Raw genomic sequence first — 112,335 nt, 5'->3', positions numbered from 1 at the left:
GAGGTACTTGAAGGGGCCCTTCACCTGCTCGTCAGAGAACGACGCCGGGGCCTCCATCCGCACAATACGGCTGGTCATGCGGAACCGGACTCCGAGATGCCATGCCTGCCACGTGACGGTCTGGCCTTCCGAGATCAAACCTGTCGTGACACCGGCAACGGCCTTCTCGCGGCTCTTGGTCATCGACCCCACGTGGGCGTCGATGTTCCGCGAAAGATCGAACAGCTCCTGCGGCGGCATGGTGGAGCGGGTGCGGCAAACGAAAGCAACAGGCATACGTTGATCTTCCCAGACCTTTCCGCCTCAGAGCGCGCCAGCTCACCCACGTTTTGTGACCGCGCTTATAGCGGCACGTTTGCCCGCCCTGATAATTTCGAAAGCAAACCCTGGAAGATTGGTGGTGTTCCCCTGTGCCCGCATTTCTGACGCACGCCCGTGAACTCCACCGCCTCGGCCCGGCCAACAACGATCGCCTCTCAGCAGTTCGCGTTGCGCTCAGCGTTGCCGTGCCTGCGCTGGTCCTGGTCTTCATAGGACGTCCCGACCTCATGATGTACGCAGTCTTCGGTGCGCTGACCGGAATGTACGGCCGCAACGAAACCCACCAGTTACGGCTCAAACACCAAGCACAGGCCGCGCTGATCCTGGTGGGCGGGCTGAGCATCGGCGTCTTCCTGTCCGTGAACCATATCCATTCGTGGTGGTTGGTGCTCGTGGCTACCCTCTTTGCCGGATTCGGTTCCTTGTATGCCGACACCGTGCGGCTGAAGCCCATTGGCCCGTTCTTCGGCATCCTCGCGTTGGGGGCCTGCGCTTCGGTGCCCACCAGCATTCCGTTGACGACGGCGATACTCATCGGGGCCGCGTCAGCGGCCTTTTCCGTGGTGGTTGGCTTTGCCGGCTGGTTCCGGCGCCGGGCCTGGGTGGCCGGCGCTGCGCGCGACGTTCCGGTGCTCAGTGGCCCCCTGCGCCAAGCCGCACTCGTGCACGCCGCCCGCTACATGCTGGCGGTTGGCGTAGCAGGGGCCATCGGTGTGGTGAGCGTGAGTGGCCACCCCCATTGGGCCATGGCTGCGGCGGCGGTGCCGCTTGCCGGGGCCGATCTCCCCAGCCGCGTCCACCGGGGCATCCACCGCATCGTGGGGACGTTCCTCGGTTTGGTGGTGGTCGCCGTCGTGCTTTTCCCCAGTCCGCTGTCGCCCCTGCAGTACTTTCCCGGCCACGCCGCCGTAGTCCTTGCCGTGGTGGTGGTCCTGTGCCAGTTCCCCACGGAGCTGTTCATGGCCCGGCACTACGGCTGGGCCATGGTGTTCTTCACCCCCGTGATCCTGCTGATCGCCCAACTCGCGTCACCCATGGATCCGGGCGTGCTGGTGATGGAGCGTGCCATCGAAACACTCGTGGGAGCGGTGGTGGGCATCGCTGTCGCCGTAGTGGTCCAGCGGCGGGGCCGCACCTAATGCTGCACTTAGGGCATGACCGCATTAAACTAGACGGTTAATTAACCGCAAGGTAAAGTGCCTGTATGGAGTCCATGCTGATGAATCGGCCGCCCGGCTCACTCGATGCTGCGTTTGCAGCCTTGGCTGACCCGACCAGGCGGGCGATCCTAACCATCCTCGCAGACGGCGACGCCACAGTTTCCGACCTCGCGGCACCTTTCGCCATGTCCCTGCCCGCGGTGTCCAAGCACCTGAAAGTACTTGAGGCCAGCGGTCTGATTTCCCGCACACGCAACGCTCAGTTCAGGCCATGCCATCTGGAACGGGCGGCCTTGGATGGCGTTGGCGACTGGATAGAGAACCATCGGCGGGTATGGGACGAGCGCCTGGACAAGCTCGACCAGCACCTCGCAGAGCTCCAGGGCGGCAAGGAAGAACGGGATGACTCCTAGCGCCGAAGACGCAGCGGCCGGGCTGCAGTATTCCCGGGTTCTGGACGCTCCTCCCGAGCTGGTGTTCGACTGCTTCACCCAGCCCGGACACCTGACGCATTTCTGGGCTCCGAAAGGAGCGAGTGCACCCACAACGGAAATCCTGGTGGACCTCCGCCCCGGTGGGCGTTTTGAAACCCTCATCGTCAACGACGCCACGGGCGCCACGTACGCCACGCGGTCCGTGTTTCTCGAGGTGCACGCCCCGGACATCCTTGCGTGGCACGAAGAACACACTGGCATGACCGTTCGCGTCACCTTCACGGCACTGCCGGGCGGACGCACCCTTTTCAGCCTGCACCAAAGCGACATACCGGACCAGGTGCTGCGCCCCGAAAACCGGGCGGGATTCGCGACAACATTGGACAAGCTCAGCAATTACCTCCACCACCTCGCAGACGGAGCAAAGCAATGACAACAACAATCACGTCGAACGATGGCACCACGCTGGCAGTCGACATCACGGGCAGCGGCCCGGCCCTGGTGATCGTGGCCGGAGCATTCTGCGACCGGCATTCCAAGAAGGGCCTCAGCGCACTGCTCACGGGGCTGTTCACGGTCCACGAGTACGACCGCCGGGGCCGCGGCAACAGCGGTCCCCTCGGCGAAAACGATCCGAGACTCGAAATCGAAGACCTCGCCGCGGTTGCTGCCCTGACCGGAGAGGAACCCTTTGTTTTCGGAGACTCCTCCGGTGGGGCCCTGGCCCTTGCAGCCGCAGCTACCGGAGTGCATTTCCGGAAAATCGCCGTTTACGAACCGCCGTTCACCAGCGGACCCAGCTCCATATTCGCTGACGAACTCTCAGCACTCGTCGCCTCCGGTGACCGCACCGGCGCGGTGGAAAGATTCCTGGGCCTCATGGGCACACCCGCACCGGCGATCCAGGGCATGAAACAAGGACCGCACTGGGGCCACCTTGAAGCTTTCGCCCACACGCTTCCCGCGGATGTCCGCCTCTGCAACGAAGGTCGCATCCCCGCCGATGAACTCGCCCGGATCCAGGCCCCGATCCTGGCCATGGCCGGAAGCCACAGCCCGTGGGCCCTGGACGTCATCCACGCAATTGCCGAGGCCTCGCCCACGGCAGAAGCGCTCACCTTGGCCGGACAGGGCCACGCTGTTCCGGACGAGGTTCTCAGCCAGGCACTCGTTACCTACTTTCAGTAGGGAAACTGTTCCTGCGCCTGGACGCCACACCGGTGGCAGCGCCTAAACCTTGAGCGGCCTCCGCGGCGGTCCCGAGGTGAGCTTTGCTGGAAGAATGCGGGCGAAGAAGCTGACCACTTTATAGCGTTTGGTGGGGATGGAAACGCCTTTGCCCTTTGCGTTGTCCTCCAGCCCCGCCCGGACCACGCGTTCTGCGGTCAGCCACAAGAACCGTGGAGCCACGGATTTGTCCATGCCCATGCGGTCGTGGAATTCGGTATGAGTAAAACCCGGACACACGGCAGTGACCTGGACGCCGGACTTCGCATAGCTGAGGTTGGCCCAGCGGCTGAAAGTCACCTGCCACGCCTTGGCGGCCGAGTACGTGCCCCGGTTAGCGAACGCGGCAACGCTGGCAACGTTGATGATCCTGCCCCTTCCGCGTGGCAACATCACCTCCAAGGCTGCGTGGCACAACTCCATGGGCGTCTGGACATGCAGCCTGAGATGCCGGCGTTCTTCATCCAAATCGTTGCGCTCGAACGACTTCAGTAGCCCCAGCCCGGCGTTGTTCACCAGCACGTCCACGGGTTTTTCGGCGTCCCTGAGACGGTCCGCTACTGCCGAAACGCCGACGTCGGTTGTCAGGTCTGCGGGCAGTACCTCCGCCGAGATACTGAAGTCGCGTTCGAGCTCCGCGGCTTTGTCCTTCAGGCGCTGCTCGTCACGGGCCACCAGCACCAGGTGGTGCCCCGATTCGGCGAGTTGGCGGGCGAATTCAGCACCGATTCCCGCCGTCGCACCGGTAACCAGGGCGGTGAGTTCATTGGCTCGAGTCGTCATGGGCCAAGACTAGCGGCCCGCACGCCGAGGGGTTAGCTCCCACCCCTTTGCCCACGCGAGGGGTTAGCTCCCACCCCTTTGCCCACGCCGAGGGGTTAGCTCCCACCCCTTTGAGCGCCGCGAAAGTGCCGAGAGCTAACCCCTCGCGGGCTGTCAGGCGAACTTCGCCAAGGGGTTGGCCAGGCGCCCCGCCATCTGCAGCCCGCCCGATGGATCCGAGATGTCCAGCATTTGCTGGTTGTTCCGCAGCTGAAGCCGATTGAGGCATGACAGTTCGAAGTCCGGAGCAAACAGATCGTGCATGGTGAACTGGTCCGCGAGCTCCGGGTGACGCTCCTGGTACTCCTTCACGACAGTTGCGGCAGTGCCCCAGAACCCGTCCTCGCCCAGCGTCCCGTCCTCCACAAGGATTGCTCCCAGGAAGCGGAAGATGCAGTCGAAAACATCGGTGAATATGGCCAGGACCATTTCCTCGGCCGGGATTTCGGCCTTGATGCGCGAAACCTCTTCCGGCAGTTCCAGCCGGTCCCCCATCACCACGATTTCCTCGGCAATGTCCTTCATGATCGCCCGTACCGGCACACCGTCCTCAAGGATCAGGATGACGTTTTCGCCGTGCGGCATGAACGCGAGTTCGTACTGGTAGAGGCAGTGAAGCAGCGGCACAAGATACGCCTCGAAGTAGCGGCGCAGCCACTCGGTGGGAGCCAGCCCAGATCGCGCAATGAGGGCGGAAACCATGGACTGGCCCGTGCCATCAACGTGCAGGAGCGACGCCATAGTGGCCAGCTGCTGTCCGTCCTTGAGCAACGGCAGTGGACTTTCCCTCCACAGGGCCGAGAGCATCTTGCGGTAAGGCGAACCCTTGGCCGAAGCAGCCTCGTAATAGTGGTTGTGATAGCCGATGGCCGCTGTTTCACGGATCATGGCCAGGCCCCGGTTCTGGAGCTCCTGGTCATTGCCGATCAGTTCCTGCAGCCAATCGTTGATGGCAGGTGTTGCCTTCATGTATTGCGGGGACAAACCACGCATGAAGCCCATGTTCAGCACAGACATGGCCGTTTTGACGTAGGCCTTCTCTGGGTGGTCAGTATTGAAGAACGTCCGGATGGACTGCTGTGCCTGGTAGGAATCCTCACCGGTGCCAAGGTTCACGATGTGGCGCTGGGCGATTTCTGCCGCGAACGTCACGGTGAGCTTGTTGTCCCACTGCCATGGGTGGACGGGCATGAGGAGGTAGTCCTCCGGATCCAGCCCTGACGCGGAAAGCTCCGCGTTGAACCAAGCCAACGTGGCCGGCCCGAGTTCAGCTTCGAAGTGCGTGCGGTAATCCAGCCCGGCGCTCGAGGTAAATACTGCCTTGCTGCGATGCACGGCGATCCACTGCAGCTTCACAGTGACGCCGGTTTCCGGCGCGAACGCATGGTAGTCCGCGATCCCGAATCCCAGCCGGCCATTGTTGGCCACGAAGCAGGGGTGACCCTCAGTCATGCTGTGCTCGATGGCTTGGAAGTCAACGGCACGATCCGCGCCCCCGCTGACGCCTGCCGCCAGTTGCGCGGAGGAGAACGGCTTGCCTTGCTTGTACGCGTGGCTGGCCAGCGTGCTGCTGATTTCCTCGAGGTACACGGGCAGCATTTCCTGGCGGATGGCCAGTGCTTCGTGGAATTCGGCGATGAAATCCAAGGCGTCCACCGGAAGCTCCTGGCCATCCCGCAACCGAACGATGGAGTCCGCGACAACAGACCAGTGCTCCAGCTGCAGGACGCGCGCCCGGAAGCGGTACTCGACGGTGTCGTCGTCGCTCACCACCTTGTACAGGCCGACGCCGGCGCCTTCCTCCCGGATCAACTCCGGGACCAGGATCCGTTCGTGTGAAAACTCGGCAATCGCCTTGCGGACCACGTGCCGGTTGGCAATGGCCCAGCGCTCGGGCGTCAGGTGGGACACCGAGGCAGCGGCCGTGGTGGTCACGTTATCGGCAGTGGTGGTCACAGGGATTCTCCTCTGGTTGGCGCGGCAGTCGCGGCCAGGATCGGGGTCAGGGTTGCGAGGAAATCCTCGCGGGTGCAGAAGCTCAGGAGCCCCATTTTGTGGTCTTCGGCAGGATCGACGGCGGGCAGCCTCACCACGCCGTGTGGCCTGAAGCCCACCTTTTCGTTGAGCACGTGGATCTTGTGGTTCCGGGCGTCAGGCTCGACGACGACCCGCTGGGTTGCAGGGTCATCGAACAGTTCCGTCATGACGGACTGCATAACGGCGGTGGTGTAGCCCGGCAGCGGTTCCCGGCTGGGTGGGGACACGAGCAGGTGCATTCCGACGTCGCCGGCTTGGACTTCGTAGGCGTCCGCCAAAGGCGACGATTCCGGGCGGTACCGTTCCATCAGGAAGGCGGGGACGCCGTCGTCGAGCCCTAAGAACGCCTGGTGGTGGTCCGATCCGGCTATTCGCGAGTACTCCTCCACTACGTCCTGTTCGGTGGCCGACACCATGCCCCAAAAGCGGGCGTACTCCTGGCTGACCCAGCTGTGGAGGACAGGTGCATCGGCCACGGGATCCACGGGCCGAAATGTGAAACTCATACGGTTACTCCAGTTGTTTCCGGCAGGCTGGCCGCCACGGGAGCCGGTGCGCCAAATTGCTGGAATGCGATGCTGCGCTCGATTGGGTAGACCTCGCGACCGGTGATTTCGCGCAGAATGCAGGAGTTGCGGTAGGCGGCCATGCCCAGGTCCGGGGTGACGAAACCGTGCGTGTGGAGCTCGGCGTTCTGGACGAAGATTTCGCCGGGTTCGACGCCGGTTCCGTAGTTGCGCTCGACGTCGAAACGGCCTTTGGAGTCGCGGCGGATTCGATCCTGGATCCCTGCCAGGAAGGCGGGTTCCTTGTAGCTGTAGCCGGTGGCGAGCACTACGGCTTCAGACTCCAGGGTGTAGTCCCGCCCGTGTTCTTCATGGTGAAGCTGGAGTGTGTGGGTGCCGGTGGAGCCGTCCCACTCGGCTGCAGTCAACGACGAGTGCGTGTGCAGCTGGGTGTCCACCATGCCGGAGAGACTCTTGGTGTAGAGGAGATCGTAGATGTCGTCAATCAGGTCCGAGTTGATGCCCTTGTACAGGTTCTTCTGGTTCTTGATCAGGTGGTCGCGCTGCTCGCCGGGGAGCGAATGGAAGTAGTCCACGTACTCCGGCGAGGTCATCTCCAGCGTGAGTTTGGTGTATTCGAGCGGGAAGAAGCGGCCGGAACGGGTTACCCAGTTGAGCTGGTAGCCGTAGACATCAATTTCCTGAAGGAGTTCGTAGTACAGCTCGGCCGCACTCTGGCCGCTGCCCACGATCGTGATGCTGCGCTTGGACTGCAACTCACTCTTCCTCGACAGGTAGTCGGCGTTGTGGAAGACCAGTCCCCCGGCGTCCACTATTCCTGCACAGGCGTCCGGTACATAGGGCGATGTGCCTGTGCCAAGGACCAGTTTCCGGGCGCGAAGCACCTCAACGCCCTCGGGACCCTGTACGGAAAGGTGGTACACGCCGTCGTCGTAGCTCACATCAAGCACATCTGTGCTAAAACGAACAGACTCCAGCTGGCCCGCCACCCACTGGCAGTACTGGTTGTACTCCGCGCGCAGGGGGTAGAAGTTCTCGCGGATATAGAAGCGGTACAAGCGTCCGGTCTGCTTCAGGAAATTCAGGAAAGAGAAAGGCGACGTCGGATCGGCGAGAGTCACGAGGTCCGCCATGAAGGGAACCTGCAGGTGTGCCGGCTCCAGCATCATGCCCGGGTGCCAGTCGAAGGAATCGCGGCGGTCAAGGAACACGCAGTCGAGATCCTCCACCGCTTCGCTAAGTGCCGCCAGGCCCAGGTTGAAGGGCCCGACGCCGATACCTGCGACGTCGTAAATCCTGCCGTTGTTTGGGGTGCTCATGCGGCGGCCTCCGTGGTGTTTGCGAGGAGGCTGGCGCCCGTCCTGCGAATGAGTTCGATGATTTCCTGGATGTCCTGCAGGGAGGCCTCAGCGTTGAGGAGGGTGAATTTAAGGTAGTGGCGGCCAGCCACCTTGGTGCCCGCCACCACAGCGTCACCCGAGGCGAAAATCGCTGCGCGGATCGCGGGATTGATGGCATCGGCTGCGTCTTCATCGATGACAAGACCGTCAACCACCGGGCGGTAACGGAATACCAGGGTGCTTAACTGTGGTGGGGCAGCGAGCTCGAATTCGTTATCGTCGGCCAGCAACGAACCTACCCGGGCGGTGAGGTCGATCGCTTCATCGAAAAGCGCTCCGATTGCGTCGGCACCCATGATCCGTAAGGTCAGCCACAGCTTGAGGGCGTCGAAGCGTCGCGTGGTCTGGATGCTCTTGTCCACCTGGTTGGGGATCTCGGCCTTCGCGGCGCTCTCGGGATTGAGGTAGTCCGCGTAGTAGGTGACGTGTCCCAGCATGGAGCCGTTGCGGACCAGCACAGCGCTGGAGCTGACCGGCTGGAAGAACGTCTTGTGGAAGTCCACCGTGACGGAGTCGGCCAGGTGGATCCCGTCCAGGAGGTGCCGGTGGCGACCCGAAACAATGAGCCCTCCCCCGTAGGCGGCGTCAACGTGCAGCCACGAATCGTAGGCCCGCACCAGAGCGGCGAGCTCGGTAAGCGGGTCAACCGAACCGAAGTCAGTGGTCCCGGCGGTGGCCACAACCGCCATCGGCACCAGCCCGGCGTCGTGCGCTTCAGCCAAAGCAGCCGCAAGGGCGGTGGGGTCCATGCGGCGGTCTTCGGCAGTCGGTATGGCAACAACGGCGTCGAAGCCCAGGCCCAGCATGGACGCGGACTTCTGGATGCTGAAGTGGCTGTCGGCAGAGGTGAAAATCCGGAGACGGTCAAGCAAGTGCGGCAGACGGGCGTCAGGGTTACCGACACGCAGGGCGGCCACCGCGTGGTTGCGCGCCATCAGAAGGGCCTGGAAGTTGGACTGGCTGCCACCCGAGGTGAACACGCCATCGGCGTCGGCGGTGAAGCCGATGCGCTCAGCGGTCCAGTCGATCAGGCGGCGCTCGATCATGGTGGCACCCGCACTCTGGTCCCAGGTGTCCATGGAGGAGTTCACTGCCGAGAGAACAGCCTCACCAACCAGCGCCGGGATGACGACCGGGCAGTTAAGGTGGGCCGCATAGCGGGCGTCGTGGAAGTAGATGGCGTCCTTGAGGTACAGCTCGTCGAGTTCCTCAAGGGCCGCTGCCGTATCAGGCAGCGGGCGTTCGAGGTCGACAGCGCCAACCTTGGCTTTCAGCTCAGCATGCCCGACGCCGGTGAACGGCTTGGCGGTCCGCTGCACTTTGGTGGAGACAGCGTTGACTCCTTGCAGAACCTGCGCGACGTAACTGGGCGAATTTCTTGCGTTGAACAGCTGGTTGGTGGCGGCGAGGGCCAGTTCCACTTTGGAGCCAAAATCCTGCTCCTGAGCGATCCGCTCTTCGACACTTGGTGACGTCACGTCAGCTTCCTTCCATTGCTTTGGGGCGCTTGTTAGCAAGGTAAGCCTTACTTAGGTAAGCCTTTCCGTCAAACTTTTGTGATCTATTTCGCTTGGAAGGCGGTTTCTAGCGGTTTTTTGCGGTTTTTTGCCGTGCGGGTACGTCATTGACTTTGTTTGGCACCACCCGAAGTGCACAATGTTGGCCGATTTTGTTGACGTGGAAGCGCGGAGGGATCACCACCCTGAGTGCGATCAGACGGGGTAGAGTGCAAAGAACAATCGACGGCCACGGGCTGGGGGATCCCATGAAGGACCACGTTCACGAGCGCATCGGCTTCCGCGAGATTGACGAGAACGGCAAGGCCGTCACGGCGATCAGCCCGCACGCACCCGAGCCTGTTGACCCGGAGAGGTCCCGCCCATCCATCAATCCATTCGTCGTTGCGCTGTGGGTTTTGAATGTAGGCCTGGCGTGGTTCGGAGCGTGGGCGTTGACCACGGCCACCTCAGCGATCATCAGCCCGACACCCAGCCAGGAGCCCGAGTCCGCCCAACTGAACTTCCTGATGCTGTCCAACGCGCCGTATGCGCTGCTGGCTGCGGTCCTGCTCACTGCCGCCCTCCTGTTCTGGCACGCGGCGCAGTGGCAAAAGAAACGGCCGACCAGGTAACAAGTACCTGATCGGCCGCCCCCCAATAAATGGGGCCAACTACACCACTGTGGCGCCCAAAACACACTTGATCGCGGTGGCAGGCTTGGTCACTTCGCTGTTGGTTACCCAGTCGAGGGCCTTGCCTGGCTGCGCGTCCTTGAAGGTCTGCTCGCCGCGCGCCAGAACCGCCGAGGTGGACGGATCCACCCAGCTAACGGTGATCTTCACCGCGCCCTTGGTGCCCTCTGGAGGTGTAACCGTCCCTTTGGCTGTCACCTTTCCTGGCGCGGTATCGCAGGACGTCATTGTGGTGGCCTCGATAATCCCGACACCCGGGTTGGCAGGTTTTGCCTCACCTGTGGTGGCGGCTTGGGTTGTGGTTGACGACGGCGATGTGCCCGCTTCGTTGCTCGGGGACGACGAGCAACCAGCGAGTGCGGCCGCCGAAACCAGCAAACCCGCAATGCATGCGACTGTCTTCTTCATGGTCTGGCTTCCTGGTTCTTCTGGGTTTTATTCGTTCATGAAATGCGCGGCAACCGGGGTTGGGGCCCCGATTGCCGCGCACTTTTTGTCCTATGCCTCGGAACGCCTGCGGCGTCCAACAAGGAACAGGAACAGCCCCGCGCCAACAACCAGCAGGCTGATGGGCAACACGGTGAGGACAACTCCCGTGCTGGCCAGCGAACCTCCGGGTTGGCTCGGAACCACCGGCGGGAAGGTCACAACAACACTTGCAGGTGGTGTGGCGACAGGGGGTCCCACCGGGGGCCTACCCGATGCGGTTGCCGTGTTGGCAACTTCACCGGCGTTGATGTCGGCCTGGGTGATCGCGTACGTCGCCGTAGCTGTCACCGTCTCCCCGGGAAGCAGTGTTCCTGCCACCCCTGGCCAGGCGTAGGTCAATGCCGAGAGGCCCACCATGGGATCGTTGACAGCGACACCCGTCAACGGCACATTCCCGGTGTTCTTGATCGTGAACTTGTAGATGATCACGTCTCCAACGTGTGTGGGGTCCCCCACCCCTGAGGCGTCGGCCGTCTTGGAGAACTCCAAGCCCGAGTTTGGCGTTAGCGGTGTGTCCGTCTCTCCCGGAGGAGGAGTAACGGGCGTTCCCGTCGGAGGCGTACCGGTGGTGGTGGCGCTGTTCGCAACATGACCAGCGTTGATGTCCGACTGGGTAATTGCATACGTCGCCGTAGCCGTCACCGTTTGTCCGGGCAGCAACTCGCCCGGAGTACCAGGCCACGTGTAGGTCAGAGCCGAGAGACCAGCCAACGGATCCGTGATGGATACCTTGGTGAGCTTCACGTTGCCGGTGTTCTTGGCCGTGAAGTTGTAGGTGATCCGATCCCCAACCTTTGACGGCGACTGAACCGCCGAAGCGTCTGCCGTCTTCGTGAAGGTCATCGCCGGAGCCGGGGTCAACGGGGTGTCCGTCTCGCCCGGAGGAGGCGTCACAGGGGGTCCGACCGGCGGAGTACCGGTGGTCGTGGCGCTGTTCGCGACATGCCCAGCGTCGATATCAGCCTGGGTGATGGCATACGTTGCCGTAGCCGTCACGGTCTCTCCGGGAAGCAGTGTTCCGGCAACGCCGGGCCAGGTGTAGGTCAGTGCCGAGAGGCCAGCCAGCGGATCCGTGATGGATACGTTGGTCAGGGACACGTTGCCGGTGTTCTTCGCCGTGAAGTTGTAGGTGATCTTGTCGCCTGCAACAGTCGGGTTCTGAACAGCCGAGCTGTCCGCCGACTTAGTGAACTCCATGGCCGGAGCCGGGGTCAGCGGGGTGTCCGTTGTTCCCGGAGGCGGCGTCACCGGCGGACCGGTGGGCGGAGTACCTGTAGTGGTGGCAGCGTTCGCCACGTGGCCGGCGTCGATATCAGCCAGCGTGATGCTGTACGTCGCCGTCGCCGTCACCGACTGGCCCGGAAGCAACTCACCAGGAGTGCCCGGCCAGGTGTACGCCAGGGCAGACAACCCCGACATCGGATCCGTGATGGAGACGTTCTTCAGCGTGACGTTGCCCGTATTCTTCGCCGTGAAGTTGTAGATGATCTTGTCGCCTGCAACGGACGGGTCATGAACAGCCGAGGCATCAGCAGTCTTGCTGAACTCCATGGCCGGAGCCGGGGTCAACGGGGTATCCGTCGTTCCCGGAGGCGGCGTCACCGGCGGACCGGTGGGCGGAGTACCTGTAGTGGTCGCAGCGTTCGCCACGTGACCGGCGTCGATATCAGCCTGGGTGATGGAATACGTTGCCGTAGCCGTCACCGTCTGACCGGGCTGCAACTCGCCCGGGGTACCGGGCCAGGTGTATGCCAAAGCCGAGAGGCCAGCCAGCGGATCAGTGATGGAGACGTTCTTCAGCGTGACGTTGCCGGTGTTCTTGGCCGTGAAGTTGTAGGTGATCTTGTCACCTGAAACGGACGGGTCCTGGACAGCCGAGGCATCGGCAGACTTGGTGAACTCCATGGCCGGAGCCGGGGTCAACGGAGTATCCGTCGTTCCCGGAGGAGGCGTCACCGGCGGACCGGTGGGCGGAGTACCTGTAGTGGTCGCAGCGTTCGCCACGTGACCGGCGTCGATATCAGCCTGCGTGATCGCGTACGTTGCCGTAGCCGTCACGGTCTGGCCGGGAAGAAGCTCACCAGGAGTGCCCGGCCAGGTGTACGTCAGTGCCGAGAGGCCAGCCATCGGATCAGTGATGGCGACGTCCTTCAGCATGACGTTGCCGGTATTCTTCGCGGAGAAGGCATACGAGATGACGTCGCCAACCTTGGAAGGATCCTGGACAGCTGAGGCATCAGCAGTCTTGCTGAACTCCATGGCCGGCTTCGGGGTCAACGGGGTGTCCGTGGTTCCCGGAGGAGGCGTCACCGGCGGACCGGTGGGCGGAGTGCCTGTGGTGGTCGCCGCATTGGCGACGTGACCGGCGTCGATATCAGCCTGCGTGATCGCGTACGTTGCCGTGGCCGTCACCGTCTGGCCTGGCTGCAGCTCGCCCGGAGTGCCGGGCCAGGTGTAGTCCAGTGCCGAAAGACCAGCCAGCGGATCCGTGATGGAAACGTTGGTGAGCTTTACGTTGCCGGAGTTCTTGGCCGTGAACGTGTAGGTGATTTTGTCGCCTGCAACGGACGGGTCCTGAATAGCTGAAGCATCCGCCGTCTTGGTGAACTGCATCGCCGGAGCCGGGGTCAACGGGGTGTCCGTGGTTCCCGGAGGAGGCGTGACAGGCGGACCAACCGGCGGAGTGCCTGTAGTGGTCGCAGCGTTAACCACGTGGCCTGCGTTGATGTCAGCTTGGGTAATCGCGTAGGTTGCCGTAGCCGTCACCGTTTGGCCTGGCTGCAACTCGCCCGGAGTACCCGGCCAGCTGTACGTCAGGGCCGAGAGACCAGCCAGCGGATCCGTGATGGAAACGTTGGTGAGCTTCACATTGCCCGTGTTCTTGGCCGTGAAGTTGTAGGTGATGGTATCGCCAACAACTGCAGGGTTCTGAACGGCGGAGGCATCCGAGCTCTTGGTGAACTGCATCGCCGGAGCCGGGGTCAGCGGAGTATCCGTCGTTCCCGGCGGAGGCGTCACGGGCGGTCCAACCGGCGGAGTACCGGTGGTCGTAGCGCTGTTCGCAACATGGCCGGCTTCAATATCGGCCTGCGTGATGGCATACGTTGCCTTAGCCGTCACGGTCTGACCGGGCAGGAGTGTTCCTGCCGCTCCAGGCCAGGTGTACGTCAGAGCCGAGAGACCAGCCAGCGGGTCGGTGACCGACACGTTAGTCAGCGTGACGTTTCCCGTGTTCTTGGCCGTGAAGGTGTAGACGATGCGATCGCCTACAACCGACGGGTTCTGAATACCGGAAGCGTCTGCTGTCTTGGTGAATGCCATGGCCGGAGCCGGGGTCAACGGGGTATCCGTGGTTCCCGGAGGAGGCGTGACAGGCGTCCCCGTGGGAGGCGTGCCGGTGGTAGTGGCGCTGTTCGCAACATGTCCGGCGTCGATATCAGCCTGCGTAATCGCGTACGTCGCCGTAGCCGTCACCGTCTGACCGGGCAGCAACTCGCCCGGGGTACCGGGCCAGGTGTAGGTCAGTGCCGAGAGGCCAGCCAGCGGATCCGTGATGGAAACGTTGGTGAGCTTCACGTTGCCGGAGTTCTTCGAAGTAAAGGTGTACGTAATGACGTCACCAACCTTGGAAGGATCCTGGACAGCCGAAGCATCGGCAGTCTTGCTGAACTCCATGGCCGGAGCCGGGGTCAACGGAGTATCCGTGGTTCCCGGCGGAGGCGTCATTGCGGGCCCCGTGGGCGGGGTTCCCGTGGTGGTCGCCGCGTTGGCAACGTGGCCTGCGTCGATATCAGCCTGGGTAATCGCGTACGTCGCCGTAGCCGTCACCGTCTGACCGGGCAGCAACTCGCCGGGCGTGCCCGGCCAGCTGTAGGTCAGAGCCGAAAGACCAGCCAGCGGATCCGTGATGGAAACGTTGGTCAGCTTCACGTTGCCGGAGTTCTTCGAGGTAAAGGTGTACGTAATGACGTCACCCACCTTGGAAGGATTCTGGACAGCAGAAGCGTCGGCAGTCTTACTGAACTCCATGGCCGGAGCCGGGGTCAACGGAGTATCCGTGCCAGCCGGAGGAGGCGTCACTGCGGGCCCCGTTGGCGGGGTTCCCATGGTGGTTGCGGTGTTGGCAACGTGGCCTGCATCGATGTCAGCCTGCGTGATCGCGTACGTTGCCGTAGCGCTGACCGTCTGGCCCGGAAGCAACTCGCCGGGCGTGCCCGGCCAGCTGTAGGTCAATGCCGAAAGGCCCGGAAGCGGGTCATTGATGACCACACCGGTGAGCTTCACATTGCCCGTGTTCTTCGAGGTGAACGTGTAGGTGATCTGGTCACCCACAACAGACGGATCCTGGATGGCTGAAGCGTCAGCAGTCTTGCTGAACTCCATGGCCGGAGCCGGGGTCAACGGAGTATCCGTGGTTCCCGGAGGAGGCGTGACAGGCGGACCAACCGGCGGAGTGCCTGTGGTGGTCGCGCCATTGGCGACGTGACCGGCGTCGATATCAGCCTGCGTGATCGCGTAAGTTGCCGTAGCCGTCACAGTCTCGCCGGGCAGCAGCTCCCCTGGAGTTCCGGGCCAGCTGTACGTCAGTGCAGACAGGCCAGCCAGTGGATCATCAATCACCACACCGGTGAGCTTGACGTTGCCTATGTTCTTGGACGTAAACGTGTAGGTGATCTGGTCACCCACAACCGACGGCGACTGGATAGCCGAAGCATCAGCGGACTTGGTGAACTTCATCGCCGGAGCCGGAATCAACGGGGTATCCGTCGTTCCCGGAGGAGGCGTTACCGGAGGGCCAGTGGGAGGCGTTCCGGTTGTCGTAGCACTGTTGGCCACGTGACCTGCGTCGATATCAGCCTGTGTAACCGCGTATGTTGCCGTAGCCGTCACCGTCTGGCCGGGAAGCAGTTCGCCCGCAGCACCCGGCCAGGTGTAGGTCAATGCCGAGAGGCCCGGAAGCGGGTCGTTGATGACCACACCGGTGAGCTTCACATTGCCCGTGTTCTTCGAGGTGAAGGTGTACGTAATGACGTCACCAACCTGCGAAGGATCCTGGATTGCCGAAGCGTCGGCGGACTTGGTGAACGTCAAGGCAGGGCCAGGAGTCAACGGAGTGTCCGTGCCGGCCGGAGGCGGGGTTACCGCAGGACCGGTGGGCGGAGTACCAGTGGTAGTCGCCGTGTTGGCGACGTGGCCGGCGTCGATATCAGCCTGCGTGATGGCGTACGTTGCCGTAGCCGTCACCGATTGGCCCGGAAGCAGTTCGCCCGCAGCACCTGGCCAGGTGTAGGTCAATGCCGACAGACCCGCCAAGGGATCGTTGATGACCACACCGGTGAGCTTCACGTTACCCGTGTTCTTCGAGGTGAAGGTGTAAGTGATCTTGTCACCTACAACCGACGGCGACTGGATAGCCGAAGCATCAGCAGACTTGGTCAACTCCATGGCCGGACCGGCCGTCAACGGAGTGTCCGTACCAGCCGGGGGCGGGGTTACCGCGGGACCGGTGGGCGGAGTACCAGTGGTCGTAGCAACGTTCGCTACGTGACCGGCGTCGATATCAGCCTGTGTGATGGCATACGTTGCCGTAGCCGTCACCGACTGGCCCGGAAGCAGTTCGCCCGCAGCACCCGGCCAGGTGTAGGTCAAAGCCGACAGACCCGCCAGCGGGTCATCAATGACGACGCCGGTGAGCTTCACGTTGCCCGTGTTCGTGGACGTGAACGTGTAGGTGACCTTGTCACCCACAACAGACGGGTTCTGGATTGCGGACGCGTCAGCGGACTTGCTGAACTTCATGGCCGGAGCCGGGGTCAACGGGGTATCCGTGGTTCCCGGAGGAGGCGTTACGGACGGTCCTGATGGCGGTGTGCCGGTTGTGGTTGCCGCATTGGCGACGTGACCGGCGTCGATGTCAGCCTGGGTGATGGCGTACGTTGCCGTAGCGGTCACGGTTTGGCCGGGAAGCAGCTCGCCCGGGGTTCCGGGCCAGGTGTAAACCAGCGGCGAAAGCCCAACCAAGGGGTCGTTGATGGACACGTTGGTCAACGGGACATTGCCGCTGTTCTTCGAGGTGAAGGTGTAGGTGATCACGTCGCCAACAACAGACGGATCCTGGATAGCCGAAGCATCAGCGGACTTGCTGAACTGCATGGCCGGAGTCGACGTCAGCGGCGTATCGGTGGTTCCAGGAGGAGGAGTCACCGGAGGGCCAGTGGGCGGCGTGCCCGTGGTCGTTGCAGAGTTTGCGACGTGGCCGGCCGTAATGTCGGCCTGCGTGATGGCGTACGTTGCCGTGGCCGTTACGGTCTGGCCGGGAAGCAACTCGCCGGGAGTGCCGGGCCAGGTGTAGGTCAGAGCCGACAGCCCAGCCAACGGATCGTTGATGGAGACGTTGGTCAGCGGAACGTTGCCGGTGTTCTTCGAGGTGAAGGTGTAGGTGATCTTGTCACCAACAACCGACGGCGACTGGATAGCCGAAGCGTCAGCAGTCTTGCTGAACTCCATGGCCGGAGCCGGAGTCAGCGGGGTGTCCGTACCAGCCGGGGGCGGGGTTACCGCGGGGCCCGTGGGCGGAGTACCAGTGGTAGTCGCCGTGTTGGCGACATGGCCGGCATTGATGTCGGCCTGCGTGATGGCGTACGTTGCGGTAGCTGTGACGGTCTGTCCGGGCAGGAGGGTTCCTGCGACACCAGGCCAGGTGTACGTCAAAGCAGACAAGCCAGCCAACGGGTCGTTGATGGAAACGTTGCTCAGGGACACATTGCCGCTGTTCTTCGCGGTAAAGGTGTAGGTGATCTTGTCACCCACAACCGACGGCGACTGGATGGCCGAAGCGTCAGCGGACTTGCTGAACTCCATGGCCGGAGCCGGGGTCAGCGGGGTATCGGTACCTGCAGGCGGCGGGGTAACAGGAGGACCTGTCGGAGGATTACCCGTGGTGGTGGCAAGGTTGGCCACGTGTCCGGCATCGATGTCGGCCTGCGTGATGGCATATGTAGCCATTGCGGTCACGGTTTCACCCGGCAGCAAGGTGCCAGGAGTTCCCGGCCACGTGTAGGCGAGCGGGGACAGTCCAGCCAGGGGGTCGTTGATGGTGACACCCGTCAGCGGTACGTTGCCCGTGTTCTTCGATGTGAAGGTATAGGTGATCTTGTCACCAACAACCGCCGGTGAGTTGATAGCCGAAGCGTCAGCGGACTTGGTCAATGCCAGTTCCGGTGCCGGTACGGCCGTATTAGTGAGAACACAACTGATGTCGGCGCCAGCAACCGGCACCAGGGAGTAAGCGCCATTTACGACGGCGCCGTTGGGCAAGCCTGCCTGGAGTCCGTTGGCGTCAACACAGCTGATCACCTTGCTGTAGCCGGACAGGTTGGTTCCGGACTCCGTCAGGTAGTACGTTGCACCTGCGTCAGCGACGTATTTTCCGGTAACACCCGTACCCGCAGCAACAGTGGATCCCGTACCCGACGTCGTCGCATTGGCAGTGTTGCTGACAACAGGTCCCGTCGCGGATCCGGTACGGATTTCAGTGGTGAACTGGTCCGAATCCATCAGGCGGGTGGCGTCCAGCGCCTTGCTCAGTTGCAGGCTCGGGGCCTTGACCACCAGGGTGGCATCTGCCGGAGGGTTCAGATTGGTGACGATGTTGGCCGGACCATTAACGTAGGTGCCCTCGGCCGCAGCCGTGACGTCCACAGTGATGGTGCACGAAGCCATGGCGTCAGCCAGGTCGCCACCGGTTACCGTGAGGACGTCACTGCCTGCAACGGCGGTCCGAATAAACGGGTTGGTTCCCGCGGCTTGGACACAAGTGCCGCCAATGTTCGGCGCGTTTGCGATTTTCAGCCCGGCAGGAAGGGTATCCGTGACGGACCAGTCGGTCTTTGCCTTGACGTCATCGGTGTTTGTGACCGTGAGCGTCAACGTGGAGATTCCACCGGGCCCAATGAGCGCGGGAGAGAACGACTTGTCCAGTTGCGGGGTAACGTCCACGATCTGGGGAAGGTCGAAAGCGACGTCGTTGCCCGAGCCACTGGTGGCTTCGTTGCGCACTTCCAGGCCCAGCGAAGGAGTCGTGCCTTGCGGGACCTGGTAGGCCCCGGACTGCAGTTTGGTGATTTCGGTGACTCCACCGTTGGTGGTGTTGGTTCCACAGGGATCCAGCCCGGTACCCAGGACAAGTGGTGTGCCGTTGACGAGGAGGCTGAATGTCTCCTTGGCATGGGCGGCGTGACAGTTGACCTGCGCAAAGTAGGCCGAAACAGCGTAGTAGTGGCCGGCAATGGCCGGGATCGTGTTGGACTTCGTGCGGAATTCTGTTCCAGCCGTGATCCTGCCGTTGCTTGCGTTGGTGTACTCAGACAGGACCTGGTTTTTGGCGGCCTCTGCTGCTGTCATTCCCTGCGCAAGGCCCAGTTTGACGGCCATGTCACGAATCTGTGCCCAGCCATCAGGCTGGTTATTGACACAGCCAGCGTCCGACGTGGGCAGTGGGGTGGATGAATTCAGTATCCACCCGTCGCACTGCCCGCCAGCTGGCGTGTACGGGGTATCAGCCGTGTACGTTTCATTGGCCGCCTTCGCCCCGCCCGTGTAATTGAGGAGGCTGATGGCGCCGCCGGTGGCGTCTTGGTTGGAGAAGTCCTCCGTGTAGACCGGAGTTCCTGGTTGGGTAATTCCCGGCGACCCCGGGACAGTCGCCAAGGAGGGCGGGGCCAAAGCGCCACCTACCCCCAATGACATCACTGCTGCAGCGACGACAGCCGCCAGCAGTTTCTGTGGACGTGTGTGTTTCATGGGTTCTCTTGTTTTCTTTCGGTCACACGAGGCGCCGGCCCTAGGAGGGCTTCGACGTCCCGTTTGGCTACTCACCAGTAGTCCAGTACGCGCAACAGACGATTCGTGTCGCTGAAAGCCCAGGCTGTTCAGCGGGGACCCCGATACGCGGTGACCCAAACGCCTAGTGGAGGTTGCCGTCAGTTCGTGACGCGAAAAACAAGAGAATTTTTTGAAAGTTTTTTGAACCGGTCAGATTCTCAGCCAGGGACGCTTATCCGTACTGGTTCGCAAACGCCTTGGTGACGATATTCTGCCCGCCGAAAAGGTAGTTCAGTGTTCCACTGTTGGCCGTCGCAGGCATGGATACACCCAGCTTGAACGCGAGATTCCCGCGGTCAAGGGAGTCAGTGGTGCATCGAATCCGACGCATCGTGGTATCGGTGGCGGCGCATGTCCATCCCGCCGGACCCAATGTACTGCCGGCCACGAACGTCGACTGATCCGGCAACGCAAAGACAGCCTCGGCCGACGTCGGAGTTCCGTCGCCTTGGAGGGAGAAGGCCACCCGAAGCTCCCTGTCTGCTGGGGTGGAACCAACAACGGCACTGAACGTCGCATCAACCGTTTGGCTCGGAGACGCCGCCGGAGCGGATGCTGCAGGCGCCGTCGTCGAAAACACCGTACCGGAGCCCACCACAACGGCACCCCGCGAGGGTGTCGCCGCCGAGGGAACCACGACGGCGGGTGGTTCCGGCGCTGCTGCCACAGGCAGGTCCGATTCGGGAACCGGTTCTGGGTCCTCCGCTGCGGCGCTGGGCTCAACAGACGGCCTTGCCGACTCAAGCGGAGCTGCCGACTCCTGTACTGGAGGAACAGTGGCAACTGCCTGGTTTTCAACTGTCGATTGTGAACCGGTATTCATCTGCAACAACCAGACAAGGAGTCCGGCCAGCGCGACTGCTCCCAAGACAATCGACGCCGTCAGCTGCCATGCATTGCTGATCCCACGGAGTCCCGCCGTGGAAGCATTGCCCGGCACTGCGGTGCTGCCGGCGCCCGAAGATGCAGTCCCGGACATTGCTCCGGCTCCGATAGCGGCAATGGCACCAGGTGTGAAGGCCAGCCCAGTGAACAGCGGGAACAGGATGGCACGCATGCCGCCTTGGACATCGTTGAGTTCAATCAGCAGGGCGGTGCACTTGGCACAACTATCCAGGTGGGCCGCGACCTTTTCCTGCGAAGTGCGCTTCAGCGCATTCCGGGCATACTTACCCAGCTGGCTGGCGTACTCATCACAGGCCCGGTCAACTGTCTGGCTGATGTGGTGCTGCAAGTAGGCCTGCCGAAGGCCCTCCCTGGCCCGGATAGCCAAGGACGAAACGCCATTTGGCGTGAGCCCGACGAAGGGCGCGGCCTGCGAGGGTTTCAACCCCTCGATATCCAAGTGCCACAGCACGGCCTGCCAGCGCTCAGGCAGCGATTTGAACGCCTTGGCCATGATGGTGGACTCGAGAGCGCCGATGACGGGGTCATCATCCAGCACCGGAGAATCGAGAATGGCGTCATCCGCCGCGGTTGGCATCCGGCGGGCCTTGCGATTCCTGTCGTGGGCAGTGCGCCGCACCACGGTCAAAAGGTACGAACGGAAGAACTCCTTTGGGCCCTTGCCTTCCTTCAACAGCTGGAAGATGGCGGCGAATGACTCGGCAACAACGTCATCGGCGTCACTTGGGTTATCAGTCTGTGCACGGGCAACGTACTGGGCAACTTTCAGGTGCCGTTGATAGAGCACATCGAAGGCCTCCGTGACGCCTTGCCGCACCAACGAGATGATCTGGGGATCACTGCCTGAGGCCTCTGCGGAAGTCAGGGACGCCCCTCCGGCCCCACCCGCTAATACTTGATCCATAAACAATAGTGTGCCATCACAAGCTGTGTGACTTGAATCCGCGACCGCGGCCCTGTAGAGAACTTGGTTTTTCGCATCACGATCCGGGCCCTCGCATTACTTGTTAGGCGAGAACTTCCCGTCCCCAGAAGCCAAGCGAGGATCCATGGTCGTCAGGCGCCCACGCCCTTTCCTGAAATTAATGCGTGCCACCCACAAGAACCTGCTCGAACAACAGAACGAGATTGTCCGGTCTTTGCCCAACAATCGTTCAGGGCCGTTGGCCCGGAAGAAGAACGCGGGGCATGTCGCCCTCGTCTACGGAGCGGACCGGCCAGTGGCCATACCCGGCGATACCGTCATCTTTACGGCTTGGATCACCAACGACTCCACAAGTCACGTCCGGGATATCACACTGGTGCCAAGGTCCTTCACAAATGAGGGGATGGAGATGCTGGAATACACGTCGGAGCCGGTGAAACGGGACCTTCGCATCGGACTCCTGGCCCCGGGCCAGTCAGTCATGCGCAGTTTTTCCTATTTGGTGACGGAATCCGATCACGTTCACGGCGGCAGCATCATCAGTGCCATGCAGGTGCGCGGTACGTGCCGCGGCCTCGCAGTGCTCGATGAGCACGATGCCATCGTCTCCCTCAGCGGGACGCGAAAGGACTGGCCTTTTAGGCCCACAGGATACCAAGCCCCCGCCCGGACCTCCGGATACCAACCCCAGGCCCACCTTGCCGGGGCCTAGCTCCGAGCTATACCGTGGCTAGGGCAGGAGGCATTCAAAAAGCAGTAAGCAGGGGGAATTCCGCGTGCCGGAGACGATTGCACGCCGGACCATCTATGACCAATTCATGGTGGCCCTGGGTGATGGGTATTGTCCTGAGGAAATGGCCGAGCTACTGGGGCTTCCGATTGCCACTGTTTCGCTTTGGCTGTCACGGCTCGGGAACCTGGCGTCTGACTTTGCCGCCAGCGCCGACGCCCCGCCGCCGCAGGCTGCAACTCCCGACACCCTCCCAAGTCTGACCTTGGTCTACACGCCGGATGTCCTGGAGGCGTGCGCGGGCCAAGTGGTAACTTTCACCGCGAACATCCTTAACGATGACGTAGAGACGCTGCTGGATACCAGCCTGCTTCCGGCACGCCCCCTCGAGGCCACAACTGAGGTGGGCGCCGTCATCTTCGCCGCCATCACGTCACCTTTCGACATGGGCGACCTCCCCGCGGGCGGCATGAGCTCCATCTCGTTCAGCCACAAAGTCTCCGAGCGTGAGGCCCGCAGCGGAGGGGAACTTGTGAGCCGCCTTTCCGTCAGGGCCACGAGCAACGGAAGCAACGCCGAAGTCACCGACCAATGCTGTGCCCGTGTGAAGCTCAGTTACATCAGGGCGGCCGGCTAACCCGCTACTCGTTGTCGGGTTCGCCGGTGGGCGGCTCTGCAGGCCAATCGACATCCTGTTCGTAACCTTCGTGTTTCTTCAGGTAGGCCGCGATATAGGGGCAGTGCGGAATGATGCGTTTGCCGGACGCCACTACGTCGTCCAAGGCAAAGTGGGCCAGCACCTTGGCCAAGCCTTGGCCATTGAAGCCGGGCTTGGTTTCCGTGTGAATAAAATCGATGTGGCCGGGCCGGTCGAGGAACTGGGAGATCACCGCCAACTCGCCGTCTACGTGAAGCTCATAGCGGTGAAATTTGTCGTTGCGCACCGTAGTGACGCCGGCGCGGAACGACTCTGCCAGTGAATCCGTGTACTCGGTCATGGTTCGAGATTGGCACTTAAATCAGGCGCTGGCAACGTGGGCGCCTGGGCCTCACTCCTTTCCGTAACGTTTGCTTCCGGATCGGTCTGCTGCGGCGTCGGAACCCTGCCGAGCAGCAGGACAGAGAGCGCGAAACAGGCCGCTCCCCCACCCAGGAGGGCAAGCGTCAGGCCGTTGAAAGCGGCATCAGCGACCGGCACGAAAACCACGACGGCGGCCGTCACCACAGCCACGCGCGAGGGACCGCGCGCGTGGCTGGCCGCCGTCGGACGTTCCTCAAGCCGGCCGAAAAGCCACACGACCGGGACAAGCAAGGTGACTACCGCGGCGAAGACGGGAATCCGCGCCCACCACCAGTCCGAAGTGCTGGCGTCGGGTATCGGCAGCTCCGTCAGCAACAGCAGGCCCGAGAATCCCACCAGCAGCGGAAGATGCCACAAGTAGATGGTCATGGACCTGCGGCCGGCGAGTGCCATTACCGTCCGGACCCATCGGGCACTGGCAACCCACCGCACGGCCGGCTGGAGCAGCTGGAGCGTTGCTGTTTGGGAGATGCCCAAGAGAAGCAAACAGAGGTTGGGTGGGTTGATGTTCACCACCATGTTTCCCGGATAAACAGCCACGCCGGTGACGAGACCCAGCAGGAGGTTGCTGGTCACGACTGCGCCCACGAGCCACGTGCGGCTGCGTCGCTCAAAGAAGCCGTCGGCCATCAGGAAACCCAATTGCTGGACGGCGCACCAAACGAAAATCATGTTGGTGAACGCGAGCACGGGAATTGCTCCGCGGAGGGAATCCACAGTGATAATCGCTGCCACCAGGACACCGAAAACAACGAACGGCGACTTTTGATGCAACCGGGCCATCAGCGGAATGCTCAGTTGCGCGGTCAGGAATGCCGCAAGGAACCACAGAGGCATCGCGGCACCAGCGGTCATGAGTTGAATGACCTGGGGATGTACCCCCATGAGCAACGCCACCCACAGACCGCCCCACATCAGTGCAAGCAAGGCCATGGCGGGGCGCACCAGGCGCAGGAGCCGGAGTTGTGCGAAGTCGAACCCCGTTCCGCCGCGGGCCGCGAGCCTCCGCCACGACTGAAGCCCGGTCACCCCGCCCATCACAAAGAACAACGGAACAATCATGAGGACCCAGAGCACGGGCGTGGACCAGCTTTGGTCCATGAGGACGTTGTGCGTCTCAACCGTGCCGTCTTTGTGCAGGACGGGACTGACCATCATGCAGTGCGCGGCAACCACCAGGAGCAGGCAGGTGAAACGGACAAGGTCGATCGTCGGATCCCGCCGCACCGCCTCATCCAGGCCGGTGGCAGGGTGTGTTTGCCTGGCCCTCTCCATGGCTCTCCCTACGAGCGCACCGCGCGCTGCCTCCATTGTCCGCCCGCTTAGGACAGGGGGCCAGCAGGCGTGCCGCTTGAGCCTTACCCGGGTGTCTGGTGCAGCAGGCGCTTCCGCTGCTCCGCGTCGATGGCCGCAGCGCACGCCGCAGCGGCCATGCCGAACGATCCATCAAGGACCGCCTTGTCGGCGCCCGCAGAGGCGCCGAATGCTGCGAACTCGGCCGTGTGGTGCACAGCGCCCCGGACGTCGTAGCCCACTATGGGGTGAATGGATGGCACCCTCTGGGAGACGTTGCCCATGTCTGTGGAAGCCACAGGGGCGGTGTTGAACACTACGTCCCTTCCCCTGGCCTTCATTGCTTCCTGGTATGCCCCGGACAGGAAGGGATCCTGCTGCAGTTCTGCGTAATCGTTGCCTTGGGAGCTCAGTTGCAGGGTGCAGCCGCTCGCGTGCGCACCGGCTTCGAGGCAGCGCCGGACCTTGTCCTGGATGAGGCGCAACTGATCGATGCCGGGGGCCCGCATTTCCACGCTTGCGCGGGTGCGCTCCGGAATGACGTTGACCGCGCTGCCACCCTCGGTGACGATCAGCGAGACGATCGAGCCCACGGGAAGCTGCTGCCTGGACAAGGCGATGGCCAGCTGGGCCACCACCAGGGCGTCCAACGCGTTGATTCCCTCCGACGGCGCCGCAGCGGCATGCGAGGATCGTCCCTTGAAGACAACGTCCCACATGGACATGGCCAATGACGAGCCACCCACCACATCCGCTGCACCGGCGTGGACCATCATGGCCAGTGAGACGTCGTCGAGGAAGCCGGCCTCGATCAGGTCAACCTTTCCCCCGGTGGTCTCTTCCGCCGGAGTTCCCAGGACCTTGACGGTGATGTCCAGCTCTTTGGCCACAGCGGCCAGAGCCAACGCTGCGCCCACCGCGCTGGCCGCGTTGACGTTGTGACCACAGGCGTGCCCAATATCGGGCAACGCATCGTATTCAACGCAGAGTGTTACCACCAGTTGACCGCATCCTAAGCGCGCGCTGAACGCGGTGGGCTGTTCCGGCTGTTGTTCGTCGAAGGTGAAGCCGGCCTTTCGGAGCACCCGCTTGACCCTTTTGACCGCACGGAATTCCTGGCCACCCAGTTCCGGGTCGGCGTGGATGGCGTGGCTAAGGTCCAGAATGTCCGGTTTCCATCGCTGGACTTCGCGCTCCAATACAGCCTGGACGTCGGCCAGGGAGACGGGTACGACGGCGGACCGTGCAGTTTCGCTGTCCAGCCTGGCGGTCATGCCCTCACCTCGGCGGCCTGTCGCTTCGGGTACCGGGCACTGGCCGCTGCGGCGATCAGTGCCGCGACGGCGAGGGCTCCCCAGATGGTCAACAAACCGGTTTCGGTGATCCGTCCGTTGGCCACAGAGGCGGACGACAACAGCTTGACCACTGCTGCCCCCACTGCGATGCCGACTGACAACGCCAACTCGTTGAGTCCGGCGGCCGTTGACGTTTCTTCCAAGGGCACTCCTTCCACGGACAGCGAGCGGGTGCCCGCCTGGTACATCCCCAGGCTGAGGTTGAACATGGCAAAGCCGACGCAGTATCCAGCGAACGAGTCGTGCGCGAACATCATGACCAGGAACCCGCCAGCCAGCAGAACGCCGGCAAAGACCAATGTGGCCCGCTCACCGAATTTCCGGAGTGCCCGTGCCGTCAAGAGGGACGCGATCAAGGAAAGTACGGATGCCAGGGCAAGGACAATCGCGATCATCAGCGGGCTGAGAGTGAACCCGTACCCTGTCTTATCCGGGTTGGAGTGCAGGAAGATGCCGTTGGTGCCGAAGTAGCTGATAGAAGCGAAGCCGAAGAAGAACGTTGCCACGGAAATGGCGCGGATCCGCGGCGTGGCCAGCATTCGGAGGTCCATGAACCGCCGACCGGCGGCACTGCCGTAGTCTCGCTTGACCCAGAAAGCCAGCAGGATAAGCCCCAACAAGCCAGCCCCAAGGGTGCGGGCGTCCAGCCAACCCCATTCAGGCGCCATGGAGAGCGCTACAACGAAGCCGATCAGCCCCATTGCGCAAGCCAACAACGGCGCAAGGGCCATTCCCTCCCGGGTCGGGACCCCGGCGTCGGGCAGCAGGAACGAGCAAACAAAGGCGATGACCGCGAATGGCACCGCCACCCAGAATCCGAGTGTTGGGTCCGTGACCCCAACGATTCCGGCCAGCAGGCCGCCGGCTCCCACCATGATCATGAGCATGCCGATCATGACACTGACGCCGGTGCGTGTGTGGGCGGGGCTGGTGACTCGAAGGATACCCATCATGAGCGGGATGAAGCCCACCACGCAGGTCAACATCACCACACCTATAGTCACCGTCCACAGCGTCGGCCACAGTGCCATCTGCAAAACACCGACCGTCACTACACCTGTGGACCAGCGGAGTATGAGTCGGTAGCCGTAGCTGTCGCCGAGCCTTGAAATGATGGGCGTGAGGACGGCGAAGCTCACATTTGAGATGAGGAAGATGCCGTTGATGGTGGGATCGTCAATCTCGAAGACCGGTCCCAGTGCGGGCAGGATGGGGTTCAGATACCCCTGGGTGACACCGCTGAGCGATTCAATGAGAGCCATCGCCAGGATCATGCCTGCGATGGTTTTGCGCGTAGTGGCCGCTGCCGGTGGTGCTGTCTTGCTTGCCATGAGCTTCCTAGAGTCCTGGGCGGATTCGCCGGTGGTGATGCGAGTCACAACGCTATGGCTGTCAGTTATGCTGACGTTCAAATTGCTTGAATCCCACACCAGGAAGTGCATATTGAACGAATCGGCCATAGTTTCCGAGCTGGATCTCGAAATCGTGAATGCTCTCCAGATCAATCCGCGGGCGGAATGGAGCCGGATTGCGGATGCCCTGGGCCTGTCCGGCCCTACTGTGGCGAGGCGTTGGAACGCGCTGGCCGAACAAGGACTGGCATGGATCACGCCGTCTCCGGGACAGCGCTACCTCAGTGCCGGTTGGTCCGCTTTCATCCAGCTCTCGTCACTGCCCGGCGAAAGCGAAGCCCTGATACAGAGGCTGTGTGAGGTGCCGGCGTTCGGCACCGTTTCCATGGTCACCGGCTCCCATGATGTGTTCATGGATTGCTTTGCGTCGAGCCACGAGGAACTCATGGACATCGTGACCGGAGCCTTTCCTGCGCTGCCTGGCCTCACCCACCGGGAGGTCGTCTTCGTCACCAAGCTTTACCGGCAGGCCTCGGAATGGCGCAGCGGAACACTTGAACCCGCACGCGCGCGGCTGGTCTCAGCTGAAGCCAAGACAGCACCGGCAAGTTACTCGCCGGATCAACTGGACGCCTCGTTGCTTGAGGAACTGGCCAACGACGGACGTGCCTCATGGGCTGAACTGGGAGAAGCCTGCAGTGTCTCGCCGCAAACTGCCCGACGCCGCGTGGAACGCTTCCTCGCGTCCGGCTACATCACGCTGAGGTGCGATGCGTCCACTGCAGCGAACCGGGGCCTGCGGGAAGTGACGCTCATGCTCAATGTTCCGGCACAGTACGTGGAAGACATTGGCCGCTACTTCGCTGCACAAACGAACTGCAGGCTCAGCGCCCAGGTCCTCGGTTCGCACAACCTGGTGGTCACGTTGTGGGTCCGTGACTACCTGGAGGCACAGGCATTTGAGCGCGAATTGGCCGAGCGGGCACCGGGCAGCACGGTGATCTCCCGGCAAGCGGTGGTCCGAACATACAAGCGCCTTGGCCATGTCCTCGATGAATCCGGGCGAAGCCTCAGGGTTGTGCCCTTGCCGCTCTGGAGAGAAGGGTCTGGACGGCCTACCGAAACACCGGCAGGATCATAGCCATGACTACCTCTATTTTCGTGAATTTGCCTGTCAGCGACCTCGAGGCTTCCAAGTCCTTCTACACAGCACTTGGCTATTCCATCAACCCCAACTTCACAGATGACACTGCTGCCTGCGTTGTCTTCAGCGACACCATTTACGCCATGCTCCTGACGCACGCCAAGTTCAGCGAGTTCACCAAGCAGCCCATCGCGGACACCAAGAATTCGACGGCGGCCATTGTCGCCATTTCCGCCGAGAGCCGCGAAGAGGTGGATGCTTTGGCGAACAAGGCCCTCGAGGCCGGCGGATCAGAGACTTATGACGCCCAGGATCTCGGATTCATGTACAGCAGGGCCTTCCGCGACCTCGATGGCCACCACTGGGAGGTGCTATGGATGGATGACGCCGCAGCCCAGGCCGGTCCCCCGGAGCACTAATTTCAACACGCACGTCGCGGCACCGCTGTTCCGTCGTTGCCCAACAACGGAACAGCGGGCCACCCACGTTTTCTAGCCCAGCGTCACGGCCAAAATGCCCAGGACGACGGCGAGCAGCGGCGTAATGCCTTGGGTGGTGGCTGCGCGGAGGTACTTTTTCCCGCTGGCCGCGAGGACCAGCGCCGCCAGGAGCATCGACCCGCAGCTGCTGAACACCAGGGTCCAACCCACCTGCGGAGCCCCGGCCCAGACAGCGACGATGCCGATCAAGGCGCCGATGGCCAGGAACAGGTTGTAGAAGCCCTGGTTGTAGGCGAGCGGCTTGGTGGTCTCGGCGTCGGCCTGGGAGGTGAGACTGAAGCGTTTCCACGTGGATGGCTTGGTCCAGGTGATGGACTCCATGGTGAAGATAAATAGGTGAAGCAAAGCCGCAATCAGGGCGAAAATCAGGGAGGCCAGAATCATGGTCTGATCCTAGCCTCCCGTGTTGTTGGGACCGGGCCGTCAGGCGCTCAGCAGCTCCAGCGTGGCGCCCGCGAATGCGCCTGCAGTGCCGTTCCAACGCGCCAACAAACCCTGGAGATTCTCGCCATCTGCCCGGTATGCCGCGGTTTCCGCCTCAAGCGTAGACAGGATGCCGGTGCGTAGTTCAGTGTTGAAGTTCACCTTGCCGACCCGCAGCGAGGGAGCTTTCGCGAGCTCGTCCGCCGGGATGCCCGAAGCGCCGTGGAGCACCAGTGGGACGTCGGTCTGTGCGGCAACGCTTTGCGGCACATCCCAACGGATGTTCGGTTCGCCCTTGTACTTGCCGTGCACATTTCCCACCGCGATGGCCAGCAACTGGGCGCCGGTGCGCTCAACGAAGTCCGCCACCTGCGCCGGGTCAGTCAATCCCGCAACGGAAGTACCGGCGTCGTGCGCTTCGGATGAAGCGCCAAATGCCCTGTCCTCATCGCCGGCCAGCCCGCCCAGTTCCGCTTCGATCACGACGTCGGTGCGTCCGGAAGCGTCCAGCGCGGCACGGACTTTGCGGACCAGGGCAATGTTGTCCTCGAACGGCAACGACGAACCATCGGCCAGGACGGCGTCCGCACCGGCGGTCACGGAATCGCGGATGACCTTGAGATCCGAAGCGTGGTCCAGCTGGACGGACACGGGAACACTCGCCGAGTCAGCCAGGCCGCGGAAGGCTTTGATCAGGCGGAGTCCGTTGGGAGTGGAAGCCGTCTTGGGCGCAACCAGCAGGATGACGCCCAGCCGCGCTTCCTCGGCAGCCGAAACCACAGCCAGGGCGGTCGTGAAGTCGTAGCAGGTGAAGGCCGGAACTGCGGAGCGGGAGGCCAGTGCAGAGGCGACCATTGAGTCCAGGGAAGCGCGCATCAGTGGCCCAGGCCTCCCACCAGGATCCAGGCCACGTAGGTGAGGACAAAGCCGGCCAAGCCAAGGATGGTGGTGAGGACGGTCCAGGTCTTCAGGCCGTCGGACACTGTGAGGCCGTAGTAGCGGATGACTGTCCAGAAGCCTGCGTCGGTCACGTGTGACAGGCCCAGTGCGCCGAAGCCGATGGCGATCACGATCACTGCGATCTGGGCGGGCGTGTAGCCGCCTTCCATGACGGCGGACGTGAGCAGGCCGGTGGTGGTCACAATAGCTACGGTTGCCGAACCCTGGGCGGCGCGAAGCGCCAGGGAGATGATGAAGCCGAGCACAATCACCGGCAGGCCAAGGCTGTCCAGCGTATGGGACAGCGCGGCACCGATACCCGAGGTGCGGAGGACTTCACCGAACACGCCACCGGCTGCAACCACCATGAGGATGGAGGCGATGGGAGGCAGCGCGCCTTCGAAGATCTCACCGGTTTCCTTGAGCGACCAGTTGCGGCGAACAGCCAGCAGGAAGAAGGAAAGGGCCACGGCCACGAGGAGCGCAAAGAACGGGTTGCCGATGAACGAGGCCACCCCGTACCAGTAGTTGTCCTTGGCGATGGTGAGGGTGCCAACGGTACCGAGGAGGATCTGCACAATCGGGGCGGCGATCAGGAACATGATCAGTCCGGGGCGCGGCGGAGCGATGGCGCGGGCGCCGGGGCCGTCGTGGCCGACGCGGACCAGTGAATCGGAGCCGAATTCTTCAACCTGGGCTTTGACGCCGGGAAGGAGCTCGTAGTCCTTGCGGTTCATGATGCTGGCAACCCAGTAGGACAGGAAACCGAGCGGCACGCAGATGATCAAGGAAATCATGGTGATGAGGCCGATGTCGGCTCCGAAGACACCCGCGCCCGCAACGATGCCCGGGTGCGGCGGGACTGCCACGTGAATGGAGAGCATGATGCCGGCCATCGGGAGGCCGAACTTGACGGGGTGGACCTTGGCGATCTTCGCGAAGGCGTAAACAATGGGCACCAGGACGATCACGCCCACTTCGAAGAAGACCGGGATGGCAACCAGGAAGCCGACGGCGGTCAACGCCACCGCAACGCGCTTGGCCCCGAGCTTCTCAGTGAAGTGGGTCGCCAGCGACTGCACGCCGCCGGAAACTTCGATCATCCGGCCAAGGATGGCGCCCAAGGCAATCAGCAAGGCGACCTTGCCCATGGTGCTGCCCACACCGTTGGTGACCACGGTGAAGATGTCCTTCAACGGAATCTGCGCGGCAACAGCTACCAGGATGCTCACCGCAAGGAGGGCGACGAAGGCCTGGATCTTGAAGCGGATGATCAGCACCAAGAGCAGTGCGATGCCTGCTGCCGCGATGGTCAGCAGGAGGGGCGTTCCCAGCTCCACAGCAGGTTTGATGGCGGGGGCATCGGCCGCCCGAACCATCAGGGAGTTAACGAGGGGGTTCATTGGGGGTGTCTCCTTTGACATACCGGCCCTAAGAAGGCCGATTGGAGGTGCGACGACGGCGGAGGGGGGACCGCCGTCGTCGCGGGTTATCTGGGGTGGTTAGGCGGTGCGCTTGGTGGGCGCGACAACCTTGATGACGGCGGAGTCGTCGGCGGCAGCGAGGCCCTGGGCCTGGCCGAGCAGGTAGAGCTGTTCAGCGGCGGCGGCTACGGGTGCGGCAAGGCCGGCGGCGCGTGTTGCCTTGCCCACGATGCCCATGTCCTTGACGAAGATGTCCAGGCGGCTGAGGACCTCGGCGCCATCCTCCGTGTAGGCCTCAAGGATTCGTGGGCCGCGGTTGGAGAGCATGAAGGAACCGGCAGCGCCGGCTTCAAGGGCGGCGAGGGTCTTTGCCTGGTCCAGTCCCAGTGCGTCGGCAAGGGCCATGGCTTCAGCCGCGGCGGCGATGTGCACGCCGCAGAGGAGCTGGTTGACGGTCTTGAGTGCCTGTCCGTCGCCGGGCTTGTCGCCCACGATGCTCAGGGTGGAAGCCAGGAGTTCCAGGGCCGGGCGGGCCTTCTCGAGCGCTTCGGGCTCTGCGCCGACGACGATCAGCAGGTCGCCTTCACCGGCACGCTTCGGGCCGCCGGACAGCGGAGCATCCACCAGGGCCACGCCGTATTCGGCGAGCTTGGCAACGGTGGCCGGGATGGCTTCCGTGCCAACAGTGCTGCCAAGGATCACGACGGCGCCCGGCTTCAGTACCGAGGCAACGCCGTTCTCGCCAAAGAGGACATCGTTGAGCTGTTCGCCGTTACGGACCGCCAACAACAACGCGTCGGCGTCCTGGGAAGCTTCACGGGCCGAGGCGAAGGTCTTGATTCCGGCTGCCGCTGCGAGTTCAAGGCGGGGCTCAGCGATGTCGAAGCCGTGAACGGTCAGCTCGGATGCGAGCCGGGTTGCCATGGGCAGGCCCATGGCGCCAAGGCCCAGGACGGTGACGGTGTAGTTGCTGCTGGTCATGGTGTTCTCCATTGAATTTCGGATGCTTTTAGAAGGTGGCGCTGAGCTTGCGGGTGACCTGGGTCAGGGATTGGTCGTCGCCGACGTTGCCGGCAAAGACGATGTACGGGATGCCCTTCGCGGGACCATCCACCGGCTCCCAGAGCGAGACGATGCCCGGCAGCATGGGCCCTCTGACGATTGCGTGGCGGATTTCCAGGCCGTGCGCCGCGACGTCTGAGGACGTGATGCCGCCCTTGGCAATAACGAATCGAGGCGGGAACGTTTTGAGCGTGCGGTTCACCACGGCCACGACGGCGGCCGAGACGGTGCGGGCGATCTTCAGGCTCGATGCGGGATCGTCAGTCTTGATGAGGAGGCGGCTGGTGTGGACGATCACGTCGCCTTCGCGAAGAGCGCTGACGACGTCGGACACGACGGTTCCGATGTAGGCATCGGCCTCCGCACCGAGCAGCCGCTCTACATCGATTTCGATGGTCCGCGCCGAGCTGTGCTCTGCGGTGAGGTTGTTCAGTTGGCGGGTGGTGACGCCCACATGGGAGCCCACAACGATCAAGCCGCCTGCAGTAGAGGGAGTGTTGCCGGCGTAGGCTTCCTCGGCGGTGAGGGCCGTGCGGATCTCCTGGCCAATCCGGCCACGGACGAACGGCGGACCAACGCGGTAGAGGAGCTTCTTGCCGCGTCGTTCTGCTTCTTCCAGGCCCAAGGCCAAGGCACGGAAGTCGTTCTCGGTGACGATGTCGGCCACGATCGGGGTGGAGTTGGTGGCAGACTCCAAGGCGTCGGCAATGGCCTTGGCGGAAATGGCGGGGTCCTGGGCGGAGGCACCGGCGCGGATGATGTTCAGGTCCAGGACGATCACGCTTTCCGCAGCGAAGCGGCCCTGCGACTTCTCCTCCACATACTTGGCCATCTCCGAGTTGGCGAAGCCGAAGCTTGCGTCCTTGGCGAATTCCGTCTCCGCCACCGGGGTGAGCGATCCGGCATCGCCGCGCATGTAGTGCACACCGCCGATGGTGACCCGGCCGGCGTCGGGGAAGGCCGGAACGATCACAACACCGTCGGTTGCTTCACCGGTTTCAACGGCCACGGTGGCGGCGATGACGTCGGGCTCCAACGGGTAGTGGCCGCGGAGGGTGGAGTCGCTGCGGCTAACGAAGCCGAGCTTCACACCGGCCGATCCGGCCGCGGCCAATGCGTTGCGCACGATCTCTTCGTTACGGGCTGCGGCTTCGGCGGGATCCAGGCTGCGGGTGTTGGTGAGGACGTAGACCGCGGGCTTGGTGTTGTTTTCACTGATGTGGGTGAAGGCCCACGAGAAGTCCTCCACATCCCAGCGGGTGAGGACCGCGAGGTCTGAAACGGACTGTGTGCCGGTGGGGTCGTCGTCAAGGACCACCAGGACCTTCGGTGCGGCAGCAGCAGACGCGGAAACTGCGTCCGCAACCAGCTGGGCAGGGATCTGGACTTCCGCCGGGAAAGCGGCCAGAACGTCGGCTTCAAAAGTCACTGTGCACTCCATCGTGGGAAATCTCTGTTGCTGTTTGGTGAATGTAAGATGTCAGACATCTAACATTTGAATGCCAGTGTGACACACAGCTCTTCCCGGCGCAAGATGCCATGCGTCACTAGGCTGGGGCCATGGCTGACAGCGCGGTTCCGCTCCCCTTCGTGGACGTTCGCACGCCTGCCGACGCTGGCGATCACGTGCCGACAGTACTGATCCACGGCTGGGCGTCCGGGTCGTTGTACTGGGAACCGCTGGCGGCGAAACTGCTCGACGGCGGCCGGTCGGCTTGGATTCTGGATCTCCCCGGGTACCACCCGGGTGAGGATTTGTCCGGCTTCGATTGGACACTGGACTCGGCTGGGGAATCCGTTGCGGCGGCCATCGAGGAACGCGGCGGCAAGCCAGTGCATCTGGTGGGGCACTCCATGGGCGGAAGCGTCGCCCTGACGGTTGCGGCCAACAGGCCAGAACTGGTGGCAACCGTGACCTTGGTGGGCATGGTGCCAGCGCCGCCAAACGAGGGTTTCAAGAACCTCCTGGTGTCCCAATTGGAGCAAGGATTCTTCGATGCGGCCACTAAGGCGAAGCTCATGAACGCCTGGTACGGGCCACTGACCGACCAAGAGATGGCAACGCTCAGCAAAGGCTTCGACGTACCCTTCCCGGTGCTGTACGCCAGCGCGATGGCGGCGATGTCCGGCGTCGAACCGTCAGTACCCGGGCGCGTCCAGGCGCCCTTGCTGGTCATCGCCGGAACCGGGGACCGGGTGCGTTCCATCGACCAGATGCGTGAGTTCGTGGCCGCAGGCCGCAACCGGCAGCTGAAGCCCGTTGCCGATGCGGGTCACACCGTGCACTGGGAACGGCCGGATGAGTGCGCCCAAGCGTTACAGGAGTTTTGGAATACGAGCTGGCACCCGCCAGCGTAAGATGTCTGACATCCATCCGGTCCCGCGGGAAAACCCACAGGGAGCCGGGCGGAGCGAAGGACAGGAAACGGGGAAACATGGCACGCAAGTCGCTGGTCGGCGTCGTAGCTGATGAGTTGCTGGACCGCATTGTGGCGGGCGAATTCCCGCCCGGAACGGTGGTCCCGGGCGAGCTGGAACTCAGCGCCAAGCATGAGGTGAGCCGCATGACCGTGCGTGAAGCCATGAAAACCCTCGAAGCGCAGCGGATCCTCAGCGTGGAGCGAGGCCGTGGCACGTTCGTGAATCCCTTGAATCAGTGGGCCTCACTCGAAGCTGTCCTCCGCGCAGCCTCCGAAGGAACCAAGGACGCTGCTGCCGCAATCCAGCTGATCGAGCTGCGCCGGATGCTCGAAACCGGCGCATGCGAGCTGGCCGCCGAACGCATATCCGACGATGAACTCGCGGCGCTCAAAGAGCATGTGGAAAAGATGCAATCCGCGCACGAAGTCAATGATGTGGCGGGTTTCGTGGAAGCCGACCTCGCCTTCCATGACGTGATCCTCCATGCTTCCGGCAACGTGTTTGTGGCCGTCCTGTTCGAACCCCTGCACCGTGTCCTTGAAGCCCGACGCACCGAGACCTCGGCCTTCCCGGAAATCCAGGAACACGCAATTGGGCACCACCGGAAGATCGCGGCCGCCCTGTCCTCCCGAGATCCGCATGAAGCCCGGCTCGCCATGGACGCCCACATGCAGCAGACCCTGGACGACCTGAAGACGTACGTACTGGAGGCGTAGCATTCGGGGTCGGCTTAATTGTTGGACGGATCGGGTTTAAATCCTGCATAGGTGCGAAGTCGCAGAATCCTTTATTTTTAGGGCAGAATCGCACCATGCTCTTAATTGTTGCAACACCTGCCGAAAGTTCTGCGCGTGAGACCGCTTGAGTTTCCCGAGTTTCCCTTTAGCTCTCCGTTGGCTAAAGCCATCATCCAACTTGAACGGGTACGGGCAGATTTAGGGGAAGGAACCACCCCTCCGGAGGTATTCGGTCGACATATGTCCTGGAAGGACTGCTGACGGACCTGAGCAGGTTGGTGAAGCTCGGCGACAAGGATTTCGTAGCCGAAGGTCTCTTGGTTCCCGCCATCCAAAGAGGCCTTGCTTCGTCACGATTCACAAGCGAGGAAGCGCTCGCACTAATCATCATCGCCCGAAAAGTTGAAGTAAAGGCCGCAGACCTTAGTGCAGCGTTCACGGGTTCAGCCTCGACCCGGAGCCAAAACATACGAAAACTCTTGGACCGCGGAGTCATTGAACCAGTGGCGGAAGGAAAGAGGTCCTACCGGCTTCGCCTCGCCCCCCAGTGAACTAACACCTCTCCTGGTTCGGGAATTGGATCGGCTGGGATTCCTGCCCCGCATTCTGCGCGACTCCGAATGATCTGCATGCCCGTAGTTGCACTATTGTGCACGTGAACGCACCTTAGTAGCCTCCGCGTCCGCAACTCACCGGCGCAGGCTCTCCGACGGCAACTCGCCGAAAGTCTTAAGGTACAGCGCCGAGAACCGCCCCTGGTGCCTGAATCCGCAGAGCTCCGCCACCGCCGTGACGCTCTGCTCGCGGGGGTCGGCCTCGAGCAGCATCTCCCGCGCCCGGTCCAGCCGGATGCTGCGCAGCAGCTCCGAGGGCGTGGCGCCGGTCTCCGCCCTGAGCGCGGTTTGCAGGGTCCGGACGGACACGCCCAGGCACTCCGCAATGTCCGGGACGGTGAGTTCTTCGAAGGCGTGGCGCTCCAGTAGCTCACGGCACTCACGCACCAGCCTGCTCTCGGCTTCGGGATCGCGGACGTCGTCACCTGGGCGTTCCATGGCCATCAGCAAACGCGACACCATGCTGTCCGTCAGGAGCCCCTGGACAAACACAGGAGCGGCACTAGCCGGCCGGCTGATCATATCGTCGTGAAGTTCGACGACGGCCCTCAGGAAGGCACGACCCGCCCCACCGCTAAGGTCCATACCGTACCCCAGGTCCACGGCCCCATCGCCGTACAACTGCCCGGCGATGCGCTCCAGGGCCGGGCGGCGCACATAGACGATCAGGTGCGGGCTGCCACCGTCCCAGCTCATGGAAAACGGCTTATCGATCGGCGGGACGCTGGCCATCGTGGGACTGGATTCCACAATGGTGGACCCCACCTGCATGGTCGCATGGCCTGCCAACGGAATCTGCACAAGGTGGAAATCCTGCAAGCCCTCGGGGTCGATTCGGACGTCCGCGCCGTAGTCCAGGAACTCGATTCCAACATCGGCCCGATGAAGGGACCGCAACTTCATGTCCACGGCGGCTGTCCTGGTCCGCGGCGCCAGCTCATGGCTGCAGAACAGTTCGGCAATCTTCGCGTGGGCTTCATCCACGTCCTTGGTGGCCGTTGTCGGCCGTCCCCGAAGAACGTCCCGGGGAAGAATCCTCACCATCCGCCACCTACTTCACAGGGTTTTTCGCAGCTTTCGCCTTTCGGATGATCCCCGCGCCATGTGGATATTCCGGAGTGCAGCGGCTGTCTAGAGTCGCTTTTAGGACAAGTATGACCCAGCTCACAGCACCGAAACAACGCTCGAAAGGCAGGTGGGCTGGCAGGAGGAAGAGGACGAGCCTGCGTAATCCGGATGATGCCTGCGCCTAACGGATATTCACGCGGGCACGCGCTACCTAGAGTCGCATCCAGAACAAATATGACGCACGTCATAATTCCGCAACAATCCATCAAGGAAAGGGTCAAGCCATGTCAGCACTGAAGGGCAGGACGGCAATCGTCACCGGCGGCGTCACCAAGGTAGGCCAGGGAGTGGTTACCGCACTGCGGGATGCCGGCGCCACCGTGGTGGTTGCGGACATAGCGCCCGACGGCGAACTGCTCGCCGAGGAGCTTGGCGAAGGTATCCACTACTCCCACACAGACATCACAGACGATGCCGCGGTCACGGAACTCGTGGAGAACACTGCCCGGGAGCATGGAGGCCTGGGCATCCTGGTGAACCTCGCCTGCACCTACAAGGACGACGGCGCATCCTCTGGCAGGGCCGACTGGCTCGAAGCCCTCAACGTCAACCTGGTGAGCGCGGTAATGGCGGCCAACACGGCCCGGCCTCACCTGGCAAAATCCGGGCACGGAGCCATCATTAACTTCACCTCCATCTCCAGCTCCGTAGCCCAGACCGGCCGCTGGCTGTACCCGGCCAGCAAGGCAGCCCTGGTCCAGATCACCCGCAGCATGGCCGTGGACTTCGCGGCCGACGGCATCAGGGTGAACTCCGTCAGCCCGGGCTGGGTCTGGAGCAACATCATGGACTCCCTGAGCAACGGCAGCCTGGAAAAGACGGACTCCGTCGCGGCCCCGTTCCACGCACTGGGGCGGGTCGGCCGCCCGCACGAGGTGGGCGACGTCGTCGCCTTCCTTGCAAGCGACCAGGCCAGTTTCGTGACGGGAGCCGATTGGGCGGTCGACGGCGGCTACTCCGCTTTGGGGCCCGAACGCGCCGAAGAGACCATCCCGCTGCTCGCAGCCAACTGACAACAGCGATCCGAACCAACAGAAGAGGACACCACCATGACGCAACGTCACATCACCATCGTCGGCGCCGGCCAGTCCGGACTGCAGCTGGGCATCGGCCTGCTGGATGCCGGTTTCCAGGTCACCACGATTTCCAACCGCACACCAGACGAAATCCGGGACGGCAAAGTCGCTTCCAGCCAGTGCATCTTCCATGACGCCTTGGAAAATGAGCGGGCGCTGGGGCTGGATTTCTGGCCGGACGCACCCACCGTGGACGGGATCTCATTCACCATCCCCCACCCCGAGGTGCCTGGCGAGAAGGCCATCAGCTGGGCCTCCCGCCTGGACAATCACGCCAAGTCGATCGACCAACGGGTGAAGTTCCCGCGCTTCATGGAAGAGTTCGTGGCGCGCGGCGGCGAGCTGGTTTTCGAAGATGCGGGGGTTGACGAGCTGGAAAGGTACACGCTGAACTCGGACCTGGTGATCGTGGCCGCCGGCAAGGGCGAGATCGCGCAGCTCTTCACCCGCGACGCCGAACGCAGCACCTATGACGCACCGCAGCGGGCGCTGGCCTTGACCTATGTGAAGGGCCTGACACCCCGGGAAGACTACTCGGCAGTGTCCTTCAACCTCATCCCCGGCGTTGGGGAGTACTTCGTTTTCCCTGCACTCACCACCACCGGCCCTTGCGAAATCATGGTTTTCGAGGGCGTCCCCGGCGGCCCGATGGACACGTGGAAAGGCGTGACGCCTGAGGAGCACCTGGCGAACTCCAAGAACATCCTGCAGACTTTCCTGCCGTGGGAAGCCGAGCGCGCCACGGATGCGGAACTCACCGATCCCAACGGCATCCTCCAAGGCCGGTTCGCGCCCACGGTCCGGCACCCGATCGCCACGCTCCCGAGCGGTCGGCAGGTACTGGGCCTGGCCGACGTCGTGGTTCTCAACGATCCCATCACGGGCCAGGGGTCCAACAACGCCAGCAAGTGCGCGGCGTCGTACCTGGACAGCATCGTCCAGCACAGCGGTCCGTTCGACGCCGGGTTCATGCAGGCCACGTTCGAGCGCTATTGGGATTACGCCCAGCACGTTGCACACTGGACCAATGCGCTCCTGGCCCCGCCACCGCCGCACGTCCTGGAGCTTCTGGGCGCGGCCAACCAGGAACCCGCCATCGCCCACCGGTTCGCGAACGGCTTCAACCATCCACCGGAATTCCAGGAGTGGTTCATGTACCCCGACAAGGCAGCCGGCTACCTTGCCGAACTCGTCACCGCCAAAGTTTTGTAGCACACCCCTGCCAGCAAGGATTCAACCATGCGAAAAATAGCAATCGTCGGGGCCGGCGAGTCCGGCGCCCAACTGGCCCTTGGCCTGCAACGGGACGGCTATGAGGTGACGCTGCTGTCCGACCGCTCGGCCGCGCAGATCCGCACGGGCAAGGTCATGTCCAGCCAGTGCATGTTCTCCACGGCCCTCGACGCCGAAGCGCAGATGGGCACGGCGCTCACGGAATTCTATGAGTCGGGGGCCGTCCCGGGTATCACCTCGATCCGGTTGCGCGTCGACGCCGAGCAGCCCATTGAGTGGGAGGCGCCCCTTGATGGCCCCGCCCGGTCCATCGACCAGCGGATCAAAAGTGCCCTCTGGATTGAGACGTTCGTTGCTGCCGGTGGCGATTTCCGGATCGAGAAGGTCACCCCGCGCATGCTCGAAGAGCTCGCCCGCGACTACGAGCTGGTCATTGTGAGCACGGGCAAGGGCGAAATCGGCCAAATCTTTCCGCGGGACAAGGCAAAGTCGCCCTTCGACCGTCCGCAGCGGGTCCTGGCCCTGAACTACGTCACGTCCTCCGACAGCACGGACACGCCCGGTGACGCCATCCGCATGTCCATGGCACCCGGCGTCGGCGAGTTCTTTACGTTCCCGGGCCTGACCGTCTCCGGCCCCTGCCGCATGATGGTTTTCGAAGGCGTGGTGGGCGGTTCCATGGACTGCTGGACCGACGTCGGAAGCCCCGAAGAGCAGCTGGAACGCTCCCTGCAGATCCTGCGCGAGCACTTCCCGCATGAAGCCGAAAACTTTGACAACGCGCAGCTGACCGATAGCGGCGCAACACTCCTGGGGCGCATCACGCCGACCGTGCGGTCCGCCGTCGGGGAACTCGGGAACGGGAACCTGGTGTTCGGCCTGGGCGACGCCGTGGTGCTCAACGATCCCCTTACCGGGCAAGGCTCCAACAATGCCACGCTGGCGGCCAAGTACTACCTTGATTCGATCGTCCGCCGGGGCCAGCAGCCCTTTGACCGCGCATGGATGGAGCGCACTTTCGATGAGTTCTGGCGCGGATGGGGCCAGTGGGCGGTGGAGTGGACCAACGATCTCCTCAAGCCACGCAGGGATCACCAGAAGACACTCCTGGCCGAGGCCGCCGAGCACCCGGCGCTGGCGGCAAGCATTGTGGCCGGCTTCGATGACCCCCGCACCTCCTACCCTTGGTGGTTCGACCCCACGGCCGCCGCAGACTTCATGCAAGCCCGGAAGGAGGACGATACCTCCGCCTTCGACCTCCGCGATTTCCGGGGCGCCTTGGGCCAGTACGCCACGGGCGTTACCGTGGTGACCACTGTTGCCGCCGACGGCAGGAAGGTAGGCATGACCGCGAACTCCTTCACGTCAGTCTCCATGGAACCCCCGCTGGTGCTGTGGTGCCCCAGCAAGCGGGCGCCCAGTCTGGGCTACTTTGAGGATGCCACGCACTTCGCCATCAACATCCTCGCCAGCGACCAGCACGTCCTGTCCCGCCAGTTCGCAACGCCCGCCACGGACAAGTTCGCGGGGACGGAAACCACCGAGGGCATCGCCGGCGTGCCGCTCCTCAACGGTGCCGTCGCTACGTTCCAATGCAGGACCGTCTCCCGGCATGACGCCGGCGACCACGTCATCTATGTGGGTGAAGTGGAGAGTTACAACCACGACGGCGGCGCTCCCCTGGTGTTCCATGCCGGCAAGTACCACGCAACAGCCAACCACCCGGATTTCTGACACCTCCTGAAAGGAGCGGTTCCGTATGAACGATCCCGTTGACGTCGCCATCATTGGTTCGGGCATCAACTCCCTGGTCGCCGCGGCCGAACTTGCCCTGGACGGGAAGCGCGTGTGCATCATCGAACGCTCGGACCGGCTGGGTGGTTTCATCGACTCGTCCGAGCGGACCTTGCCGGGTTTCATCCACGACACATTCTCGTCCTGGCATCCGCTGTTTGTCTCAGGCGGAGCTTACGCACACTTGGGCAAGGAACTGCATGCCAGGGGCCTGGAGTACTGCAACACCACCGGCGAGGTGACGGCCAGCGTGGCTGTCGACCCGGCCACCGGAGCCCATCGCGTGGTCATCGCGCAGCGGGATCCAGCGGAAACGGCCTCGGCGTTCAAGGTCGCCTCGGATCAGGCTGCGTACTTGGCCATGCTGGATGATCTGGGAAGCAATGCCGGCACGGTCTTCGGGGCCTTCGGCGCAGAGCTGCGTTCCTTCAAAGAGGTCGCGAAGATCGCGTTCGGGGCCTTGCGGCGGGGCCGGCTGGCAGGGACTGAAGCCTTCATCAGGGACTCGGTGATGAGCGGACGGAACTACGTCCGCAGCCGTTTTGATGGCTGGGAAACCGACCAGCTGTGGTCGCCATGGCTCCTCCACGCAGGGCTCGGCCCGGACCAGGCGACCGGCGGGGTCATGTTGCCGGTGATGGCCATGAGCATGCACGACTTCGGGCTTCCGGTGGTCAAGGGCGGCGCTTCGCGGTTCGTGGCCGCTTTCGAATCGCTCCTCAAGGACAACGGAGTGCAGATCATGCTGGGTACTGAGGCAGAAGAGGTCCTGGTGGGAGCAGGGTCGGTGAAGGGCGTTCGGACCTCGCATGGCGTGGTTGCAGCCGACACTGTCTTGGCGAATGTTTCACCGCAGGCGCTGTACACGCAGCTCCTCCGCCGGCCACCCGCCGCTGCTGCCGCGGCGGCTGGGAAGTACCAGAACGGCCGGGGTGCCATGCAGATCCACCTCGCCCTGGACAAGCCTGTTGAATGGCTGGACGCGCGCCTGAACAAGGTTCCCTTGGTGCATCTCAGCAATGGCTCGGACAGCACGGGAATCGCTTGCGCCCAAGCCGAAGCCGGACTGCTGCCCGCTGAACCTACGGTGGTGGTGGGCCAGCAATGCGTGTTGGATCCGTCGCGGGCACCGGAAGGCAAGGCGACGCTGTGGCTGCAACTTCAGGAAGTGCCATTCAGTCCCGTGGGCGACGCGGCCGGGGAACTGTCCGTGGAAGAAGGCTGGACGGACGAGCTGAAGCAGGCCTACCTGGACCGTGTTCTTGACCGGCTGGAACCGTTCGCGCCCGGGACCCGTGACACCGTCCTCGCCTCGGACGTCCTGGCACCCACGGACCTGGCCGCTACCAACCCCAACGCAGTCAAGGGCGACCCCTATGGCGGATCGGCCGAGCTGTTCCAGAACCTTTTGTGGCGGCCCTTCCCCGCGGCGGCAGGACACCAAACTACCGTCAAGGGACTCTGGCACATTGGAGCGTCCACCCACCCCGGGCCGGGACTGTCGGGCGGCTCAGGGCACTTGGTGGCACAAAAATTGATCAAAAAAGCACTGAAACCACGCAAGCGATAGGAGAACAATGTCTGTTCTGGCCGGGCTCACAGCAGCCCTTTCGAATGGCTCGGTGGAAATCATCGACCTCACCACCCCGCTCAGCTCCGAAACCCCCATCCTGAACCTGCCGCAACCGTTCGCGAATACGGTTGGGCTGTCCGTCTCGCCAGTGAGTAATTTCGACGACGCCGGTCCGGCCTGGGCATGGAACGACGTCACCGTTGGCGAGCATGCGGGGACGCACCTGGATGCTCCCGTGCACTGGATCACCGGCAAGGACGGTAAATCCGTGGACCAGATCGAACCCCACCGCCTGGTTGGGCCTATCGCGGTGATCGACAAGACAGCGGAGGTCGCTGCTAACCCCGATTTCCTGCTGGAACCTGAACACTTCGAGCAGTGGCAGGAAGAGCATGGCGCGTTCCCGGAGAACTGCTGGATCGTCTTCCGCACCGGATGGTCGGCCCGGGGCGCCGACGCTGCGGCTTTCGTCAACGCGGACGACGCCGGACCGCACACTCCGGGGGTCTCTGCGGCAGGTGCCAAGTGGCTGGCCGGCAATGCCTCACTCAGTGGATTCGGGGTGGAGACGGTGGGCATCGACGCAGGTCAGGCGGGTGCACTGGATCCGATGTTCCCGGTCCACTCGTTCCTCCTCGGAGCAGACAAGTACGGGGTAACGTCCCTTCGCAACGTGGATCGCCTGCCGGTCACGGGGGCCACCATGGTTGTTGCCCCGCTGCCGATCGTCGGCGGCACAGGCAGCCCGAGCCGCGTGTACGCCTTGGTGGAGCGTGCATGAGTGAGCAGGTGAGGGTTTCCACGCTCGTTGGGCGGACGCTGGCGAAGCTCGGCGTCGGGCATGTCTTTGGAGTAGTGGGCAGCGGCAATTTCGATGTGACCAGCTCGCTCATGGAGGCCGGAGTCCCGTTCACTGCAGCCAGGCACGAGGGCGGCGCGGCAACCATGGCGGACGCCTACACGCGAATGTCGGGCAAGGTTGGCGTGGTGACGACGCACCAGGGCTGTGGCCTCACGAACGCCATCACCGGCGTTGGCGAGGCGGCCAAGAGCCGCACCCCCATGATCGTGCTCACGGCAGATACCCAGGCCGCCGCGATCCGATCGAACTTCAAGATCGACCAGGATGCCCTGGCCCGCAGCGTCGGGGCAGTCGCGGAACGGATCCACTCCCCCGCCACCGCCGTCGCGGACACCGTCCGGGCTTTCCGCACTGCTGTGAATGAGCGCCGCACGGTGGTCCTGAGCTTGCCGCTGGACATCCAAAGTGGAGCCGCCGGAGACGAGGTGAATGCCGTCGTCGTGCCTCAACCGCTGAAGGTGCGGCCGGACGCCGCCGGAGTTGAACAACTGGCGGGGCTGATCGCCGCGGCGGAACGCCCGGTCTTTGTTGCCGGACGTGGTGGGCGCGGCGCCCGGGAGGAACTCCTGGAGTTGGCCCGGCATGCTGGCGCGTTGGTGGCGACGTCGGCGGTAGCCAACGGCCTGTTCAACGGCGACCCGCACAACCTGGGAATTTCGGGTGGGTTCTCTTCGCCGCTGACAGCAGAGCTGATCAGCGGCGCGGATCTGATCGTGGGCTGGGGTTGCGCGCTGAACATGTGGACGATGCGCCATGGGAGGTTGATCTCTGCCGATGCGAAAGTGGTGCAGGTCGACGTCGAAGATGCTGCGCTGGGCGCCAACCGGCCCATCACGCTGGGAGTACTGGGCGATTCCGCGCTCACTGCCTCCGACGCCCTGGCGGCGCTCAAGCAAGCACATCCCGAGCCGGCCGAAAAATACCGCACCGAAGCCAACGCCTTGGCCATCAAACAGGGTGCGCGGTGGCGCGATGTCGCCACCGAAGACCTCTCCACCGCCACGTCCATTGATCCGCGCGTGCTGACCCGCGAACTCGATTCCATGCTCCCAACAGAGCGGGTCGTGGCCGTGGACTCCGGAAACTTCATGGGTTATCCCAGCCAGTACCTGGCGATGCCGGACGAGTTTGGTTTCTGCTTCACGCAAGCGTTCCAAGCCATCGGGCTGGGGCTGTACACGGCGATCGGCGCGGCTGTTGCCCAACCGGACCGCCTGCCTGTCCTGGGTGCCGGAGATGGCGGTTTCCTGATGGGCATCAGCGAGCTGGAGACAGCAGTCCGGATGAAGCTGCCGCTGGTGTGCATCGTCTATAACGATGCCGCCTATGGGGCCGAAGTGCACCACTTCGCGTCGAACCATTCGCCGGAGGACCTGTCCAGCGTGGTGTTCCCGGACACCGACATTGCCGCGATTGCCCGCGGATTCGGGGCTCACGGAGTCACTGTCAGGACCGAAGCGGACCTGGACGCCGTGCGCCCTTGGATCGCAGCCTACGCAGCCGGGACCCAGGACCGGCCACTGGTCATCGACGCAAAGATCGCCTCAGACGGCGGCTCGTGGTGGCTGGCGGAGGCATTCCAAGGGCACTAAGTACCGGGGTGTAGCAGCAGAGGCCGTTGCGGGCATCCACAACGGCCTCTGTCACCTCAATTCGGGCTTATGCGTCCACGTCCGTGTTCACGATGTAGACATCGCACGGAGCACCGTGTGCCACGCTGTTGGCGATGCTGCCCAGGACGCGTCCCAAGCCCTTCATGCGCTTGTTTCCCACCACGATCAGCGAGGCGCTGTTGGTCTCGGCGTAGTTGATCAGGGCGTTGGCCGGAGTGCCGCGGGCAGCAAAGTACTTGACGTTACCGGCGGGAATGTCCAACTCTTCGGAGACCTTCCGGGCAACGTATTCTGCCGAGTCCGCGGAAGAGACAGTGATGCGGTCGCTCCCGCTGCCGAATTCCTCAATGCGGTCATCGGAGAAACCGCTGATCACGTGCAGTTCCGCACCGAGCGCGGTGGCGAGCTTCGCTGCTGCCACTGCCGCCCGCTTGGCCGTTTCGCTGTTATCGACGCCGACCACAATTACTTCTGACATGAGTACTCCTGATTCAGGGGATTTACTGGGTACTGCTGCAAGAAATCTACACTCCATCCTCATCCGCCGGGGCAAGTACAGGCATACGGTGTTTACGGCGCGGCTGGTCCGGGTAGGGATAGGTCATCGGAACGATCACACGACCGAAGGGCAGGACCATGAGCGACGCACCATTTTCCCCGCAGACCGCCATCGTCACGGGATCGGATTCAGGCATCGGACGGGCTACCGCGGTGGCTTTGGCCCAGGCCGGCATGGATGTAGGGATTACCTGGCATTCGGACCAGCAGGGGGCCGACGAAACCGCGGAGGAAGTCCGCGCACTGGGCCGCAAAGCCGTCGTCCAACAGTTGGACACCACGGACATCCGCGGAACGGCAGCCGCCATCGGGAAGCTGGCCGATGAACTCGGCGGCGTCGACGTCTTCGTCAACAACTCCGGCACCGGCGACGGCACCAAGTTCCTGGAGCTCGACTATGACACCTGGATGTCCACCCTGGACACCAACCTCAACGGCGCGTTCGTTGCCATGCAGACTGCGGCGAAACACATGGTCAAGGCTGGTCGCGGCGGACGGATCATCGCGGTGACCAGCGTGCACGAGTTCCAACCCCGGGTGGGGGCCTCCGCCTATGACGCCTCCAAGCATGGTCTGGGTGGGCTGATCAAAACCATGGCCTTGGAGCTGGCCGAGCATGGGATTACAGCGAACAACGTGGCACCGGGCGAAATTGCGACCCCCATGACGGGGCAAACCGACCAGGACCCGAAGCACGAGGAACGGCCCGGAGTACCGCTGGGACGGCCAGGAGATGCCAGGGAGATCGCCGCAGTCATCGCGTTCCTGGCGTCCCCGGCGGCCAGTTACGTCAATGGTGCATCGTGGCCTGTGGACGGCGGAATGCTGCAGATGGGACCGCAGGCGGGATCGCACATTACCAGCAACGACTGGCGCGAAAGCTAAGCCCGGCAGGCTCTGGCCGCCCGGAGGCCAGTGGGCTAGTCTGCTTGGACGGCCTGCCTGGCGGGCCGGATTCAAGATTCAGGAACGACGATGAGGAGCACCATGGCTGGCCACACATATAGCGTTTCCGAAATTGTAGGAACTTCCAGCGAAGGCGTTGACGACGCGATCAAGAACGGCATCGCCACCGCGTCCCAGACCCTGCGCAACCTGGACTGGTTTGAGGTCAAGGAGATCCGCGGTCACCTCGAGGACGGCGCAGTGGCCGACTGGCAGGTCACCATCAAGCTTGGTTTCCGCCTGGAGCGCTGATTAGCCCGCGAGATGGCAGTTAATGACAGTTCCGGGGCTCCGGATTGTCATTAACTGCCATCTGGGCGGGAGGTTTCGGGCACAGGGGCTTCGGCGCCCACGTCGCCGAAGTTGAGCAACGTCAAAGCGTCCGACGACGGCGAGCCCGCCTTCGCCGAATACACCCTCAGCAACTGGTCGGGGTCGTCCGGGAGACTGAGGGTTTCAAAGTTCAGTTCCAGGTCCCCCACCACGGGGTGGTGCAGCCGGACGGTGCCGGCGGACCTGGTGGCCACGCGGTGACCGGCCCACCATTGGCGGAAGTGTTCGCTGTGCACGGCAAGTTCGCCCACCAGCTGGTTGGTTTGGGGATCGTTGGGATGCCTGCCAACGTCCATCCGCAGAGCTCCGACGGCTTCGGCGGCTACCGTTTTCCAGTCCCTGAACAGGCTCCCCGCTGCTGGATCCAGGATGATCCACCGCGTCAGGTTGCGTTCGGGTGCGGGCAGCGCGGAGAAGTCGGTGAAAAGCAGGTGCGCCATCCGGTTGGCTGCCAGGACATCCGCCCGCCTGCCCAGCAGCATTGCAGGGACATCTCCAACGGCGTCCAGGAGTTGCCGCAGCGCCGGACGCACCTTTTGCACGGGGCCGGGGTTGCCGGAGGAACTGGCACAGTGTTCCAGCAGGTCCATCATGTGCGCTTGCTCCCCCGCATCAAGGCGGAGGGCCCGCGCGACTGACTCCAGGACCGCCTTGGAGGGGTGGATGTTGCGGCCCTGTTCCAGCCGCGTGTAGTAGTCGGTGCTGACGCCCGAGAGCCTGGCGACCTCCTCGCGGCGGAGCCCGGGGACGCGGCGGGAACCGCCCGACTCGTCCGTTCCGGCGTCGTCCGGCGAGAGGCGGGCACGCATGACTTTGAGAAATTTACCGAACTCCGCGCTTTGACCCATCCGTCCATTCTGCCGTTCCGGGTGCTTGAAAGACCACCATTTTGGGTAGGACTACCAGACCTAGGAAAAACAGGATCAGGCAGGATTGCTGACTCCGCCCCTAAAACTGCATAGGCTCAGTACTGAGCCCCGAAAACGCTTTCTGGAGTATCACCACCAAACCATCCAGTCGAAGGAGACCGTCATGCCAGAGCTGACATTGAACAACGGCGTCACCATCCCACAGCTGGGATTCGGCGTGTTCCAAGTGCCTGCGGATGAAACGCAGAAGGTGGTGGAAGATGCATTGGAGGCCGGCTACCGGCACATCGACACCGCGGCCGCGTACCGCAACGAGGCCGGAGTCGGCGCTGCCGTCGCGGCCTCCGGAATTCCCCGCGAGGAACTTTTCATCACCACCAAGCTCCGCAACGGCGAGCAGGGCGAGGCTTATGACGCGTTCCAGCGCAGCAGGGACGCGCTGGGCCTGGAGGTCATAGACCTCTACCTGATCCACTGGCCCGTCCCGTCACAGGGGCTTTACACGCAGGCATGGAAAGAGATGGAGAAGCTGTATCAGGACAAGCAGATCCGGGCGATAGGCGTCTCGAACTTCCTCTCCGACCATCTGGACACCCTCCTTCGGGAAACAGAGGTGGTGCCTGCCGTCAACCAAATCGAACTCCACCCCACGTATCAGCAGGGTGATCTGGCGAACAAGTGCCGCGATCTGACCATCGCCGTCGAGGCTTACAGTCCGCTGGGACAGGGCAAGGACCTGAACGCCGAGCAGGTGGCGTTGGTGGCGGCGGCGCACGACACCACTCCTGCCCAGGTGATCCTGGCCTGGCACCTGGCTCAAGGGACCATCGTGATCCCCAAGTCCGCTGACTCCACCCGCATGCGCGAGAACTTCGGCGCGGCAGACCTCACCCTGACCGAATCGGAATTGGCAGCAATCACCGCACTGGAGGCGGGCGCCCGCATCGGCTCCGATCCCGCCGTCGCCGCTTTCACCCAGATGTAGCCACGCAACCAGACAAAAGGACCCCGCAGCTATGCAGTACACCCACTTGGGCCGCTCCGGCCTGAAAGTTTCACGTCTCTGCCTGGGCACCATGAACTTCGGTCCGCAAACCGACGAAGCGACCGCCCACTCGATCATGGATTCCGCACTGGATTCCGGCATCAACTTCTTTGACACCGCGAATGTCTACGGCGGAGCCGAGCACCGCGGCTGGACCGAGGAAATCATTGGCCGCTGGTTCGCGAAGGGCGGCGAGCGCCGCGAACGGACCGTCCTGGCCACCAAGCTCTACGGCACCATGACGGACCGCCCCAACGAGTCCAAGTTGTCTGCACTGAACATCCGGCGGGCCCTGGATGCCAGCCTGAAACGGCTGCAGACGGACTACATTGACATCTACCAGTTCCACCACATCGACCGCGATACGCCCTGGGACGAGATCTGGCAGGCGATCGAAGTCGGGGTCCAGCAGGGCAAGATCCTCTACTCGGGCAGCAGCAACTTCGCGGGCTGGCACATCGCCCAGGCGCAAGAGGCCGCGCGTCGGCGGAACTACACCGGACTGGTCAGTGAGCAGTCCATCTACAACCTGTTCAAGCGCGAACTTGAACTGGAGGTCATCCCGGCCGCACAGCAGTATGGCCTTGGCCTGATCCCCTGGTCACCGTTGCAGGGTGGCCTGCTGGGCGGCGTGCTGAAGAAGGAAGAGCAGGGTGTGCGCCGCACGGAAGGCAGGGCCCTTGAAACCCTCAAGAAGCATGAGGACCAGATCCGCCAGTACGAGGATTTCGCGGACGAGCTCGGCCACGCGCCCGGCGACGTAGCACTGGCCTAGTTGCTCCATCAGCCGGCCGTGACGGCACCGATCGTGGGGCCCCGCACGCAGGAACAGCTGGACGCCGCCATCCGGGCACTGGATGTCACCCTGAACGAGGACGCGCTCAAGCGCCTCGATGACATCTTCCCGGGCCACCGTCCTGCCCCTGAGGACTACGCCTGGTGAGCAGCCCCCTCCCAAACAGCCTCGCAATGGCTGCGGATACGGTCGCACCGCGGAACATCCTGTTCATCGGTGGGACCGGGGTCATCAGTGCGTCGGCGGCTGAACGCGCCGTCGCGCTGGGCCACCGGCTGACCATCCTCAACAGGGGACGGTCAGCCGGGCGGCCGGTCCCTAATGGCGCTGAGGTGCTGCATGCCGACATCCGCGATTCCCAGGCTGTGCGTGAGGTACTTCAGGGGAGGGAGTTCGACGCCGTTGCGGACTTTATCTCCTACACCCCGGATCAGGCGCTTGCCGGCGTGGAGATGTTCCGCGGCCGGACGGGGCAGTACGTGTTCATCAGTTCCGCTTCGGCGTACCAGAAGCCGCCCACCACACTGCCCATCAGGGAATCGACGCCCTTGAAGAACCCGTTCTGGCAGTACGCGCGGGACAAGATCGCGTGCGAGGAAGTCCTGTTCGAGGCGTACCGCGAGCAGGACTTCCCGCTGACGGTGGTTCGGCCATCGCATACCTACGACCGGACCAAAATTGCCATGGTGGGTGGCTGGACGGATATCCACCGTATGCGTGCGGGGATGCCGGTCATGGTCCATGGTGATGGCACTTCGCTGTGGACTGTGACCCACAGCCGCGATTTCGCCAAGGCCTTCGTGGGCCTCCTTGGACGGCCACAGGCTGTTGGTGAAAGCTACACCATTACCTCGGACGAGTACCTGCCGTGGAACCAGATCTACCGCTTGTTTGCACGGGCGGCCGGGGTTCCGGAGCCCGAGTTGTTTCACGTATCCTCCGAAACCATAGCCGCCCACAGCCCGGAGCTGGGGCCCAACCTGCTGGGCGACCGCTCCCACTCCGTGGTTTTCGACAACTCCAAGATCAAGGCCCTGGTTCCGGACTACCGGGCAACAATTCCCTTCGCGGACGGTGCAGGGGAGATCGTGGCGTGGCATGATCAGCATCCTGAGCTTCAAGTGGTGAACGAGGACTACATGGAGCTCAGCGATCGGCTCCATGAGGCTCTATGAAAGGAACAGACGGCCATGACATTTGCCCCGCTCATCGAGCTCAACGACGGCAACAAGATTCCCCAACTGGGACTGGGCACGTGGCCCCTGAATGACGCACAGGTGGCGGATGCCGTTACAGAGGCTGTAACCCGCGGCTATCGCCATATCGACACCGCCGTTAAGTATGGCAACGAGAAGGGCGTGGGCAACGGCATCCGGGCCTGCGGGGTGGACCGCGGGGACCTCTTCATCACCACCAAACTGGACGGGGAATTCCAAGGTTCCGGCAAGGCCGTTGCTGGTCTGGACGGCTCGTTGGAACGCCTCGGGTTGGACTACGTGGACCTGCTCCTCATTCACTGGCCGCTCCCCCGCCGCGACGAATTCGTCTCCACGTGGAAGACCTTCGAGGAACTCCGGGCGTCCGGCAAAGCACGCTCCATCGGCGTTTCCAACTTCAAGCCCGCGCACCTGGACCGCCTTTTCCGGGAAACGGACGTGGTTCCCGCCGTTAACCAGATCCAGGTCAGCCCTTCCATTCCCCGGCCCGCCGCACGGGCTTTCAACGAACGCCACGGGATCATCACCGAGTCCTACAGTCCATTGGGGGCCAGCAGCGAGCTGTTGAACGCCCCCGTCATGGCCGCGGTTGGCGACAAGCACGGAAAGACCCCGGGCCAGATTGTGCTCCGCTGGCACGTGCAGCAGGGGCTGGTTGCCATTCCCAAGACCGCCAACCCGGAACGGATGAAGGAGAACCTGGAGGTGTTCGACTTCGAGCTGGACCAGGATGACCTCAGCAAACTGCAAACACTCGACGCCGGCCCGGACGCGGGCGTCGACTCGGACGTTCAGGGGCACTGACCATGGAAACAGCAGAAACACTCATCTGGACCGGCTCCTACACTGCCGACAGGAACGGAAACGGGAAGGGCATCACAGCCCTTTCCGCCGATGACAACGGGCAACTAACCTCGGTCGGTCTGGCCATCGAGGCAAACTCACCGTCGTTCCTTGCGCTGCACCCCACGCTCCCGGTGCTCTATGCCGTGGCGGAGGAGGGCAAGACCGTGCAGGCCTATCGCAGGACGGGCGCCGCTGAGCTGGAGGCTTTCGGGGAACCATGGCCCGCGGGCGAGGCCACGTGCCACGTCGCCGCGGATCCTCAAGGCCGTTTCATCGTGGCCACCTGTTGGGGCGACGGCCAGGTCATCCTGTACGAACTGGACGACGACGGCGCCATCACCTCGCGCACCAGTGCGGAAGCCGCCGTCGATCCCCACACCGCAGTGGCTCCGGAGCCGGGCCGGCCCAGCCGCGCCCATTCGAGCCTGATGCTTCCCGATGGCCGGGTCATGACCACGGACCTGGGACATGACCTGGTGCGCATCTGGAAGTACGCGGCGGGCGAGGGACTGGTGATCGACCACCAGGTGGTCCTGCCGGAAGGATCCGGCCCCCGGCACATGGCCCGCCACCACAGCGGCACAGTGTTCGTGGATACGGAATACTCGGTGGAAGTGGCCGCACTCCGAATGCAGCCCGATGGCACGTACGAGCTGACTGCGATGGTTCCGGCAAGCACCAACGGTGCGCAGGAGGGCGACGCGGGAGCTGAAATCGCCCTGTCTCCGGACGGCCGCTTCGCCTACGTTGGTGTCCGCGGAACCAACCGCATCTGCGTACTTGCGGTCTCCGAGGATGGCACCGAAATCGAACCCCTGGCGGACGCGCCGTGTGGTGGCGAATGGCCGCGCCACCACTTGGTCCGCGAAGGCTGGCTGTACGTCGCGAACGAAGGTTCCGACGACGTCGTGAGCTTCAGGCTCCACCCGGAAACGGGACTGCCGGGTGGCCCGGTGGGCCGGGTGGAGACGGGTTCTCCCAGCGTCCTTGTCCCGGCGGGTTAACTGACGCCGAGATGGCACTTGATGACAATCATCCGCTCAGACATTGTCATCATGTGCCATCTCGGCGAGTTTTCAGGCGGACCAGACCTCTACGTCGTCCGTCCCGCAGATGAGCTTGCGGCCCGTCGGTTCGAGGACGACCCAGAGCAACTCCTGGTGCTTGGAAACGTCGTCCACCCGACCGACCCCTGCGCCCCACGCGACATCGTAAATCCACACGGGATCACCGGCGCTGAGCTCAGACCATTCCGCCGACGGGACGTGGCGGTATTCGGCGGGCCTGTTCAGGATGGTGCTGGTCATGCCGGGACTTCAGCCGTGGATCGCCGCCGCCAAACCGTGGGCGTGCCCTGGTAGGACGGGAGAACACTGCCTTCCGCGAAAACCTGGACTGCTTCCGGGTCGGAGTCCGGGCTCCACAGGCCCGACGCCGGGCAGTGGGAACCAGTAGGCATGACGCGGGTGGCTCGTTCGCGCAGGAGGGCGATGCTCTTCATCGTTGAAACTCATCCTTGGGTAGTTCGGGGGATTTTGTGAAGCAGATCTCCTCAACCCTATGAAACTCAAGCGATGATCGTTATGGACAAATGAATAACGTTCTCCAGCGGCACAGTGCTTTTGCACAGGAACTCTGCGCGGCCCCCTGCTACTTGTAGCTCAGGCTCAGGAGCAGCGCCTTGAGTTGGGCGTACTGAGTGGTCTTCATCCAGGCCTTCGCGGCTTCGGGGGAAGCGAAAGCCGGCTGCTTCGCCGGGTCAAAGACCACGTACGCGTTCATGACCCCGTTGGGTACCTTCACCTGGTTGGTGCCCGAACTGGATTCCCCGGATTTCATCTCGGAGGCTAGACGCACATCCATGACGTAGAAGGGCGGCGAGTCCGAGGGGCCGCTGGCCTTTGGAATGCCCCCGTCCTTAACGGAGTCATAGTCAATGTTCATTATTTGGTTGACGGTAAATCCGAATTCCACCCTGTTTCCCGTTGTGTCCGGGACCCCGGGAACCACCGCCCGGTCCAAAACGGTCCGATCGACGAGGCCGGCAGTGCCATCCCCGTAGGTGCCGTTGTACACACGCGCCACTTCAGTTCCCGCCGAATCCAACACGTTCGCCATCACCGATCCGGACTTCTCAGCTTCACCAATGTACGGCCCCTGTTCCGGCCGGACACTCCAGCCCACCGGGTACGTGAAGGACAGGTGGCCGTCCGGGAAGGTGAAGGTCTGGCTGGTGGGAACCTGCACCGGCGGGACCACCGGAGCGGTCGTGGGCGCAGCAGGCACGGTGGGGGTCGGCGCCTGGGTGGTTGTGGGAGTCGGGCTTGCCGTGGGCGTTGCGGACGGCGTCGCCGTAGGAGTTGGCGTTGCGGATGGGCTGGGCGTGGGGGTCGCCTCCGTCGACGTCACCGTGTTCGCGGGCGCCGGGGTTGAAGTCACGGTCCCGAAGTTCGCGGCGACAAGCACCCCTGCGGTGACGGCGGCTGCGCCGAGCAGGAGCCCGCCGGCGATCTGGGCCTTCCGCCGCCGTCGGCTTTCCAGGGACGTGACCCCGGCCAGTGGGCTGCTGTCGCTGTACACAGTGGACCCCGACAGGATCTTGTGCAGGGCTTCTTCGCCGTTCGGTTCCGTCACTGGATCGATAGTGAGCGGGTCGATAGCTGAAATTTGGTTCTTGATCGGATCCATTGTCTTCAGACCCCCATCTTCTCTGTAGTCGGGTCGGCCCCTGCAGGCATCTGCTTCCGGAAGGCCGCGCGTGCCCGGTGGAGACGGACTTTCGCTGCCGATTCGCTGCACTGAAGCACAGCGGCGATGTCTGCGATTCCCAGATCGTCCCAGTAGGCCAGCTGCAATATGTCACGGTCCTTCTCGCGAAGGCGGTCCATCGCTTCTTGTACCGCGACGTTTTCCGAGTTGTCGCCAAACCGCTGGACCGCCGTCGTGCGCAATTTCTCCTGCAGCGCCTGCCGCCTGTCGCGGCTGCGGTACGCGTTGCCCACCAGGTTGCGGGCAATGGTCAACAAGTAGGCGAGGTCCGGGCGTGAGTCGTCCACCCATTTTTGCCACACGACGCGGAATACATCCGCTGCTATCTCCTCCGCCACATGCGACGATTCAACGCGTCGGCAAACGAACTTGTAGACGGACGGATAGCTGTCTTTGTGAATGGCGATGAATGCCAATTCGCGCTCGGAAAGCACGATTTCCCCCTGAATATAGAACCCGGACCTGCAGGATACTTGGTTAGTTTCCGGCCGGGCCGCCACGGTTACACGCGGCGGAAAAGTTTTTGCCGTGATCCCTGCGATAGTTTCGAGTCATGGTGAAAACAGGAGCGTCAGTTGAGTGGGCGCGTCAGCAGGTAGACCTCGGCCGCGTGCCACTTGCGGTTCTGGGGATCGCGTCCAGCAACGGTATTGAGGACGTCGTAGCATTCGGGTCCGACGGCGGCCGGCAAGCGACCGTCGAGGACCACTTCGCGCTGTTCTCCGTCTCAAAGCCCATCAGTGCCCTGGCCGTCATGCGCCAGGTCGAGTCGGGAAAGCTGTCGCTGGGCAACGCGCTCTCGACGGCGGTGCCGGGTTTCGGCGCCGGCCGTACCGACACCGTAACGCTGGAGCACCTGCTCAGTCACCGGTCCGGGATCACCGACCCGGAGCTCGACGACGGTGTCCCCCTCCGCGACGCCCTCACCTCGGCGGGGCAAACCTTTTACGCGGGATCCTTGGTCCAGTACTGCAACATCGCTTTCGAGGGTGCAGCAGCCATGGCCGAGTGGGCTGATGGGCGTCCGTTTGAGGAGCAGGTCCTGTCCCTGGCAGCCGACACCGGCGCAAGCGGCCTCACTTTCAGCACGGACTGCAACCCACATACGGTGCACGGAACCGAGGCGGAGGGACTGAACGCCGAGGCCATGTTCCAGCAAAGGCACCCGGGAGCGGGGCTCTTTGGAACAGCCACGGACCTGCTCAACCTCGGCACGGAGTTGCTCAGGGATTCCGGCGAGGCCGTCCAACCAGCCACCCTGGCAGCCATGCGCCGGCCTCGAACCACGGAGCTTTCACACATCACCACCCGGCCCAAACCTCTTCGCCACACCGGTCTGGGATTCCAATTGCCGGCCAACGAGTCCGAGTTGATCGCACGGGGGATCTACGGCCACCCCGGTTGGTCAGGAACGGAGTGGTGGATGTTCCCTGAGCAGGATCGCTGCGCGGTGTTCCTGACGAACGTCCTGGACACCCCGGACCTTGGCGTGGACACCACAGCGTTGTTCAACGCGGTGGCGGCTTCCTAACCCTTGCGGGCAACCCGTCCCCGCCACGCGGACACAGCCCACACCAACGCGAACAATGCCACGAGGATCAGGCCAGCGTCCCCGAGGTCCACTTCGCCGAGCCAGGAGGTCAGTGGGTCCTCCAGCCCAAACGCGGCATTCGCGAACCCGCCCAGCGTGATTACTGAGATGAACAGGGCCGACACAGCCGAGATACCTGTAATCAGGGCGTTGAAGCCCAGCTTGCGCTGCGGGTTGTTGATCGCTGATTTATACATCTTCATCATGGCCACGCCGTTGGCGGAATCGCACAGGGTCATGGCTGCGGTGAACGCAAGCGGCAGCGCCATCAAGGCGAGCGGCGATACTCCGGCGAGTGACGCCGTCGTGGTTATCACCAGCAGCCCGATGGTGGTGGCGGTATCGAAGCCCAGCCCGAACAGGAAACCGATCACATATATGTTTCGTGGCCGCTCCACCTTGGACAGTGGTTTGGCCAGGAGCCTGGCGACGAAGCCTTTGGCTTCGAGGTCTTCGTGGCGGACCTCGCCGCCGGCTTGCACGTCCCGGTACAGCTTGGTGGCGCGTAGGAACGCCGAGCCGTTGAAGAGGCCCATCGCCAGCAGAAACAGCCCCGAGACGCCGCTCCCGATCAAGCCCAGGACCTTGTTGCCTGTGGTGCCGTCCTCCATGAACTGCCCCACCAGCGTGGCTCCCGCCACCACCAGCAATCCGGCCAGCACCACCACCGAGCTATGGCCCAGGCTGAACGCGAAACCCACGCTCACGGGGTCCTTATGCTGGGCGACGAACTTCCGGGTGGAATTGTCGATCGCGGCGATATGGTCCCAGTCGTAACTGTGCTTAATGCCCGCCACGTAGGCGGTGACCACCAGACCCAGCGCCAACGGTTGGGCACCACCGGCGGCGCCGGCGAGCAGAAGAACGACGGCGGCGGCATGCAACGCGGCTACGGCACCGAAGGTGAACAGCAATCGGGTCCGCAGGGAAAGGTTCTCGCGCTCCCGGTACATGGTGGCGAACTCAGTCAGCGCGGTCATCAGTACTTCCTCAGGTTCAAAGGCGCCTGGCCGAACCAACGTTCCCGCAGAACGCTGGTGCAGGCACCCAGTAAATTGTTGAGTTCCCCAGTGCCGTTCGACAACGATCGCAGCACAAGCCCGGTGCTCCCGGCAAGGGTCTGCGTCAAGGAAACACCCGTATAGGCGTCAAAGTCACTAGCCAAGTGGCTCAGTTCGTCAGCAAGTTCCTGGCCCACCCGTGGGTCCACCACCACCAACGAGCCCAGATGACTGAAACCCTCCATGAACCCCATCCCACTGACGTCGTTTACAGGCGGGCGGATCAAAAGGTTGTCCAGCGCCAACAATGCCGGCCCGGCGTCGTCCTCGATCCAGATCTCGTTGCGCAACCGCACCTCTTCATACTTGAAGGCAGCACCGTCCGGCGACCATCCCGGTGTGACGACCTCCGCCATGACAAGGCTCGACGACGGGTGGAGACTGATGCGCGAATTCTGCCGGTAGCTCGCCTCCCGGTAGGCGATCAACTGGTCGGGCACCAGCTCCAACCGAGCGCCCTCCCCCAGCCTGATGTTCATCCGCTGCTCAGCAAAGGACCCCGGAGTCCGGTAAATCTTCGTGGCCGACTGCGTGGTCAGCAGAAGGTCGGCCCCGTCTTCCACCTCCACGTCGACAAGGAACAAATCCGCCCCCAGATACGCCCCACCCGGATTGACCATGACATAACAAACCTGCCCACTCTGATCCAGGTAATGCGCCCGAAGCACCCGCAAAGCCCCCTCATGGAACTGCCGCGCAGCAACGGACCGCCCCCCGCGCACACAAACCCCAAGCTCCAACCGTCCCCGCACAGCCCCCTCGCCCACAGCCACCCCAGCGCCGGGCCCTGGTTCCGCTCCCTGGCCTTGGTCAGCGGAGGCGGGGATAAGGGGCCGCGGCGTGGTGGGCACCGCGAAGCGGGCACGGCCCCTTATCCCCGTCGAAGCGGTGACGGTCGCTTTCACTGCGCCAGATCAAGCATCAGGACGTCGCGGCGGATCCAGTTCAGCACGCCCTCCAGGCCTTCGTCGGTCTTGAGGTTGGTGAAGCAGAACGGTTTGTTGCCGCGGAACTCCTTGGAGTCCCGTTCCATGATGGCCAGGTCCGCCCCGACGTGGGGGGCGAGGTCTGTTTTGTTGATGATGAAGAGGTCGGACTTGATCATGCCTTGCCCGGCTTTGCGGGGGATCTTCTCACCCTGGGCGACGTCGATGATGTAGATGGAGAAGTCCACGAGTTCGGGGCTGAAGGTGGCGGACAGGTTGTCGCCGCCGGACTCTACGAAGATAACCTGCAGGTCGGGGTGGCGTGCCTTCAGTTCTTCGATGGCCGCGGTGTTCATGGAGGTGTCTTCGCGGATGGCGGTGTGCGGGCATCCGCCGGTCTCGACGCCGATGATCCGGTCTTCGGGGAGGATGCCGTTGGCGGCGAGGATTTTGGCGTCTTCGATGGTGTAGATGTCGTTGGTGATGGCAGCCATGGAGATGTCGCCGCTCATGTGCCGGGTGATGCGTTCGACCAGTTGGGTTTTGCCTGCTCCGACGGGTCCGCCTACACCGATCCTGATGGGTTCTGTCATGTCTTCTGTCCTTTGCATCAGTTAGCTCATGAACATGCGGGCACGTTGCCGTTCGTGCCGCATTTGTGAAATTTCAAGTCCGGGGCTTACGGCCCCAAAGTCGTCCCAGCACAGCTGTGCTACAACGTTGATGGCGGTAGCGACGGCGTCGTGCGCGTCCCGAAGTACCCGCTGCCCGGCGTTCTGCCCGAGCGGTATGGCGCGCACCGCGTTCTGCGTCAGGGACGTGACAGTGGCAAAGAGGTAGGCTGACAGCGCCTCCTCGAAGGGTACCCCCAGCGACCGGGCAATCACCCCAAAGGCCAACGGCTGGTGCCCCGATGCGCGGCCGCCGCGGACCAACTCCCTGTAGGCCTCCAACTCCGTGGATGGGAACACCTCACCGCCGATCTCCAGCAGGCGGCCGCCCATTTTCAGGGAAGCCTCCCGCACCTCCCGGGCCAGCAACTGCCCGGACAACACGCGGTCCAACAATCCAACATCCACCCCTTCGTAAAGGAATCGGATAGCCAACCCATCGGAATAACTCAACTGCTGCCCCACAAAGGCCCGCAACCAAACGCCAAATGAGCGCTCATCACCCACAAGGCCGCGCTCAATGTAGCCCTCAAACCCCAAAGAATGGGCAAACGCCCCCGTGGGCAGCGCCGAGTCAGTCAGCTGTTGAAGAGCCAGCTGATAGCTAGTGCGAGTGCTCAGCATGGCGGAACGGCACCGGCATGACCCGCTCTTGCCTGTCGTAGGGGACGCCGACGCTCTTCACATAGTCTTCGACGGTGTGGTCATACTGGCACACCATGACTTCGGCCCCGTACTCGGACGACGCATCAAAGAACTGCGCCTGCAGATGCCGGTTGCCGAGTGAATGTGCCACCACTCCCATCTCATGGATGCTCCGGGGCGCGATCACCAGAACGTCGGTGGGCAGCACGGAGATGACAATCAGGTTGGAGTCTTCGATGGCCAGGATGTCGCCGTCGCGGAGATCGCCGCTTCCGGAGGGGAGGCGGATGCCAAGTTCCTTGCCGTGATCGGTAGTGACGCGCTGGATGCGTTTGACCAGGAGCGAGCTGGGCAGCACCACCTTTTCCTTGTGGTGGCCGGCGTAGGTGTCCAGCGGTTGTTCGTGCAGGTTGCCGAGGATTCTTTCGATGATCACGGATGTCCTAGAAGAGGAAGTAGCGCTGCGCCATGGGCAGCACGTCGGACGGCTGGGAGGTGACTTCTTCGCCGTCGACCGTCACTTGGTACGTTTCGGGGTCGACGGCGATGTCCGGGGTTTCGCCGTTGTGCTTCAGGTCCGCTTTGGTGAGGTTGCGGATCCCGGAAACGGGTTTGATGATGCGTTCCAGGCCGAGCTCGTCCGGCACGCCGGCGTCGATCGCGGCCTTGGAGAGGAACGTGATGGACGTTTGCTGGAGTGCTTTGCCGTAGGTAGCGAACATGGGCCGCATGGTGCGGGGCTGCGGGGTCGGAATGGAACCATTGGAGTCGCCCATGAGTGCATAGGCGATCTGCCCACCCTTGATGACCAGCTCTGGTTTGACGCCGAAGAAGGCCGGGTCCCACAGCACCAGGTCCGCGAACTTGCCCTCTTCCACCGATCCGATCACGTCGGCCATGCCCTGGGCGATGGCGGGGTTGATCGTGTATTTGGCGACGTAGCGCTTGAGCCGGAAATTGTCCGACTCGGCGGATCCGTGGGTGGTTCCGCTGGGGTCCTTGAGGACGCCACGCTGGCGTTTCATGGCGTCGGCTACCTGCCACGTGCGGGTCACGACTTCTCCCACCCGTCCCATGGCCTGGGAGTCGGATGAGGTGATCGCGAAAACACCGAGGTCGTGGAGCACGTCTTCGGCGGCGATCGTTTCCGCACGGATGCGGGAATCGGCGAAGGCCACGTCTTCGGGAATGTCCGGGTTGAGGTGGTGGCAGACCATGAGCATGTCCAGGTGCTCTTCGATGGTGTTCTCCGTGTACGGGAGCGTGGGGTTCGTGGAGGCCGGCAGCACGTTGGGCAATCCGGCAATCTTGATGATGTCCGGCGCATGCCCTCCCCCGGCGCCTTCGGTATGGAAAGTGTGGATGACACGGCCGTCGATTGCCGCGATGGTGTCTTCCACGAAGCCGCACTCGTTCAGGGTGTCGGTGTGGATGGCCACCTGGACGTCATATTCATCGGCCACACGCAGGGACATATCTATGGACGACGTAGTGGATCCCCAGTCCTCATGGACTTTGAGCCCGACGGCGCCTGCGCGGATCTGCTCGGCGAGGGGCTCGACGGCGGACGCGTGGCCCTTGCCGAACAGGCCGATGTTGACCGGAAGCCCCTCGACGGCCTGAAGCATCCGCGAGATGTGCCAGGCGCCGGGCGTGATGGTGGTGGCCTTGGTCCCCTCAGCCGGACCGGTGCCCCCGCCCACCATCGTCGTGATGCCGTTGCACAGGGCCGTGGGAACTTGCTCCGGGGAAATGAAGTGGATGTGGGTGTCGATGCCGCCGGCAGTGAGGATCTTCCGCTCGCCGGCGATGATCTCCGTGCTGGCACCGATCACGATGTCCACGCCGTCGGTGATCTGCGGGTTGCCGGCTTTGCCGATCTTGAAGATGTGCCCGTCCTTGAGGGCAACATCTGCCTTGTAGATGCCGGTGTAGTCCAGGACGACGACGTTGGTGATGACGGTGTCCGGGACGTCGTCCGCGCGGGTCAGTTGGCCGTTTTGGCCCATGCCATCGCGGATCACTTTGCCGCCGCCGAACACCACCTCTTCGCCGTGGACTGTGTAGTCCTTCTCGATTTCCAGGAACAGTTCAGTGTCGGCCAAACGGATGGCGTCGCCCGTCGTCGGACCGTAAAGCTCGGCATACTGCCGGCGGGGAATTTCGAAGCTCACTGGTGGTCCCTTTCCGCTGCGACGCCCGGGCGGGCTGACCCGTCAACCCCGGTTCCGCCGTCGAGCTTTCCGTTGACTGCGTTGCTGAGGCCGAAGACTTCGCGGGACCCGGCGATCTCAATCAGCTGGACAGTCTTCCTGTCGCCCGGTTCGAAGCGCGCCGCCGTGCCTGCTGGAATGTCCAGGCGGCGACCGTAGGCGGCTTTGCGGTCGAATTCCAGGGCGCTGTTCGCCTCGGCAAAGTGGTAGTGCGAACCAACTTGGACGGGCCTGTCGCCACGGTTCACGACTTCGACGGCGATTGCCTCGCGGCCGCTGTTGCACGCAATGGAGCCTGGCTGGAGCCTGTATTCACCGGGGATCATGAGGGCCGCCTATCGGATGGGGTTGTGCACGGTGACGAGTTTGGTGCCGTCAGGGAAGGTGGCCTCGATCTGGACGTCGTGGATCATTTCCGGCACGCCTTCCATCACGTCTTCCCGGCGGAGAAGGGTAGTGCCGTAGCTCATGAGCTCAGCTACGGTCTTGCCGTCCCGGGCGCCTTCGATGAGCTCGTAGCTGATGATCGCCACAGCTTCGGGATAGTTGAGCTTGAGCCCGCGTCCTTGGCGGCGCCGGGCAAGGTCGGCGGCCACTACGATCATGAGTTTCTCTTGCTCACGGGGCAAAAGATGCATCGGCTCTCCTGGAACTGGGCATGGGCTATGAAGTTGAAACCAGCCTAGGGAGCGTAGGTTTCGGTCAGGTTACCAAATGGTCTCACCCGCTGGTCGAATCCACAGGAATTGACCTCAACTTAAGTTGAGGTCCTAGCATCAGTTCCGGTGCGCGCACAAAATCCAGCGCCATCCCGGCCAGTTCCCAGAGGTGTTTGAATGAGCGGTTCCCTACCCGTGCCATCCCCGCGAGTCAGCGAGCTCTTCAAGAGTGCGTTCCGAGGCCATCCGGCAGGCGTTGCAATAGTTACGGCTACCGGACCCGACGGCGCGGTAGGCCTCACTGCATCATCGGTGGCATCGGTTGCGGTCGATCCGCCGACCCTGGCGTTCTCTGTCACCAGCGGGCGATCCGCTTCCGTCATTGCGGCAGCCCAGACGATCGTGGTGCACCTGGTAAGCGCCGACCAGTTGGACCTCGTCCGGACTTTTGCCGACCCGGCAGCTCCACGTTTCACAGAAAGCATGGACTGGGAAGTGCTGCCTACGGGTGAGCCCCTGCTCAGGGAGACCCAATGGTCGCTGCGCTGCGAAATCGTCCACCGGGCAGCCCTGGGCAGTTCCGTGCTCCTGGCCGCGGAGGTCCTGGATATCAGGTCCAATGCTTCCAGTTCCGCTCCGTTGGTCTACCACAACCGCGAATTCCACACGCTGGTCCAGGGTATTCCGGCTGTGGCCTAGTTGTTTCGCCCGCGGGCTGCCACACTCCAGGTGTCCACCACCGTTCCATTGCGGACCACGGTGACCTCATCCACCAGGTTCATGGCAAGGCACACATGGTTTGGGATGACCCGAAGCCTGGTACCCAGCGCAGGGAGTTCGGCAGAATCCGGCCACACAACCGTGGCGTGATGCTCCGAAAGTGCGGTGACCTTCGCTTCCGGATATTCAGGCAGCCGAGCGTACCCGGTGGCCCAGTCCGGGCGGTCGCTGCCCAGGATTTTGCTGCCGGCATCCACCACAACGCGTCGCACGTTTCCACCCGTGGCTTCGTGCCGACTGACGACGGTGGCGGCTACCGTCAGGGCGATTTCCTCCCATTTGCAGCGTTCCAGTTCCAGTTGCTGCGCGTCGCCGAACACGTAGACGCCGGGGCGGAGCTCCGTCGCCACCGTTTCCCCGGCGATGAGCGCCGTCGGCGTTGATCCCCCGCTGATGGTGGTCACCTCGAAGCCCGCCTCGGTCAACGCCGTCGCGGCCCGGCCCAGTGCATCGTTTTCGTTGCTCGCGGCCCCGGTGGGCATTCCCGGTTTGTAGCTGTGGCCAGGGAACGTGAACACGCCCGCCACCGTCAGGCCCGCTCCAGCAGCGGCCCGGGCTACGTCCGCTGCTTCGTCAGGGAGCACGCCGCTGCGGTGATGCCCACTGTCGATTTCAACCAGCACCTCAATCCGCCCCGCGTCCGCGCCCATCTGGCGACCCATCGCCGTCGCGCTTTCCGCAGAATCCACGCCCACAGCGATCCGGCATGAGGCCGCGAGCGCCCTCAGGCGTTCAGCGCGTGGCGCGTCCACCCAGAGCGGGTAGGCGATGAAGATGTCCTTCACCCCGTCCGCCGCGAAGACCTCGGCCTCGCCGATGGTGGCGACCGTGATCCCCTCAGCCCCGGCGGCCAACTGCTTCCGAGCGATCTCCAGGGTCTTGTGCGTCTTCACGTGCGGGCGAAGCCGCAGCCCCCGGCTGAGCATGCTCGACGCCATGCGCTCTATGTTCCGGTCAAGGACATCGACGTCGATCAGGATGGCAGGGGTAACCACTTCGGCGGGGATCACGTTCATGCCTAAAACACTAACGGCCCGCAGCGCGGACTGCCTGCCCGGCAGGTTCGACGGCGGCCGGCACGGTTCGGTGGGCCCGTCACACATCGCTCATCCCCTTGCAACGCGCCTGCAACAAAGATGCGTAAGGCTGGGGGCATACGGACGGCGACAGTTGAAGGGAGCGCACATGACTATCGCGAACAGGGACCTTTTCCAGGCGTTGAAGACGCAGGCCAGCCTGGCCCAGGCCTTCGGCGCAATGCCTGGAACTGCCGAAGAAGGCCACGCACTTAACGCAGGCGAGTACATCGAGGCCTGGCACAACGGCCGCCTCTACCACCGGGGAACCGTGGTCAAGACGGTGGCCGGAACCGAGCTCTTCTGGCTTCAGGATGAGACCGGGAGCCGACGGCTGCTGGACATGGAATCCATGGAGATCGTGACCGTTGACGAACCTGTCGGGGCAGCCACGGCGCAGGAACCGGAGCCCGGCCCGACCGCCACGGTCACACCCATCTCCGCATTTCCCATGTTCCACGACGGAACGCAGCAGATCGCCTAATTGCCTGCCCTCGCGGCACACTACGTTAGCGCAGGTGAGGGCCTCGATAGGCTGTGCCCATGTCACGCGGAACCGTCAGAGCAGCCTATGGTGCACGCGCCAAGGAGTACACCGAGCTTTTCGGGACCATCGACAACACCCATCCCGCTGATCAGGCGTTGATTGCGGCCTGGGCTCACGGGCTCGACGGCAAAGTGATCGACGCTGGGTGCGGGCCCGGGCAATGGACCCACTTCCTTCATGCCCTTAGGGTTGACGCGGAGGGAGTGGACATCGTCCCGGAATTTATCGAATCCGCCAGGCAGCACTATCCAAACACCGCATTCCGTGTGGGGTCGCTGGAACAACTTCAGGTCCCGGACCAGTCTTTGGCGGGCATCCTTGCCTGGTACTCCCTGATCCACACGAGCCCGGACGACATCCCCACCGTGTTGGCGGAGTTCGCCCGGTGCCTTGCACCCGGAGGCAGTCTCCTGCTGGGCTTCTTCGAAGGCGACGCTGTCGAAGACTTCCCGCACGCGGTGGCGCCCGCGTACTTCTGGCCCGTCGCGGAGATGGGAAAGCGCCTCGACAGAGCCGGATTCCTGGTAACCAGCTCAAACTTCAGGAAAGACCCAGACGCGCGCCCCCACGCGTCGATCATCGCCACCCGCACACCCGGTCCCGCACTGGTTCCCTGAGCACACCGTTGTCCGGCCGGACTGACGAATTACCGAGAGCTCTTGAGGCAAACAAACAGGCCGGAGACTCTACGTCTCCGGCCTGTCTTGGAGGGTGGGCCCTGTGGGGATCGAACCCACGACCCACGGATTAAAAGTCCGATGCTCTACCAACTGAGCTAAAGGCCCCTCCAGCTGTAGAAACAGCCATGAATACTGTACCCCAACGTCAAGGCAGACGAGGAACTCAAGGTGACGGGCGCCGTCGTGCGTCCAGGCAACCGTTACTCGACCCCGCCAGAGCACAGGAGTACGGTGAACTCATGAGCGAACAGCCAGAACCGCGAGCGTACGGCGGAGCAAACCGGCATCACAAGCCGAAGCCCTTCGCGCCCATCGATTTTGAACCGTTCGCTGGTGGCGCCGACCCCGCGCGGGTTTCCGAGGCTGCGCATCTCGCTGCCCAGGCGCTGGTCAAGCGCGGACGCGACAGCGACGACCCCAAAGTAACCCGCCGCTTGGTTAAGCTCGCGGACGAGCAGGGCCTCGAGGCTATCGCAGAGATGTGGGCCGAGAGCCCGGCGCGAAGCCTCCCCGGCGCGCTGTGGCGGCTCTACGCCCTTCGCGCCGCCACCATCCAAAACCCGGAGCGGATCTCCGTCTACTTCCGGGCCGGACGCGACACCGCGCAGGTTTCCAACGTCGTAGCGGGCGCCGCGGAGCCGCCTGGCGCAGACGAAATGAAGACCATGGCTGACGCCATTTTGTCCGGCGCGTTCGACGGCGAGTTCGACGTCGCGCTGGAACGTTCCGCCGCTTTCTGCCGCGTGGTGGCGCTCGGCCAGGCGACCCTCGCCGACGGCGCAGAGCACAGCAACGAAGGCCACGCCAGCAAGCTCACGCGCAATTCGCACCAGCTCGTCAAAACGGCCGAGGACCTTGAGCATGCGGCCAATGCATGGCGCCTGGGTGAGCTCGACTAGGCAGCAGCAGTGGCGAAACGTACCCACGTCGGGCTCGGACTGTCAATGTTGACTTAGCCCGCCCAACGGTGAAAACTAAAACTGGTGTCGAACCGCGAAACCCCCGGGCTTCAACATATAGCCGCTTCGAGCGGCCTACCGCCGAGAGGCGTATCCGGTTCGGCACCATTTTTATGCCCGGATGCAGAATGCCCGGGCCAGCACTTGGCCGGACCCGGGCAAACGCGCCGAACTACTTCAGGGTGACCGTGGTTTTGGCCTGTTCCTTCTTGTCGTGATCCAGCTTTCCGTCCGCCGCCGCAGGAGTCATGGTGGCCGAAATTTCAGCTTCCTTGCCGGGCGTGTAGCCGAAGTTCTCGGCGATGTTGAAGGATTCGCCCGGCTTCAATACGAACGGGTCCTTTTCCTTGAGCTTCATGCCGGAGCTGCTCAGTCCGTACTTCTTGAAGCCATCGCTGCTGGAGTCGGACGGCATGCCACCGAGGTACTTCCAGTCCGAGTACTTGGCACTGGGAGTGACCAGCGAGTGGCTCAAGGGGATGTCAGCGGATGATGTGTTGGTGACCACGTAGTTCACGTAGACGATCGGCGCACCCTTCTTGAGCAGGTTTTCCTTGGTTTCCTTGTCCAGGAACATGCTGTCCTTGGACGCTACGTCCGTGGCCACCTGGTAGATGTCGACGCTGAAGCTGTCGCCCTTCATGCTGCCAAGCTTGTCGCCCTTGTCCGTGATCGGAAGCGCCCAAGCGGCCGCCTTGTACGAGCCCGAGGACGCTGCAGCCCCGTCGGAACCCGCCGAGGCGGAGGCCGAGGAAGACGGCGACGCTGAAGCCGCCGAAGAGGGGGACGACGACGGTTCGGAACCACCCGACGTCGTGCTGGTGGCAGTAGCCCCACAGGCGGTCAAGGCGAGCAGCCCCGCCGCCACGAGGCTGGTGATCTTCACAGTGTTGTTGATGCGCACGGTTCCCCCATTGAGTGGATAAATTCATTGACGCGCCAAGTCTTGCATGGATGAAAGGGTGCGGCGATGGGGAGCTCTGCCCTTCGGGGCCGGGGCGCTCACCATGCAGGCGCGCCGGACCGGTAAAGTTGGGGACGAAACGGGCTGCGTCAAGTCAAGCCGTCCGCCGCCCTATCCGTCCCCAGCCCGGAAGCGACATGAAGCTGCGCCTTTTCCCCCAGGAACCCGCCGGACTCGCACTGCTCGCGCAGATGGCCGGTGTCATCGTGGCCGCCACCGGGACGCTCTCAGAGATCCTCGGAGCCCAGGCCAGCGAGCACCAGCGCCTCGCTGAAGAACTGCACGAGCACGAGTCCAAATCCCTGGACCTGCACTTCGCCCTCCTGACACACATGCGCACCAGCTTCGTGAATCCACTCCCCCGCGAGGACATGTACACCCTTTCCCGCCACCTCAACGAGGCAATGGAAAAGCTCGACGCCGCGGGCGACCTGGTATCCCTCTACAAGCTGGACCGGCTGCCCAAGCGCGCCGCAGACCAATTGGAAATCATCAGCCGCCAGGCCGAGCTCACCGTGGACGCCATGCGGAAGCTCGAGGACCTGGATGAGCTGGAGGACTACTGGATCGAGATCCTCCGCCTGGCCAAGCGCGCGGAACGGACCCACCGGATCTGGGTTGCCGAGATGCTCAAGGACATGAAATCGGCGCAGTACGCACGGCACCGGGACATCGCCAACCAGCTGGTGGAAGTAACCAAGGACATGCGGAAGGTCGCCACCCAGGTAGGCAGCATCATCGTCAAGGAATCCTGACGTGACCATCGTCTTCCTTGTCCTTGTGGTGGGGCTCGCCTCAGGGTTCGCGTTCCTCAACGGTTTCCGCGATGTCTCCAACGCGGTGGCCCTGTCCACCCGGACCCGCGCCCTCACGCCATCCATCGCCGTGCTTTTGGCGGCAATCTTCAACTTTGTGGGCGCCATGTTGAGCGGCACCTTCATCCTCGCCTTCACGCAATCGTGGATCACGTTGCCTGCGGGCCCCGGCGGCCTGACCATGCTCGCTTCAGCGCTGGCAGCCTCTATCTTGTGGGGAATCTACGCGTGGTGGAAGGGCGTTCCCCTGTCCTCAACGAACTCGCTGGTGGGCGGGCTGATTGGCGCCGGCAGCGCAAGCATCCTGGTGGGCGAAAGCTCGATCGGCGGGGTGGACGGCGTCGTGCTGACCCAAGTGGTCCTGCCCCTGGTGCTGTCCCCGTTGGTAGCCTTCGGGGCGGCCTACCTGCTCGTGTGGCCGGTCACCTGGGCTGCCCGCTATACGCAACCCAATGTGGTGAACAGGCGTTTCCGGCGCGCACAAGCCGTCTCCACCGCAGCAGTCGCCTTCGGCCACGGACTCCAGGACGGGCAGCGCACAGCAGCGGTCATTCTCCTGGCAATGGTGGCCGCGGGGTTGTCAGGCGGGGACAACGTGCCGCTGTGGATCCTGCTGCTCACGGCCGTCATGCTCACCGCGGGAACGATGTTGGGCGGCTGGAGGATCTCGCACACCCTGGGCCATAAGCTCATCCGGATAGATCCCCTGCGTGGATTCGTGGCCCAGACCCTCACGTCCGTCATGCTCTTCATCGGTGCGATCGGCTTCCAGCTGCCGCTCTCCACCACCCACACCTTGACGGCGTCCGTCCTCGGTTCGGGGATCAACCAGCGCTTCCACACCGTCAACCGCCGGCTGGTGCGGAGGATCCTCCTGCTGTGGGTGGCAACCCCGGTGGTGACCGCCGTCGTCGCCTTCATTCTCGAGTTGGCGTTCTCCCCCCTCGCTAAACTGCCCAACTAGGGCAAGAAAAAACGACGGCGGCCGTACCCCCAAGGCGACGGCCGCCGTCGTCATGTGCCGGCTCCCCCCATAGAAGCCGGAACCCTACCTCCCGCTTATCCGAAGCGCCCGGAGACGTAGTCTTCCGTGGCCTTCTGGGCCGGGTTGTTGAAGATGCTGGTGGTGTCAGCGAACTCGATCAGCTTGCCGGGCTTGCCGGTGCCGGCGATGTTGAAGAACGCGGTCTTGTCCGAAACGCGGGCGGCCTGCTGCATGTTGTGGGTCACGATCACCACGGTGTACTGGTCCTTGAGCTCGTTGATGAGGTCCTCAACGGCCAGTGTGGAGATGGGGTCCAGCGCGGAGCAGGGCTCGTCCATGAGGATCACCTGGGGTTCAACGGCGATGGCACGGGCGATGCAGAGGCGCTGCTGCTGGCCGCCGGAGAGGCCGGAACCGGGCTTGTCCAGGCGGTCCTTGACCTCGTTCCACAGGTTGGCGCCCACCAGGGACTTCTCCACCAGCGCATCTGCTGCGCCCTTGGAGATCTTCTTGTTGTTCAGCTTCACGCCGGCCAGCACGTTGTCGCGGATGGACATGGTGGGGAACGGGTTGGGCCGCTGGAAAACCATGCCCACCTGGGTGCGGACGGTGACCGGGTCAACACCGGGGCCGTACAGGTTGTCCCCGTCCAGCAGGACCTCGCCCTCGACGCGTGCGCCGGGAAGGACCTCGTGCATGCGGTTCAGCGTGCGAAGGAAAGTGGACTTGCCGCAACCGGACGGGCCGATGAAGGCCGTGACGGACTTGGCTTCGATGTTGATGTTGACGTCCTCAACGGCCAGGAAATTGCCGTAGTAGACATTCAGGTCTTTGACGTCGATGCGCTTAGACATGGTGTTCCTTTGTTCCTTGGGGGTTCTGGAAGTGTAAACGTGGCCTGAAGGGCCAGGCCCGGCTAGCGTCCGGTTTTCGGAGCGAAGATGCGGGCGATGAGGCGGGCTCCGAGGTTCAGGAGCATCACCAGGATGATCAGCACCAGCGCGGCGCCCCATGCACGCTGGTCCGAGGGACCAGGGTTGGACGGCGACGTCGGGTTGAGGATCTGCGTGTAAATGAACGTGGGCAGCGAGGCCATCCAACCGCCAAACACATTGTTGTTGATGGTGGTGGCAAAGCCTGCGGTCACCAGGATCGGCGCGGTCTCGCCGATAACGCGTGCGATCGCCAAGGTGACGCCCGAGGCAATACCGGAGATCGCCGTCGGAATGACCACCTTGGTGATGGTGCGCCATTTACGGACGCCCAGCGCATAGGAAGCCTCGCGAAGTTCGTTCGGGACGATCTTCAGCATTTCCTCGCTGGAACGGACCACCACCGGGATCATCAACACGGAAAGCGCGACGGCGGCTACCGCACCGGTCTTGGTGCCGGGGCCGACGATGGCGAAGAAGAACGCTGCCGCGAAGAGGCCGGCCACGATCGACGGGATGCCTGTCATGACATCCACGAAGAACGTGATGGCGCGGGCCAGCGGACGGTCGTTGCCGTATTCCACCAGGTAGATGGAGGTCAACAGGCCCACAGGCACGGAAATGACCGTGGCAAGAAGCGTGATCTGGATGGTGCCAAGCAGGGCGTGGTAGATACCGCCAAGGACGGGCGCACCGTCTTCCGCTGCTTTGTTGTCGAAGGCGCCCGTAACACCGTTCATGGAGGTGCCCAGGAAGCCGGGAGTGATGAGGCCCGGGATGCCGTTGACCAGCACGGTCCAGATCACCGAAATCAGCGGCAGGAGCGCGATCAGGAAAGCACCGACAACCAGGCAGGTCGCGAGCCGGTCCTTGGCTTTACGGGCACCTTCAACGGCTCCGCTCCAGGAAACGAGGCCCACTGCGAACAGGATCGCGGAGACCAGGCCCCAGCCGAAGGCGTTAAACCCGATCAGCGCCAGGATGGCCGCACCCACGACGAGCGCGACGGCCAGCACAATGTAGGGCGCGGACTTGGGCAGCTGGCCCTTGGTGAGCGCGGAGCGTTTACGGACTGCTGTGGCGGTCATTTAGTTGGCTCCCGAGAATTCTTTGTGCCGGGTGATGATCCAGCGGGCGATCATGTTCACGCCCAGGGTGATGACGAACAGCACCAGGCCGGCCGCGATCAGGGTGTTGACCTTGAGGCCGCTGGCTTCGGGGAAGTTCAGGGCGATCTCGGCGGCGATGGTCTGGTTGCCGGACTGGATAAGGCTGGCGGTCAGGACGCCGGAGGACAGCACCAGGGCAACGGCCATGGTCTCTCCCAGTGCGCGGCCGAGGCCCAGCATGATCGCGCTGACGATGCCCGGGCGACCGAAGGGCAGCACGGCCATCTTGATCATTTCCCAGCGGGTTGCTCCGAGTGCGAGCGCGGCTTCTTCGTGCAGCTTGGGGGTCTGCAGGAAGATTTCGCGGGACAGGGAGGTGATGATGGGGAGGACCATGACGGACAGGACGATGCCTGCGGTGAGGATGGTCTTGCCGGTAGCGGAAGCCGGACCTGCGAAGATCGGGATCCAGCCGAGGTTGTTGGCCAGCCAGTCATACGCGGGAGAGATTTCCTTGGCCAGGAAGGCCGCACCCCATGCACCGTAGACAACGGAGGGGATGGCTGCGAGGAGGTCCACCACGTAGCCGAGGCCGGAAGCGAGCCGGCGTGGGGCGTAGTGCGAGATGAACAGGGCCACGCCGATCGCTACCGGAGTGGCGATGACGAGGGCGATCACGGCGGCGATGAGCGTTCCCACCACGATCGGGGCGATGTAGGCGAAGAAGCCGTGGCCGCCCTGGATGCTCTCGGGAGGTGCGGTCAACGCAGGGATCGCCTGCACCACAAGGAACAACGCGACTCCGAAGAGAACCGCGAGAATCAGGCACCCTGCGGCCATGGCGGCCCCGGAGAAAACCTTGTCCCCGGCGCGTCCTGCGCCTTGGGAGGTTGTCAGGGAGTTGGTGGTCACTTCACGATCCTTCAGTCTGGAGTGAACTGGTCTTACATGGCTAAGTTCCCTGCCCCGGTCCGGTGCCGCGGTGGCCACCGGAGTGCGGGACAGGGAACTTCAGTGTTCAGCCGGGTTCAGCAAACCCGCCGGGAAACCTTAGGCCTTGGCCTTGATGGTTTCGATAGCGGCCTTGGCCTTGTCCTGCAGCGTCTTGGAGAGCGGTGCGGACTTCGCGGCGTCAGCTGCGGTCTTCTGTCCTTCGTCGGAAACGACGTAGGTTTCGAAGGCCTTGACCAGGTCGGCAACAGCCTTGGTCTCGTAGGTGGTGCAGACAACGTGGTACGAAACGAGGACTACGGGGTAGGCGCCCGCTGCGGTGGTCTTGCGGTCCAGCTTGATGGCGACGTCGTTGGCGGCGCGGCCGTCAACGGGCTTGCCGGCTTCGACAGCCTTGGCGGCAGCGTCCGCGGAGATCTTGACGAACTCTTCGCCAACCTTGATGGAAGCGGTACCGAGCTTGCCGGAAACAGCGGAGTCGTCAGCGTAGGTCACGGCACCGGGGGTGTCGGTGACGGTCTTGACGACGCCGGAGGTGCCCTTGGCGTTTTCCCCCTTCAGGGATGCGGGCCAGACGCCGGCAGCCTTGTCGGTCCAGACCTCGGGAGCTGCAGCTGCCAGGTAGTCGGTGAAGTTGCTGGTGGTGCCGGAGTCGTCAGAGCGGTTGACCGGGGTGACCTTGAGGTCCGGGAGCGTAACGCCTGCGTTGAGGGCGGCGATTGCGGGGTCGTTCCAGTTGGCGATTTCGCCGCGGAAGAGTTTGGCGACCGTAGCGGCGTCGAGCTTCAGTTCCTTGACGTTGGGAATGTTGAAGGCGACGGCGATCGGGGAGATGTAGACGGGGAGGTTGATGGCACCCTCGGGGCCGCACTTGGCCTTGGAGGCAGCAAGCTCGTCGTCCTTCAGGTAGGCGTCCGAGCCGGCGAACTGTGCCGAGCCGTCGATGATCGCCTTGCGGCCTGCGCCGGAGCCGTCCGGGGAGTACTGCACGGTGGCGCCCTGGTTTGCGGTGGCGAAGCCGGCCTTCCAGGCATCCATGGCTGCGCCGGTGGAGGAGGCGCCAATGCCGGTCAGGGTGCCGGTGACCTTGGTTCCGGAGGCTGCCGACTGGGTGCCGGCCGGAGTGCCCGTTGCGTTGTCTGAACCGCAAGCAGTGAGCGCGAGAGCGCCGGCTGCGATGACCGCGATTGCCGCGTTGCGGCCGAAGTGAGTTGCCTTCACTTGGATGTGCCCCTTCCAGGGATTCTTCGATGCGGGCCGAACGGAGATTTCGGCGTGCGCGAGCTGTGGACCTTTTTGTTCCTTTACTGAAGGTAAGGAGCGCAGGTAACGGGACCTGTGGTGGAAGGTGAACAGGAGATGAACGACGGCGGACCATTGGGTGATGTGGCGCGCGCCACCTTGAGCGTCGCCCGGGTTGCCGTCGTTGCGGATGCCAGGACAAATAGACTGGAGCACATGGCTGCCGCGAAGGGATTTTCTGCAAGCAAGAGGTTTCTGCGCGCCAGGGTCCGGACCGGCTTGGTTCGCAGCCGGAATTCGTTGACACCGGCCATCCAAATGACAGTGTGCGCCGTTGGTGCCTACGCCTTTGCCGAATACGTGCTGGGCCACCAGGGTCCCCTGTTTGCTGCCACGTCGTCCCTGATTGCCTTGGGCTTCTCCCGGGACCCCCGCCTGCGCCGGGTGATCGAGGTGGGCCTTGGCTGCACCCTCGGGATCGTTGTTGGCGACTTGCTGCTCCACTGGCTGGGCGCTGGGATCTGGCAGGCCGCCGTCGTTCTTCTTTTCTCCATCCTGTTGGCCAGGTTCCTGGACAGCGGCACCATCTTCACCACCCAACTGGGGCTGCAGTCGTTGTTGGTGGTGCTGCTTCCGGCTCCGGCCGGCGGGCCGTTCACGCGAAGCATTGATGCTGTGGTGGGTGGCGTGTGTGCGCTGCTGGTGACCATCCTGGTGCCCAAGGATCCGCGCAGGGAGCCGCGCAAGGACGTCCAACAGATCCTGCACGAGCTCGCCGAAGTGTTGCGGGAATGCGCCAAGGCCATGATCGAGAGCGATTCCACCATGGCCTGGCACGCCCTGATCCGCGGCCGCAATTGCCAACCGTTGGTGGACAGGATGCGGCAGACCCTGCGTGCTTCCGGCGAGGTAGCCACACTTGCTCCCGCGCACCGGAGGCATCGCGATGAACTGGCAAGCCTGGAACATTCGTTGGAGTACATCGATCTGGCCTTGCGCAACAGCCGCGTGTTCGCGCGACGCCTGACCAGCGCCATCAACCACGCGGCACTCTCCGATGAAGCGATCGACAGCATTTCCGAGGTCCTGCAGGAAACCGCGGCCGCAATCGACGAGATGACCATCGGGCTCGCCGAACAAAGCGAGGGTACCCGCCGGGTCCATCTGCGGCGTGCCCGGAACGACCTCAGTGACATCGCCGCCCGGCTCCACCCGAAGATGCTCGACGTCCAACGGCTCGAGGGCGAGACCGTGGTCATGCTGTTCCGCCCGCTCATGGTGGACCTGCTGGAGGCCAGCGGGATGGAACCGGAAGAGGCACGGACCGTCCTCCCACCGCTGTAGCTCCCCCTGGGCCAATAGTGTCGGCCCCCGCCACTACGCTTGGACCCATGGCTTCAAAGACTTCCCGCGCATCAAAGACCCCCGCCTACAAGTGCGCCGAATGCGGCTGGACGGCCATCAAGTGGGTGGGCCGCTGCGGCGAATGCCAGGCGTGGGGAACCGTTGAGGAATACGGCGCCACAGTGGCACGTACGACGGCGGCCGCCACCGTCCTGGAACCGGCCCGCCGTATCGCTGAGGTAGATGGGACAACCGCCGCGTTCCTGCCTACAGGGGTGGACGAACTCGACCGCGTACTCGGTGGAGGGCTCGTGCCCGGCGCTGTCATCCTCTTGGCCGGGGAACCCGGCGTCGGAAAGTCCACGCTCCTGCTGGATGTCGCAGCAAAGTTCGCGCGCACAGGCCAGGACGTCCTGTACGTCACCGGCGAGGAGTCCGCCGCGCAGGTGAAGCTGCGTGCCGAACGGATCGACGCCGTCGCGCACACCCTTTACCTTTCAGCTGAGACGGATCTGGGACAGGCCCTTGGCCAAGTGGAAAAGCTTGAGCCGAAGCTGCTCATTGTCGACTCCGTCCAAACGCTCAGCAGTGCAGAAGTGGAGGGCAGCGCGGGCGGTGTGTCACAGGTACGTGAGGTAGCTGCCTCGATCATCGCCGCTGCCAAACGACGAAACATGACAACCCTTTTGGTGGGCCACGTGACCAAGGAAGGCACCATTGCCGGGCCACGCCTGCTGGAGCACCTGGTGGACGTGGTGTGCCAGTTCGAAGGCGAGCGGCACTCCCGCCTTCGCCTGCTGCGGGCGGTCAAAAACCGCTATGGTGCCACGGACGATGTCGGCTGCTTCGACCTCAACGAGTCCGGCATTGAAGGCCTGGCGGACCCAAGCGGCCTTTTCGTGTCGCGCACGCGTGAACCGGTGTCCGGCACGTGCATCACGGTGACCATGGAGGGCCGGCGCCCCCTGCTCGCCGAGGTGCAATCGCTGCTTGCGGAGAGCCCCAATTCCCAGCCCCGGCGCGCAACCAGTGGGCTGGAGAGCTCACGGGTGGCCATGCTGCTGGCGGTCCTTCAACAGCGGGCCGGGTGCATGCTGCACAAGGATGACTCCTACGTTGCCACCGTGGGCGGGGTGAAGCTGACGGAACCGGCCACTGACCTGGCGGTGGCGTTGGCTGTTGCCTCGGCGAAGTCGCGGAAGGCTCTCCCCCAGAGACTCATCGCTTTCGGCGAAGTCGGGCTGGCCGGCGAGGTCCGTCCTGTTCCCGGAATCAACCAGCGCATCCAGGAGGCACACCGTCTCGGATTCACCCACGCGATCGTTCCGGCAAGCCCGGCGGGGGCAGGTGTGATTCCCGAGGGCTTCTCTGTGCGCGAGGTGGGCCACTTGGCAGAGGCGTTGGAGTTGCTGATTACTCAGGCATCATGATTGAGCTGCGGACCGCGGATCCCTAGGATAGGACGAAAGCGCAGCTCAGGAAGGCTCGGTGTTTGTTTTTGGGGGAGCAACCAGTGGAAGACAGCGCGTCCCGCAAGGAGAACCGCGCCGAGCTGTTGAGGGCGTTCACGTTGCCGGCGGTGATTGGCCTGGCGGTACTCGGTATAGCCGGGGTTAACTTCGCCAACTCACTGTCCCAGCGGGAGGCAGCTGCAACGCCGTCGGCCGCGGCCTGCGAAGTCACTCCGCGAAGCGAACTGGCCCCGGCGAACGGGACGTTGTTTGGCGTCAATCTGGATTACCATTCCAAGTCCTTGGCGACATTCGCCAAAGACCTGGGCCACAAACCCGCCGTCAGTGTTTCGTTTACCGGCTTTCCGTTGACACCCAAGGATGAAGAAGACCTCCAGAAGGCCGTTGAGCAGATCCATGCAGATGGCCGCATGATGCTCCTGACACTTGAGCCTGCCCAGGGCTTGAACGCCGTCACCGATGACACAGCCACGGCCTTGGCCAAGGACTTGGCGCGGTTCAACAAGGAGGGCGTCCCGGTCATCGTCCGGTTCGCGCACGAGATGAACGGCTCCTGGTACGCGTGGTCGCAGCAGCCCCAAAAATACGTGGCCGCGTTTCAGACTCTGGCCAACGCAGTACATAGGGACGCGCCCGGTTCAGCCATGATGTGGGCACCCAACTACGGCGGCGGTTACCCCTTCGCCGGGGGCCAGTTCGAGGCCAAGCCGGGGACGCCGGAATTCGCCGCCTTGGACACCAACAGTGACGGCGCACTGACGATGAACGATGACGCGTATTCGCCCTATTACCCGGGTGATGAGGCCGTGGACTGGGTGGGCATGTCGCTGTACCACTGGGGCAACAAATATCCCTGGGGTGAGAACGAACTCCCTGAGCCCAACAAATTCACGCAGCAGCTCACGGGAACCTATTCCGGCGCCAACGGCGACGACACCCTGCTGCCCGATTTCTACAACGTCTACGGCGTCCAGCACGGCAAGCCGGTAGCCATCCCTGAAACGGCGGCGCTCTTCGCTCCGTCGGCCGGAGGGGAACAGGAACTGGCCATCAAGGAGGCCTGGTGGAACCAGGTCTTCAGCCCTGCAACCCATCAGCAGCTCCCCTTGCTGAAGATGATCAACTGGTTCGAATGGGACAAGCAGGAAATCGAGGTCAAGGGCCGCGTTGACTGGACTGTTTCCAACACGCCGGCCGTGCGGGAAGCCTTTACAGCCGCGTTGCCGGAATGGTTCCAGTACGGCCCGGACCAGTCCTGCCAGCCCACGCCAAGGACTGGTCCATGACAAAGCGGAATGTGCTTGTTGGGGGACGCTTCTTCTTTGGCCTTTTGACCTTGGTGGCTGTTGGTGCGCAGCTGACGGTTCATGTTGGCTTGGGGTACGACGTCTGGAATTTCTTTTCCTACTTCACCAACCTGTCCAACATCTTCGCAGCACTTGTGCTGCTGATCAGCGGGTACAGGGTCCTGGTCCGGAAGCGGCCCAGCGAGGCTGACGACGTCACGCGCGGCACGGCCACGATCGCCATGGCCGTGGTAGGCCTGGTGTTCGGTGCTCTTCTGGCCGGGGAGGATCTCGGTTCCCTGCTGCCCTGGGTTAATTTCGTGGTGCACTACCTGATGCCCGTGGTGATGGTGTTGGACTGGCTGTTCCAGCCGCCGAGGACCACCCTCCGGCCGAAGCACATCTGGTATTGGCTGCTGTACCCCATTGGGTACCTGGCCTACAGCCTGATCCGGGGAGCTTTGGTCAATTGGTACCCGTACTGGTTCATTGATCCTGCCCGGGCCGGTGGTTGGGGTGGCGTCGTGATCTTCGCGCTGGCCATTTCCGTGGGTTTCCTCGTGGTGAGCCTGGCGATGATGTGGCTGGGCAACAAGATGAAGCGGCAAGTGGATTACTGAGTGGATGGGCCCGCGCGTAATTAACTACACCAACTTGTTATATCCGCCCACGTCAACGGGCTGCTTTCCCAAAGTGGGCCCCACCGCAGAGCCGGAAGTGGCCTCTTCCGCGGCTGCCCGAACATAACGAAATGACCCACTTTGGGGCTTGCTGGTGCGGTTAATGGTGCCCGGAAGCCCTATCATGGTGCTAGTCGTCAAAGGGGCATTTCTTCGCGTGTCCCCTGATGCCGGATTCAGCTTGTTTGTAAGCCGAGGCTTGCACCTTCGAAGGGAAACCCCATGGCCCGGAGCCCGGAAGAGTCGCTCAAGGCGACCCTGGCCAGAGTTGCACCCGGAACTCCGTTACGTGATGGCCTTGAGCGCATCCTTCGTGGACGTACCGGCGCCTTGATTGTGCTCGGATCGGACAGGACCATCGACTCCATCTGTTCCGGCGGATTCGATATCGGCATCGACTTCTCCCCCACACGCTTGCGCGAGCTCGCCAAGATGGACGGCGCCATCATCTGCGACAAGGATGCCAGCAACATCGTCCGGGCCGCTGTGCAGCTTGTTCCGGATTCCAGCATCGAAACCCAGGAATCCGGCACCAGGCACCGCACCGCCGAACGCGTGGCCATCCAGACCGGTGTCCCCGTCATTTCCGTCAGCCAGTCCATGCAGATCATCGCCTTGTACGTGAACGGGTTGCGCCACGTGCTGGAAGGCTCCGAGAAGGTCCTGGCCCGCGCCAACCAGGCCCTGGCTACGCTGGAACGCTACAGCGCCAGGCTGGACCAGGTCACCAGCTCGCTGTCGGCCTTGGAGATCGAGGCCCTGGTGACCGTCAGGGACGTTGCCGTGACGCTGCAGCGGCAGGAGATGGTCCGTCGCATCTCCGAAGAAATCGCCCAGTACGTCCTGGAACTTGGTGAGGATGGACGCCTGTTGTCCCTCCAGGTGGAGGAGCTCACGGTGGGCCGCGGCCCTGGAAGCGAAGTCATTATCCGCGACTACTCGGATCCTGACGCAACACCGGAGCAGATCGAAGAAGCCGTCCAGGCCCTCCTCAACCTTGGGCCCACGGAGCTGATCGACCTCAGCCGCATCGCCCACATCATCGGTTTCGCGGGAGGAGTGGAGCAGCTGGATGCGGTGGTCCAGCCCCGCGGGTACCGCCTGCTGTCCGGGCTCAAGTCCGTGCCCAAGGCTGTGGCCGACCGCCTGGTGGACTATTTCGGTGGCCTGCAGAACCTCATGGCTGCAACCATCGACGACCTGATGACTGTGGACGGCATCGGCGACCAGCGCGCCCGCACGGTCCGCGAGGGCTTGAGCCGCATGGCCGAAGCCAGCCTGCTGGACCGTTTCCTCTAAAGGCGACTGCCGCCGTCGGGCGTTGCCTGGCGTGGAACCGCCTAGTTCAGCTGGAAGGTGGCCTTGGGGCTCGACTTGTTTCCGAGCCTCGCCTCGAAGGTGTAGTAAGCGCCACCGGCACCGGGTTTGGCGTTGATCGCCGCGCAGCCTTCCAGCGTCCGGTTGCGCTGCCACGGGAAGTTGGCGATTTCACTCTTGCCGGGCTGGATGGTCTTGATGAGGTCCACGCCGCCTGTCTGGCAGTCCTTGGAGGAGAAGATGCGGTCCGCTCCGCTCATCACCAGGTACTCCATCTGCGACGTTCCGACGTTGACCTCGCACGGAGCGGCGCCGCCGTTGGTGATGGTCATGGTCAGGAGCGGCATTTCCTCGGCACCATAGGCAGGTTTATCGGTTTTCGCGGCCACGGTCATGAGGTTGAAGTCGCACACGGGCGTTGCGGATGCCGAGGGCGACGGCGTTCCCGACGGCACTGTCCCCTGCGTCGGCGCCTGCGTGGTGTCAGGCGAAACGACGGCTTGCGGTTCGGACTTTCCGGAAAGGGATCCGGTGATCGCAACAATGCCGGCCACCAGCAGCACGATCACCAGGAGCAGGGCGCCAAAAACAACCTGCCGACGACGGCGGTACACGGCAGGGCTCGGCCGGCGACGGTTTGCGGAGGTACTTTGTGGTGACGAACCGCGGGCAGCACCTTTCGCCGGCGCTGATGAGCGCGCGGAGGACTGCTGCTTACCCTTGGTGGACATGGTTCTAGGCTAGGCTCGTTGCGCCCGGGGTTCCTAACCTCCACGCCGCTGGCGCCCAATCCAAGGCTGTGTGACGTCGGCCATGCGACTGCGCCGGAGTCGCTCCGGGCCGGAATCCACTAGAGTTGTGGGCAGTATGACACTTCCCGACACCCTCCAGCTGGCCTCGCTCCACAACGCCTTGGCCCAGTGGTTCGAGGACACGGCAAGGGACCTCCCGTGGCGTGAACCCGACTGCAGCGCGTGGGGAATCCTGGTCAGCGAAGTCATGCTCCAACAGACCCCCGTGGTCCGCGTCCTTCCGGTGTGGTTCGACTGGATGGAACGCTGGCCCACACCGGCCCACCTCGCCAACGAGCCGTCCGGAGAAGCCGTGCGCCATTGGGGCCGCCTCGGTTATCCGCGCCGTGCATTGCGGCTGCACGCGGCCGCCGTCGCCATCCGGGATCAGCACAGCGGTTCGGTGCCCGACAACTACGACGAGCTCCTGGGGCTTCCCGGCGTCGGCAGTTACACGGCCGCCGCCGTCGCAGCCTTTGCCTTTGGCCGCCGGGAGACCGTAGTGGACACCAACATCCGCCGCGTCCACGCACGGCTCTTCGCCGGGAGCGCCCTTCCGGCACCAACGCTGACCGCCGCGGAGATGCGCCTGGCCGAGTCGCTGCTCCCCCTCGATCCGGAACTGTCCGTGCGCTGGAACGCTTCGGTCATGGAGCTTGGCGCCATGGTCTGCACCGCCCGCAGCCCCAAGTGCGCCGACTGTCCCGTCCGCGCAAGCTGTGCATGGCTCGCCGCCGGTGAGCCGCCGCCGTCGTACACGCCCAAGGGCCAATCCTGGCACGGCACCGACCGTCAGGTCCGCGGAGCCGTGATGGCGGTGCTCCGTGACGCTGCCACACCTGTCCCGCGGGAGATGTTCGAGCAGGCGCCCGCCGACCTGGGCTTCGCGCCCTCGGGCATCGGCATTCCACTCGCAGCGTTGCACCGCCTCAACTCGGCGCCCGAACAGTTGGAGCGCGCCTTGGACGGCCTGCTGACCGATGGTCTCGCGGAGATGCACGACGGCGGTTTGCGGCTACCGGCGTAGGGCATCGGGTCCTACCCTGAAGCATGGGCAGAATTGGGTTGGCCTTGGCGCTTGCGTGCACTGCGGGATTGCTGTCCGGCTGTTATCCGGAGCCCGTGGCGTGCCCGGCCATTGCGCGGGCTACCGGGGTGTCCGTGACCGTGGCCGCCTCCTATGCGGGCGACGTCGGTTCTCTTCGGCTGAAGGCCTGCCAGGACGGTAGCTGCACGGAGAAGGATCTGGTTCTGCAGCCGGGCTCAGCTGCCGTCGACCAGGGCTGCTCGCCGGAGGGTGTCTGCTCAGCGACGTCCTCCCCTGACGGGACCCTGCAGGGCTTCATGGAGTTGAGCGCGTTATCCGAAGCGCCCCTGGATGCGACGGTGAGCGGCACATCGATTTCCGGTGCCGCCTTGCCAGTGCGTACCCTGACATTCACTCCCAGGGGCGACTACCCGTTCGGCGAACAGTGCGGGCGGGTTATTTCGGCGGCGGTGGTCCTTGATGCGGCGGGATTGCGGCAGGGGTAGCAGTATCGAACGGCGCCGTTCCTCTAGCGATTTGATTTAGCCGGCGGTATTCCCGTGTCATTCCGCCCGAGTCGCCGCCGGGCCTGCCCCTGCCGGCACCTGCGTCACAGTGTCCTTCGCGGCCCACCGGAAGGATGCCGGGTACCGCACACCTCCAGCCGGGGAGGGAGTGGTGTCCTACAGGGTCTTCCTCGACGCAGCGCATAAGCCGGTCCCGAAGCCTGCGGAGGTTGCCGCGGAGGCCTGCCGACCCTTATCCCCGGTTAATTTCGCATCGTGAAAACTTGATTCCGATATTAAACACAGAGCGTCTCTGGAATTAGCAATCCGGAAACAAGGCACTCATAGCGTCTTGTGTGATCCCGGCCGTGACCCTGCACGGCCCCATGCACAGATAGGCGCACTCCTTGAAGATCCATGCACCTGAAACAGCCCCAACTCCAGCTGCGAAGAAGCCCTTATACAAATCCTTGTTCTTCCAAATCCTGATGGCGGTGGTAGCGGGAATCGTCATCGGGTACCTGTGGCCCAACATCGGGTCCGCGCTTCGCCCGCTGGGCGATGGCTTCATCCAACTCATCAAGATGATCATCGCGCCGCTGATTTTCCTGGTCATCGTCACTGGGATCTCAGCCGTGGGAGACGTAAGAGCCGTCGGTCGGGTGGGCGTGAAGGCCCTGGTCTACTTCACCGCCGCTACACTCTTCGCGCTTGCTTTTGGGCTGGTAGTGGCCAACGTCGTGCAGCCGGGCGCCGGCCTGAACATTGACCCCGCGTCCTTGTCCGAGGATGCCGTGAACGCCAAAACCACCACGGCCCCACCCAAGGATGCCGGACAGTTCCTGCTGGGCATCATCCCCACAAGCGTGGTGGGGGCATTTGCCTCAAACTCACTCTTGCAGGTGCTGTGCTTCGCCGTCTTCTTTGGAGCAGCAATCGTGGTGGTGGGGCGGGAGAAATGCAAGCCGGTCATTGACATCATGGAAACCACGTTGGAAATCTTCTTCAAGATCATGGCCTGGGTCATGCGGGTGGCTCCAGTGGGTGCGTTTGGCGCCATGGCCTTCATCATCGGCCAATACGGGCTTAGCTCCCTGAGCACCTACGCCCTCCTGGTGGCAGCATGCTACGGCTCTGCCCTGATCTTCATCGGCTTGTTGTTTGTGGTGGCCTGGGCCTACCCTCGTGTTCCCCTGTGGCAGTTCATCAAATACTCGCGCGAAGAGTTCATGCTGGCGTTGGGCACGGCCTCCACAGAATCCGTCCTCCCTCGCATCATGACAAAGCTGACCAACGCCGGCTGTTCCCGGGCAACCACGGGGCTGGTGGTTCCCACCGGATACTCTTTCAACCTCGACGGCGCGGCACTCTACCTGTCGATCTCCCTCCTCTTCCTCGCACAGGCCTTCGGGCACAACCTGGATCTGGGTCAGCAACTGGCCGCACTGGGCATTCTCATGCTGACCTCCAAGGGCATGGCCGGAGTCCCGGGATCAGCCTTCCTGGCCCTCTCGGCCACCGCTGGAGCCCTGGGAATCTTCCCGGTTGCAGGCGTGGCACTCCTGCTGGGGGCCGACCGGCTCATGGACTCCATGCGGGTTGTGGTCAACCTGCTTGGCAACTGCGTCGCCACTTTTGTGGTCTCCAAATGGGAGGGTCAATTCGATCGCGAGGCAATGCTGGCAGCTTTCCGCGGGGAGACCACGACCCCAGAGGAAGGGGACTCAGTCACCGAACCGACTGTGCCAACGCTCAGCAGTCCGCAGCCCCGGCTGACTGCCGGTACGAACTCGGCGTGAAGCCCAGGAACTTCCGGAAGTCGTTGGTCAGGTGCGCATGGTCCGCATAGCCAAGTTCGACGGCGATCACCGCAAGGTCCGCTGATGGATCGGAACGGGTGCGCTCGGCCGCGTCCTGCAGCCTTCGGCGACGAATAAGGGCGGAGGGACTCAACCCGATGTATTTTTTCGCGATCCGTTGCAACGTTCGCGGGGACACGGCAAGCAGGGATGCCGCATCTTCGATCCTGACCACCTCGGAGTCAGAAGCGATGATGTCCATCATCCGGTTCGCTAGCAGCGCCTCTTCGGACAACGCCACATCCAGGGAAACCAGCCACGCAACAAAGGCTTCCGCTGCCCGCCCGCGGCGGGTGCCGCCGTCGTGCGTTTCCATGGCCGCTGAAACGGCGGTGTGGAGGTCATGCAGGTCCAGCGCGAGACCTGTGTCGCGGAGGGTCTCCGGAGCATCGCTGAACAGCGGAACTGCGGCCGGTCGGAGCAGGGCTCCCACCGCCCATCCCTTGCCGCTCAGGTCACGGTAAGCGGCGCGGGTGGTGGGGCCGGAGAATTCGACCCCACCACCTTGGACCACAAGGTTGGAGGCAGGGTAGGCGATCAGGTGTTGCCGGGACGATCGGCCAGGTTCGATGTCCCACTCAGGGATCCAGAACCACTGGACAAGGTGCGCCACCGACTCCGGTGCAGGAAGGCGGTGGAAGGTGGGCAGCCGGGCGGGATAGAGGATGCCTTTGAACGAATCCGTCATTGGAGCCTTCCCGGAACCCAACCCCTCGCGAACCCGTCGCGAATCTCCAAGCGCTGGCCCCTACCAGGCACGTAGCGTCATATCCATGACAGATACTACAAGCACAGAAGCCGCCACCGCCGCGAACGGCGAGCACACCACGCACGGCGTCCCGAAAGGGTTGACCAGCCTCACGCCGTTCCTTGCGGTGTCCAACGCCAAGGAAGCGATCGCGTTCTACCGGGACGTGTTCGGCGCCAGGGTAGTGGGCGAAACCGAGATGGGCGGGGTGGTGGTCCACGCGGAACTCGACTTCGGGAACGGCCACCTGCAACTCGGCGAGCCCAACCCCGAATACCACTTGGTCCCGTCGCCCGAGGGCGAGGACGACTGCTATTCCTTGGGCCTCTACTGCTCCGATGCAGACGCTCTGGTCCGCAAAGCGGAACAAGCCGGCGCCACCATCAGGGAGCCGTTGAGCACCTTCGTTTCCGGTGACCGCTATGCCAGCATCCGGGATCCGTTCGGGGTCCGGTGGTCCATCATGACCCGCGTCGAGGACCTCTCAGAGGAGGAAAGCAACCGACGCGTCGAAGAGTGGGCGGCGCAGCACGGCTAGGCCCCAAACAGAGAAGGCCTAGCTGACGCAGAGGCAGAAGGGATGGCCAGCAGGATCAAGGAACACCCTGAACGTCTCGCCTGGCTGGTGGTCGGCCTTGCTGGCGCCGATGGCAAGGACTTCTTCTTCAGCCTTGTCCAGGTTGTCCACCACGACGTCAAAGTGCATCTGCTGCGGGATTGTCTGGCCCGGCCAGACGGGCGCCTGGTACACATCAACCTGCTGGAAGGAGATGCAGTTGCTGCCGTCCTCCGGGCGCACGTCGTACCAGTCGCCGTTCTCGTTGGAAACGTGCCATCCGAGCAATTCGGCGTAGAAAGCTGCGAGCGCTGCCGCGTCGGGGCAGTCGATGACAACGCTGGGGTGCTTGGCAATAGCCATGTTCTAGACCTCGTCTGCTGTTTTCTTCATGCGGGCCAGGGCGCTCTTGGTGCCCCGTTGGGTAAGTACGTGAACAACTGCGCCAACACCGGCGGAGACCACGGCGAAAACCAGGACGCCCGGCAGGGAGTCGTTCAGGTCCGTTCCGTCCTTCGGAGCGGGCTTGCCGGTCTTCTTCTCCCAGAGGCCTTCCAAAGTCTTGTTCGCGATGGCACCTGCGCCGAGGCTAACAGCAATGCCGAACAGTTTTACCAGTATGTTCACGAAGATCCTCCATCAAATAGTGCCTCGAAGCGAGGCCTCCCACAGCAAGACAGGGCCGCTGCAACCGCAGCGGCCCTGTCCACATTCCTAGTCCTTCTTGAAGGCGTCCTTCAGCTTCTCGCCTGCGCCCTTGAGGTCGGCTTTGACCTGGTCGCCCTTGCCCTCAGCCTCGAGGCCTTTGTCGTCCGTCAGCTTGCCGGCAGCTTCCTTGGCCTTGCCGCCCAGCTTCTCGCCGGTGTTCTCGATCTTGTCGTCAGCACCCATGTCGCACCTCTTTCTTCGTAGGAACCTTGTACCTCTACAACATCACTAATCAGCATACTTAGCAATATCTTGGTCGAAAAACCGTTTAGTTAGAGCTCGCCAAACCCCTCTTCAACCAGCTTCCGCACGTAGTCCACAGCCCTCTCGGCATCCTTCCCACGGGCTTCCACATGCAGCTCGGATCCCTGCCCCGCTGCGAGCGCCATCAACGCCATGATGGACATGCCATCCACTCCGTTGACGGTCACGTCCACGTCCATTCCGGACAGGCCGCCGGCGATCTTCGCCGCCGGACGCGCATGCATTCCCAGGGGGTTGATCAGGGTAAAAGTCCCGCTCGCGTCAGGTTCAGCAGCGCCCGCGTCGGCAGCCTGGGGTGCAGCCACTGAACTTCCACTGAAAGTTACGGCTTCAGCCGCTTTGAGCACATCCTCGACGCCGGCCCCTCCCTGGGCGGCGACGGCGGCAGCAACCAGTCCTTCGACCAAAGGCGCGTCGGCCAGCCGCACAGCCTCGGGAGCGCTGGCGAATTCCACCGCAGATTCGGCCGTCATCACGGCCGAGCCCAGGTCCGTGAGCACCACCACCCCGTCACCACCGGAATCAACCAGTGACTGCTCGACGGCGGCCAGCACCTTCTCCAGGCTGGTACCGATCCGGTCGTCGTCGGTTCCCCCGGCGGCGACGAGTTCGACGTCGGGCGCCATCTGGGCGGCGAGTTCCACTGCACCTTCAGCGATTTTGCTGCTGTGCGAAACCACCACGATTCCCACCGTCATGCGTCCCCGGTTCCTGTGCCGTTGCCGGCAGCTGTTGCGGCTGCCCGCAGGAGCAGCGCTGTTGATGCGGCACCGGGGTCGCGGTGCCCGGCGCTGCGTTCCCCCAGGTAACTGGCCCGACCCTTCCGGGCCACCAGTTCGTCCGTGGATTCGGCTCCGGCCTGGGCGGCTTGAGCGGCGGCGTCCAGGACCTCCCTTGGGTCTTTGCCTGCGGCCGCTGCCTTTTGTGCGGCTTCGACAGCTGGAGTCCAGGCGTCGATCATGGTTTTGTCGCCGGGTTCCGCCTTGCCGCGGGCCACTACGCCGTCCCGTGCTGCGGCGAGCGCCGCGGCCAGGGCTTCAGCATCCACATCCGCCAGATCGCCCAGCGAGGTGGCCGCGCGCAGGTACGCCGTTCCATAGAGGGGTCCGGCCGCACCACCCACCTTTGACATAAGGGCCATGGCCGCCACTTTGAGTGCCGCACCCGGCGTCTCCGGTGGGGCTTCCTCCAGTTTGGCAACAACCGCCTGGAAACCCCGGTCCATGTTTTCGCCGTGATCAGAGTCGCCGATTGCGCGATCCAGTTCGATCAGTTCCGTGCGGTGCCGGGCCATGGAGTCGGCGGAGAGTTTCAGCCATTCCACAGCCCACCCGGCGTCCAATCCCATGCTCAGGCACCCCACCGCAGGGCTGCAGTGTGGACGGGTGCGTCCCAGAGCCTGGTCATCTCGTCGTCCAGGCGCAGCACGGATACTGAACAGCCCTGCATCTCAAGGGAAGTCACGTAGTTTCCCACCAGCGAGCGCTCCACCGTGGCGCCGCGTTCGGCGAGGACCTGCGCGGCCCGGCGGTACACGATATACAACTCACTCTGCGGGGTTCCGCCCATGCCGTTGACGAACAGCAGGACCTGGTCACCTGATGCGATCCCCAGATCCTCCAGAACGGGTTCCAGCAGCCGGTCCGTGATGGCGTCGGCGCTTTCCATGGGGATCCTGTGCCTGCCCGGTTCGCCGTGGATGCCGATTCCGATTTCAATTTCGTCATCGGCCAGTTCAAAGCTCGGTGTACCCGCGTGCGGCACAGTGCAGCCGGACAGAGCAACGCCCATGGTCCGCACGTTGGCTACTACACGTTCGGCGATTGCGGTGACAGTATCCAGGTCGTCCCCGCGCTGGGCGGACGCTCCGGCGATCTTTTCCACCAGGACGGTTCCGCCCACCCCGCGGCGTCCTGCCGTGTACAGCGAGTCCTCCACGGCGACGTCGTCGTTCACCAGCACCGAACGGACGCGAACGCCTTCAGCCTGGGCCATTTCCGCAGCGGTTTCGAAGTTCAGCACGTCACCGGTGTAGTTCTTCACGATATGGACGACGCCGGCACCTGAGTCCACGGCGACAGTCGCTGGAATGATCTGGTCGGGTGTGGGAGAGGTGAAGACCGCGCCGGGCACAGCGGCGTCGAGCATTCCGAGTCCCACAAAGCCTGCGTGAAGGGGTTCGTGCCCGCTGCCTCCGCCGGAAACCAGGGCAACTTTGCCCGCTACCGGCGCTGCCTTCCGGACAACGAATTTGGGGTCGGGATGGACGTCCACGATGTCGGCATGGGCCATGCCCAAACCTTCGACGGACTCGTCCACCACGGCGCGTGGATCATTGATGAGCTTTTTCATTGGATGCTCCTGGGCATGCTGTGGCTGGTGCTCTGACCCTACTACCGGCGGGCGGGCCCACGGTAGGTCCCAAAGCGAAGGGATGACAGTTAAATGATGGAAGGGGCAGCCCTTCGACCGCCCCTCCACCTGCGCTTCTGTTCACGGGTCAGTCTTCGGCACCCGGCGCCGGAGTCAACGCGGACTCGTCCCGGGGACGTACTTCCGGCCAGAAGGCCGAGTAGAGGTCCGGATCCGGATACCGCTCCCCCGCCCACGACTCCCCGTTTGGCAACGATCCATACGGAATGTCGATCTGGAAAGCAGAGAAATCAGGAAAAATCACCCGATGGTCCATTGCCGTCAGCTCCCTAGCTGTTCAGCACGGCGTCGCCACCGGCGGTCACAACGTCTTCGAGAAGCACCGTCTGGTCGATGACCGGAAGACCCACGACGTGCCCGAAGCTGAACATGTTCTTCGGGTCAAGCTCGGCTTTCGCCTTCCGGAGCCGTTCGCGGACAGTGGGACCCCAGGGCCGCTCCCTGTCCTCGGCGTCGACGAAGTGGCCGTGGAGGTTAACAAAAGTCCCGCCGCTGGAGGCATCGCGCAGGTCGTCGCGAACGGCGTCGAACACTACGGGAAGCAGCTCCACCAGAGGAGGGACAGCCATGCCCGCCATGAAGAAGCTGAACGCGGCGTCGCGCGCCCCAACCGTGTCCTCGCCGTCGGCGCTCTTGGCCAAGGCGCCGCCGAGCAGCCGCACCTCCGCCATCAGCACCGGGCTCTGCACGCCTGGTCCGAAGTGGCGCAGGATCGCGCTCTTTGCTCCGCCGTCCAAACGGTCCAGCAGGAAGCCACGCTCGCGCACGGGCACAGGCTGGTCCGGGTCCTGGTGGATACTGTCCAGCTGGGTGGAGTCCAGGGGGCCGGTCCCATCCATCATCAAAGGCGCACTCCGTCGCATCGGCTCCAGCAATTGCGTCGCCACGGCCGCGTCGCCCTGGTACGCGTAACGCAGATGCACGACGAACTTGCCCCGCAAAGGTTCGGGAATCATCTCCATGTCCGGGAGGCGCAGGAAAGCCAACGACGCCGACGCCTCCTGGGGCAGCGACGGAACCCATTCACTGAACTGCTGGAGGACCGCCGGGGCATGCTCACCGTCGAAGTACAGCCCACCGGCGAAGAGGTCAGTGCCCGGGAACAAGTGGAATTCCATGGCCGTGACAATGCCAAGGTTTCCCTTGCCTCCGCGCAGGAGATGGAAAAGCTCCGCATTCTCGTCCTTGGTTACCCGTCGGTGCGTGCCGTCAGCAGTGACGATCTCGAAGGCGATCACATGGTCCGATGCGAACCCGTACTTTCGACCCATGATCGGCAAGCCACCGCCCAACGTGTAACCCACCACGCCGACGTCGGTGGTGGAACCGCAGAGCCCCATGAGCCCGAATGTGGATGCCAGTTCCACGACGGCCTTCCAGCGGACGCCGGCGCCAACGCGGGCCGTCCGTTCGACGGGATCGATACTGAACTCCAGCATTCGACGGGTGCTGATTAGCAGGCCGCCCTCAATGGCGTTGGTGGCTCCGTGGCCGGTGGATTGGACGGAGACGGGCATTCCGCGTTCTCCGGCCCAGCGGACCGCTGCCGAAACGTCCTCTGCGTCGAGGGCGCCGAAGGCAACATCCGGCTGGTGCTGTGTGGACAAATTGAAGGCCGCTACTTCGGCGGCGAAGCCTGGATCGGCTGGCGTGAACACTGGACCGCGCACATTGAGTTGGAGTTGTGAAACATCTGGAAAGGAGGCGTGGGACTGCATGATCTTCTCTCAAATTGACCGAAGTGATGGAAGCTTCCCCAACAAGCCGCTATCAGTTTATCCATCAACTTTAGATAAGAGAAGAGGTTTAAATCACCCATAATCGAGCAGGGCCCAGCCACCCGTCGGAGCTGGGTTCTAAAAGGGGTTTGGGCGCAGGTTAAAGCTGCTTGATCATGCGCGTATTGCCCAGGGTGTTGGGCTTCACGCGGGCAAGGTCCAGGAACTCGGCCACGCCTTCGTCATGCGAGCGCAGGAGTTCCGAATACACCTGCGGATCAACGGCCGACTGGTCCGCCATGACTTCAAAGCCGTGGCGCTTGAAGAAGTCCACCTCGAACGTCAGGCAGAACACCCGGCTCACGCCCAGCGCCTTTGCCTCTTCCAGCAGGTTCTCCACCAGGACATGGCCCACGCCGCGGCCCCGCCAGGAGTCGGCCGCGGCCAGCGTGCGGATCTCGGCCAGGTCCTCCCACATCACGTGCAAGGCGCCGCAGCCAATGACCTCGCCGGTATTGGATTCGGCAATCCGGAATTCCTGCAGGCTCTCGTAGTACGCCACGGTCTCCTTGGCCATGAGGATCCGTTCCTCAGCCAGAGGAGCCACCAGCCTCTTGATCGCCGCCACGTCACTGGTGCGGGCAGGGCGAAGGCTGAAGGTCGAATCCACTCCCCCATACTAGCGAGGCCGCAACCTCAACTGAGCCTCCGCACTTGCCAGTTAGTGCTGTTCCCATAACACGTCCGTTCCGGTGGTCACTGTGCTGTGGGTGGATAAACCTGCCGAAGCGTTAGAACTTTTTCCAAGCCGAAGGAATCTATACCTTCGGCATGAAAAAATATGTCGTGCGGTCCTGAATCAATCCCTCCTTGAAGGTAAAGAAATCTGCAAACGAGACCCGCAAGTCCTCACCGGAATGCCCCTTGCCTTCAAAATCACCGCGCACAGCTGCTGACTGATCGGCAATCAGGACCTCTTTGAGCCGGTGGTTTCCGGAAGCTATTACCCGCTCTTGGCCATAAAACTGGCGCAGGCGCTCACGTCCGACAAGCGCCCCGTAACCAGGCCGGTGATAGGCGGCGTCCTGACAAAATAGTTCGTGCACAGTGGCGGGATCCTCATCCACGCGCAGATAATAATTGCGAACCAATTCATCGATACTTGCCACCGCCGCCCCTTTCATATCGTTTGGTTCAGGGACCCGTGCAGCGACAAGGCCATGCCTTGTGAGTACTGGATGCCCGCCTCTGAGAGTTGCCTTCTCAATCGCGGCGACGGAGGGGCGCCTTCCTCCCGCGCTTGTTCGGGAACAAGCAAACGCTTGAGTAGGGGCGCCGGGCTTTTGCTGTTCCTTGCGGCCTGTCCGATTCGAGCTTGGACCTCTGGCCAGTAGGACTCCATCTTCTTGCCGCCAAGTACTTCCGCGGAGGGCAGAGCCGCCAAGACCGCCAGGTTTATCGCGTTGCTGTAGACGAATGGTGTCTCACCACTCGTAGCCGCCCGAAGTCGCCCCCCGGCCCCTATCACCCGTGCCCCGTCGGCCAATTCGAGAAGGGCGCGCATCCACACACCCGTGCTGGTCAAGTCGCCGGCGACTTCCAAAGCGGCCTCAACCAACCACTCCAACCGGACATAGATTGTCCTCGAGGTAGCTGAGAACCCGCAGGACCGTTCGATGCTGGCCATGAGGTTGATGTAACACCAAGCTCGATCAGTGGCGAGGGCCGCCATTCGCGCCGCCCTGCGGTCATGACCAGTTAGCATGTCAGGAAATGTCGAGCAACCATTCTGGCTCGCTATGGTGGCATGACTCTGTTTCTTGTTCCTCGTAAACATACTCACGCGGCGCAAATTGGCCTCTTGATCCAGGATCCACCACGCGTAGGGTCGCCATCCGAGATCAGAAAAGTTTGTGTGCGTGAGCACCACGCGAAGGTGAATGGTGTCGGATTCTGTACCTTGCAGTTCGGCCGCATGCCAACCGACTCTTGCCCTGGGAAAGAAGACATTTGGGCTGGCATGAGGCAGTGTAAGCAATATCCGCCCACCATTGCCCAGCCTCTCCAAGGCAGCCTGGCTGTGTCCCAGAATGTCCGCGAGCTCATGGCCGACTGGCGAGTCAGGAAGCTCGCTGCGATGCGCGGATATGCGCTTCACCAGAGCTTCCAGGAAATTCGCTCTTCCATCGTCAGCGTCCAATCTCACCAAAGACCCCCTCCCTCCGCGACGATTCCTGCCGCCACCAAATCAACCAGAAGACGGCGCAGACCCCAGCCAGCGCCCATACCGCCGCCTCCAAACCGGCGAAGGACGAAATGGCCCCCGCAGCAAGCGCAAAGAGCGCCTTGGACAACGAGGCAACCACATTTCGCGTCATCGCGAATGAACCTACCTCCTCGGCAGGGGGAGTTTGGTTTGTAAGGACCTGCATCACGATTACGTGCAGAGTGAGCACGAGGGTCAGGACCCCGGCCAGGAAGGCGACCGCGAATTCCGCCCCGAGCAAGTTGAGGCATACCAACAAAATTGCGCTGGCAGGCATCGCCCACCGGAGGACCATCAATGGAGTGGAAAGTCTTGACGAAAGGATCAACCCAGCTACGAATCCTCCGGCCATGCTCGTTACGTTCATCACGGCGTAGAAGGCGGGCGCTGACGGAGCCGTCGCCTCGCTCAATGAAGGCAGAAGCGTTGTCAACGCCTGCAGCGATCCACTGCTTGGAACAGAAAAGAGGAGCACGGAGACCAACGCAGGACTAAGACGGGATCGGACCTTGGGCGATCGGCGCGTCCCTGGCGTTTCCTCATCCTCTGCATTTTTCCGGCGTGCCCGCGCAGAGTCGTTCCGCACTGCAAGACGCAATACGAATGCACTCGCGGCATAAAACGCCCCACATATCAAGAGCCCTGCGGGTCCTAAGCCAGTGCTCAGCAAAAGACCAGCACCCCCGGCGCCCACGACCTGTCCTGCCAGGCTGGCGGATGAAGAAAGTTGCAACGTCTTCTTGGCGGCCTCAGGCTGTAAGCAGGTTCTAAGAAGCCTGCCCACAACAGCTTTGTTCACGAGCTTGACAAGCGACAGCAGGGCCTGGCTGGCCAGGATCATGATCACGGAAATAAGCGGATCTCCAGCCAACAATTGCTGAACGCCCACAACAAGGGAACCAAGCGCCAAAAACCAATTGCTCCATCCGGCAAGCGATCGGGCATCTCCCTTATCTGCATGCTTTCTCACGGCCAGGCCTACTGCAGCCGCGGGCGCATAGCCGGCGAAGACTGCCCACCCGACCAGAAGGCCACTACCGCCGATCTGAAAGGCAGTCCAGAGGATAATCACTTGCTGAGCGCCTTCAGCCAGTGCTGACAGTAACGAAAAAGCAAGGAATCCTCGGGAGGAACCTGCCGCACTCTCCGAGTTCGCCAGTGCCTCGGGCGACACCACATTTTTGTTCATATGGCCTTCGAGATCCTTTCTGTGAGGGAGTACGCCTGCGACTCGGTGGAGGTCTGGAAAAATGCATGCCAGGAGAATGAACACGACTCTTTAGGCCGAGACTCTCCTGAATCCAGTTCTTCCAGGGACACAACCTCTGGTTGTCGCAACAGGAACGCCCGCTGCTCAGCTCTGGATAGGTTTGCCGACGGAACAACGCCGAGCACTCCGGCCCAAGGAGTGGCAGGGCTTACCCGCGATAGCGATGGCGTCGGAAGCGGCATGCCAAGTTGAGCTCTGATGAAGGCATCCCAAAGATCCAACCCCTTATGGCGACGCAGCGCTTCTGCAACACCCCCGCCTGCTGGCCGCATGGCGATTTCGCCGAGGAACATAGCCCCGTCAACTACCAGCAACTCGATATGAAATACGCCATCGAGGTTTGGGGCCGCCGTGAGGATATCCGCAACAAGCAGACGAGCCCGCCGGCTCATTTCGTGCTCCTCGGGGAGATGGATGCTGGCCCGGGTGTTACCTCTCGCTTCCAAAACCGGCCGGTCATACTTGGACACTGCCGCGGCAGCCAACTCCCCGCCAATCAAGACACCATCGCAATGAAGCTCTGTTTCAACATCCAAAGCCGCCTCTACTACCTGGTCATCAGAAGCACCGCTTATTACTTCAAGCAGCCGCTCCATGGAGTGCCGCTCCACACCCCTGCTTGACGAACCCAATGCGGGTTTGACTATAAATTCAGAAAAGCCAGAAAATGCGGTGCCGCCTTCCAGCTCCATGTCTGATGTCCAACGCGGAGCCATGGGCACAACTGGGGAAAAGACGTGATGCATCTCCCGCTTGTCCGTTACTGCCAAGCTCTGCCCAAGCTTGAGGCCGGGAAGGGAATAGTGCTCCCTGAGCCGCCCGGCCAAGAGCATGTTACTTTCCGACGTTGCAATAACATGCGAGCAGCCATGCCGCTCGAAAGCATCTGCAGCCGACTCAAAACTCCGCAGCTCTGCGGGACTCGTGACATCTTGAAATACGAGGTCGAGGCCCGGAACATCCTTACATACCCTCAAGACCGACGGCTTTGCAGGGCTGAGCACCAAGGCACGGCGAGTCTCAGCCACGATCGGCCCCGTTTACCTCAACCAACTCAAGCATCGCAGCCTGCAGATGCGATTCCGATGCGGCCTGAACGATTGCGAAGCCATCACGGTTGTAAGCTCCTCCCCCAGTCGGAGAATCCGCCAGCTCGATTTGGCAAATATTCTGGAAATTTTGACGATAGAAATCAATACTCAGCTGCGACCCAGGAAAGCGACGCAGATAAACAAACCCAAATACCGGACTTGGATCAACGACGCGCGCATTTATGGATGGCCTTTGTTCCAGCGCAGCCTGGACATGGGCCTCAAAAAGATCAACCCCATAAGTCAAGTTGATAATCTCCGGCACATGGCCGCCCGGTGGACGGATTGCGATTTCACCTAGAACTAAACCGCACTCGGATATGAAGGCTTCAAGATGAAAAACACCGTTTGGTGCTTGAAGAGCGCTGAGTGCATTGCCGACGAGCTCCTCCGCATGAGTAAAGAGCGCACTATTCATCACTTCTGTAACTATATGATCAGCCATGATGCCGTCGTCATTGCATTTGTATGGCGAGTCAAGATATCGGGCCAAACTCAACCACAGGACTGAATCATCCCACCACACACCATCAACGTGGAACTCAGGACCAACTACACGACTCTCAGCCAGATATTGAAAACTTGAGGCAATTCCCGGCAAGGCAGCCTCAAAATCACTGGCAGATTCGACCAGTTTTACACCGTCGGAACCAAAGCCCGAACTGGGCTTTACGAAAAATCGCTGCCCTAGCTGCCGAGAAAGACAATGGTAGGTGTCCGTCAGCTCAATCGGCACACTTTCAGCGTGCGCGACGCTGTCCCCAAGATGCATTTTTTGGAGGTGCTTGTCCCGGAAGACCAAGGACCGGCCAAGATCCTTGTCGCCCGGAAGATTCAGAGCCAACCTTGCCACCAGGGTGGTGAAGACCCCCTGCTCATGACCTGTTACTGCCGCTGCAAAATCCCCAACCGGGTGCCGCCGAAGGACTGCGCCCAGAACTTCCTCCGGGGATTCTATGCTTCGAACCAAAATTATATCCAGCCCTTCGAGCTCGGGCTTCATTTTTTGAAGGACTATAACCGGATCATAACCTAACCGTCGTATAGCCCTCTCCAGACCTGGACGATATCCAATCAAAAGCACCTTATTCATGCGGCTGAACCAATTTCATTTCCGTAGATATCGTGCCCTCCACTCGAACCAAAAGGTCCAATGAAGTGGAAGCCGAGACTTTCAACAAATTTCACGTTCGACTCAATAGCGCGTCGAACCGCCACTAAGATGATCTGTCTGCCTTTGGAACGCGAACAATCCTCGACATATCGGTATAACTGCGTCCCATAGCCCAGGCGTCTCATATCTGACCTCACAGCCAAATAGCTGAAAGTGTAGATATCCTGTTCAACCTCGTGTTGCACAGCAGCTACGATTTCGCCGCCTACGAGTCCGATCGACCATGAGTTGCACCGAGCTACTAGGTCTCCCTTCCCTTTGCTAAGAACGGACGGCACAAATTGGTCCTCATAGACCGAAAATGTAGATACAATCAACTTCCACAGCTGTTCTGCATCGCGTTGCTTCGCAGAGCGGATTTCCAACCCGGCTGTGATCACATTAGGAATCTTTCCGGATCATGTATAGCTCTGAGAGATATTCAATCCGGAGGATGTCACCCTCCGAATGCTCGGTCACTAGAGCATTCAATCTCTTCAGGAACTCGCTACCGTTGGCGGCAATCGCCCGTTGGGCCTGAGTCGAGGACCGAGACATTCCGATGAAATCTTCAGAACCCAGGTTCTGAGACCAAATCCATGTTTCGTAGCTTGGCTGGGCATGGAAAGCGGCTCGGATCTCTGCCGAAAAGTCGAACGATCTGTAATCTCGCCGGTAGCCGGGACTCAGGTCTTCAAGCAGATCCTCGTAAGCAGACAAAAACCCGCTGGATTCATGGTTCCTGTTGTTCTGCAGCACCGCAAGGATTCCATCGGCGGACAAGGCCCTGTTCGCAGCCCGAAGCACGCGGGGACGGTCCATCCATTGCAGGGACTGACCTGCCACGATGAGATCAACATCCGAGCTGTCCTCCAGCACATCTTCTGCAGTACCAACAATCCAAGTTGCCCCTGGATGCTTATAGGCACCCAACGCCACCATGTCTTGCGATGGGTCCACTCCGACGACAAGACGGGGTGCCGGCAGAACTGGCAGCAGTCCATCAAGCACGATCCCGGTACCGGCACCAATGTCCACCACCACGGGATGGTTTGAGACAAGAGTCCTTGATATCGACTCGAGAAGCTGCTGCGGATAACGGGGACGGTGCCGCTCGTAGTCCTCCGCCAAGCCATCAAACTTGCTTACACGTTCCATTGGTTTCTTAGCCCCTACTGTCGTCGTCACAGAATTCGCAAGCACGATTTTCATATGCCATTTCTTGAGTGGGCGGCCTCATTCAGCACCGTGTTCAATAATCCACCGTTCTCCAAGATCCTTATCATGCGTTGCGGTGGAGGGGGAAACGATATCCCCTGATTTTCGTCGATAATTGCGTAGCCACCTGTCAAATCCAGGCGGACGGGCCTGCCTTCAATGAAACGGCTTGTATCAACTTCAATTGCAGGAATTCCAAGATTCCAGCAATTCCTGAAGAATATTCTTCCGAACCGAGGTGAGACAATTGCTCGGATACCGAGTGCCATCAGGGAACTGACAGCCTGTTCACGGGAGCTTCCGATCCCAAAGACGTCGGTTCCGATGAGGACGTCGCCTTCCTCAAAGGATGATGCAAGCTCTGGGAAACGGTTCTCAAAGACATGAGGAGCCATGTCGGCAGGATCCGTATACATATGCTTATACCTGGCAGGAATTATGTCATCCGTGGAAATCTGCCCTCTGACAAATCTTGCTTTTCCTCTTATCTCTGTCATGCCTTCAGTTCCTCGATACTCGGAAAACGTCCCAAAAGAGCTGACGATGCGGCGACCAAGGGTGAGGATAGAAATATCTCAGCCTGACCGTTTCCCATTCGGCCCTTAAAGTTCCTGTTCATGGTAGAGAGCACCCGATCCCCACTGGCCGGAACTGGTCCCTGCGCACCCACGCAGGGACCGCATCCGGCAGGTGTAACCAAGGCGCCGGCACGGGTAAGAATGCCAATAAGGCCCAGCCGAAGAGCATCTTCCATGATCCGCTGCGACCCCGGCGTCACGACCATGTGCACATCCGGATGCACGGCTTTTCCGTCCAGCATCCGCGCGGCTTCCTCGATGTCTTCCAGACGACTGTTGGTGCAGCTGCCGATGAAGACGTAGTCGAGGGATAGCCCGGCTACGTCGCTCAGGGAGGCAACTTGTGAGGGCGAGTGAGGCAGCGCTACGACTGGATCCAGTCCCGTGATGTCTACGGTGATGGTATTCGCCTCGTCCGGGGCAAAGACCGGGGACAGGACACTACTACTACGACCCCGCCGCGGAGGCAGGAACACGCATTTCGCTCCCATTTCGACGCCCATGCTGGCGACACTCGCAGCGCCATCTTCCGTCAGAGCCGCGGCCCAAGGACCTATCCATTCCACTGACTTGTAGAGGAAGGGAGCCTGGCCAAGCGTCCCCAGAATATGGAGAACAACGTCTTTCGGCCTGACGAGAGGATGCGGCGTTCCCACCACATTCAGCCATACAGTTTCAGGTACCTTTAGCCATGTTTCGCCACTAATCATTGCGGCCGCTATATCGGTAACACCCATCCCGAGGGCAAGGGACTGGTTGGCGCCTCCAGCACAGGTATGCGAATCCGAGCCCAGAACTATGGTTCCGGGTTGAAACCACCCTTCCTCCTGAGCTATGACATGGCTAATGCCGTCACCACGTCGCATGACCTGCACTCCGAGTTCCTTGGCGAACCCTGCTGCCTCCTTCATTCGATCGGCAATAGCAGCATTAGGCGCCAAGACCGAATGATCGAAAACGAATGCAACCTTCTCAGGCTCCCTGATGCTGGAAATACCATGCTTGTGAAACAACCTGGCGAGGGTTGGCGAGTTACCGTCCTGAACGTAAATGCGATCCACACGAACGCTGACCAGGGCACCTGGTGTTACTGCATCATCAGAATGCTGGTCGATAATGCGTTCAACCAACGGCTCAGGCGTGCTCATAGGAGAGTTTTCCGTTGACTATGCCCGTGTAAATGGTCTCCAAGTCCGACGCCGAGACTTCGCCACCAACGTTGTTGGACGCTTCACGGAGCGCTGCCAAAACGTCGGGAAGAACTGCGGGATCAGCATCTATTCCACGCTGCTGCAAAGCATCGATGATCATGGTGCGCCCGGAGTGCTTGCCCAAGACATACCGCCTCGTTCCACCGACGGTTTCCGGCATTATGGGTTCGAAGGTGTTGACATCGTTGAGCATGCCCTTGGCATGGATTCCAGACTCGTGAGAGAAGACGTTGCTGCCCACAACGGGCTGCCATGGAAGGAGGCTCTGCCTACAACCATCGGCAACGGTTTCGGCAAGATATGTCAGCTTAGTCGTGTCGATTCCGAGGTCAACGTTCCTGAACTGCTTTAGGGCCATTACCATTTGCGCCATCTCCGGCATGCCCGCCCGCTCCCCAATGGCATTGACTGTCGTGTGGAAATAGCGAGCACCTGCATCTAGTCCCGCGATGGTGTTAGCAACCCCTAAGCCAAAATCATTGTGACAGTGGGTTTGGGTGTCTATTGGACTGACGGCGGACACGGCGGCAACCCTGGCGGCATACTGGGCACTATCAAGAATTCCAACGGTGTCTGATAAACGAAGCCGATCCGCTCCCGCCTCCTGGACATGTACCGCATACTCCTGCAGGTATTCGATCGGAGTCCGCCCGATATCTTCTGCACTAATGGAGACAAAGCAGCCCCTGTCCTTGGCCAGCTTGACCATGTCACTCGCTGTCTTGAGCAGCCAGGTACGGTCCTTGCCCACGCTGTGCTTGAGGTGGATGGGAGACGTCGGGAGTCCGATGTGCACGTGATCGAACCCTAGAGAAATTGTGCGTTCGACGTCCTCGCGTACGCCTCGGTTCCAACCAATCAGGTGGACTTCGTCCTTGCGTTCCAACATCTCCTGCATCGCAAGAACGTCGCTTCCCCCCATGGCAGGGATGCCGGCTTCCAGCCACTTCACTCCGGTGTCGAGCAGGGCGTTGAAGATGGCAAGTTTCGTTGCCCGGTCGAAGGCAACCCCAGGAGCCTGCTCGCCATCGCGCAGGGTGGTGTCCTCAAGGATGATGTTCTGATTCATGTTGGATCCTATGCTTGTGCTGAATTAACGTAGACTCGGACTTGATTACGCAGGGATGCCTTCATCGGGTTTTCGCTATTGGGCCTGAAATAGCTTTGACCGCAAGGGGCCAGAACCGTATGCGGACTTATACACCCCGCGTTCTTGCAAAATTGGAATGATTTCTTCGACAAACGAATTGAGATCATTCGGATAAGTAGGTGGCATGAGGTTGAACCCGTCGCAGGCACCCGATTCGAACCACTCAATCAGGACTTCTGCCACTTCTTCATAAGTCCCCACAACTGCCACGTGACCCCGCGAGGCAGTCAGCCGTTGATACAACTGACGAATGCTTAGGGATTCTTGCCGGGCCATTTTCTCGATCAACCGCCTTCGGCTCTTGTTCCCGTTGGAGTCAGGGAGCTCGGGTAGTGGCCCGTCGAGATCATAACCAGTGAGGTCAAATCCTCCCAGGAGGTCAGCGAGCATACTGAGTCCCAGCTTGGGGTGTATCAGCTGCTGGAGCGCGTCGTATTTGCTTTTGGCCTCGCGTTTTGTTCGAGCAGCGTACGGTGAAATGCCCGGAAGTATACGAATTGCATCCGCTGGACGGCCGTAGTGCGAAAGCTTTTGTTTGACTCGCCTTGAAAAATCGATAGAACTGGATATCTGTGTCTGGGCGGTAAAGATGACTTCCGCGGTCCTCGCAGCCAGGTCGATACCACGATCAGACGTTCCGGACTGGATGATTAATGGGAATCGTTGAGGTGACTCGGCAACATTCAGCTCTCCGTGCAGGGAAAGATGCTCACCTTTGAAGCTCGTAAACTTGCGCTTCAGTGGATCGTAGAATTTTCCGGAATCTTTGTTACGTATTAACGCTTCATCCGGCCACGTCTGCCAAAGCTGCTTGGCAATTTCTACAAATTCATCAGCAATGTCATATCGGATGTCATGTGCGGGATGTGCCGAAAGTCCAAAGTTTCCAGCAGCTTGGCTTTTTGAAGTGGTCACCACGTTCCATCCGGCGCGCCCTTGACTGATGTGGTCCAAAGAAGCGAACTGGCGCGCAACGTTGTATGGGCTGTTATAGGTAGTCGAAGCGGTCGCGACGAGCCCTATATCAGTCGTAACCATGGCCAGAGCTGACAGTAATGTAATGGGTTCGAGCCCGACAACGCGTCCACCGAACCCTTCTTTGTCGTCATTGAAAACCGATGGAGTGTCTGAAAGAAAGATGAAGTCCAATAGTCCACGTTCCGCGCACTGTGCCATGGCAGCGTAATGGCGGATATCCAGCGCCCCATCCACGGGGGTATCTGGATGACGCCAGGAAGCAGCGTGGTGGCCAGTACCATACGCGAGGTAAGCGCCGATAATCATAGGACGATCACGGTTAGACAACGCGAGCACCTCCCAACCTGAGCCCAAAACCCCAGGATTCGCTTCCCCGTGAATTACCCATTGACATCGGCATTGTTCAACACGAGCTGCAAATCCAGGCAATGCGTCTCCGCGCGAGTTGTCGTCCCGTCCTCAAGGATTGCCTTGGCAACCTCCTTCATGGCCTTGGCTGACGCACGGAGCATGTGATTCGCGTAGATGACGACAGAAAAGCCGGCCGCTTCGAGTTCGGAAAGTGGCGTGTCTCCATACGTAGTGGGGACACAAACGAGGGGCACATCGGGATGTTTCCCCCGGAAATCCTTCGCGAACGCAACAACTTGGCCCGAGTCCGCGGCCCTGCTGTGGATCATAATAGAGTCTGCGCCCGCCTCTACGTAGCTGTCGGCCCTCTCCAAGACGTCCCGCATTGGGGAGTCCAACACCAGGCCCTCCAGCCTCGCGATAATCATAAAAGCCGAGTCTCGCTGGGCCCTCTTACCCTGCCGGATCTTCGCTCCGAACTCTTCCGGGTCGGCGAGTTGCTGAGGAACATGTGTACCTAGCAGGGAGTTGCGCTTCACACCTGTTTTATCTTCAACGATTACGGCGGCGACTCCAGCCCGCTCCATCTTGCGTACGATGTGGGCAAAGTGATGATTGTGCCCTCCGGTATCGCCGTCCATAATGAGCGGCTTGTCCGTCACAGCCAGAATCGGCCTAACCGTATCGATACGCTCACTGACACTCAGAATCTCCATGTCTGGCATGCCCTGAAGCGTTGAATCACTCAGGGAACTTGACCAGAATCCATCAAACTCGGAGCCGCGGTCCGCCGCCTCCTCCGCCAGGAGTGCAGCCAGGGGGCTGTGGGCCTCCAGTATCCTCAGAGGTCGGGCAAGACGGAGATTTTCACGTAGGCGCTTTGCGCCCGAGGATTGACTTGAAATTTTTTGTCCCCAATCAGATACGCGTCGTTGCGGTGGATTCCCATCGTCATCGCTCCAGGTGAGTGGACGATGTTTGTTCCCTCGCTGACGATACTCCACTTGTTAGTCAAATCAAAGCTAACTACCGCTTTTTTAGTCAACTGCGTGTCGATTTCTGTCATATCATTTTGGCTTGCTGTCAGCAGGTATGAGGCCGAGTGGCCGCCGACGTGCCAGTACTTACGGCGCGGAGAAGCCGCCCGGGCGTCATCTTTCAATCAGGGGAATTGTTCGGACTGTCACTGACGAATGGCACGCTGAGGAAAGAGCCGCCGTCGGGTATTCATTGCGCAGGAGCGGGCTCTCACGCCATCGGCCCGACTATCGTCCGAGCTCGCGCCTCCGCAGGGCTTCGATCACCGGGGCGGTGCCGTCTTCCGTCGCCAGTGCGGTGGCTACGCTCTTGGCGCGGCGGGCGTACGACGGCGTGCTGTTGGCTTCGCGTATTGCCTCGCCCAGGCGCTCCGGAGTCAGCTTCTTATAGGGCACCGGCTCCGGCCCGGCTCCAAGCGATGCAACTTTGGACGCCCACAACGGTTGGTCCGTGTATACAGGAACAGCCACCGTCGGAACGCCAGCCCGCAGACCGGCAGCGGTGGTTCCAGCGCCCGCATGGTGAACCACAACTGACATACGGGGAAAAAGCCACTCATGTGGAACACTCCCGACGCCGATTGCGTCATCCCCCAGGTAACCCTCAACGCCTTGGACGACGGCCCTTGTGCCGGCGCGACGGGTAGCGTCCAGGATAAAGCCAGGATCGATGTCGGCGCTGCTGCCGAATCCCACGAAAACGGGAGGCGGGCCATCTGCCAGGAAGTCCACGAGGTCTGCGGCTGGTTGCCAGCCAGGGTTTTCAGCCGGCCACCAGTACCCTGCCATCACCAAGCCTGGGTGCCAATCGTCCGGCCTGGGCAGTACCGATGGGCTGATGCCGTAAAGCACTGTTGCGTGAGCTTTCCTTCGGCGACGCTCCCCGGCCGCGCGGCTTTCCTTGCGCAGGCCCAGTTCCCTGCGCAAGCGGGCGCTGGGACCGTCATATGGAGCTGGCCCAGCAGAAGCACGCTCCCCTATGATCCTGTTTCCCACGGGGCCGAGGCTCCGGGCCGAGTTCATCAGGACAGGAGGGTAGGCCGCGCTTGGCTCAGTGGGCTGCAGATGGGCACCGATCGCCGGAATGCCGAGGGCCTCAGCGACGTCGTAGGCGTACGGCGCCACCGAATTGGCCAGGATCACGTCCGCGCCGGCCTCCGCTGCAGCCAACGTCCCTGTCGCCGCATTGTCCATGTACTCGCCGAGCTTCTTCCAGAAGGAGACCACATTTCCGGCTGATGCCTTGGCACCAGGCGCGGGATGCTTGATCAGCTCAGCAAGGTTTCCCGGCAGTGGCGTGAACTCGCACCCTGATTCCACCACCAAAGGCGCGTAGGCCGGGTTGGCGGCTATGGCGACCTCGTAGCCTACGCCCTGCAGGCGATGCCCGAGGCCGGCCATCGGAACCACGTCTCCTCGCGTGCCTGGCGCCACCATGAGTACGCGCATGTTTGTCCCCCTGGAGTCTTTTCCATCGAATGAGCCTGAAACCCACCTTAGGGCCAACATGTGTGCAAAAACCCGGAGGACGGCGGACCACAGAACCCCGCCCACTCCTTTCGGAATGGACGGGGTCCTTTGCGTCGTTGCCTCTGCCTTACGCGGTCGGAGCGATCTCCGGAATGCGCGGCTTGGCGTTGCCTTCAAACGTGAACTTCGCGTCGTCGCCTTCGCCCTCGACGTCAACCACAACGATGTCGCCGGGGTGGATGTCGCCGAACAGGATCTTCTCGGACAGCTGGTCCTCGATCTCGCGCTGGATGGTGCGGCGCAGCGGCCGGGCACCCATCGCGGGATCGTAACCACGCGTGGCCAGGAGAACCTTGGCGGCGGGCGTGAGCTCGATGCCCATGTCCTTGTCCTTGAGGCGACGCTCCAGGCGGGTCACGAACAGGTCCACGATCTCGATGATCTCGTCCTGCGTCAGCTGCGGGAACACCACGACGTCGTCAACACGGTTGAGGAACTCGGGGCGGAAGTGCTGCTTCAGCTCTTCCGTAACCCGGGCGCGCATCCGGTTGTAGCCGGTCTGGGTGTCCGTGCCGGACTGGAAGCCCGTGGCCACGCTCTTGGAGATGTCGCGGGTACCAAGGTTGGTGGTCATGATGATTACGGTGTTCTTGAAGTCCACCACGCGGCCCTGGGAGTCGGTCAAACGGCCGTCTTCCAGAATCTGCAGGAGCGAGTTGAACAGGTCCGCGTGGGCCTTCTCAACTTCATCGAACAGGACCACGGAGAACGGACGCCTGCGGACCTTCTCGGTCAGCTGGCCACCCTCTTCGTAGCCGACGTAGCCCGGAGGAGCACCGAAGAGACGCGAAACCGTGTGCTTCTCGGAGTACTCGGACATGTCCAGCGTGATGAGCGCGTCTTCTTCACCGAACAGGAACTCGGCAAGTGCCTTGGCGAGCTCGGTCTTTCCGACGCCCGTGGGGCCAGCGAAGATGAACGAGCCACCGGGACGCTTGGGGTCCTTCAGGCCTGCGCGGGTACGGCGGATAGCCTGCGACAGGGCCTTGATGGCCTCGTCCTGGCCCACAACGCGCTTGTGAAGCTCGTCTTCCATCTTGAGCAGGCGCGAGGACTCTTCCTCGGTGAGCTTGAAGACCGGGATGCCGGTGGAGTTCGCAAGAACTTCGGCGATCAGGTCCTCGTCAACCTCGGAAATGTCATCCATGCCACCGGACTTCCAGTTGCGCTCCTTCTCCGCGCGTTCGGCAATGAGCTTCTGCTCCTTGTCACGCAGCGAGGCAGCACCCTCGAAGTCCTGGGCGTCGATGGCGGATTCCTTCTCCATCTTCACGTCTGCAATGCGCTCGTCCATGGCCTTGAGCTCCGGCGGAGCGGTCATGCGGCGGATGCGCAGGCGGGCGCCGGCTTCATCGATAAGGTCAATCGCCTTGTCCGGCAGGAAGCGGTCCGAGATGTAGCGTTCGGCCAGCTGCGCGGCGGACGCCAGGGCGCCGTCGGTGATCGTTACGCGGTGGTGTGCCTCGTACCGGTCGCGGAGGCCCTTGAGGATCTCGATCGCGTGCGCAACGGAAGGTTCCTTGACCTGGATCGGCTGGAAACGACGCTCGAGGGCAGCGTCCTTCTCGATGTGCTTGCGGTACTCGTCCAGCGTGGTGGCACCGATGGTCTGGAGTTCACCACGGGCAAGCATGGGCTTGAGGATGGACGCAGCATCGATGGCGCCTTCAGCAGCACCTGCTCCGACGAGGGTGTGGATCTCGTCAATGAAGAGGATGATGTCGCCGCGGGTGCGGATTTCCTTGAGGACCTTCTTCAGGCGCTCTTCGAAGTCACCGCGGTAGCGGGAACCGGCAACCAGCGAACCGAGGTCAAGCGTGTACAGCTGCTTGTCCTTGATGGTTTCGGGGACATCGCCTCGGACGATCGCCTGGGCGAGGCCTTCGACGACGGCGGTCTTACCAACGCCGGGCTCACCGATCAGGACCGGGTTGTTCTTGGTACGGCGGGAGAGGACCTGCATGACGCGTTCCATCTCCTGCTCGCGGCCGATCACGGGATCGAGCTTGTTCTCGCGGGCAGCCTGGGTCAGGTTGCGTCCGAACTGGTCAAGCACCACCGAACCGGCGGGGGTACCTTCCGGCTGGCCCTGGCCGGAACCGCTGCCGGCGGTTTCCTTGCCCTGGTAGCCGGAGAGCAGCTGGATGACCTGCTGGCGGACCCTGTTGAGGTCTGCGCCGAGCTTCACCAGCACCTGTGCGGCCACGCCTTCGCCTTCGCGAATGAGGCCGAGCAGGATGTGCTCAGTACCGATGTAGTTGTGGCCGAGCTGCAGTGCTTCGCGGAGCGAGAGCTCAAGCACCTTCTTGGCACGCGGCGTGAAGGGGATGTGACCGGATGGGGCCTGCTGGCCCTGACCGATGATCTCCTGCACCTGCTCGCGAACACCATCGAGCGAAATGCTCAGGGACTCGAGCGCTTTGGCTGCGACGCCTTCACCCTCGTGGATCAGACCCAAGAGGATGTGCTCGGTACCGATGTAATTGTGGTTGAGCATCCTTGCCTCTTCTTGGGCAAGGACGACCACGCGACGGGCACGGTCCGTAAATCTCTCAAACATTTCGCCACACTCCTAGCTACGACGTACTTTGATGCTACGTGCCGGAGCAACACTTTTGGGGCGTGTTCGCCACAGGGGAAACATGACGGGGTTGCGGAATAAAACAGGCACTTCCCCTTGACCTGGGGCGTCCTGCGGTGGGATGCTGCCAAACCGCTTCCCGATCCTGCCTGTCACCAGGGCCGCACGGTATTCATTAGCAGTATCAGGCACCGCGTTGCCAAGCGGATTAGCCGCTCAAATCCCCGGTCACTCGGCCGGCGCGTGATTCACAGAATATTCCATGGTTCGGACCACCCGGCACTTGCACATACTGCCTCTTAAAACATCAATGCCCCGGCAGTAGCTGCCGGGGCGTTGAAGCGATGAATCAGGAATTGGCCTTTTGGTAAGCTTCCTGAATTTCAGCCTGAATACGTCCGCGACTGTTCACCGTGTAACCGTTATCACGGGCCCACTGCCTGATCTGTGCGGAATCCTGGCTGCGTGCCGCTGTTGCACGCCCGCGGGTGGCGCGGCCGGACGACGTCTTCCTGGCCTTGGCCACGTATGGTTCCAGGGCCTTCCGAAGCGAAGCAGCGTTTGCGGTGGACAAGTCCATCTCGTAACTGACCCCATCAAGGCCGAAGCGGACAGTTTCGTCCGCGGCCCCTTCATCCAGGTCATCGACGAGGATGATTTTTACTTTCTGTGCCATGAGTTGCCTCTCTTTTGGAGGGTTGGATAATCAGAAATTCCCCGGATTCCTTTGTTGATTATCGTTCACCGCAAGCACGCACGTCAAAGCACAAATGGATTCATCCATGATGGGAACCCATTTAGGGGGCTATTTAGTGGCAGGGCCTTCGGATGCCGGGCCAATATTCTTCGAATTCGCTTCCGCCTGGGCGCGGGCTTCCGCCTGACGCTCCGATTTGTCCGCATTGAAGATTGACTTCATGGCAAACCAAAAGATCAATCCAACAACAACCGACGGCGCCAGGACTGCGATGTACTCCATGATCAGTGTCCTTCAGGCTTCAACAGGGGGAACAGGATGGTCTCGCGGATGCCGGCACCGGTGAACAGCATCACCAGGCGGTCAATGCCGAGTCCGATGCCACCCATCGGCGGGGCGCCGTATTCGAGCGCGCGGAGGAAGTCCTCATCCAGTTGCATCGCTTCGTCATCGCCCGCAGCCGAACGCCGTGACTGCTCCGTCAGCCGCTCACGCTGGATGACAGGGTCAATGAGTTCCGAGAATGCCGTTCCGCGTTCCATGCCGCCAATGATCAGGTCCCAGGCCTCGATGAGCCGGCCGTCTTCGCGGTGCGGGCGGGCCAGCGGCTGCGCGGAGGGCGGGTAGTCGTACACGAACGTTGGGTTCAGCAAGGTGGGTTCAACGATCTCGCCGAACAACTCGACCACGATCTTCTCGGCGTCCCACTTGGGGTCCACCTTGACCTCGTGCTTTGCTGCGATGGCGAGCAGCTCATCCACAGTGGTGTCCGGCGTAATTTCCACGCCCACTGCTTCGGAGAGACCCGGGTACACCGAAATCCAAGCCCATTCGCCGTCGAGGTTGATCTCGCCGGCGTCGGTCTGGATGGTGCGCGTGCCAACGACGTCGGCGACGTTGAGGATGATTTCCTTCATGCGCTCGGCCATGACGAACTGGTCTGCCCAGGCTTCGTAGCATTCAAGCGTGGTGAATTCGGGGCTGTGGGTGGAGTCCACGCCTTCGTTGCGGAAGACGCGCCCCATGTCGTAGACGCGGTCAATGCCGCCAACGACAGCCCGCTTCAGGAACAGCTCGGTGGCAATGCGCAGGGTCATCTTCTGGTCGAACGCGTTCATGTGCGTTTCGAACGGACGGGCTGTGGCGCCACCATGGACCAGCTGCAGGATGGGGGTCTCCACCTCCACATAGCCGTGACGGTCCAGCGTGTCCCGGACCGAGCGGGTGATGGCAGCCCTCTTGTAGACCATTTCACGGGCTTCATCGCGCACCATGAGGTCCACGTAGCGTTGGCGAACCCGGGTTTCCTCGTTGAGTTCCGCGTGCAGGACCGGGAGCGGTCGCAGCGCCTTTGAGGCCATCGACCAGGAATCTGCCATCACAGAAAGTTCGCCGCGGCGTGAGGAAATGACCTCACCCTTGATGAAGACGTGGTCGCCCAGGTCAACCAGGGCCTTCCAGTCGGCAAGCGCTTCCTCGCCGACGTTGGCCAGGCTGAGCATCGCCTGCAGCCGGACGCCCTTGCCGTCCACGCCGCCTTCCTGGATCGTGGCGAAGCACAACTTGCCGGTGTTGCGGATGAACACGACACGACCGGTGACGCCCACGGTGTCGCCCGTGGTCTCGTCGGCCTGGAGGTGCGCATATTTTTCGCGGATTTCGCTGAGGGAGTGGGTTCGCTCAACACCCACCGGATAGGCCTCCGTGCCGCGCTCGATCAGCTTGGCGCGCTTCTCCATGCGGATGCGCATTTGCTCGCTGGCATCGACGGGTTCTGCGGAGGTGTTCGGGGCTGGGGTGTTTGCGGAAGTCACAGTCCTTAAGTTTACCGTTGATTACGGCTCTTCACTTCCGGGTCCTGGGATCCGCCCAACGAATAGACTCAGGCTGTGGAGACATGGACGGTTGAAACGAACGACGGCGGTGGGCAGCTTGAGGTGCACACCTTCCGGCCAGCGTCGGCTGCGGCGATTCCGGGGTCGAAGGCACCTGCTGAACCGGCCGGCGTCGTACTTATCCATGGCACTTTGGTGACCGATTCCCTTTACTGGCCGTTCGCGCGGACTCTTAGCGTGATGCTCGGGCGCCCTGTCCACGTTTACAACCGCCGTGGCCGCGGGCACTCCGCTCCACAGCCACCGGACTATTCAGTGGAGACGGAGATCGCGGACCTCCAGGCGGTCATGGAGAAGAGCGGTTCCGACGATGTCGTGGCGCACAGCTATGGCGGATTCGTGGCACTGCAAGCTGCCCGACGCTTCGGGATCCATCGCCTGGTGACCTACGACGCCGCGGTATCCCTGTCCGGCAATCTCAGCAGCAGATGGCGGCCGGAGCTCGAGGAAGCAGTAACGGCCGGGCAGCTGGATCATGCCTGGGCGCACCTGGTGCAGGGCCTTGGAACGGCCGGGCCCATCTCGTACCTGCCCATGGGGGCGCTGCGGACGCTCAGCGTATTGTCCGCACGAACCCGGTTGGGGCTGGAAATGCGTTCCCTGCTACCCACTGCTGTTACCGAGATGCGCGCGGTACTGGACGCCGATGCGCACCTTCATGACTTCATGAAGCTCTCCACCCCAACACTCATGCTCAGCGGCGGCTGGAGCCCCGCGTACTTCGCCGAGACCGGGCGCATGCTCAGTGGCGCCGTGCCGGCGATCGAGTTCGCCATAGTCCCGCTGCAATTTCATGAAGGTCCCCTGCGTCCGGGCCGTCGGCTCGCCGCCCGCGTCGCCCGGTTCCTGGCGGCAACCCATAGTGTCGGCCAGCGCACTGTCGCGCCCTAGGATGTTTCGGTGAGGGAACAGAGCATCAGGACGCACGACGGCGGCGAACTCGCCTTGTACACGTACGGCGCGGAAGACGCGCCCGGTGAACGCCGGGTGATTGTTATCGGCGGAGCGTTCCTCACAGCCCTGATCTACCGGCCCTTTTCGATCGCCCTGGCCAAAGGACTAGGTCCTGCCTGGGCCGTGGACGTCTACGACCGACGCGGCCGGGGCAAGTCGACAGAGCAACCCCAGGACTACTCCATGGCCACCGAAATTGCCGATGTCCGCACCATCATGGACGCCACTGGCGCGCGCAATATCCTGGGCCACAGCCTGGGCGGATCCGTTGCCCTCAACGCTGCCCAGGCTTTCGCCGGCACCCGTCACGAACCGGACAAACTGGCGGTCTACGACGCCGCCGTGAACATCGACGGGAGCATGGACACAGACTGGCTGGACGGATTCGCTGATGCCGTCGACAAAGGCGAGGTAGGCCGGGCGCTGGCCCGGATGAAGCGTGGAATGAACCAGGGAACCGCCCTTGCGAAGGTCCCTGAGCCAGTCCTGGCGGGGTTGATGGCCATCGCCTCGCACACCAAAGTCAACCAGCTGTTCCGTGACCTCATGCCATCAGGCGTCGGCGAACTGAAGGCAGCGTTCGAAGCCGCCGACACACCCCGGGACTTCTCCGTGTTGCCATCCACGACTCACTTCATGGTGGGAAAGAAGAGTCCGAAGTTCTACAAGGTCGCCGCGTCACGCTTGAACAGGGCGGTGCCGGGCAGCACTTTGGAAGTTTCGCCGAAAGGATTCCACGGCTCTGTTCCGGCAGCGGTCAAGGAACTTGTCTCGGATATCTCCGCGTACTTCACGCGCTGACGGTTTTCCACATATGGACAGGCGTAGTGCCTGCTTTCAGGTGGCTCGGTTAGGCTCAAGTCATGACGCGCGACATCATCATGACCCCAGACGGCGGACACCTCGAAGTACTCACCACCGGTGGTGAGCTGACTTCGGCAGGATCCGGCGTGGTAGTTGTTCCGGCTTCCATGGTTACCGCTTCCGATTACACCCGGTTTGCCCAGAAATTGAGCGAAGCCCTGGGCAGGCCCGTGCACACGTTCAACCGTCGCGGACGCGGTGACTCGTCACCGCAAGCCGATGACTACACATTGGAAGCCGACATCCGGGACCTGGAGGCGGTCATGAAACATACCTCCAGCACGGATGTCTTTGGACACAGCTTCGGTGGAGCCGTAGCACTCCACGCGGCGCGGACGCTTCCGGTGGAACGGTTGGCTGTCTATGACCCGGCCGTGTCCGTCAACCACAGCGTCAAGGCCGAATGGGCACCGGAATATGAACGCGCGGCGGCGGCCGGGGACTACGATCGAGCCCTCGCGGTACTGATCAAGGGAGTGGAAACGGAAGGCGCCCTCGGGCGCATGCCCCTGTCCATGCTGACCCTGGCCAACAAGCTGACTGCAGGCACGCCCATGGGCAAACAGATGCGCGAGCTCATGACCAGCGGCGTGCGGGAAATCAAAGCCGTCATCGCTGCAGACATGCCCGCTGAGCCGTTTCTGGAACTCCCCTTGGAAACGCTGATCGTAGTGGGCGAAAAGAGCCCTGCCTACTTCGGTGTTGCCTGCGGCCAAATCCACGACGTCTTGTCAGGGTCGAGTTACACCATACTCGCCGGCTTCGGGCACGATGGCCCTAATAAGGCGCCGGACAAGCTGATCTCGGAGTTGTCGGAGTTCTTCTCCGGCTAACCCTCACCCCCTGGTGCCGGCTCGGACAACCTTCGCGGCTGGTGCTGGGGTGTTTGGTGGTTTAATGTGGGAGACCCCCCGACCCGTGTGGGTTGGGGGGTCTCGACCT

110 protein-coding genes, 1 tRNA gene and 1 pseudogene (1 of these 112 only partly in view) are annotated in these 112,335 nt (G+C 62.5%); 44 read left to right on the top strand and 68 right to left on the bottom strand.

Annotated elements, in window-relative coordinates; genetic code table 11:
• On the bottom strand, positions 1-276 hold the 5' portion of the coding sequence (locus ABHM97_RS12105; protein WP_235520267.1) for an SRPBCC family protein. 195 nt of this gene lie to the left of the window's left edge; only the first 276 of its 471 coding nucleotides appear in the window; the start codon lies at positions 274-276; its stop codon lies off the left edge, out of view.
• 134 nt (positions 277-410) lie between these two features.
• On the opposite strand from ABHM97_RS12105, the gene ABHM97_RS12100 reads away from it, so the two are divergent.
• From ABHM97_RS12100 to ABHM97_RS12085, 4 genes are all read left to right on the top strand, one after another.
• Positions 411-1,460: an FUSC family protein gene (locus ABHM97_RS12100; protein ID WP_349470853.1), complete on the top strand. Its 1,050-nt coding sequence runs from the start codon at positions 411-413 to the stop codon at positions 1,458-1,460.
• A gap of 65 nt (positions 1,461-1,525) precedes the next feature.
• Complete coding sequence (locus ABHM97_RS12095) at positions 1,526-1,894, top strand: ArsR/SmtB family transcription factor (RefSeq protein WP_349470852.1); 369 nt, start codon at positions 1,526-1,528, stop codon at positions 1,892-1,894.
• The gene (locus ABHM97_RS12090; protein WP_235520270.1) at positions 1,884-2,348 is read left to right on the top strand and encodes an SRPBCC family protein; all 465 of its coding nucleotides are present in this window, start codon (positions 1,884-1,886) and stop codon (positions 2,346-2,348) included. The genes ABHM97_RS12095 and ABHM97_RS12090 overlap by 11 nt, the downstream gene beginning before the upstream one ends.
• The gene (locus ABHM97_RS12085; RefSeq protein WP_349470851.1) at positions 2,345-3,103 is read left to right on the top strand and encodes an alpha/beta fold hydrolase; all 759 of its coding nucleotides are present in this window, start codon (positions 2,345-2,347) and stop codon (positions 3,101-3,103) included. Before ABHM97_RS12090 ends, ABHM97_RS12085 begins: the two co-directional genes overlap by 4 nt.
• 42 nt (positions 3,104-3,145) lie before the next feature.
• Here ABHM97_RS12085 and ABHM97_RS12080 read toward each other — a convergent pair whose 3' ends face one another.
• The 5 genes from ABHM97_RS12080 to ABHM97_RS12060 form a co-directional block, all read right to left on the bottom strand.
• Positions 3,146-3,925 carry an SDR family NAD(P)-dependent oxidoreductase gene (locus ABHM97_RS12080; RefSeq protein WP_349470850.1) on the bottom strand — a complete coding sequence of 260 codons (780 nt, stop codon included), beginning with the start codon at positions 3,923-3,925 and terminating at the stop codon, positions 3,146-3,148.
• Positions 3,926-4,078: 153 nt separating this feature from the next.
• A complete protein-coding gene (locus ABHM97_RS12075; protein WP_349470849.1) occupies positions 4,079-5,920 on the bottom strand; it encodes an IucA/IucC family protein in 1,842 nt (613 codons plus the stop codon).
• Complete coding sequence (locus tag ABHM97_RS12070; RefSeq protein ID WP_349470848.1) at positions 5,917-6,507, bottom strand: GNAT family N-acetyltransferase; 591 nt, start codon at positions 6,505-6,507, stop codon at positions 5,917-5,919. Before ABHM97_RS12070 ends, ABHM97_RS12075 begins: the two co-directional genes overlap by 4 nt.
• Positions 6,504-7,847, bottom strand: a complete 1,344-nt coding sequence (locus ABHM97_RS12065; RefSeq protein ID WP_349470847.1) for a lysine N(6)-hydroxylase/L-ornithine N(5)-oxygenase family protein — start codon at positions 7,845-7,847, stop codon at positions 6,504-6,506. Before ABHM97_RS12065 ends, ABHM97_RS12070 begins: the two co-directional genes overlap by 4 nt.
• On the bottom strand, positions 7,844-9,406 hold the full coding sequence (locus ABHM97_RS12060; RefSeq protein ID WP_349470846.1) for a pyridoxal phosphate-dependent decarboxylase family protein: 1,563 nt from the start codon (positions 9,404-9,406) through the stop codon (positions 7,844-7,846). The genes ABHM97_RS12065 and ABHM97_RS12060 overlap by 4 nt, the downstream gene beginning before the upstream one ends.
• A 248-nt stretch (positions 9,407-9,654) precedes the next feature.
• Here ABHM97_RS12060 and ABHM97_RS12055 point away from each other — a divergent pair, with 248 nt between their 5' ends.
• The gene (locus ABHM97_RS12055; protein WP_349470845.1) at positions 9,655-10,059 is read left to right on the top strand and encodes a hypothetical protein; all 405 of its coding nucleotides are present in this window, start codon (positions 9,655-9,657) and stop codon (positions 10,057-10,059) included.
• A 39-nt stretch (positions 10,060-10,098) separates the two neighbouring features.
• On the opposite strand, the gene ABHM97_RS12050 is transcribed toward ABHM97_RS12055, so the two are convergent.
• From ABHM97_RS12050 to ABHM97_RS12040, 3 genes are all read right to left on the bottom strand, one after another.
• A complete protein-coding gene (locus ABHM97_RS12050) occupies positions 10,099-10,527 on the bottom strand; it encodes a hypothetical protein (RefSeq protein WP_257370247.1) in 429 nt (142 codons plus the stop codon).
• A gap of 90 nt (positions 10,528-10,617) precedes the next feature.
• Positions 10,618-19,410: a CLIPPER-2 domain-containing protein gene (locus ABHM97_RS12045; RefSeq protein WP_349470843.1), complete on the bottom strand. Its 8,793-nt coding sequence runs from the start codon at positions 19,408-19,410 to the stop codon at positions 10,618-10,620.
• A gap of 253 nt (positions 19,411-19,663) precedes the next feature.
• On the bottom strand, positions 19,664-21,301 hold the full coding sequence (locus ABHM97_RS12040; RefSeq protein WP_349470841.1) for a sigma-70 family RNA polymerase sigma factor: 1,638 nt from the start codon (positions 21,299-21,301) through the stop codon (positions 19,664-19,666).
• A gap of 181 nt (positions 21,302-21,482) precedes the next feature.
• Here ABHM97_RS12040 and ABHM97_RS12035 point away from each other — a divergent pair, with 181 nt between their 5' ends.
• Positions 21,483-22,034: a hypothetical protein gene (locus tag ABHM97_RS12035; RefSeq protein WP_349470840.1), complete on the top strand. Its 552-nt coding sequence runs from the start codon at positions 21,483-21,485 to the stop codon at positions 22,032-22,034.
• A 64-nt stretch (positions 22,035-22,098) separates the two neighbouring features.
• A complete protein-coding gene (locus tag ABHM97_RS12030; RefSeq protein WP_349470838.1) occupies positions 22,099-22,689 on the top strand; it encodes a hypothetical protein in 591 nt (196 codons plus the stop codon).
• 4 nt (positions 22,690-22,693) lie between these two features.
• Here ABHM97_RS12030 and ABHM97_RS12025 read toward each other — a convergent pair whose 3' ends face one another.
• The 4 genes from ABHM97_RS12025 to ABHM97_RS12010 all read right to left on the bottom strand — a co-directional run bounded on the left by ABHM97_RS12025 (position 22,694) and on the right by ABHM97_RS12010 (position 27,112).
• The gene (locus tag ABHM97_RS12025; protein WP_235520283.1) at positions 22,694-23,050 is read right to left on the bottom strand and encodes a GNAT family N-acetyltransferase; all 357 of its coding nucleotides are present in this window, start codon (positions 23,048-23,050) and stop codon (positions 22,694-22,696) included.
• Positions 23,047-24,408, bottom strand: coding sequence for an acyltransferase family protein (locus tag ABHM97_RS12020; protein ID WP_349470836.1), 1,362 nt, complete (start codon positions 24,406-24,408; stop codon positions 23,047-23,049). The genes ABHM97_RS12025 and ABHM97_RS12020 overlap by 4 nt, the downstream gene beginning before the upstream one ends.
• Before the next feature lie 83 nt (positions 24,409-24,491).
• Entirely contained in the window at positions 24,492-25,700 is a 1,209-nt protein-coding gene (locus tag ABHM97_RS12015) for an amidohydrolase (protein WP_349470835.1), read from the bottom strand.
• Complete coding sequence (locus ABHM97_RS12010) at positions 25,697-27,112, bottom strand: MFS transporter (protein WP_349470834.1); 1,416 nt, start codon at positions 27,110-27,112, stop codon at positions 25,697-25,699. The genes ABHM97_RS12015 and ABHM97_RS12010 overlap by 4 nt, the downstream gene beginning before the upstream one ends.
• Positions 27,113-27,224: 112 nt before the next feature.
• Here ABHM97_RS12010 and ABHM97_RS12005 point away from each other — a divergent pair, with 112 nt between their 5' ends.
• Both ABHM97_RS12005 and ABHM97_RS12000 read left to right on the top strand, forming a co-directional pair.
• Positions 27,225-28,274 (top strand): Lrp/AsnC family transcriptional regulator, encoded by a 1,050-nt coding sequence (locus tag ABHM97_RS12005; RefSeq protein WP_349470833.1) that lies wholly within the window; start codon positions 27,225-27,227, stop codon positions 28,272-28,274.
• A 2-nt stretch (positions 28,275-28,276) separates the two neighbouring features.
• A complete protein-coding gene (locus ABHM97_RS12000) occupies positions 28,277-28,696 on the top strand; it encodes a VOC family protein (protein WP_349470832.1) in 420 nt (139 codons plus the stop codon).
• 72 nt (positions 28,697-28,768) lie between these two features.
• On the opposite strand, the gene ABHM97_RS11995 is transcribed toward ABHM97_RS12000, so the two are convergent.
• The 5 genes from ABHM97_RS11995 to ABHM97_RS11975 form a co-directional block, all read right to left on the bottom strand.
• The gene (locus ABHM97_RS11995; protein WP_349470831.1) at positions 28,769-29,161 is read right to left on the bottom strand and encodes a DUF1304 domain-containing protein; all 393 of its coding nucleotides are present in this window, start codon (positions 29,159-29,161) and stop codon (positions 28,769-28,771) included.
• 39 nt (positions 29,162-29,200) lie between these two features.
• Positions 29,201-30,076 carry a class II fructose-bisphosphate aldolase gene (locus tag ABHM97_RS11990; protein ID WP_349470830.1) on the bottom strand — a complete coding sequence of 292 codons (876 nt, stop codon included), beginning with the start codon at positions 30,074-30,076 and terminating at the stop codon, positions 29,201-29,203.
• Positions 30,076-31,542: a GntP family transporter gene (locus ABHM97_RS11985; protein ID WP_349470829.1), complete on the bottom strand. Its 1,467-nt coding sequence runs from the start codon at positions 31,540-31,542 to the stop codon at positions 30,076-30,078. The genes ABHM97_RS11990 and ABHM97_RS11985 overlap by 1 nt, the downstream gene beginning before the upstream one ends.
• A gap of 99 nt (positions 31,543-31,641) precedes the next feature.
• Positions 31,642-32,544 (bottom strand): NAD(P)-dependent oxidoreductase, encoded by a 903-nt coding sequence (locus ABHM97_RS11980; RefSeq protein WP_349470828.1) that lies wholly within the window; start codon positions 32,542-32,544, stop codon positions 31,642-31,644.
• Positions 32,545-32,572: 28 nt separating this feature from the next.
• Positions 32,573-34,054, bottom strand: a complete 1,482-nt coding sequence (locus ABHM97_RS11975; protein ID WP_349470826.1) for a four-carbon acid sugar kinase family protein — start codon at positions 34,052-34,054, stop codon at positions 32,573-32,575.
• Between the two features lie 131 nt (positions 34,055-34,185).
• Here ABHM97_RS11975 and ABHM97_RS11970 point away from each other — a divergent pair, with 131 nt between their 5' ends.
• Positions 34,186-34,983, top strand: coding sequence for an alpha/beta fold hydrolase (locus ABHM97_RS11970; protein ID WP_349470825.1), 798 nt, complete (start codon positions 34,186-34,188; stop codon positions 34,981-34,983).
• Positions 34,984-35,060: 77 nt separating this feature from the next.
• Entirely contained in the window at positions 35,061-35,762 is a 702-nt protein-coding gene (locus tag ABHM97_RS11965; protein WP_349470824.1) for a FadR/GntR family transcriptional regulator, read from the top strand.
• 710 nt (positions 35,763-36,472) lie between these two features.
• On the opposite strand, the gene ABHM97_RS11960 is transcribed toward ABHM97_RS11965, so the two are convergent.
• Complete coding sequence (locus ABHM97_RS11960) at positions 36,473-37,441, bottom strand: AraC family transcriptional regulator (protein WP_349470823.1); 969 nt, start codon at positions 37,439-37,441, stop codon at positions 36,473-36,475.
• Positions 37,442-37,749: 308 nt separating this feature from the next.
• On the opposite strand from ABHM97_RS11960, the gene ABHM97_RS11955 reads away from it, so the two are divergent.
• From ABHM97_RS11955 to ABHM97_RS11930, 6 genes are read left to right on the top strand one after another with little or no spacing between them, the layout of a single operon-like run.
• Positions 37,750-38,538, top strand: a complete 789-nt coding sequence (locus ABHM97_RS11955; RefSeq protein WP_349470822.1) for an SDR family oxidoreductase — start codon at positions 37,750-37,752, stop codon at positions 38,536-38,538.
• 36 nt (positions 38,539-38,574) lie between these two features.
• Complete coding sequence (locus ABHM97_RS11950; RefSeq protein ID WP_349470821.1) at positions 38,575-39,813, top strand: styrene monooxygenase/indole monooxygenase family protein; 1,239 nt, start codon at positions 38,575-38,577, stop codon at positions 39,811-39,813.
• A gap of 27 nt (positions 39,814-39,840) precedes the next feature.
• Positions 39,841-41,568 carry a flavin reductase gene (locus tag ABHM97_RS11945; protein WP_349470820.1) on the top strand — a complete coding sequence of 576 codons (1,728 nt, stop codon included), beginning with the start codon at positions 39,841-39,843 and terminating at the stop codon, positions 41,566-41,568.
• Positions 41,569-41,593: 25 nt separating this feature from the next.
• On the top strand, positions 41,594-43,198 hold the full coding sequence (locus ABHM97_RS11940) for a phytoene desaturase family protein (RefSeq protein ID WP_349470819.1): 1,605 nt from the start codon (positions 41,594-41,596) through the stop codon (positions 43,196-43,198).
• 7 nt (positions 43,199-43,205) lie between these two features.
• Complete coding sequence (locus ABHM97_RS11935; protein WP_349470818.1) at positions 43,206-43,982, top strand: cyclase family protein; 777 nt, start codon at positions 43,206-43,208, stop codon at positions 43,980-43,982.
• Positions 43,979-45,655 carry a thiamine pyrophosphate-binding protein gene (locus tag ABHM97_RS11930; protein WP_349470816.1) on the top strand — a complete coding sequence of 559 codons (1,677 nt, stop codon included), beginning with the start codon at positions 43,979-43,981 and terminating at the stop codon, positions 45,653-45,655. The genes ABHM97_RS11935 and ABHM97_RS11930 overlap by 4 nt, the downstream gene beginning before the upstream one ends.
• Positions 45,656-45,722: 67 nt before the next feature.
• Here the strand turns inward: ABHM97_RS11930 and ABHM97_RS11925 are convergent, their stop codons facing one another.
• Entirely contained in the window at positions 45,723-46,154 is a 432-nt protein-coding gene (locus ABHM97_RS11925; RefSeq protein ID WP_349470815.1) for a universal stress protein, read from the bottom strand.
• 158 nt (positions 46,155-46,312) lie between these two features.
• On the opposite strand from ABHM97_RS11925, the gene ABHM97_RS11920 reads away from it, so the two are divergent.
• Together ABHM97_RS11920 and ABHM97_RS11915 are read left to right on the top strand one after the other, a co-directional pair.
• Entirely contained in the window at positions 46,313-47,119 is an 807-nt protein-coding gene (locus ABHM97_RS11920; protein WP_349470814.1) for an SDR family oxidoreductase, read from the top strand.
• Positions 47,120-47,221: 102 nt separating this feature from the next.
• Entirely contained in the window at positions 47,222-47,431 is a 210-nt protein-coding gene (locus ABHM97_RS11915) for a dodecin (protein ID WP_211710990.1), read from the top strand.
• Positions 47,432-47,481: 50 nt separating this feature from the next.
• On the opposite strand, the gene ABHM97_RS11910 is transcribed toward ABHM97_RS11915, so the two are convergent.
• Positions 47,482-48,360: a helix-turn-helix transcriptional regulator gene (locus tag ABHM97_RS11910; RefSeq protein ID WP_349470813.1), complete on the bottom strand. Its 879-nt coding sequence runs from the start codon at positions 48,358-48,360 to the stop codon at positions 47,482-47,484.
• Between the two features lie 184 nt (positions 48,361-48,544).
• Here ABHM97_RS11910 and ABHM97_RS11905 point away from each other — a divergent pair, with 184 nt between their 5' ends.
• The 5 genes and pseudogenes from ABHM97_RS11905 to ABHM97_RS11885 all read left to right on the top strand — a co-directional run bounded on the left by ABHM97_RS11905 (position 48,545) and on the right by ABHM97_RS11885 (position 53,289).
• Complete coding sequence (locus ABHM97_RS11905) at positions 48,545-49,366, top strand: aldo/keto reductase (RefSeq protein ID WP_235520307.1); 822 nt, start codon at positions 48,545-48,547, stop codon at positions 49,364-49,366.
• A gap of 31 nt (positions 49,367-49,397) precedes the next feature.
• Positions 49,398-50,369, top strand: a pseudogene (locus tag ABHM97_RS11900) (aldo/keto reductase).
• Between the two features lie 26 nt (positions 50,370-50,395).
• Positions 50,396-51,397, top strand: a complete 1,002-nt coding sequence (locus tag ABHM97_RS11895) for an NAD-dependent epimerase/dehydratase family protein (RefSeq protein ID WP_349471080.1) — start codon at positions 50,396-50,398, stop codon at positions 51,395-51,397.
• A 15-nt stretch (positions 51,398-51,412) separates the two neighbouring features.
• The gene (locus tag ABHM97_RS11890) at positions 51,413-52,243 is read left to right on the top strand and encodes an aldo/keto reductase (protein WP_349470812.1); all 831 of its coding nucleotides are present in this window, start codon (positions 51,413-51,415) and stop codon (positions 52,241-52,243) included.
• A 2-nt stretch (positions 52,244-52,245) separates the two neighbouring features.
• Positions 52,246-53,289 (top strand): lactonase family protein, encoded by a 1,044-nt coding sequence (locus tag ABHM97_RS11885; protein WP_349470811.1) that lies wholly within the window; start codon positions 52,246-52,248, stop codon positions 53,287-53,289.
• Between the two features lie 72 nt (positions 53,290-53,361).
• Here the strand turns inward: ABHM97_RS11885 and ABHM97_RS11880 are convergent, their stop codons facing one another.
• From ABHM97_RS11880 to ABHM97_RS11865, 4 genes are all read right to left on the bottom strand, one after another.
• Positions 53,362-53,592: a hypothetical protein gene (locus tag ABHM97_RS11880; protein ID WP_235520312.1), complete on the bottom strand. Its 231-nt coding sequence runs from the start codon at positions 53,590-53,592 to the stop codon at positions 53,362-53,364.
• On the bottom strand, positions 53,589-53,786 hold the full coding sequence (locus ABHM97_RS11875) for a hypothetical protein (protein WP_235520313.1): 198 nt from the start codon (positions 53,784-53,786) through the stop codon (positions 53,589-53,591). Before ABHM97_RS11875 ends, ABHM97_RS11880 begins: the two co-directional genes overlap by 4 nt.
• 149 nt (positions 53,787-53,935) lie before the next feature.
• Complete coding sequence (locus tag ABHM97_RS11870; protein WP_349470810.1) at positions 53,936-54,919, bottom strand: hypothetical protein; 984 nt, start codon at positions 54,917-54,919, stop codon at positions 53,936-53,938.
• A gap of 59 nt (positions 54,920-54,978) precedes the next feature.
• A complete protein-coding gene (locus tag ABHM97_RS11865; RefSeq protein WP_257370286.1) occupies positions 54,979-55,488 on the bottom strand; it encodes an RNA polymerase sigma factor in 510 nt (169 codons plus the stop codon).
• A 119-nt stretch (positions 55,489-55,607) separates the two neighbouring features.
• On the opposite strand from ABHM97_RS11865, the gene ABHM97_RS11860 reads away from it, so the two are divergent.
• Positions 55,608-56,585: a serine hydrolase domain-containing protein gene (locus ABHM97_RS11860; RefSeq protein WP_349470809.1), complete on the top strand. Its 978-nt coding sequence runs from the start codon at positions 55,608-55,610 to the stop codon at positions 56,583-56,585.
• Here the strand turns inward: ABHM97_RS11860 and ABHM97_RS11855 are convergent.
• From ABHM97_RS11855 to ABHM97_RS11820, 8 genes are all read right to left on the bottom strand, one after another.
• A complete protein-coding gene (locus tag ABHM97_RS11855) occupies positions 56,582-57,625 on the bottom strand; it encodes a HoxN/HupN/NixA family nickel/cobalt transporter (protein ID WP_349470808.1) in 1,044 nt (347 codons plus the stop codon). The genes ABHM97_RS11860 and ABHM97_RS11855 overlap by 4 nt on opposite strands.
• Positions 57,625-58,473 carry an urease accessory protein UreD gene (locus tag ABHM97_RS11850; protein ID WP_349471079.1) on the bottom strand — a complete coding sequence of 283 codons (849 nt, stop codon included), beginning with the start codon at positions 58,471-58,473 and terminating at the stop codon, positions 57,625-57,627. The genes ABHM97_RS11855 and ABHM97_RS11850 overlap by 1 nt, the downstream gene beginning before the upstream one ends.
• A 134-nt stretch (positions 58,474-58,607) precedes the next feature.
• Positions 58,608-59,225 carry an urease accessory protein UreG gene (gene ureG / locus ABHM97_RS11845; RefSeq protein WP_349470807.1) on the bottom strand — a complete coding sequence of 206 codons (618 nt, stop codon included), beginning with the start codon at positions 59,223-59,225 and terminating at the stop codon, positions 58,608-58,610.
• A gap of 21 nt (positions 59,226-59,246) precedes the next feature.
• Entirely contained in the window at positions 59,247-59,927 is a 681-nt protein-coding gene (locus tag ABHM97_RS11840) for an urease accessory protein UreF (RefSeq protein WP_349470806.1), read from the bottom strand.
• Complete coding sequence (ureE, locus tag ABHM97_RS11835; RefSeq protein ID WP_349470805.1) at positions 59,908-60,384, bottom strand: urease accessory protein UreE; 477 nt, start codon at positions 60,382-60,384, stop codon at positions 59,908-59,910. Before ureE ends, ABHM97_RS11840 begins: the two co-directional genes overlap by 20 nt.
• Before the next feature lie 7 nt (positions 60,385-60,391).
• Positions 60,392-62,122 (bottom strand): urease subunit alpha, encoded by a 1,731-nt coding sequence (ureC, locus tag ABHM97_RS11830; protein ID WP_349470803.1) that lies wholly within the window; start codon positions 62,120-62,122, stop codon positions 60,392-60,394.
• Positions 62,119-62,487, bottom strand: coding sequence for an urease subunit beta (locus ABHM97_RS11825; protein ID WP_349470802.1), 369 nt, complete (start codon positions 62,485-62,487; stop codon positions 62,119-62,121). The genes ureC and ABHM97_RS11825 overlap by 4 nt, the downstream gene beginning before the upstream one ends.
• A 9-nt stretch (positions 62,488-62,496) precedes the next feature.
• A complete protein-coding gene (locus tag ABHM97_RS11820; protein ID WP_235520323.1) occupies positions 62,497-62,799 on the bottom strand; it encodes an urease subunit gamma in 303 nt (100 codons plus the stop codon).
• A gap of 198 nt (positions 62,800-62,997) precedes the next feature.
• On the opposite strand from ABHM97_RS11820, the gene ABHM97_RS11815 reads away from it, so the two are divergent.
• Positions 62,998-63,519 carry a flavin reductase family protein gene (locus ABHM97_RS11815; RefSeq protein ID WP_349470801.1) on the top strand — a complete coding sequence of 174 codons (522 nt, stop codon included), beginning with the start codon at positions 62,998-63,000 and terminating at the stop codon, positions 63,517-63,519.
• On the opposite strand, the gene ABHM97_RS11810 is transcribed toward ABHM97_RS11815, so the two are convergent.
• The gene (locus tag ABHM97_RS11810; RefSeq protein ID WP_235520325.1) at positions 63,516-64,616 is read right to left on the bottom strand and encodes a D-TA family PLP-dependent enzyme; all 1,101 of its coding nucleotides are present in this window, start codon (positions 64,614-64,616) and stop codon (positions 63,516-63,518) included. The genes ABHM97_RS11815 and ABHM97_RS11810 overlap by 4 nt on opposite strands.
• Positions 64,617-64,785: 169 nt before the next feature.
• Here ABHM97_RS11810 and ABHM97_RS11805 point away from each other — a divergent pair, with 169 nt between their 5' ends.
• Positions 64,786-65,160 carry a hypothetical protein gene (locus tag ABHM97_RS11805; protein WP_349470799.1) on the top strand — a complete coding sequence of 125 codons (375 nt, stop codon included), beginning with the start codon at positions 64,786-64,788 and terminating at the stop codon, positions 65,158-65,160.
• Positions 65,161-65,219: 59 nt separating this feature from the next.
• Positions 65,220-65,840 (top strand): class I SAM-dependent methyltransferase, encoded by a 621-nt coding sequence (locus ABHM97_RS11800; RefSeq protein ID WP_349470798.1) that lies wholly within the window; start codon positions 65,220-65,222, stop codon positions 65,838-65,840.
• 95 nt (positions 65,841-65,935) lie between these two features.
• Here the strand turns inward: ABHM97_RS11800 and ABHM97_RS11795 are convergent.
• Positions 65,936-66,008 (bottom strand) — tRNA-Lys (locus ABHM97_RS11795).
• Positions 66,009-66,142: 134 nt separating this feature from the next.
• On the opposite strand from ABHM97_RS11795, the gene ABHM97_RS11790 reads away from it, so the two are divergent.
• Entirely contained in the window at positions 66,143-66,802 is a 660-nt protein-coding gene (locus ABHM97_RS11790; protein ID WP_235520328.1) for a hypothetical protein, read from the top strand.
• Positions 66,803-67,034: 232 nt separating this feature from the next.
• On the opposite strand, the gene ABHM97_RS11785 is transcribed toward ABHM97_RS11790, so the two are convergent.
• Positions 67,035-67,505, bottom strand: coding sequence for a hypothetical protein (locus tag ABHM97_RS11785; protein WP_235520329.1), 471 nt, complete (start codon positions 67,503-67,505; stop codon positions 67,035-67,037).
• Between ABHM97_RS11785 and ABHM97_RS11780 the strand changes: the two genes are divergently transcribed.
• The 3 genes from ABHM97_RS11780 to ABHM97_RS11770 all read left to right on the top strand — a co-directional run bounded on the left by ABHM97_RS11780 (position 67,504) and on the right by ABHM97_RS11770 (position 69,605).
• Positions 67,504-67,788, top strand: a complete 285-nt coding sequence (locus ABHM97_RS11780; protein WP_349470796.1) for a hypothetical protein — start codon at positions 67,504-67,506, stop codon at positions 67,786-67,788. The two genes, ABHM97_RS11785 and ABHM97_RS11780, sit on opposite strands and share 2 nt — an antisense overlap.
• 175 nt (positions 67,789-67,963) lie before the next feature.
• A complete protein-coding gene (locus ABHM97_RS11775) occupies positions 67,964-68,581 on the top strand; it encodes a DUF47 domain-containing protein (RefSeq protein WP_235520331.1) in 618 nt (205 codons plus the stop codon).
• A 1-nt stretch (position 68,582) separates the two neighbouring features.
• The gene (locus ABHM97_RS11770) at positions 68,583-69,605 is read left to right on the top strand and encodes an inorganic phosphate transporter (protein WP_349470794.1); all 1,023 of its coding nucleotides are present in this window, start codon (positions 68,583-68,585) and stop codon (positions 69,603-69,605) included.
• Positions 69,606-69,700: 95 nt separating this feature from the next.
• On the opposite strand, the gene pstB is transcribed toward ABHM97_RS11770, so the two are convergent.
• The 4 genes from pstB to pstS form a co-directional block, all read right to left on the bottom strand.
• Complete coding sequence (gene pstB / locus ABHM97_RS11765; RefSeq protein WP_235520333.1) at positions 69,701-70,480, bottom strand: phosphate ABC transporter ATP-binding protein PstB; 780 nt, start codon at positions 70,478-70,480, stop codon at positions 69,701-69,703.
• Between the two features lie 62 nt (positions 70,481-70,542).
• Entirely contained in the window at positions 70,543-71,646 is a 1,104-nt protein-coding gene (gene pstA / locus ABHM97_RS11760) for a phosphate ABC transporter permease PstA (RefSeq protein ID WP_257370302.1), read from the bottom strand.
• The gene (gene pstC, locus ABHM97_RS11755; protein ID WP_235520335.1) at positions 71,647-72,579 is read right to left on the bottom strand and encodes a phosphate ABC transporter permease subunit PstC; all 933 of its coding nucleotides are present in this window, start codon (positions 72,577-72,579) and stop codon (positions 71,647-71,649) included.
• A 138-nt stretch (positions 72,580-72,717) separates the two neighbouring features.
• A complete protein-coding gene (gene pstS, locus ABHM97_RS11750) occupies positions 72,718-73,839 on the bottom strand; it encodes a phosphate ABC transporter substrate-binding protein PstS (RefSeq protein WP_235520336.1) in 1,122 nt (373 codons plus the stop codon).
• Positions 73,840-74,076: 237 nt separating this feature from the next.
• Between pstS and ABHM97_RS11745 the strand changes: the two genes are divergently transcribed.
• The 5 genes from ABHM97_RS11745 (at position 74,077) to disA (ending at position 79,941) form a co-directional block, all read left to right on the top strand.
• Entirely contained in the window at positions 74,077-75,204 is a 1,128-nt protein-coding gene (locus ABHM97_RS11745; protein WP_235520337.1) for an FUSC family protein, read from the top strand.
• A gap of 47 nt (positions 75,205-75,251) precedes the next feature.
• The gene (gene radA / locus ABHM97_RS11740) at positions 75,252-76,634 is read left to right on the top strand and encodes a DNA repair protein RadA (protein WP_349470793.1); all 1,383 of its coding nucleotides are present in this window, start codon (positions 75,252-75,254) and stop codon (positions 76,632-76,634) included.
• Between the two features lie 83 nt (positions 76,635-76,717).
• Complete coding sequence (locus tag ABHM97_RS11735) at positions 76,718-77,962, top strand: glycoside hydrolase family 26 protein (protein ID WP_349470792.1); 1,245 nt, start codon at positions 76,718-76,720, stop codon at positions 77,960-77,962.
• Positions 77,959-78,582 carry a Pr6Pr family membrane protein gene (locus ABHM97_RS11730; RefSeq protein WP_349470791.1) on the top strand — a complete coding sequence of 208 codons (624 nt, stop codon included), beginning with the start codon at positions 77,959-77,961 and terminating at the stop codon, positions 78,580-78,582. Before ABHM97_RS11735 ends, ABHM97_RS11730 begins: the two co-directional genes overlap by 4 nt.
• Before the next feature lie 282 nt (positions 78,583-78,864).
• Complete coding sequence (gene disA / locus ABHM97_RS11725; protein WP_235520341.1) at positions 78,865-79,941, top strand: DNA integrity scanning diadenylate cyclase DisA; 1,077 nt, start codon at positions 78,865-78,867, stop codon at positions 79,939-79,941.
• 41 nt (positions 79,942-79,982) lie between these two features.
• On the opposite strand, the gene ABHM97_RS11720 is transcribed toward disA, so the two are convergent.
• Entirely contained in the window at positions 79,983-80,690 is a 708-nt protein-coding gene (locus ABHM97_RS11720; RefSeq protein WP_349470790.1) for a hypothetical protein, read from the bottom strand.
• 136 nt (positions 80,691-80,826) lie between these two features.
• Here ABHM97_RS11720 and ABHM97_RS11715 point away from each other — a divergent pair, with 136 nt between their 5' ends.
• The 3 genes from ABHM97_RS11715 to ABHM97_RS11705 all read left to right on the top strand — a co-directional run bounded on the left by ABHM97_RS11715 (position 80,827) and on the right by ABHM97_RS11705 (position 84,082).
• A complete protein-coding gene (locus ABHM97_RS11715; RefSeq protein ID WP_349470789.1) occupies positions 80,827-81,777 on the top strand; it encodes an iron-sulfur binding domain-containing protein in 951 nt (316 codons plus the stop codon).
• Positions 81,778-81,800: 23 nt separating this feature from the next.
• Positions 81,801-82,283 carry a hypothetical protein gene (locus tag ABHM97_RS11710; protein WP_349470788.1) on the top strand — a complete coding sequence of 161 codons (483 nt, stop codon included), beginning with the start codon at positions 81,801-81,803 and terminating at the stop codon, positions 82,281-82,283.
• 488 nt (positions 82,284-82,771) lie between these two features.
• Positions 82,772-84,082, top strand: coding sequence for a cation:dicarboxylate symporter family transporter (locus ABHM97_RS11705; RefSeq protein WP_502921286.1), 1,311 nt, complete (start codon positions 82,772-82,774; stop codon positions 84,080-84,082).
• Here ABHM97_RS11705 and ABHM97_RS11700 read toward each other — a convergent pair.
• On the bottom strand, positions 84,036-84,830 hold the full coding sequence (locus ABHM97_RS11700; RefSeq protein WP_349470786.1) for an AraC family transcriptional regulator: 795 nt from the start codon (positions 84,828-84,830) through the stop codon (positions 84,036-84,038). The two genes, ABHM97_RS11705 and ABHM97_RS11700, sit on opposite strands and share 47 nt — an antisense overlap.
• A gap of 85 nt (positions 84,831-84,915) precedes the next feature.
• Between ABHM97_RS11700 and ABHM97_RS11695 the strand changes: the two genes are divergently transcribed.
• Positions 84,916-85,428, top strand: a complete 513-nt coding sequence (locus tag ABHM97_RS11695; protein ID WP_349470785.1) for a VOC family protein — start codon at positions 84,916-84,918, stop codon at positions 85,426-85,428.
• A gap of 18 nt (positions 85,429-85,446) precedes the next feature.
• Here ABHM97_RS11695 and ABHM97_RS11690 read toward each other — a convergent pair whose 3' ends face one another.
• The 26 genes from ABHM97_RS11690 to lysS form a co-directional block, all read right to left on the bottom strand.
• The gene (locus ABHM97_RS11690; RefSeq protein ID WP_349470784.1) at positions 85,447-85,809 is read right to left on the bottom strand and encodes a VOC family protein; all 363 of its coding nucleotides are present in this window, start codon (positions 85,807-85,809) and stop codon (positions 85,447-85,449) included.
• A gap of 3 nt (positions 85,810-85,812) precedes the next feature.
• Entirely contained in the window at positions 85,813-86,073 is a 261-nt protein-coding gene (locus ABHM97_RS11685; protein ID WP_257370313.1) for a DUF4235 domain-containing protein, read from the bottom strand.
• 87 nt (positions 86,074-86,160) lie between these two features.
• Complete coding sequence (locus ABHM97_RS11680; RefSeq protein WP_235520350.1) at positions 86,161-86,337, bottom strand: CsbD family protein; 177 nt, start codon at positions 86,335-86,337, stop codon at positions 86,161-86,163.
• 89 nt (positions 86,338-86,426) lie between these two features.
• Positions 86,427-87,116: a dihydroxyacetone kinase phosphoryl donor subunit DhaM gene (gene dhaM / locus ABHM97_RS11675; RefSeq protein ID WP_349470783.1), complete on the bottom strand. Its 690-nt coding sequence runs from the start codon at positions 87,114-87,116 to the stop codon at positions 86,427-86,429.
• The gene (dhaL, locus tag ABHM97_RS11670; protein ID WP_349470782.1) at positions 87,113-87,766 is read right to left on the bottom strand and encodes a dihydroxyacetone kinase subunit DhaL; all 654 of its coding nucleotides are present in this window, start codon (positions 87,764-87,766) and stop codon (positions 87,113-87,115) included. The genes dhaM and dhaL overlap by 4 nt, the downstream gene beginning before the upstream one ends.
• Before the next feature lie 2 nt (positions 87,767-87,768).
• Positions 87,769-88,770, bottom strand: coding sequence for a dihydroxyacetone kinase subunit DhaK (dhaK, locus tag ABHM97_RS11665; RefSeq protein WP_349470781.1), 1,002 nt, complete (start codon positions 88,768-88,770; stop codon positions 87,769-87,771).
• A gap of 148 nt (positions 88,771-88,918) precedes the next feature.
• Complete coding sequence (locus ABHM97_RS11660; protein ID WP_235520354.1) at positions 88,919-89,095, bottom strand: hypothetical protein; 177 nt, start codon at positions 89,093-89,095, stop codon at positions 88,919-88,921.
• Between the two features lie 25 nt (positions 89,096-89,120).
• Positions 89,121-90,509 carry an FAD-binding oxidoreductase gene (locus tag ABHM97_RS11655; protein ID WP_349470780.1) on the bottom strand — a complete coding sequence of 463 codons (1,389 nt, stop codon included), beginning with the start codon at positions 90,507-90,509 and terminating at the stop codon, positions 89,121-89,123.
• A gap of 220 nt (positions 90,510-90,729) precedes the next feature.
• Positions 90,730-91,239 (bottom strand): amino-acid N-acetyltransferase, encoded by a 510-nt coding sequence (locus tag ABHM97_RS11650; RefSeq protein WP_257370319.1) that lies wholly within the window; start codon positions 91,237-91,239, stop codon positions 90,730-90,732.
• A gap of 148 nt (positions 91,240-91,387) precedes the next feature.
• Complete coding sequence (locus ABHM97_RS11645) at positions 91,388-91,738, bottom strand: nuclear transport factor 2 family protein (RefSeq protein WP_257370320.1); 351 nt, start codon at positions 91,736-91,738, stop codon at positions 91,388-91,390.
• A 1,020-nt stretch (positions 91,739-92,758) separates the two neighbouring features.
• On the bottom strand, positions 92,759-94,024 hold the full coding sequence (locus ABHM97_RS11640) for an MFS transporter (protein WP_235520358.1): 1,266 nt from the start codon (positions 94,022-94,024) through the stop codon (positions 92,759-92,761).
• Entirely contained in the window at positions 94,021-95,112 is a 1,092-nt protein-coding gene (locus tag ABHM97_RS11635) for an ATP-grasp domain-containing protein (RefSeq protein WP_235520359.1), read from the bottom strand. Before ABHM97_RS11635 ends, ABHM97_RS11640 begins: the two co-directional genes overlap by 4 nt.
• Positions 95,113-95,125: 13 nt before the next feature.
• Complete coding sequence (locus tag ABHM97_RS11630; RefSeq protein ID WP_349470779.1) at positions 95,126-96,199, bottom strand: ATP-grasp domain-containing protein; 1,074 nt, start codon at positions 96,197-96,199, stop codon at positions 95,126-95,128.
• Positions 96,200-96,285: 86 nt separating this feature from the next.
• Entirely contained in the window at positions 96,286-96,648 is a 363-nt protein-coding gene (locus ABHM97_RS21495; RefSeq protein WP_502921285.1) for a GNAT family N-acetyltransferase, read from the bottom strand.
• Between the two features lie 103 nt (positions 96,649-96,751).
• Entirely contained in the window at positions 96,752-97,561 is an 810-nt protein-coding gene (locus tag ABHM97_RS11625) for a class I SAM-dependent methyltransferase (protein WP_235520361.1), read from the bottom strand.
• Positions 97,558-98,064 carry a LeuD/DmdB family oxidoreductase small subunit gene (locus ABHM97_RS11620; RefSeq protein ID WP_235520362.1) on the bottom strand — a complete coding sequence of 169 codons (507 nt, stop codon included), beginning with the start codon at positions 98,062-98,064 and terminating at the stop codon, positions 97,558-97,560. Before ABHM97_RS11620 ends, ABHM97_RS11625 begins: the two co-directional genes overlap by 4 nt.
• Positions 98,061-99,293, bottom strand: a complete 1,233-nt coding sequence (locus tag ABHM97_RS11615; protein WP_235520363.1) for a 3-isopropylmalate dehydratase large subunit — start codon at positions 99,291-99,293, stop codon at positions 98,061-98,063. Before ABHM97_RS11615 ends, ABHM97_RS11620 begins: the two co-directional genes overlap by 4 nt.
• Complete coding sequence (locus ABHM97_RS11610; RefSeq protein ID WP_257370324.1) at positions 99,280-100,425, bottom strand: hydroxymethylglutaryl-CoA lyase-like TIM-barrel protein; 1,146 nt, start codon at positions 100,423-100,425, stop codon at positions 99,280-99,282. The genes ABHM97_RS11615 and ABHM97_RS11610 overlap by 14 nt, the downstream gene beginning before the upstream one ends.
• Positions 100,426-100,500: 75 nt before the next feature.
• Positions 100,501-101,811 (bottom strand): LLM class flavin-dependent oxidoreductase, encoded by a 1,311-nt coding sequence (locus ABHM97_RS11605; protein WP_349470777.1) that lies wholly within the window; start codon positions 101,809-101,811, stop codon positions 100,501-100,503.
• A 53-nt stretch (positions 101,812-101,864) separates the two neighbouring features.
• Positions 101,865-102,653 carry a phosphoenolpyruvate mutase gene (aepX, locus tag ABHM97_RS11600; protein ID WP_349471076.1) on the bottom strand — a complete coding sequence of 263 codons (789 nt, stop codon included), beginning with the start codon at positions 102,651-102,653 and terminating at the stop codon, positions 101,865-101,867.
• A gap of 23 nt (positions 102,654-102,676) precedes the next feature.
• Positions 102,677-102,997 carry a hypothetical protein gene (locus tag ABHM97_RS11595; protein ID WP_235520380.1) on the bottom strand — a complete coding sequence of 107 codons (321 nt, stop codon included), beginning with the start codon at positions 102,995-102,997 and terminating at the stop codon, positions 102,677-102,679.
• 103 nt (positions 102,998-103,100) lie between these two features.
• A complete protein-coding gene (locus tag ABHM97_RS11590; protein WP_349470776.1) occupies positions 103,101-104,321 on the bottom strand; it encodes a glycosyltransferase in 1,221 nt (406 codons plus the stop codon).
• Positions 104,322-104,469: 148 nt separating this feature from the next.
• Positions 104,470-106,962 (bottom strand): ATP-dependent Clp protease ATP-binding subunit, encoded by a 2,493-nt coding sequence (locus tag ABHM97_RS11585; RefSeq protein ID WP_235520367.1) that lies wholly within the window; start codon positions 106,960-106,962, stop codon positions 104,470-104,472.
• A 370-nt stretch (positions 106,963-107,332) separates the two neighbouring features.
• A complete protein-coding gene (locus tag ABHM97_RS11580; RefSeq protein WP_211711044.1) occupies positions 107,333-107,659 on the bottom strand; it encodes a histone-like nucleoid-structuring protein Lsr2 in 327 nt (108 codons plus the stop codon).
• Between the two features lie 129 nt (positions 107,660-107,788).
• The gene (locus ABHM97_RS11575) at positions 107,789-107,962 is read right to left on the bottom strand and encodes a hypothetical protein (protein WP_235520368.1); all 174 of its coding nucleotides are present in this window, start codon (positions 107,960-107,962) and stop codon (positions 107,789-107,791) included.
• A 2-nt stretch (positions 107,963-107,964) separates the two neighbouring features.
• Complete coding sequence (gene lysS / locus ABHM97_RS11570; protein WP_349470775.1) at positions 107,965-109,494, bottom strand: lysine--tRNA ligase; 1,530 nt, start codon at positions 109,492-109,494, stop codon at positions 107,965-107,967.
• A gap of 75 nt (positions 109,495-109,569) precedes the next feature.
• Here lysS and ABHM97_RS11565 point away from each other — a divergent pair, with 75 nt between their 5' ends.
• The 3 genes from ABHM97_RS11565 (at position 109,570) to ABHM97_RS11555 (ending at position 112,226) form a co-directional block, all read left to right on the top strand.
• Complete coding sequence (locus tag ABHM97_RS11565; protein WP_235520370.1) at positions 109,570-110,466, top strand: alpha/beta fold hydrolase; 897 nt, start codon at positions 109,570-109,572, stop codon at positions 110,464-110,466.
• A gap of 9 nt (positions 110,467-110,475) precedes the next feature.
• The gene (locus tag ABHM97_RS11560; protein ID WP_349470774.1) at positions 110,476-111,330 is read left to right on the top strand and encodes an alpha/beta fold hydrolase; all 855 of its coding nucleotides are present in this window, start codon (positions 110,476-110,478) and stop codon (positions 111,328-111,330) included.
• A gap of 62 nt (positions 111,331-111,392) precedes the next feature.
• On the top strand, positions 111,393-112,226 hold the full coding sequence (locus tag ABHM97_RS11555) for an alpha/beta fold hydrolase (protein ID WP_235520372.1): 834 nt from the start codon (positions 111,393-111,395) through the stop codon (positions 112,224-112,226).
• Positions 112,227-112,335: the final 109 nt, after the last annotated feature.

Origin of the sequence: Paenarthrobacter sp. CAP02, assembly GCF_040137855.1 — a bacterium.
GTDB lineage: Bacteria > Actinomycetota > Actinomycetes > Actinomycetales > Micrococcaceae > Arthrobacter.
Note: the sequence above shows the minus strand (reverse complement) of the source record. Positions and strands in the feature narration are given on the sequence as shown.

What these genes read in the sequence shown, in the direction of transcription:
- ABHM97_RS12095 (WP_349470852.1), top strand. Translation starts at nt 1,526, where the DNA reads ATGGAGTCCATGCTGATGAATCGGCCGCCCGGCTCACTCGATGCTGCG.
- ABHM97_RS12090 (WP_235520270.1), top strand. Translation starts at nt 1,884, where the DNA reads ATGACTCCTAGCGCCGAAGACGCAGCGGCCGGGCTGCAGTATTCCCGG.
- ABHM97_RS12085 (WP_349470851.1), top strand. Translation starts at nt 2,345, where the DNA reads ATGACAACAACAATCACGTCGAACGATGGCACCACGCTGGCAGTCGAC.
- ABHM97_RS12080 (WP_349470850.1), bottom strand. Translation starts at nt 3,925, where the DNA reads ATGACGACTCGAGCCAATGAACTCACCGCCCTGGTTACCGGTGCGACG.
- ABHM97_RS12070 (WP_349470848.1), bottom strand. Translation starts at nt 6,507, where the DNA reads ATGAGTTTCACATTTCGGCCCGTGGATCCCGTGGCCGATGCACCTGTC.
- ABHM97_RS12065 (WP_349470847.1), bottom strand. Translation starts at nt 7,847, where the DNA reads ATGAGCACCCCAAACAACGGCAGGATTTACGACGTCGCAGGTATCGGC.
- ABHM97_RS12050 (WP_257370247.1), bottom strand. Translation starts at nt 10,527, where the DNA reads ATGAAGAAGACAGTCGCATGCATTGCGGGTTTGCTGGTTTCGGCGGCC.
- ABHM97_RS12045 (WP_349470843.1), bottom strand. Translation starts at nt 19,410, where the DNA reads ATGAAACACACACGTCCACAGAAACTGCTGGCGGCTGTCGTCGCTGCA.
- ABHM97_RS12040 (WP_349470841.1), bottom strand. Translation starts at nt 21,301, where the DNA reads ATGGATCAAGTATTAGCGGGTGGGGCCGGAGGGGCGTCCCTGACTTCC.
- ABHM97_RS12035 (WP_349470840.1), top strand. Translation starts at nt 21,483, where the DNA reads ATGCGTGCCACCCACAAGAACCTGCTCGAACAACAGAACGAGATTGTC.
- ABHM97_RS12025 (WP_235520283.1), bottom strand. Translation starts at nt 23,050, where the DNA reads ATGACCGAGTACACGGATTCACTGGCAGAGTCGTTCCGCGCCGGCGTC.
- ABHM97_RS12020 (WP_349470836.1), bottom strand. Translation starts at nt 24,408, where the DNA reads ATGGAGAGGGCCAGGCAAACACACCCTGCCACCGGCCTGGATGAGGCG.
- ABHM97_RS12015 (WP_349470835.1), bottom strand. Translation starts at nt 25,700, where the DNA reads ATGACCGCCAGGCTGGACAGCGAAACTGCACGGTCCGCCGTCGTACCC.
- ABHM97_RS12010 (WP_349470834.1), bottom strand. Translation starts at nt 27,112, where the DNA reads ATGGCAAGCAAGACAGCACCACCGGCAGCGGCCACTACGCGCAAAACC.
- ABHM97_RS12000 (WP_349470832.1), top strand. Translation starts at nt 28,277, where the DNA reads ATGACTACCTCTATTTTCGTGAATTTGCCTGTCAGCGACCTCGAGGCT.
- ABHM97_RS11995 (WP_349470831.1), bottom strand. Translation starts at nt 29,161, where the DNA reads ATGATTCTGGCCTCCCTGATTTTCGCCCTGATTGCGGCTTTGCTTCAC.
- ABHM97_RS11990 (WP_349470830.1), bottom strand. Translation starts at nt 30,076, where the DNA reads ATGCGCGCTTCCCTGGACTCAATGGTCGCCTCTGCACTGGCCTCCCGC.
- ABHM97_RS11985 (WP_349470829.1), bottom strand. Translation starts at nt 31,542, where the DNA reads ATGAACCCCCTCGTTAACTCCCTGATGGTTCGGGCGGCCGATGCCCCC.
- ABHM97_RS11980 (WP_349470828.1), bottom strand. Translation starts at nt 32,544, where the DNA reads ATGACCAGCAGCAACTACACCGTCACCGTCCTGGGCCTTGGCGCCATG.
- ABHM97_RS11970 (WP_349470825.1), top strand. Translation starts at nt 34,186, where the DNA reads ATGGCTGACAGCGCGGTTCCGCTCCCCTTCGTGGACGTTCGCACGCCT.
- ABHM97_RS11965 (WP_349470824.1), top strand. Translation starts at nt 35,061, where the DNA reads ATGGCACGCAAGTCGCTGGTCGGCGTCGTAGCTGATGAGTTGCTGGAC.
- ABHM97_RS11960 (WP_349470823.1), bottom strand. Translation starts at nt 37,441, where the DNA reads ATGGTGAGGATTCTTCCCCGGGACGTTCTTCGGGGACGGCCGACAACG.
- ABHM97_RS11955 (WP_349470822.1), top strand. Translation starts at nt 37,750, where the DNA reads ATGTCAGCACTGAAGGGCAGGACGGCAATCGTCACCGGCGGCGTCACC.
- ABHM97_RS11950 (WP_349470821.1), top strand. Translation starts at nt 38,575, where the DNA reads ATGACGCAACGTCACATCACCATCGTCGGCGCCGGCCAGTCCGGACTG.
- ABHM97_RS11945 (WP_349470820.1), top strand. Translation starts at nt 39,841, where the DNA reads ATGCGAAAAATAGCAATCGTCGGGGCCGGCGAGTCCGGCGCCCAACTG.
- ABHM97_RS11940 (WP_349470819.1), top strand. Translation starts at nt 41,594, where the DNA reads ATGAACGATCCCGTTGACGTCGCCATCATTGGTTCGGGCATCAACTCC.
- ABHM97_RS11935 (WP_349470818.1), top strand. Translation starts at nt 43,206, where the DNA reads ATGTCTGTTCTGGCCGGGCTCACAGCAGCCCTTTCGAATGGCTCGGTG.
- ABHM97_RS11930 (WP_349470816.1), top strand. Translation starts at nt 43,979, where the DNA reads ATGAGTGAGCAGGTGAGGGTTTCCACGCTCGTTGGGCGGACGCTGGCG.
- ABHM97_RS11925 (WP_349470815.1), bottom strand. Translation starts at nt 46,154, where the DNA reads ATGTCAGAAGTAATTGTGGTCGGCGTCGATAACAGCGAAACGGCCAAG.
- ABHM97_RS11920 (WP_349470814.1), top strand. Translation starts at nt 46,313, where the DNA reads ATGAGCGACGCACCATTTTCCCCGCAGACCGCCATCGTCACGGGATCG.
- ABHM97_RS11915 (WP_211710990.1), top strand. Translation starts at nt 47,222, where the DNA reads ATGGCTGGCCACACATATAGCGTTTCCGAAATTGTAGGAACTTCCAGC.
- ABHM97_RS11910 (WP_349470813.1), bottom strand. Translation starts at nt 48,360, where the DNA reads ATGGGTCAAAGCGCGGAGTTCGGTAAATTTCTCAAAGTCATGCGTGCC.
- ABHM97_RS11905 (WP_235520307.1), top strand. Translation starts at nt 48,545, where the DNA reads ATGCCAGAGCTGACATTGAACAACGGCGTCACCATCCCACAGCTGGGA.
- ABHM97_RS11895 (WP_349471080.1), top strand. Translation starts at nt 50,396, where the DNA reads ATGGCTGCGGATACGGTCGCACCGCGGAACATCCTGTTCATCGGTGGG.
- ABHM97_RS11890 (WP_349470812.1), top strand. Translation starts at nt 51,413, where the DNA reads ATGACATTTGCCCCGCTCATCGAGCTCAACGACGGCAACAAGATTCCC.
- ABHM97_RS11885 (WP_349470811.1), top strand. Translation starts at nt 52,246, where the DNA reads ATGGAAACAGCAGAAACACTCATCTGGACCGGCTCCTACACTGCCGAC.
- ABHM97_RS11880 (WP_235520312.1), bottom strand. Translation starts at nt 53,592, where the DNA reads ATGACCAGCACCATCCTGAACAGGCCCGCCGAATACCGCCACGTCCCG.
- ABHM97_RS11875 (WP_235520313.1), bottom strand. Translation starts at nt 53,786, where the DNA reads ATGAAGAGCATCGCCCTCCTGCGCGAACGAGCCACCCGCGTCATGCCT.
- ABHM97_RS11860 (WP_349470809.1), top strand. Translation starts at nt 55,608, where the DNA reads ATGGTGAAAACAGGAGCGTCAGTTGAGTGGGCGCGTCAGCAGGTAGAC.
- ABHM97_RS11855 (WP_349470808.1), bottom strand. Translation starts at nt 57,625, where the DNA reads ATGACCGCGCTGACTGAGTTCGCCACCATGTACCGGGAGCGCGAGAAC.
- ureG (WP_349470807.1), bottom strand. Translation starts at nt 59,225, where the DNA reads ATGACAGAACCCATCAGGATCGGTGTAGGCGGACCCGTCGGAGCAGGC.
- ABHM97_RS11840 (WP_349470806.1), bottom strand. Translation starts at nt 59,927, where the DNA reads ATGCTGAGCACTCGCACTAGCTATCAGCTGGCTCTTCAACAGCTGACT.
- ABHM97_RS11825 (WP_349470802.1), bottom strand. Translation starts at nt 62,487, where the DNA reads ATGATCCCCGGTGAATACAGGCTCCAGCCAGGCTCCATTGCGTGCAAC.
- ABHM97_RS11820 (WP_235520323.1), bottom strand. Translation starts at nt 62,799, where the DNA reads ATGCATCTTTTGCCCCGTGAGCAAGAGAAACTCATGATCGTAGTGGCC.
- ABHM97_RS11815 (WP_349470801.1), top strand. Translation starts at nt 62,998, where the DNA reads ATGAGCGGTTCCCTACCCGTGCCATCCCCGCGAGTCAGCGAGCTCTTC.
- ABHM97_RS11810 (WP_235520325.1), bottom strand. Translation starts at nt 64,616, where the DNA reads ATGAACGTGATCCCCGCCGAAGTGGTTACCCCTGCCATCCTGATCGAC.
- ABHM97_RS11805 (WP_349470799.1), top strand. Translation starts at nt 64,786, where the DNA reads ATGACTATCGCGAACAGGGACCTTTTCCAGGCGTTGAAGACGCAGGCC.
- ABHM97_RS11800 (WP_349470798.1), top strand. Translation starts at nt 65,220, where the DNA reads ATGTCACGCGGAACCGTCAGAGCAGCCTATGGTGCACGCGCCAAGGAG.
- ABHM97_RS11790 (WP_235520328.1), top strand. Translation starts at nt 66,143, where the DNA reads ATGAGCGAACAGCCAGAACCGCGAGCGTACGGCGGAGCAAACCGGCAT.
- ABHM97_RS11780 (WP_349470796.1), top strand. Translation starts at nt 67,504, where the DNA reads ATGCTGCCAAGCTTGTCGCCCTTGTCCGTGATCGGAAGCGCCCAAGCG.
- ABHM97_RS11785 (WP_235520329.1), bottom strand. Translation starts at nt 67,505, where the DNA reads ATGAAGGGCGACAGCTTCAGCGTCGACATCTACCAGGTGGCCACGGAC.
- ABHM97_RS11775 (WP_235520331.1), top strand. Translation starts at nt 67,964, where the DNA reads ATGAAGCTGCGCCTTTTCCCCCAGGAACCCGCCGGACTCGCACTGCTC.
- pstB (WP_235520333.1), bottom strand. Translation starts at nt 70,480, where the DNA reads ATGTCTAAGCGCATCGACGTCAAAGACCTGAATGTCTACTACGGCAAT.
- pstA (WP_257370302.1), bottom strand. Translation starts at nt 71,646, where the DNA reads ATGACCGCCACAGCAGTCCGTAAACGCTCCGCGCTCACCAAGGGCCAG.
- ABHM97_RS11745 (WP_235520337.1), top strand. Translation starts at nt 74,077, where the DNA reads ATGGCTGCCGCGAAGGGATTTTCTGCAAGCAAGAGGTTTCTGCGCGCC.
- radA (WP_349470793.1), top strand. Translation starts at nt 75,252, where the DNA reads ATGGCTTCAAAGACTTCCCGCGCATCAAAGACCCCCGCCTACAAGTGC.
- ABHM97_RS11730 (WP_349470791.1), top strand. Translation starts at nt 77,959, where the DNA reads ATGACAAAGCGGAATGTGCTTGTTGGGGGACGCTTCTTCTTTGGCCTT.
- disA (WP_235520341.1), top strand. Translation starts at nt 78,865, where the DNA reads ATGGCCCGGAGCCCGGAAGAGTCGCTCAAGGCGACCCTGGCCAGAGTT.
- ABHM97_RS11720 (WP_349470790.1), bottom strand. Translation starts at nt 80,690, where the DNA reads ATGTCCACCAAGGGTAAGCAGCAGTCCTCCGCGCGCTCATCAGCGCCG.
- ABHM97_RS11715 (WP_349470789.1), top strand. Translation starts at nt 80,827, where the DNA reads ATGACACTTCCCGACACCCTCCAGCTGGCCTCGCTCCACAACGCCTTG.
- ABHM97_RS11710 (WP_349470788.1), top strand. Translation starts at nt 81,801, where the DNA reads ATGGGCAGAATTGGGTTGGCCTTGGCGCTTGCGTGCACTGCGGGATTG.
- ABHM97_RS11705 (WP_502921286.1), top strand. Translation starts at nt 82,772, where the DNA reads ATGGCGGTGGTAGCGGGAATCGTCATCGGGTACCTGTGGCCCAACATC.
- ABHM97_RS11700 (WP_349470786.1), bottom strand. Translation starts at nt 84,830, where the DNA reads ATGACGGATTCGTTCAAAGGCATCCTCTATCCCGCCCGGCTGCCCACC.
- ABHM97_RS11695 (WP_349470785.1), top strand. Translation starts at nt 84,916, where the DNA reads ATGACAGATACTACAAGCACAGAAGCCGCCACCGCCGCGAACGGCGAG.
- ABHM97_RS11690 (WP_349470784.1), bottom strand. Translation starts at nt 85,809, where the DNA reads ATGGCTATTGCCAAGCACCCCAGCGTTGTCATCGACTGCCCCGACGCG.
- ABHM97_RS11680 (WP_235520350.1), bottom strand. Translation starts at nt 86,337, where the DNA reads ATGGGTGCTGACGACAAGATCGAGAACACCGGCGAGAAGCTGGGCGGC.
- dhaM (WP_349470783.1), bottom strand. Translation starts at nt 87,116, where the DNA reads ATGACGGTGGGAATCGTGGTGGTTTCGCACAGCAGCAAAATCGCTGAA.
- dhaL (WP_349470782.1), bottom strand. Translation starts at nt 87,766, where the DNA reads ATGGGATTGGACGCCGGGTGGGCTGTGGAATGGCTGAAACTCTCCGCC.
- dhaK (WP_349470781.1), bottom strand. Translation starts at nt 88,770, where the DNA reads ATGAAAAAGCTCATCAATGATCCACGCGCCGTGGTGGACGAGTCCGTC.
- ABHM97_RS11640 (WP_235520358.1), bottom strand. Translation starts at nt 94,024, where the DNA reads ATGAACAAAAATGTGGTGTCGCCCGAGGCACTGGCGAACTCGGAGAGT.
- ABHM97_RS11630 (WP_349470779.1), bottom strand. Translation starts at nt 96,199, where the DNA reads ATGAAGCCCGAGCTCGAAGGGCTGGATATAATTTTGGTTCGAAGCATA.
- ABHM97_RS11625 (WP_235520361.1), bottom strand. Translation starts at nt 97,561, where the DNA reads ATGAAAATCGTGCTTGCGAATTCTGTGACGACGACAGTAGGGGCTAAG.
- ABHM97_RS11620 (WP_235520362.1), bottom strand. Translation starts at nt 98,064, where the DNA reads ATGACAGAGATAAGAGGAAAAGCAAGATTTGTCAGAGGGCAGATTTCC.
- ABHM97_RS11615 (WP_235520363.1), bottom strand. Translation starts at nt 99,293, where the DNA reads ATGAGCACGCCTGAGCCGTTGGTTGAACGCATTATCGACCAGCATTCT.
- ABHM97_RS11610 (WP_257370324.1), bottom strand. Translation starts at nt 100,425, where the DNA reads ATGAATCAGAACATCATCCTTGAGGACACCACCCTGCGCGATGGCGAG.
- ABHM97_RS11590 (WP_349470776.1), bottom strand. Translation starts at nt 104,321, where the DNA reads ATGCGCGTACTCATGGTGGCGCCAGGCACGCGAGGAGACGTGGTTCCG.
- ABHM97_RS11585 (WP_235520367.1), bottom strand. Translation starts at nt 106,962, where the DNA reads ATGTTTGAGAGATTTACGGACCGTGCCCGTCGCGTGGTCGTCCTTGCC.
- ABHM97_RS11580 (WP_211711044.1), bottom strand. Translation starts at nt 107,659, where the DNA reads ATGGCACAGAAAGTAAAAATCATCCTCGTCGATGACCTGGATGAAGGG.
- ABHM97_RS11575 (WP_235520368.1), bottom strand. Translation starts at nt 107,962, where the DNA reads ATGGAGTACATCGCAGTCCTGGCGCCGTCGGTTGTTGTTGGATTGATC.
- ABHM97_RS11555 (WP_235520372.1), top strand. Translation starts at nt 111,393, where the DNA reads ATGACGCGCGACATCATCATGACCCCAGACGGCGGACACCTCGAAGTA.